Source organism: Streptomyces poriticola, assembly GCF_036689765.1.
Taxonomy (GTDB): Bacteria; Actinomycetota; Actinomycetes; order Streptomycetales; family Streptomycetaceae; genus Streptomyces; species Streptomyces poriticola.
The window spans coordinates 1-113,391 of sequence record NZ_JBAGKH010000019.1 but is presented as its reverse complement, the minus strand read 5'-3'; the positions used below and the strand labels follow the sequence as shown (position 1 = coordinate 113,391).

General features: G+C 72.7%; 104 protein-coding genes, 1 tRNA gene, 1 pseudogene and 1 riboswitch (1 of these 107 only partly in view). Of the genes and pseudogenes, 70 read left to right on the top strand and 36 right to left on the bottom strand.

Going from position 1 to position 113,391, the window contains the following annotated elements; translation table 11 throughout:
• Nucleotides 1-432: the beginning of a glycoside hydrolase family 16 protein gene (locus V5O46_RS22070; RefSeq protein WP_332886385.1), read on the bottom strand. Its footprint begins 966 nt before the window's first position; 432 of the gene's 1,398 nt are visible here — the first part of the coding sequence; it begins with the start codon at nt 430-432; its stop codon lies beyond the left edge, outside the window.
• Between the two features lie 217 nt (nt 433-649).
• Entirely contained in the window at nt 650-1,603 is a 954-nt protein-coding gene (locus V5O46_RS22065; protein ID WP_332886384.1) for a L,D-transpeptidase, read from the bottom strand.
• A gap of 246 nt (nt 1,604-1,849) precedes the next feature.
• Between V5O46_RS22065 and V5O46_RS22060 the strand changes: the two genes are divergently transcribed.
• Both V5O46_RS22060 and V5O46_RS22055 read left to right on the top strand, forming a co-directional pair.
• Complete coding sequence (locus tag V5O46_RS22060; protein WP_332886383.1) at nt 1,850-3,187, top strand: 6-phospho-beta-glucosidase; 1,338 nt, start codon at nt 1,850-1,852, stop codon at nt 3,185-3,187.
• Between the two features lie 183 nt (nt 3,188-3,370).
• A complete protein-coding gene (locus V5O46_RS22055; protein WP_332886382.1) occupies nt 3,371-4,240 on the top strand; it encodes a sulfotransferase family protein in 870 nt (289 codons plus the stop codon).
• Nucleotides 4,241-4,391: 151 nt separating this feature from the next.
• Here the strand turns inward: V5O46_RS22055 and V5O46_RS22050 are convergent, their stop codons facing one another.
• Nucleotides 4,392-5,564 carry an ATP-grasp domain-containing protein gene (locus V5O46_RS22050; RefSeq protein WP_332886381.1) on the bottom strand — a complete coding sequence of 391 codons (1,173 nt, stop codon included), beginning with the start codon at nt 5,562-5,564 and terminating at the stop codon, nt 4,392-4,394.
• A gap of 315 nt (nt 5,565-5,879) precedes the next feature.
• Here V5O46_RS22050 and V5O46_RS22045 point away from each other — a divergent pair, with 315 nt between their 5' ends.
• Nucleotides 5,880-6,740, top strand: coding sequence for a metallophosphoesterase family protein (locus V5O46_RS22045; RefSeq protein WP_332886380.1), 861 nt, complete (start codon nt 5,880-5,882; stop codon nt 6,738-6,740).
• Entirely contained in the window at nt 6,737-7,417 is a 681-nt protein-coding gene (locus tag V5O46_RS22040; RefSeq protein ID WP_332886379.1) for a 4'-phosphopantetheinyl transferase family protein, read from the top strand. The genes V5O46_RS22045 and V5O46_RS22040 overlap by 4 nt, the downstream gene beginning before the upstream one ends.
• Before the next feature lie 58 nt (nt 7,418-7,475).
• Here the strand turns inward: V5O46_RS22040 and V5O46_RS22035 are convergent, their stop codons facing one another.
• The 3 genes from V5O46_RS22035 to V5O46_RS22025 form a co-directional block, all read right to left on the bottom strand.
• Nucleotides 7,476-7,712, bottom strand: a complete 237-nt coding sequence (locus V5O46_RS22035; protein ID WP_332886378.1) for a hypothetical protein — start codon at nt 7,710-7,712, stop codon at nt 7,476-7,478.
• A gap of 169 nt (nt 7,713-7,881) precedes the next feature.
• Nucleotides 7,882-8,412, bottom strand: coding sequence for a toxin-antitoxin system, toxin component (locus V5O46_RS22030; protein ID WP_332886393.1), 531 nt, complete (start codon nt 8,410-8,412; stop codon nt 7,882-7,884).
• A gap of 32 nt (nt 8,413-8,444) precedes the next feature.
• A complete protein-coding gene (locus V5O46_RS22025; protein ID WP_332886377.1) occupies nt 8,445-9,101 on the bottom strand; it encodes a helix-turn-helix domain-containing protein in 657 nt (218 codons plus the stop codon).
• Between the two features lie 232 nt (nt 9,102-9,333).
• On the opposite strand from V5O46_RS22025, the gene V5O46_RS22020 reads away from it, so the two are divergent.
• The 6 genes from V5O46_RS22020 to V5O46_RS21995 all read left to right on the top strand — a co-directional run bounded on the left by V5O46_RS22020 (nt 9,334) and on the right by V5O46_RS21995 (nt 14,916).
• Nucleotides 9,334-9,996, top strand: a complete 663-nt coding sequence (locus tag V5O46_RS22020) for an MmyB family transcriptional regulator (RefSeq protein ID WP_332886376.1) — start codon at nt 9,334-9,336, stop codon at nt 9,994-9,996.
• 218 nt (nt 9,997-10,214) lie between these two features.
• Nucleotides 10,215-11,366, top strand: a complete 1,152-nt coding sequence (locus V5O46_RS22015) for an NAD(P)/FAD-dependent oxidoreductase (RefSeq protein WP_332886375.1) — start codon at nt 10,215-10,217, stop codon at nt 11,364-11,366.
• A complete protein-coding gene (locus tag V5O46_RS22010; RefSeq protein WP_332886374.1) occupies nt 11,363-11,662 on the top strand; it encodes a (2Fe-2S)-binding protein in 300 nt (99 codons plus the stop codon). Before V5O46_RS22015 ends, V5O46_RS22010 begins: the two co-directional genes overlap by 4 nt.
• Nucleotides 11,652-13,016, top strand: a complete 1,365-nt coding sequence (locus V5O46_RS22005) for an FAD-dependent oxidoreductase (RefSeq protein WP_332886373.1) — start codon at nt 11,652-11,654, stop codon at nt 13,014-13,016. Before V5O46_RS22010 ends, V5O46_RS22005 begins: the two co-directional genes overlap by 11 nt.
• On the top strand, nt 13,013-13,903 hold the full coding sequence (locus V5O46_RS22000) for a dihydrodipicolinate synthase family protein (RefSeq protein WP_332886372.1): 891 nt from the start codon (nt 13,013-13,015) through the stop codon (nt 13,901-13,903). The genes V5O46_RS22005 and V5O46_RS22000 overlap by 4 nt, the downstream gene beginning before the upstream one ends.
• A gap of 11 nt (nt 13,904-13,914) precedes the next feature.
• Nucleotides 13,915-14,916, top strand: a complete 1,002-nt coding sequence (locus tag V5O46_RS21995) for a proline racemase family protein (protein WP_332886371.1) — start codon at nt 13,915-13,917, stop codon at nt 14,914-14,916.
• Here V5O46_RS21995 and V5O46_RS21990 read toward each other — a convergent pair.
• The gene (locus V5O46_RS21990; RefSeq protein ID WP_332886370.1) at nt 14,852-15,844 is read right to left on the bottom strand and encodes a DMT family protein; all 993 of its coding nucleotides are present in this window, start codon (nt 15,842-15,844) and stop codon (nt 14,852-14,854) included. The two genes, V5O46_RS21995 and V5O46_RS21990, sit on opposite strands and share 65 nt — an antisense overlap.
• A complete protein-coding gene (locus tag V5O46_RS21985) occupies nt 15,841-16,716 on the bottom strand; it encodes a phosphatase PAP2 family protein (RefSeq protein ID WP_332886369.1) in 876 nt (291 codons plus the stop codon). The genes V5O46_RS21990 and V5O46_RS21985 overlap by 4 nt, the downstream gene beginning before the upstream one ends.
• A gap of 144 nt (nt 16,717-16,860) precedes the next feature.
• Between V5O46_RS21985 and V5O46_RS21980 the strand changes: the two genes are divergently transcribed.
• On the top strand, nt 16,861-17,484 hold the full coding sequence (locus V5O46_RS21980; protein ID WP_332886368.1) for a TetR-like C-terminal domain-containing protein: 624 nt from the start codon (nt 16,861-16,863) through the stop codon (nt 17,482-17,484).
• A gap of 162 nt (nt 17,485-17,646) precedes the next feature.
• Here the strand turns inward: V5O46_RS21980 and V5O46_RS21975 are convergent, their stop codons facing one another.
• Entirely contained in the window at nt 17,647-18,744 is a 1,098-nt protein-coding gene (locus tag V5O46_RS21975) for a DUF2510 domain-containing protein (RefSeq protein ID WP_332886367.1), read from the bottom strand.
• A gap of 273 nt (nt 18,745-19,017) precedes the next feature.
• On the opposite strand from V5O46_RS21975, the gene V5O46_RS21970 reads away from it, so the two are divergent.
• Nucleotides 19,018-21,705 (top strand): ATP-binding protein, encoded by a 2,688-nt coding sequence (locus V5O46_RS21970; RefSeq protein WP_332886366.1) that lies wholly within the window; start codon nt 19,018-19,020, stop codon nt 21,703-21,705.
• A gap of 356 nt (nt 21,706-22,061) precedes the next feature.
• Here the strand turns inward: V5O46_RS21970 and V5O46_RS21965 are convergent, their stop codons facing one another.
• A complete protein-coding gene (locus tag V5O46_RS21965) occupies nt 22,062-23,066 on the bottom strand; it encodes a DUF3048 domain-containing protein (protein WP_408649035.1) in 1,005 nt (334 codons plus the stop codon).
• Nucleotides 23,067-23,260: 194 nt separating this feature from the next.
• Complete coding sequence (locus tag V5O46_RS21960; RefSeq protein WP_332886364.1) at nt 23,261-24,328, bottom strand: ATP-dependent DNA ligase; 1,068 nt, start codon at nt 24,326-24,328, stop codon at nt 23,261-23,263.
• A gap of 135 nt (nt 24,329-24,463) precedes the next feature.
• On the opposite strand from V5O46_RS21960, the gene V5O46_RS21955 reads away from it, so the two are divergent.
• A complete protein-coding gene (locus tag V5O46_RS21955; RefSeq protein ID WP_332886363.1) occupies nt 24,464-25,273 on the top strand; it encodes an alpha/beta fold hydrolase in 810 nt (269 codons plus the stop codon).
• A 69-nt stretch (nt 25,274-25,342) separates the two neighbouring features.
• Entirely contained in the window at nt 25,343-26,371 is a 1,029-nt protein-coding gene (gene ligD / locus V5O46_RS21950; RefSeq protein ID WP_332886362.1) for a non-homologous end-joining DNA ligase, read from the top strand.
• Here the strand turns inward: ligD and V5O46_RS21945 are convergent.
• Both V5O46_RS21945 and V5O46_RS21940 read right to left on the bottom strand, forming a co-directional pair.
• Complete coding sequence (locus V5O46_RS21945; RefSeq protein WP_332886392.1) at nt 26,358-28,544, bottom strand: OmpL47-type beta-barrel domain-containing protein; 2,187 nt, start codon at nt 28,542-28,544, stop codon at nt 26,358-26,360. The two genes, ligD and V5O46_RS21945, sit on opposite strands and share 14 nt — an antisense overlap.
• Nucleotides 28,545-28,570: 26 nt before the next feature.
• A complete protein-coding gene (locus V5O46_RS21940) occupies nt 28,571-31,096 on the bottom strand; it encodes a ThuA domain-containing protein (RefSeq protein WP_408649034.1) in 2,526 nt (841 codons plus the stop codon).
• A gap of 206 nt (nt 31,097-31,302) precedes the next feature.
• On the opposite strand from V5O46_RS21940, the gene V5O46_RS21935 reads away from it, so the two are divergent.
• Nucleotides 31,303-32,259: a multicopper oxidase domain-containing protein gene (locus V5O46_RS21935; protein WP_332886361.1), complete on the top strand. Its 957-nt coding sequence runs from the start codon at nt 31,303-31,305 to the stop codon at nt 32,257-32,259.
• Between the two features lie 71 nt (nt 32,260-32,330).
• Nucleotides 32,331-33,410: a LacI family DNA-binding transcriptional regulator gene (locus V5O46_RS21930; RefSeq protein WP_332886360.1), complete on the top strand. Its 1,080-nt coding sequence runs from the start codon at nt 32,331-32,333 to the stop codon at nt 33,408-33,410.
• A 387-nt stretch (nt 33,411-33,797) separates the two neighbouring features.
• Here the strand turns inward: V5O46_RS21930 and V5O46_RS21925 are convergent, their stop codons facing one another.
• On the bottom strand, nt 33,798-34,478 hold the full coding sequence (locus V5O46_RS21925; protein ID WP_332886359.1) for a hypothetical protein: 681 nt from the start codon (nt 34,476-34,478) through the stop codon (nt 33,798-33,800).
• A gap of 426 nt (nt 34,479-34,904) precedes the next feature.
• On the opposite strand from V5O46_RS21925, the gene V5O46_RS21920 reads away from it, so the two are divergent.
• Both V5O46_RS21920 and V5O46_RS21915 read left to right on the top strand, forming a co-directional pair.
• A complete protein-coding gene (locus V5O46_RS21920; RefSeq protein WP_332886358.1) occupies nt 34,905-35,150 on the top strand; it encodes a WhiB family transcriptional regulator in 246 nt (81 codons plus the stop codon).
• Between the two features lie 169 nt (nt 35,151-35,319).
• Nucleotides 35,320-35,613 (top strand): annotated as a pseudogene (locus V5O46_RS21915) (glyoxalase); the annotation flags it as partial.
• A gap of 35 nt (nt 35,614-35,648) precedes the next feature.
• On the opposite strand, the gene V5O46_RS21910 reads toward V5O46_RS21915, so the two are convergent.
• From V5O46_RS21910 to ssgD, 4 genes are all read right to left on the bottom strand, one after another.
• The gene (locus V5O46_RS21910) at nt 35,649-36,623 is read right to left on the bottom strand and encodes an acyl-ACP desaturase (RefSeq protein WP_332886357.1); all 975 of its coding nucleotides are present in this window, start codon (nt 36,621-36,623) and stop codon (nt 35,649-35,651) included.
• Between the two features lie 203 nt (nt 36,624-36,826).
• Nucleotides 36,827-37,603: a dimethylargininase gene (gene ddaH / locus V5O46_RS21905; RefSeq protein WP_332886356.1), complete on the bottom strand. Its 777-nt coding sequence runs from the start codon at nt 37,601-37,603 to the stop codon at nt 36,827-36,829.
• Nucleotides 37,604-38,036: 433 nt separating this feature from the next.
• Nucleotides 38,037-39,662: an ABC-F family ATP-binding cassette domain-containing protein gene (locus tag V5O46_RS21900; protein ID WP_332886355.1), complete on the bottom strand. Its 1,626-nt coding sequence runs from the start codon at nt 39,660-39,662 to the stop codon at nt 38,037-38,039.
• A gap of 364 nt (nt 39,663-40,026) precedes the next feature.
• Nucleotides 40,027-40,443 (bottom strand): spore wall synthesis regulator SsgD, encoded by a 417-nt coding sequence (ssgD, locus tag V5O46_RS21895; RefSeq protein WP_332886354.1) that lies wholly within the window; start codon nt 40,441-40,443, stop codon nt 40,027-40,029.
• A 251-nt stretch (nt 40,444-40,694) separates the two neighbouring features.
• On the opposite strand from ssgD, the gene V5O46_RS21890 reads away from it, so the two are divergent.
• Together V5O46_RS21890 and V5O46_RS21885 are read left to right on the top strand one after the other, a co-directional pair.
• The gene (locus tag V5O46_RS21890; RefSeq protein ID WP_332886353.1) at nt 40,695-41,018 is read left to right on the top strand and encodes a plasmid stabilization protein; all 324 of its coding nucleotides are present in this window, start codon (nt 40,695-40,697) and stop codon (nt 41,016-41,018) included.
• 54 nt (nt 41,019-41,072) lie between these two features.
• The gene (locus tag V5O46_RS21885; RefSeq protein ID WP_332886352.1) at nt 41,073-41,762 is read left to right on the top strand and encodes an endonuclease V; all 690 of its coding nucleotides are present in this window, start codon (nt 41,073-41,075) and stop codon (nt 41,760-41,762) included.
• Between the two features lie 27 nt (nt 41,763-41,789).
• Here the strand turns inward: V5O46_RS21885 and V5O46_RS21880 are convergent, their stop codons facing one another.
• Nucleotides 41,790-41,984 carry a hypothetical protein gene (locus V5O46_RS21880; RefSeq protein WP_332886351.1) on the bottom strand — a complete coding sequence of 65 codons (195 nt, stop codon included), beginning with the start codon at nt 41,982-41,984 and terminating at the stop codon, nt 41,790-41,792.
• Between the two features lie 227 nt (nt 41,985-42,211).
• On the opposite strand from V5O46_RS21880, the gene mmpA reads away from it, so the two are divergent.
• On the top strand, nt 42,212-42,358 hold the full coding sequence (gene mmpA, locus V5O46_RS21875; RefSeq protein WP_332886350.1) for a morphogenic membrane protein MmpA: 147 nt from the start codon (nt 42,212-42,214) through the stop codon (nt 42,356-42,358).
• Between the two features lie 15 nt (nt 42,359-42,373).
• On the opposite strand, the gene V5O46_RS21870 is transcribed toward mmpA, so the two are convergent.
• Nucleotides 42,374-43,552 (bottom strand): saccharopine dehydrogenase family protein, encoded by a 1,179-nt coding sequence (locus tag V5O46_RS21870; RefSeq protein ID WP_332886349.1) that lies wholly within the window; start codon nt 43,550-43,552, stop codon nt 42,374-42,376.
• A 100-nt stretch (nt 43,553-43,652) separates the two neighbouring features.
• Between V5O46_RS21870 and V5O46_RS21865 the strand changes: the two genes are divergently transcribed.
• From V5O46_RS21865 to V5O46_RS21850, 4 genes are all read left to right on the top strand, one after another.
• A complete protein-coding gene (locus V5O46_RS21865; protein WP_332886348.1) occupies nt 43,653-44,033 on the top strand; it encodes an MmcQ/YjbR family DNA-binding protein in 381 nt (126 codons plus the stop codon).
• A 157-nt stretch (nt 44,034-44,190) separates the two neighbouring features.
• Nucleotides 44,191-45,354 (top strand): CaiB/BaiF CoA transferase family protein, encoded by a 1,164-nt coding sequence (locus V5O46_RS21860; RefSeq protein WP_332886347.1) that lies wholly within the window; start codon nt 44,191-44,193, stop codon nt 45,352-45,354.
• On the top strand, nt 45,351-46,565 hold the full coding sequence (locus V5O46_RS21855; RefSeq protein ID WP_332886346.1) for an acetyl-CoA C-acetyltransferase: 1,215 nt from the start codon (nt 45,351-45,353) through the stop codon (nt 46,563-46,565). The genes V5O46_RS21860 and V5O46_RS21855 overlap by 4 nt, the downstream gene beginning before the upstream one ends.
• A gap of 33 nt (nt 46,566-46,598) precedes the next feature.
• Entirely contained in the window at nt 46,599-48,794 is a 2,196-nt protein-coding gene (locus tag V5O46_RS21850; protein WP_332886345.1) for a 3-hydroxyacyl-CoA dehydrogenase NAD-binding domain-containing protein, read from the top strand.
• Here V5O46_RS21850 and V5O46_RS21845 read toward each other — a convergent pair.
• Together V5O46_RS21845 and V5O46_RS21840 are read right to left on the bottom strand one after the other, a co-directional pair.
• A complete protein-coding gene (locus V5O46_RS21845) occupies nt 48,763-49,491 on the bottom strand; it encodes a MerR family transcriptional regulator (protein WP_332886344.1) in 729 nt (242 codons plus the stop codon). The two genes, V5O46_RS21850 and V5O46_RS21845, sit on opposite strands and share 32 nt — an antisense overlap.
• A 199-nt stretch (nt 49,492-49,690) precedes the next feature.
• Entirely contained in the window at nt 49,691-51,187 is a 1,497-nt protein-coding gene (locus V5O46_RS21840) for a M1 family metallopeptidase (RefSeq protein WP_332886343.1), read from the bottom strand.
• A gap of 189 nt (nt 51,188-51,376) precedes the next feature.
• On the opposite strand from V5O46_RS21840, the gene V5O46_RS21835 reads away from it, so the two are divergent.
• Nucleotides 51,377-51,583 carry a hypothetical protein gene (locus tag V5O46_RS21835; protein WP_332886342.1) on the top strand — a complete coding sequence of 69 codons (207 nt, stop codon included), beginning with the start codon at nt 51,377-51,379 and terminating at the stop codon, nt 51,581-51,583.
• 86 nt (nt 51,584-51,669) lie between these two features.
• On the top strand, nt 51,670-52,923 hold the full coding sequence (locus V5O46_RS21830; RefSeq protein WP_332886390.1) for a M14 family metallopeptidase: 1,254 nt from the start codon (nt 51,670-51,672) through the stop codon (nt 52,921-52,923).
• Between the two features lie 236 nt (nt 52,924-53,159).
• On the opposite strand, the gene V5O46_RS21825 is transcribed toward V5O46_RS21830, so the two are convergent.
• From V5O46_RS21825 to V5O46_RS21800, 6 genes are all read right to left on the bottom strand, one after another.
• The gene (locus V5O46_RS21825) at nt 53,160-54,239 is read right to left on the bottom strand and encodes an ABC transporter ATP-binding protein (protein ID WP_332886341.1); all 1,080 of its coding nucleotides are present in this window, start codon (nt 54,237-54,239) and stop codon (nt 53,160-53,162) included.
• 1 nt (nt 54,240) lies between these two features.
• Nucleotides 54,241-55,329, bottom strand: coding sequence for an ABC transporter ATP-binding protein (locus V5O46_RS21820; protein WP_332886340.1), 1,089 nt, complete (start codon nt 55,327-55,329; stop codon nt 54,241-54,243).
• Complete coding sequence (locus tag V5O46_RS21815; RefSeq protein ID WP_332886339.1) at nt 55,326-56,171, bottom strand: carbohydrate ABC transporter permease; 846 nt, start codon at nt 56,169-56,171, stop codon at nt 55,326-55,328. Before V5O46_RS21815 ends, V5O46_RS21820 begins: the two co-directional genes overlap by 4 nt.
• The gene (locus V5O46_RS21810; protein ID WP_332886338.1) at nt 56,168-57,046 is read right to left on the bottom strand and encodes a carbohydrate ABC transporter permease; all 879 of its coding nucleotides are present in this window, start codon (nt 57,044-57,046) and stop codon (nt 56,168-56,170) included. The genes V5O46_RS21815 and V5O46_RS21810 overlap by 4 nt, the downstream gene beginning before the upstream one ends.
• Before the next feature lie 81 nt (nt 57,047-57,127).
• Complete coding sequence (locus V5O46_RS21805) at nt 57,128-58,729, bottom strand: ABC transporter substrate-binding protein (RefSeq protein WP_332886337.1); 1,602 nt, start codon at nt 58,727-58,729, stop codon at nt 57,128-57,130.
• 18 nt (nt 58,730-58,747) lie between these two features.
• Nucleotides 58,748-59,773: an NAD(P)-dependent alcohol dehydrogenase gene (locus V5O46_RS21800; protein WP_332886336.1), complete on the bottom strand. Its 1,026-nt coding sequence runs from the start codon at nt 59,771-59,773 to the stop codon at nt 58,748-58,750.
• Between the two features lie 183 nt (nt 59,774-59,956).
• Here V5O46_RS21800 and V5O46_RS21795 point away from each other — a divergent pair, with 183 nt between their 5' ends.
• Both V5O46_RS21795 and V5O46_RS21790 read left to right on the top strand, forming a co-directional pair.
• Complete coding sequence (locus tag V5O46_RS21795) at nt 59,957-61,741, top strand: sigma-54-dependent Fis family transcriptional regulator (protein ID WP_332886335.1); 1,785 nt, start codon at nt 59,957-59,959, stop codon at nt 61,739-61,741.
• Between the two features lie 298 nt (nt 61,742-62,039).
• A complete protein-coding gene (locus V5O46_RS21790) occupies nt 62,040-63,767 on the top strand; it encodes a BCCT family transporter (protein ID WP_332886334.1) in 1,728 nt (575 codons plus the stop codon).
• A gap of 19 nt (nt 63,768-63,786) precedes the next feature.
• On the opposite strand, the gene V5O46_RS21785 is transcribed toward V5O46_RS21790, so the two are convergent.
• Complete coding sequence (locus V5O46_RS21785) at nt 63,787-64,740, bottom strand: FAD-dependent oxidoreductase (RefSeq protein ID WP_332886333.1); 954 nt, start codon at nt 64,738-64,740, stop codon at nt 63,787-63,789.
• Between the two features lie 66 nt (nt 64,741-64,806).
• On the opposite strand from V5O46_RS21785, the gene V5O46_RS21780 reads away from it, so the two are divergent.
• Entirely contained in the window at nt 64,807-65,832 is a 1,026-nt protein-coding gene (locus V5O46_RS21780; protein WP_332886332.1) for an oxidoreductase, read from the top strand.
• A gap of 288 nt (nt 65,833-66,120) precedes the next feature.
• On the opposite strand, the gene V5O46_RS21775 is transcribed toward V5O46_RS21780, so the two are convergent.
• A complete protein-coding gene (locus tag V5O46_RS21775) occupies nt 66,121-68,502 on the bottom strand; it encodes a Tex family protein (RefSeq protein WP_332886331.1) in 2,382 nt (793 codons plus the stop codon).
• 85 nt (nt 68,503-68,587) lie between these two features.
• Complete coding sequence (locus V5O46_RS21770; RefSeq protein ID WP_332886330.1) at nt 68,588-69,457, bottom strand: SCO6745 family protein; 870 nt, start codon at nt 69,455-69,457, stop codon at nt 68,588-68,590.
• A gap of 111 nt (nt 69,458-69,568) precedes the next feature.
• On the opposite strand from V5O46_RS21770, the gene V5O46_RS21765 reads away from it, so the two are divergent.
• Both V5O46_RS21765 and V5O46_RS21760 read left to right on the top strand, forming a co-directional pair.
• Nucleotides 69,569-70,528, top strand: coding sequence for a GlxA family transcriptional regulator (locus tag V5O46_RS21765; RefSeq protein ID WP_332886329.1), 960 nt, complete (start codon nt 69,569-69,571; stop codon nt 70,526-70,528).
• Nucleotides 70,529-70,599: 71 nt separating this feature from the next.
• Nucleotides 70,600-71,235 carry a DJ-1/PfpI family protein gene (locus tag V5O46_RS21760; protein ID WP_332886328.1) on the top strand — a complete coding sequence of 212 codons (636 nt, stop codon included), beginning with the start codon at nt 70,600-70,602 and terminating at the stop codon, nt 71,233-71,235.
• Here V5O46_RS21760 and V5O46_RS21755 read toward each other — a convergent pair.
• Nucleotides 71,222-71,986 carry an enoyl-CoA hydratase/isomerase family protein gene (locus V5O46_RS21755; protein WP_332886327.1) on the bottom strand — a complete coding sequence of 255 codons (765 nt, stop codon included), beginning with the start codon at nt 71,984-71,986 and terminating at the stop codon, nt 71,222-71,224. The two genes, V5O46_RS21760 and V5O46_RS21755, sit on opposite strands and share 14 nt — an antisense overlap.
• A gap of 171 nt (nt 71,987-72,157) precedes the next feature.
• Here V5O46_RS21755 and V5O46_RS21750 point away from each other — a divergent pair, with 171 nt between their 5' ends.
• Together V5O46_RS21750 and V5O46_RS21745 are read left to right on the top strand one after the other, a co-directional pair.
• Entirely contained in the window at nt 72,158-72,799 is a 642-nt protein-coding gene (locus tag V5O46_RS21750; protein WP_332886326.1) for an HdeD family acid-resistance protein, read from the top strand.
• Nucleotides 72,800-72,938: 139 nt separating this feature from the next.
• Nucleotides 72,939-73,484, top strand: coding sequence for an ATP-binding protein (locus V5O46_RS21745; RefSeq protein WP_332886325.1), 546 nt, complete (start codon nt 72,939-72,941; stop codon nt 73,482-73,484).
• A gap of 27 nt (nt 73,485-73,511) precedes the next feature.
• On the opposite strand, the gene idi is transcribed toward V5O46_RS21745, so the two are convergent.
• Together idi and V5O46_RS21735 are read right to left on the bottom strand one after the other, a co-directional pair.
• The gene (gene idi, locus V5O46_RS21740) at nt 73,512-74,105 is read right to left on the bottom strand and encodes an isopentenyl-diphosphate Delta-isomerase (protein ID WP_332886324.1); all 594 of its coding nucleotides are present in this window, start codon (nt 74,103-74,105) and stop codon (nt 73,512-73,514) included.
• Nucleotides 74,106-74,444: 339 nt separating this feature from the next.
• Nucleotides 74,445-75,383: a cation diffusion facilitator family transporter gene (locus tag V5O46_RS21735; RefSeq protein WP_332886323.1), complete on the bottom strand. Its 939-nt coding sequence runs from the start codon at nt 75,381-75,383 to the stop codon at nt 74,445-74,447.
• A 511-nt stretch (nt 75,384-75,894) separates the two neighbouring features.
• On the opposite strand from V5O46_RS21735, the gene V5O46_RS21730 reads away from it, so the two are divergent.
• The 19 genes from V5O46_RS21730 to V5O46_RS21640 all read left to right on the top strand — a co-directional run bounded on the left by V5O46_RS21730 (nt 75,895) and on the right by V5O46_RS21640 (nt 96,031).
• Entirely contained in the window at nt 75,895-77,718 is a 1,824-nt protein-coding gene (locus tag V5O46_RS21730) for a DUF5941 domain-containing protein (protein WP_332886322.1), read from the top strand.
• Nucleotides 77,715-78,467, top strand: coding sequence for a phosphocholine cytidylyltransferase family protein (locus V5O46_RS21725; RefSeq protein WP_332886321.1), 753 nt, complete (start codon nt 77,715-77,717; stop codon nt 78,465-78,467). The genes V5O46_RS21730 and V5O46_RS21725 overlap by 4 nt, the downstream gene beginning before the upstream one ends.
• Entirely contained in the window at nt 78,455-79,516 is a 1,062-nt protein-coding gene (locus V5O46_RS21720) for an iron-containing alcohol dehydrogenase family protein (protein ID WP_332886320.1), read from the top strand. The genes V5O46_RS21725 and V5O46_RS21720 overlap by 13 nt, the downstream gene beginning before the upstream one ends.
• A gap of 13 nt (nt 79,517-79,529) precedes the next feature.
• Entirely contained in the window at nt 79,530-80,273 is a 744-nt protein-coding gene (locus V5O46_RS21715; RefSeq protein WP_332886319.1) for a CDP-alcohol phosphatidyltransferase family protein, read from the top strand.
• Nucleotides 80,274-80,278: 5 nt separating this feature from the next.
• Complete coding sequence (locus V5O46_RS21710) at nt 80,279-81,151, top strand: glycosyltransferase family 2 protein (RefSeq protein ID WP_332886318.1); 873 nt, start codon at nt 80,279-80,281, stop codon at nt 81,149-81,151.
• Nucleotides 81,152-81,251: 100 nt separating this feature from the next.
• Entirely contained in the window at nt 81,252-82,181 is a 930-nt protein-coding gene (locus tag V5O46_RS21705; RefSeq protein ID WP_332886317.1) for an ABC transporter permease, read from the top strand.
• Complete coding sequence (locus V5O46_RS21700) at nt 82,174-82,953, top strand: ABC transporter ATP-binding protein (RefSeq protein WP_332886316.1); 780 nt, start codon at nt 82,174-82,176, stop codon at nt 82,951-82,953. The genes V5O46_RS21705 and V5O46_RS21700 overlap by 8 nt, the downstream gene beginning before the upstream one ends.
• A gap of 357 nt (nt 82,954-83,310) precedes the next feature.
• Nucleotides 83,311-84,222 carry a squalene synthase HpnC gene (gene hpnC / locus V5O46_RS21695; RefSeq protein ID WP_332886389.1) on the top strand — a complete coding sequence of 304 codons (912 nt, stop codon included), beginning with the start codon at nt 83,311-83,313 and terminating at the stop codon, nt 84,220-84,222.
• Complete coding sequence (gene hpnD, locus V5O46_RS21690; RefSeq protein WP_332886315.1) at nt 84,219-85,169, top strand: presqualene diphosphate synthase HpnD; 951 nt, start codon at nt 84,219-84,221, stop codon at nt 85,167-85,169. Before hpnC ends, hpnD begins: the two co-directional genes overlap by 4 nt.
• Nucleotides 85,169-85,315: a DUF6380 family protein gene (locus V5O46_RS21685; protein ID WP_332886314.1), complete on the top strand. Its 147-nt coding sequence runs from the start codon at nt 85,169-85,171 to the stop codon at nt 85,313-85,315. The genes hpnD and V5O46_RS21685 overlap by 1 nt, the downstream gene beginning before the upstream one ends.
• Nucleotides 85,312-86,769, top strand: coding sequence for a hydroxysqualene dehydroxylase HpnE (gene hpnE / locus V5O46_RS21680; RefSeq protein WP_332886313.1), 1,458 nt, complete (start codon nt 85,312-85,314; stop codon nt 86,767-86,769). The genes V5O46_RS21685 and hpnE overlap by 4 nt, the downstream gene beginning before the upstream one ends.
• 65 nt (nt 86,770-86,834) lie before the next feature.
• Nucleotides 86,835-87,899 carry a polyprenyl synthetase family protein gene (locus V5O46_RS21675; protein WP_332886388.1) on the top strand — a complete coding sequence of 355 codons (1,065 nt, stop codon included), beginning with the start codon at nt 86,835-86,837 and terminating at the stop codon, nt 87,897-87,899.
• Nucleotides 87,900-88,015: 116 nt separating this feature from the next.
• Nucleotides 88,016-90,064: a squalene--hopene cyclase gene (gene shc, locus V5O46_RS21670; protein ID WP_332886312.1), complete on the top strand. Its 2,049-nt coding sequence runs from the start codon at nt 88,016-88,018 to the stop codon at nt 90,062-90,064.
• A complete protein-coding gene (locus V5O46_RS21665) occupies nt 90,064-90,705 on the top strand; it encodes a phosphorylase family protein (RefSeq protein WP_332886311.1) in 642 nt (213 codons plus the stop codon). The genes shc and V5O46_RS21665 overlap by 1 nt, the downstream gene beginning before the upstream one ends.
• Before the next feature lie 5 nt (nt 90,706-90,710).
• Nucleotides 90,711-91,736 carry an adenosyl-hopene transferase HpnH gene (gene hpnH, locus V5O46_RS21660; RefSeq protein WP_332886310.1) on the top strand — a complete coding sequence of 342 codons (1,026 nt, stop codon included), beginning with the start codon at nt 90,711-90,713 and terminating at the stop codon, nt 91,734-91,736.
• A gap of 138 nt (nt 91,737-91,874) precedes the next feature.
• Nucleotides 91,875-93,842 carry a 1-deoxy-D-xylulose-5-phosphate synthase gene (dxs, locus tag V5O46_RS21655; RefSeq protein WP_332886309.1) on the top strand — a complete coding sequence of 656 codons (1,968 nt, stop codon included), beginning with the start codon at nt 91,875-91,877 and terminating at the stop codon, nt 93,840-93,842.
• The gene (locus V5O46_RS21650; protein ID WP_332886308.1) at nt 93,843-95,228 is read left to right on the top strand and encodes an aspartate aminotransferase family protein; all 1,386 of its coding nucleotides are present in this window, start codon (nt 93,843-93,845) and stop codon (nt 95,226-95,228) included.
• Nucleotides 95,229-95,291: 63 nt separating this feature from the next.
• A complete protein-coding gene (locus V5O46_RS21645; RefSeq protein WP_332886307.1) occupies nt 95,292-95,915 on the top strand; it encodes a helix-turn-helix domain-containing protein in 624 nt (207 codons plus the stop codon).
• Nucleotides 95,912-96,031, top strand: a complete 120-nt coding sequence (locus V5O46_RS21640) for a DUF6126 family protein (RefSeq protein WP_332886306.1) — start codon at nt 95,912-95,914, stop codon at nt 96,029-96,031. The genes V5O46_RS21645 and V5O46_RS21640 overlap by 4 nt, the downstream gene beginning before the upstream one ends.
• A 15-nt stretch (nt 96,032-96,046) precedes the next feature.
• Here V5O46_RS21640 and V5O46_RS21635 read toward each other — a convergent pair whose 3' ends face one another.
• Nucleotides 96,047-96,844: a tyrosine-protein phosphatase gene (locus tag V5O46_RS21635; protein WP_332886305.1), complete on the bottom strand. Its 798-nt coding sequence runs from the start codon at nt 96,842-96,844 to the stop codon at nt 96,047-96,049.
• Between the two features lie 471 nt (nt 96,845-97,315).
• A riboswitch (cyclic di-AMP (ydaO/yuaA leader) is annotated at nt 97,316-97,473 on the top strand.
• Between the two features lie 4 nt (nt 97,474-97,477).
• Between V5O46_RS21635 and V5O46_RS21630 the strand changes: the two genes are divergently transcribed.
• Together V5O46_RS21630 and V5O46_RS21625 are read left to right on the top strand one after the other, a co-directional pair.
• A complete protein-coding gene (locus V5O46_RS21630; RefSeq protein WP_332886304.1) occupies nt 97,478-98,455 on the top strand; it encodes a M23 family metallopeptidase in 978 nt (325 codons plus the stop codon).
• A 223-nt stretch (nt 98,456-98,678) separates the two neighbouring features.
• Nucleotides 98,679-99,464: an SGNH/GDSL hydrolase family protein gene (locus tag V5O46_RS21625; RefSeq protein ID WP_332886387.1), complete on the top strand. Its 786-nt coding sequence runs from the start codon at nt 98,679-98,681 to the stop codon at nt 99,462-99,464.
• A 219-nt stretch (nt 99,465-99,683) separates the two neighbouring features.
• Here the strand turns inward: V5O46_RS21625 and V5O46_RS21620 are convergent, their stop codons facing one another.
• Entirely contained in the window at nt 99,684-100,304 is a 621-nt protein-coding gene (locus tag V5O46_RS21620) for a TetR/AcrR family transcriptional regulator (protein ID WP_332886303.1), read from the bottom strand.
• Between the two features lie 119 nt (nt 100,305-100,423).
• Between V5O46_RS21620 and V5O46_RS21615 the strand changes: the two genes are divergently transcribed.
• The 15 genes from V5O46_RS21615 (at nt 100,424) to V5O46_RS21545 (ending at nt 113,358) form a co-directional block, all read left to right on the top strand.
• Nucleotides 100,424-101,617, top strand: a complete 1,194-nt coding sequence (locus V5O46_RS21615) for an MBL fold metallo-hydrolase (protein ID WP_332886302.1) — start codon at nt 100,424-100,426, stop codon at nt 101,615-101,617.
• Between the two features lie 299 nt (nt 101,618-101,916).
• Complete coding sequence (locus V5O46_RS21610) at nt 101,917-103,665, top strand: sensor histidine kinase (RefSeq protein WP_332886301.1); 1,749 nt, start codon at nt 101,917-101,919, stop codon at nt 103,663-103,665.
• Nucleotides 103,666-103,700: 35 nt separating this feature from the next.
• Entirely contained in the window at nt 103,701-104,135 is a 435-nt protein-coding gene (locus V5O46_RS21605) for a roadblock/LC7 domain-containing protein (RefSeq protein WP_332886300.1), read from the top strand.
• Entirely contained in the window at nt 104,132-104,509 is a 378-nt protein-coding gene (locus tag V5O46_RS21600) for a DUF742 domain-containing protein (protein ID WP_332886299.1), read from the top strand. The genes V5O46_RS21605 and V5O46_RS21600 overlap by 4 nt, the downstream gene beginning before the upstream one ends.
• Nucleotides 104,487-105,122 carry a GTP-binding protein gene (locus tag V5O46_RS21595; protein ID WP_332886298.1) on the top strand — a complete coding sequence of 212 codons (636 nt, stop codon included), beginning with the start codon at nt 104,487-104,489 and terminating at the stop codon, nt 105,120-105,122. Before V5O46_RS21600 ends, V5O46_RS21595 begins: the two co-directional genes overlap by 23 nt.
• Nucleotides 105,123-105,182: 60 nt before the next feature.
• On the top strand, nt 105,183-105,758 hold the full coding sequence (locus V5O46_RS21590; protein WP_332886297.1) for a GAF domain-containing protein: 576 nt from the start codon (nt 105,183-105,185) through the stop codon (nt 105,756-105,758).
• Between the two features lie 193 nt (nt 105,759-105,951).
• The gene (gene tdh, locus V5O46_RS21585) at nt 105,952-106,980 is read left to right on the top strand and encodes an L-threonine 3-dehydrogenase (protein WP_332886296.1); all 1,029 of its coding nucleotides are present in this window, start codon (nt 105,952-105,954) and stop codon (nt 106,978-106,980) included.
• Nucleotides 106,981-107,031: 51 nt separating this feature from the next.
• Nucleotides 107,032-108,225, top strand: coding sequence for a glycine C-acetyltransferase (locus tag V5O46_RS21580; protein WP_332886295.1), 1,194 nt, complete (start codon nt 107,032-107,034; stop codon nt 108,223-108,225).
• Nucleotides 108,226-108,263: 38 nt separating this feature from the next.
• On the top strand, nt 108,264-109,166 hold the full coding sequence (locus V5O46_RS21575; protein WP_332886294.1) for a LysR family transcriptional regulator: 903 nt from the start codon (nt 108,264-108,266) through the stop codon (nt 109,164-109,166).
• A gap of 46 nt (nt 109,167-109,212) precedes the next feature.
• Nucleotides 109,213-109,791: a helix-turn-helix domain-containing protein gene (locus V5O46_RS21570; protein ID WP_332886293.1), complete on the top strand. Its 579-nt coding sequence runs from the start codon at nt 109,213-109,215 to the stop codon at nt 109,789-109,791.
• Complete coding sequence (locus V5O46_RS21565; protein WP_332886292.1) at nt 109,788-110,336, top strand: GNAT family N-acetyltransferase; 549 nt, start codon at nt 109,788-109,790, stop codon at nt 110,334-110,336. Before V5O46_RS21570 ends, V5O46_RS21565 begins: the two co-directional genes overlap by 4 nt.
• Before the next feature lie 30 nt (nt 110,337-110,366).
• A complete protein-coding gene (locus V5O46_RS21560; RefSeq protein WP_332886291.1) occupies nt 110,367-110,726 on the top strand; it encodes an MmcQ/YjbR family DNA-binding protein in 360 nt (119 codons plus the stop codon).
• A 241-nt stretch (nt 110,727-110,967) separates the two neighbouring features.
• Nucleotides 110,968-111,041, top strand: a tRNA-Pro gene (locus tag V5O46_RS21555).
• 180 nt (nt 111,042-111,221) lie between these two features.
• The gene (locus V5O46_RS21550; RefSeq protein WP_332886290.1) at nt 111,222-112,280 is read left to right on the top strand and encodes a right-handed parallel beta-helix repeat-containing protein; all 1,059 of its coding nucleotides are present in this window, start codon (nt 111,222-111,224) and stop codon (nt 112,278-112,280) included.
• 46 nt (nt 112,281-112,326) lie between these two features.
• Entirely contained in the window at nt 112,327-113,358 is a 1,032-nt protein-coding gene (locus V5O46_RS21545) for a methyltransferase (RefSeq protein ID WP_332886289.1), read from the top strand.
• Nucleotides 113,359-113,391: the final 33 nt, after the last annotated feature.

Genomic DNA, 113,391 nt, shown 5'->3' with positions numbered 1-113,391 from the left:
CTCCACGCGGAGCGTGCCGCCGGCCGGGGGCTGGAAGTCGGTGCGGTTGGTCTCGATGCGGCCGGAGGTCCAGTTGCCGGCGGCGTCCCGGCGCGGGGTGATGCGCAGGTTGCCGTTGCCGTCGAGGGAGACGTTGTCCGTGCTGGACGTCATCGTCTCGATCTCGCCGGTGCCCCAGTTCGCGGGTCCGCCCGGGTACGACGTGCCGGTCGCGTACTGCCAGTCGGCGGTGTTCACCCCGGAGCCCGCGGGGCCGTCGAAGTCCTCCACGAAGACCTCGGTCCAGCCGGACGGGGGCGGGGGAGCGGCGGCGGTCGCCGCCGGACCGCCGACGGCGGTGGCGGTCGCGGCGAGGCCGAGGACGCCGACGACGGCGACGAGCGCCCGGCGCAGCGGTCGCCGTCTGCGGGGGGTGCCGGAAGCTTCTCTCATGTGGGGGTGCCTCTCGGATATGGATGCGGGTGCGGGGAGCGGGAACGGGAGCGCGCGCCCCGCGGCGCGCGCTCCTGGTTCGTGAGAGCGCTCTCAGAGTGCGCCCAATGTGCTCTCCGGCACTCCGGCCGTCAAGAGGTGAAACCGAGAAAGTCCCTACCGGGCAGGTGAGTTCACCGGATGAACGGCCGTGGCGGCCGGCCCGCCCAGGACGGCGTCAGCGCAGCGCGCTGCCGGCCGTCCAGGTCTTCCACGCCATGTTCCAGCCGCACAGGCCGTTGGCCGGGTCGACGGCCCGCCCGCCGGAGTTCCGTACGACCACCACGTCGCCGACCCGGGAGCCCGCGAAGAACGCGTGCCCGGCCGTCTTCTCGTCGTCCCCTCCCTTGGCGTCGTGCAGCCCGATGCAGCCGTGCGTGGTGTTGTCGCGCCCGAACACCTCCGCGTCGGTCCAGTAGTTGCCGTGGATGAAGGTGCCCGAGGTGGTGAGTCGCTGGGCGTGCGGCACGTCCGGGATGTCGTACTCGTGGCCGAGTCCGACCGTCGAGGACTCCATGCGGGTCTCCTGCAGCCGCTCGCTGATCACCATGATCCCGGACCAGCTGGTGTGGTCGGCGTTTCCGCCGGTGACGGGGTAGGCGGCGACGGTCCGCCCGTCCCGGACGACGGTCATCCGCTTCTTCGCCAGATCGACGGTGCTGATCTGCGACCGCCCGATCCGGAAGGCGATGCGCTCGGACCGCGCGCCGTACAGGCGCTCGCCGGCCTTCACGTCCTTCAGCCGCAGGTCCACCGTGACCGCCGTGTCCGGGGCCCAGTACGTGCGGGGCCGGAAGTCGAGCCGGCGGTCGCCGAACCAGTGGCCGGCCACCTCCACCCCGGGATCGGCGCTGACCGTGATCGCCCGCTCGACCGCGGCCCGGTCGGCGACGGCGTGCGAGAAGGTGATCGACACCGGCATGCCCACGCCGTACGTGGCACCCGGCCTGGGGATGACCGATGCGGTGAGGGTCCGGCGCGCCTCCGCCGCCTGTGCCGTACCGCCGGGTCCGGCCGTCAGGGCGGCGGCCACCGGCAGCGCGCCGAGCGCGGTGAGCACCCCGCGGCGGGACCACTGCGGCTGCTGCCGCTCGGCCGGATCGGATATACGGGACTGCCGGGGTGTCCTCACGTGTCGCGGCCTTTCTGTGGCGGATCGGGGGTGATCTGTGTGATGAGTGCAGACTGCACCATATAGTCCGTTCGGTCCTGTGTGCCCGTGTCGGCGGCTCGCGGCGTATGTGAGAAATGCGGCATGCGCGGGCACCAGCGGGATCGTGGGCGCACCCGGCCGGGGTGCGCCGGCGGCCGGGGCCCGGCCCGGCCCGGCGTGCCATGATCGGCCCACGGGACCACGGGCCGGTGGAGGGACACGGGCGTGAGGCTGACGATTCTGGGCGGCGGCGGATTCCGGGTGCCGCTGGTGTACGGGGCGCTGCTGGGCGACCGCGCGGAGGGACGCGTCACCCGGGTCGTGCTGCACGACCCGGACGCAGGGCGGCTGGCCGCTGTGGTCCGCGTGCTGGCCGAGCAGGCGGCCGGCGTCCCGGACGCACCCGAGGTGACCGCCACCGGCGACCTGGACGAGGCGCTGCGCGGCGCCGACTTCGTGTTCTCCGCGGTCCGCGTCGGCGGTCTGCAGGGCCGCGCCGACGACGAACGGGTGGCGCTCGCCGAGGGTGTCCTCGGCCAGGAGACGGTCGGCGCCGGCGGCATCGCCTACGGGCTCCGGACCGTGCCGGTCGCCGTCGACATCGCCCGCCGCGTTGCCCGGCTCGCCCCCGACGCCTGGGTCATCAACTTCACCAACCCGGCCGGACTGGTCACCGAGGCGATGTCCCGCCACCTCGGCGACCGGGTCATCGGCATCTGCGACTCGCCGGTCGGCCTCGGCCGCCGCATCGCCCGCACGCTGGGCGCCGACCCCGCCGAGGCCTGGATCGACTACGTCGGCCTCAACCACCTCGGGTGGGTGCGCGGCCTGGAGGTGGCCGGCCGCGACCAGCTCCCGCGCCTGCTGGCCGACCCCGTCCTGCTCGGTTCCTTCGAGGAGGGCCGGCTCTTCGGTACCGAGTGGCTCCAGTCCCTCGGCGCGATCCCCAACGAGTACCTGCACTACTACTACTTCAACCGGGAAGCCGTACGCGCCTACCGGGAGGCCCGCCGTACCCGGGGTGCCTTCCTGCTGGACCAGCAGGCCGCGTTCTACGACCGGGCGCGCGATCCCGAGACGCCGGCCCTCCAGCTGTGGCAGCGCACCCGTGCCGAGCGGGAGGCGACCTACATGGCGGAGAACCGCGACACGGCCGGCGCGGGCGAGCGGGCGGCCGAGGACCTCTCCGGCGGCTACGAGCAGGTGGCACTGGCGCTGATGCGGGCCGTCGCCCGCAACGAACGCACCACCCTCATCCTCAACGTCCGCAACGGCGGCACCCTGCCGGTGCTCGACGCCGAGGCGGTCGTCGAGGTCCCCTGCACGGTCGACGCCAGCGGCGCCCACCCGGTGGCCGTGGACCCGCTGCCCGGCCATGCCACCGGGCTGGTCTGCGCCGTCAAGGCGGTGGAACGGGAAGTCCTCGCCGCGGCCGGCTCCGGATCCCGCACTGCGGCGGTCAAGGCCTTCGCACTGCATCCGCTGGTCGACTCCGTGAGCGTGGCCCGGCGGCTGGTCGACGGCTACACCGCTGTCCACCCCGGCCTGTCATATCTCGGCTAGCCGTTTCACCCGGGCGTGGGATTCCCATGAAGAATTGAGGAACTGGACAAACGCCTGCTCACCCGTGGTGTGTGAAGCCCCGCGACGCCCGCGTGTCGCCTTCCCGTCACCTCGGCTTCGCCTGCCGCCCCTGGGATGCGCCCGACGGTCGGCGAGGGCAAGGCGAAGAGAAGGGGTGGCACCGTGCGAGACCCGCGGATGTCCGCTATCGGCAAGGGACTGAGGCGCCGGGGCCGGCTGATGATGCAGGCGGTCAGCCCGCCGCGGCGGATCCTCGACGGGCCGCCCGGCCCGCGCGGGACGGCGGACGGCTATTCGGCGCCGCCCGCGCCGCGCCTGGTGGAGTCCCCGGTGTTCGTACTGTCCTCGGTGCGCTCCGGATCGACCCTGCTGCGCGTGCTGCTGAACAGCCACAGCCGGATCCGCGCCCCGCACGAGATGCATCTGCGCACCCTGTGCGTGGACCTGTCCCGGCCCTTCACCGCGGAGGCCATGCGGGCGCTGGAGCTGGACCGGGACGAGCTGGAGCACGTCCTGTGGGACCGGGTGCTGCATCTGGAGCTCACCCGCAGCGGCAAGGACGTGATCGTCGACAAGACCCCGGCGAACACCCTCGTCCGGCCGCGGCTGCACCGCTGCTGGCCCCGGGCGAGGTACCTCGTGCTGCTGCGCCACCCGGGTGCGGTCGTCGCCTCGCTCACCGAGCGCCGCACCGACCCCGACCCGCAGGCGATCCGTGCCGAGGTCCTCCGGTACGCCGAGCACCTGGAGGAGGCGCGGCACACCCCCGGGGCGCACGTCGTCACCTACGAGGAACTGACCGCCGAGCCGGAGCGGGTGACCCGGGGGATCTGCGACCGTCTGGGGGTCCCCTGGGAGGCCGGCATGCTCGACTACGGCGCCAAGGACCACGGTGCCTTCCGCCCGCACCTGGGCGACTGGTCCACCACTCTCAGGTCGGGCCGCATCCGCCCCGCCCGCGGCCCGGTCCGGCACATCGCCCTGCCTCCACGCCTCACGGAGCTCGCCGAGGCGTGGGGGTACGACGTGTAGGGCCCCTCGGGCGGATCACACCGCGTGGCTGCGGCGTGCCACGGCCCCCTCCTGCCCAAGGTGCCTCCCCCTCGCTGCCCGAACGGTGTGCGTCGGGGGACCCCACTGCCCGAACGGTGCGGGGAACCCCGGGCGGTTGTCGTCGGTTGCCTCAGGCGCGTGCAGCCGGATCCGTGGCCGGGGCGCCGAGGGCTCCGGCGGGGGCGGCCAACGGGGCCGAGGGGGCCGCCGAGGCCGATGGGGCTGCCGGTGTCGCCGGTGCCGGTGCCGGCGGCGGGTCCGTGCGCTGGTGCGGCAGCGCCACCGGGCGCAGCGGGCGGGGTCCGGACACCACCGTGTAGTCGGGGCCCAGGAACGGCGGCACCATCTTGCCCGGGTCCTCGCCCAGCGCCAGCCGCACCGCCGCCCACGGCACGTTGACCCCGCACAGGGACAGCTGGTGCAGCCCGCCCGCCGGACGGGTGTTGACGTCCAGCAGCACCGGACGGTCGCCGTACATCCGGAACTGGATGTTGGACAGATGGTGCAGCCCGAACCGCTGCGCCAGCCGGCGGGCCGGTCCCAGCCACTGCTCGTGCAGGGTGAAGCCACGGCGGCGGCCGTTCTTGGTGCGGCCCACGGCCAGCCGCACCCGGTCGTCCGGCCCGGTGAGGCAGTCCACCGACACCTCCGGCTGCTCCAGCCGCGGCATCACCAGCCAGTCGACGGGCTCCTCGGCCGCCCGCACCGCCTGCACGACCAGGTCCAGCGGCACGTACGGGCTGGGAAACCCGCCGAGCTGGGCCATCGAGAACGGCGCCCGGGTGATCACCCGGAAGCCCACCCCGCCGGCCCCCGCGGCGGGCTTGAAGCACGCCCGGTGCCCGTGCTCCTCCAACTCCGTCACGGCACCGAGGAGTTCCTCCTCCGTGCGCACCCGCCACCACGGCGGTACCGGAACGCCGGCGGCCTGGGCCGCCTCGTAGCCGACGGCCTTGTCCTGGAAGAGGGCCACCGCCTCGGCCGACGGGGCGAGCAGGACCGTGCCGGCCGCCTCGAACTCGGCGCGGTGCGCCACGATCGCCGCCTGCTGCAGCCGGGGCACGAACACATCGATGCCGCGCCGCCGGCACTGGTCCAGGGCGAACTCCACGTAGGCGGCGGGGGAGAGGGACTCCGGCTCCAGCTCCGCGGTGTCGGCGGCGGCCAGCACGGGCGAGTCCGGATCGCCGTGGGTGGCATGGATCTCGACGGCCCGGTCGCCGGGATTTCGGCGCAGCTGATCCATGAAGAAGACGTTCTCCGCGTACGTGCGGTTGAGCCAGACGCGTACGCGAGAGACCATGCAGGCCGCCTTTCACGGTTCACGGGCAGGGCGAAGAAGGCCGTGCCCGGCAGGGGGGATGAAGGGACACCGAGCCGCCCGGCGCGGGGAGAAAGGGGCGAGGCGGTGGTGTTGCGCCGATCATAGGGGCTCGGGGGTGACTGCGCGCAACGTCTGTGTTAATGATGGGCCGCCCCTCGCCCAACCCCGCGCAGCCGGAGCCGTCCGGCCTTGTCGGCGGCCCCGTCCGTGTGATCTCGTGGTTCCGCCACCGGCCACCGGTCCACCGCGGGCGGGGTGGCAACGGAGTGGAAGCCTGCTCGGAGGGGGCGAGAGGTGACGTCGAGCGCGAAGAGCGCCGGGCAGCTGTGGGCGATCAGCGACCTGCACATCGGCTATGCGGAGAACCGCGAGCTGGTGGAGAAGATGAGGCCCGAACGGGACGACGACTGGCTGCTGGTGGCCGGCGACGTCGCCGAGACCACGACCGACATCCGCTGGGCCCTCGAGACCCTCGCGGACCGCTTCGCCCGGGTCGTCTGGGCCCCCGGCAACCATGAGCTGTGGACCCACCCGAGCGACCCGGTCACCCTGCGCGGCACCGCCCGCTACGAGCATCTGACCGGGCTCTGCCGCGAACTGGGCGTGACCACACCCGAGGACCCGTACCCGGTCTGGGACGGCCCCGGCGGCCCCGTCGCCGTCGCCCCGCTGTTCCTGCTCTACGACTACTCCTTCCTGCCGCCCGGGTGCACCACCAAGGCCGAGGGGCTCGCCTACGCCGAGTCCACCGGCATCGTGTGCACCGACGAGCACCTGCTCCACCCCGATCCCTACCCCAGCCGCGAGGCCTGGTGCCGGGCCCGGGTCGCCGAGACCGAGGCCCGGCTCGCCGCGCTCCCCGACGACCTGCCGACGATCCTGGTCAACCACTATCCGCTGGACCGGCACCCCACCGAGGTGCTGTGGCACCCGGAGTTCGCCATGTGGTGCGGGACCCGGCTCACCGCGGACTGGCACCGCAGGTTCCGCGTCGAGACGATGGTCTACGGCCATCTGCACATCCCCCGCACCACCTGGCACGAGGGCGTCCGCTTCGAGGAGGTCTCGGTGGGCTACCCCCGCGAATGGCGCAGGAGGACGGAGCCGCCGGGCCGGTTGCGCCGGATCCTGCCGACGGAGGGCGAGGCCCGGTGATCGAGGAACTGCTCCCGGACACGGTGGTCGCCGTGGAGGCCCTCGGCCACGACGGCATCGGGCACACCCCGCTCCACCCGCAGGAGGAGGCGCTGGTGGCCCGGGCGGTCGCCAAGCGCCGCCGCGAGTTCACCGTGGTCCGCTCCTGCGCCCGGCGCGCCATGGAGAAGCTGGGCGTGCCGCCGCAGGCCGTCCTGATCGGCGAACGCGGCGCACCGATCTGGCCGGAAGGGATCCTCGGCAGCATGACCCACTGCGACGGCTACTGCGCCGCCGCGCTGGTCCGCGACACCGACCTCGCCTCGCTCGGCATCGACGCCGAACCGGACGCGCCGCTGCCCGACGGGGTGCTGTCCGCCGTGTCCCTGCCCGCGGAACAGGCCAGGCTGCGCACCCTGGCCGGAGAGCGGCCCGAAGTGCACTGGGACCGGCTGCTGTTCAGCGCCAAGGAGTCCGTCTACAAGGCGTGGTTCCCCCTCACCCGCACCTGGCTGGACTTCGGCGAGGCCGATATCGAGATCGCGGCGGACCCCGAGGACCGGCACCGCGGGACTCTCCGCGCCGCCCTGCTGGTGCCCGGGCCGCGCGTGGCCGGGGCCCGGCTCACCCACTTCGACGGCCGCTGGACCGCCCGCCACGGCCTGCTCACCACCGTGGTCACGGTCCCGCACGTCTGAACGGCCGGAGCCGCGCCCGCCGCCGGGGCGCGTCCCGGGGCGCGGCGCGGGACGCAGGTCAGGGCTCCGGGCACCAACTCGCCAGCAGCCGGAAGAACTCCTCCTCGGTGCCGGTGAGTCCGGCGGCCGCCAGAGCCTGCTCGGCCTCGGCGAGCACGGCGGGCGGCACCACGGCGGGCCGCCCGCCGCCGGGCGGGGCCGCCGCCGTGTCGAACGCGGCCCGGACGGTGTGCAGCAGGCGCAGATAGGCCTGTACGGCGATACGCTCGCGGTCGGTCAGTACGGCGGTGGTCATCGGTCGGCTCTCCCCACAACGACGGCAACGGCAGCACGCCACCCGCACGGCGGCACGCCACCCCCAGCTTGCCGCCCACCACTGACAATCTCCCGGGGCCGGTCTGACGGTTCCCGCCCGGCCCGCCCCGATTCGCCCACTCGGCCCAGGCCTTCCGCCCCGGCGGACCTCAGCCGAGGTAGCCCAGGGACGCCTCGATCCGCCCGGCCAGATGGTCCCGCTGCACCGGGCCGCGCAGCGACGACCCCGCGAGCCAGGCACGGCACTTGCTGGCCAGCAGCAGCCCGAAGCTCTCCGCCTCCTGCTCCTCCGTCTGGTCGAAGCGGGAGCGGGCGGCGACCGCCCGGACCGTGTCCCGCAGCGTGCCCTCGTCGACCGGCCCGCCCAGCAGCCGTGCCGCGACCGGGCCGCCCTCGACGTCCCGGCCGCAGTGCCCGGCCTTCATGTGCCACAGCTCGTGCCCGAGGATGACCAACTGGTGGTCCGGCGCGGTGCGTTCCTCGACCACGACCAGATCCTGGTCGGCCATGTCGAGCCACAGCCCGCTGGCGGTCCCGGGCGGGAACGCGGCCGTACGGAGGATCACGGGCCGGCCGCGCCGCCGGCTCATCGCCTCGCAGAGAGCGGCGTACAGGTCGGCCGGCGGCGCCGGGGCGGTCAGCGCGAGCTCCGCGACCAGCTCGCCGCACAGGCGGCGCATCTCCCTGTCGATGCCCACAGCTCTCCCCCGGCTCACGACTCGGGCCGTTTGACGCTCTCCAGGAGCATGTCCAGCCACTCGGCGACCTTGTCGCGGTGCTGGTCCGTGGGCAGCTGCGCGGCGCGCCAGGCGATCCCGCGCACGCCGTGGTCCTGCAGCAGCCGCTCCAGCGGGTCGTCGGCCGCCGCGGCGGCCGCCCGCTCCCGGTCGGCGAGCTTCTGCAGGAGTTCCTGCTCGGTGTGCTGCAGCACGCTCACCAGTGCCTCGGGGTCCTCGGCGGTGAGGAACCCGGCGTGCACCCGGAAGAACCGCTGGATGGCGTCGCAGTGCTCCATGGTCGGGCGCCGGTCGCCGTTGATGAGCGCCCCCGCCTGCTGGCGCGACATGCCCGCGCCGTCGGCGATCTCCTGTTGCGTGTACCTGCGGCCGTTGGGTTTGACCCGGGTGCGGCGCAGCAGGTCCAGCCGCTGCACGAACCTGGCCTGCACATCGGGCTCGCCCGCCGGGCGCCCGCTCAGCAGTGCGCCCACCACCGGCTCGGGGACACCGGAGCCCACGGAGAGCCGGCCGACGTCGAAGACCTCGGCATGCGGCACGCCGAGCCGGTCGGCGAGTGCGGCGACCCGGGCGACGACCGCCAGAAGCGCGGCCGTGGGCGTGGTGCCCGGACCCTCGAAGCCACCCGTCACCGACCGATCTCCTATGTCTCTCACAGGACTCACAGGCTTCTCACAAGCGGTTGCCGTGAACTTCCCGGAGAGTAGCCGGTGGTTCGAACTCGCATCCAGGTCTCGCCACAACTGTGGCCAATTTCAGCCGTCAACCGGCATGAAATGCCACGATAGTTGACATGCCTTGCGTCGGGGCAGCAGGATCGGGGCGCCGCGTGAAGGCCGCATAGGCAAGAGGGGTGACCTCCCGATGGCATTTCAGGCAGGCGGGCAGCGGTCGGTACCGCGGCCCGCCCCCGCGACCCCCGACACCCGGGCGTATCTGCAGGACTATGCCGCGCTCCTGGAGGCCGTCCCCTTCCCCTCCCTCGTCGTCGACCGCCACTGGGACGTGGTGCTGGCCAACGGTGCCTTCCGGACGCTGTTCCGGGACGTCGGACCGCACCCGTCCGCCATGCCGGACGACAACTTCCTCCGCTTCGTCCTGTTCCACCCCGACGCGGCCTCGGTGCTCGGCGAGCACGAGTCGAGCTGGTGTCTGCCGATGCTGGCGCACTTCGCCGCCGCCGTGGAGCGGGACGGCCACGACCGCGTCCTGCAGGCGATCCGCCGTGACATCGCCCAGGATCCGATCATGGACGCCGCCTACCGGCAGGGCCTGCCGCACTGGATCCGCGCGGTCGGCGAGCAGGCGGTCGAGCACGACGGCGCCGTACGGCCGCTGCTCCACCCCGATCCGCGCTGGGGCGCCACCGAGTGCCGGGTCGTCGTCGAGACGCCCCGGTCGCTGGCGGAACAGGGCTACACGCGGCTGACCCTGGTCCTGCGCGAGGCCCGGCCCGCCTCCCGCCGTCCGCGCCGGCGCCGCCGCCCGACCGGGCACCTCAGGGCCGTCCCCGCCGCCTCGGACTGACCGCCGCCCGACCGGGCACCTCAGGGCCGTCCCCGCCGCCCCGGCCGAGTACCCCCCGGAGGTCTTCCGTCCCCGGGGGCCGACTGCTGCCCGGAGCGGATCGCGGCCCGGGGCCGGCCGCCTCTCCGGCCGGCCCCACCGCCGCATTCGGGCCGACTCGCGCGTCACAAGGCGTCGGCCCCATTCCCCGACGTAGTGCCATGTGACATATTACTCCCGTGAGCGAGCCGCTGACCAGCGATGTCGTCGTGGTCGGTGCCGGGGTCGTCGGCGCCGCCTGCGCTCTGTACGCCGCCCGTGCGGGCCTGACCGTCACCGTCGTGGACCGCGGCCCGGTGGCCGGCGGCACCACCGGAGCCGGGGAGGGCAACCTCCTCGTCTCCGACAAACAGCCCGGGCCGGAGCTCGACCTGGCCCTGCTCTCCACCCGCCTGTGGTCCGAACTGGCCGCGGAACTGGGCGAGGCCGTCGAGTACGAGCCCAAGGGCGGCGTCGTCGTGGCCGGCACCCCGCGGGCCCTCGCCGGCCTCGAGGACCTCGCCGACGCCCAGCGGACCGCCGGGGTCACCGCGGTCCCGGTACCCGCCGACCGGCTCCCCGACCTGGAACCCCGCCTCGCCCCCGGCCTTGCGGGCGCCGTGCACTACCCCCAGGACGCCCAGGTGATGCCCGCCCTCGCCGCCGCCCGTCTGCTGCACGCGTCCGGGGCCCGGCTGCTGACCGGACGGACCGTCACCGAGGTGCTGCGCGGCCCGGGCGGCGTGGTCCGCGGCGTCCGAACCGACCGGGGCGACCTGCACGCCCCCGCCGTGGTCAACGCGGCCGGGACATGGGGCGGCGAGCTGGCCGCCCGCGCCGGCGTGCGGCTCCCGGTGCTGCCCAGACGGGGCTTCGTGCTGGTCACCGAGCCGCTGCCGCGCCGCATCCGGCACAAGGTGTACGCCGCGGACTACGTCGCCGACGTCGTCAGCGACTCGGCCGCCCTGCAGACCTCCCCGGTCGTGGAGGGCACCGCCGCGGGACCGGTGCTCATCGGGGCCAGCCGGGAACGCGTCGGCTTCGACCGCACCGTGTCCCTGCCGGTGCTGCGGGCCCTGGCGGCGGGCGCGACCCGGCTGTTCCCGTTTCTGAGCGGCGTACGGGCCATGCGGACGTACGCCGGGTTCCGGCCGTATCTGCCCGACCACCTCCCGGCGATCGGCCCCGACCCGCGGGCCCCCGGGCTGCTGCACGCCTGCGGCCACGAGGGGGCGGGCATCGGCCTGGCCACCGGCACCGGCCAACTGCTCGCCCAGGTGCTCACCGGCGCCCCGACCGCACTCGATCTCACGCCCTTCCGCCCCGACCGCTTCCCCGAGGAGGACATGTGAACCCGCTCCGGCTCGTCCGGGCCCGGCCCGGACCCGTCTTCACGGTCAGCTTCGACGACCGGGAGATCGACGCACTGCCGGGCCAGACCGTGGCCGCCGCGCTGTGGGCGGCCGGGGTCACCTCCTGGCGGACGACCCGGGGCGACGGCAGGCCGCGCGGTGTGTTCTGCGGGATCGGGGTGTGCTTCGACTGCCTGGTGACCGTGAACGACCGGCCCAACCAGCGAGCCTGTCTGGTGCCCGCGCACCCGGGCGACACCATCCGCACCCAGGAGGGCACCGGCCATGCGGACTGACCTCGCGGTGATCGGCGCCGGACCGGCCGGACTCGCCGCGGCCCTGGCGGCCGACGCACGGGGTGTACGCGTCGCGCTGGTCGACGCGGCACCCGGACCCGGCGGGCAGTACTACCGGCAGCCCGCCGCCGGACTCGGCGCCCGGCGCGCCCGCGCGCTGCACCACCGGTGGCGCACCTGGGAACGGCTGCGCGACGCTCTCGCCGCGAGCGACGTGACGGTGCTGACCGGGCATCATGTCTGGTGCGTGGAGCGGCGGGCGGGCGGTTTCACCGTGCACGCGCTGCTCGGGCCCGCCCAGGAGGAGCCGGCCGCCGTGCACGCCGACACGGTCCTGCTCGCCACCGGCGGCCACGAACAGGTGCTGCCCTTCCCCGGCTGGACCCTGCCCGGCGTCGTCACCGCCGGCGGTGCCCAGGCCCTGCTCAAGGGCTCGCTGGCGGTGCCGGGTCGGACCGCCGTGGTGGCGGGCACCGGCCCGCTGCTGCTGCCGGTGGCCACCGGACTCGCCGCGGCCGGCGTCCGGGTCGCCGCACTGGTCGAGGCCGCCGGCCCTCGGCGCCTCGCCCGGCACACCCGCGCGCTGGCCGGCAAGCTCCCGGAGGGCGCCGGATACGCCGCCCGGCTGCTGCGCCACCGCGTCCGCGTCCTCGCCCGGCACGCCGTCGTCCGCGCCCACGGTGACGACCGGCTCACCGGCGTCACCGTCGCCGCCCTCGACACCGCCGGCCGGGTCCGGCCCGGCACCCGGCGCCGTCTCGGCTGCGACACGCTCGCCGTCGGCCACGGCATGCTCGCCCACACCGACCTCGCCGAGAGCCTCGGATGCCGCCTGGACGGCCAGGTCGTCGCCGTCGACACCGAACAGCGCACCAGCGTGCCCGGGGTCTGGGCGGCCGGCGAGGCCACCGGCGTCGGCGGCGCCGCCCTCGCCCTCGCCGAGGGCCACCTCGCCGGCCGCTCCGTCGCCGCACGGCTGCACGGCAGTGCGCCGGGGCCTGCCCCCGCGGCCGTGCGCTCCCGCAGCCGGCTGCGGACGGCCGCGGCGGCACTCGACTCCGCCTACGCACCCTCCCCGCACTGGACCGAGCAGGTCACCGACGACACCGTCGTCTGCCGCTGCGAGGAGGTCACCGCCGGTGACGTCCGGGCAGCGCGCGCCCTGGGCGCGGGAGACGTCCGCACCGTCAAGCTGCTCACCCGGGCGGGCATGGGCTGGTGCCAGGGCCGCGTCTGCGGACCCGCGGTCGCCGGGCTCACCGGCTGCCCGCCCGAGCCGTCCCGGCGGCCGTTCGCACGTCCCGTACCGCTGGGCGTACTCGCCGATCAGCACCCCGAGGAGGGAACCTCATGACCGACCAGCGCCCCTGGCGCGGCGTCCTCGTCGCCACCGCGCTCCCGCTCCGCGACGACCTCTCCGTCGACCACGACGCCTACGCCGAGCACTGCTCCTGGCTCGTCCGGCACGGCTGCGACGGCGTGGTCCCCAACGGCTCGCTCGGCGAGTACCAGGTGCTCACCCCCGAGGAGCGCACCCGGGTCGTGGAGACGGCCGTCGCGGCGGTCGGCGGGGACCGGGTGGTGCCCGGGGTCGCCGCCTACGGATCCGCCGAGGCGCGCCGCTGGGCCGAGCAGGCCCGCGAAGCCGGCTGCGGCGCGGTGATGCTGCTGCCGCCCAACGCCTACCGCGCCGACGAGCGTTCGGTCCTCGCCCACTACGCCGAGGCCGCCCGGGCGGGCCTGCCCGTCGTCGCGTACAACAACCCCGTCGACACCAAGGTCGACCTGGTGCCGGAACTCCTCGCCCGGCTGCACGGCGAGGGACACGTCCAGGCCGTGAAGGAGTTCTCCGGCGACGTCCGCCGCGCCTACCGCATCGCCGAACTCGCCCCGGAACTGGACCTGCTGATCGGCGCCGACGACGTGCTGCTGGAGCTGGCGCTGGCCGGGGCGAAGGGCTGGGTGGCCGGCTACCCCAACGCGCTGCCCGCCGCCTGCGCCGAGCTGTACCGCGCCGCCGTCGCCGGGGACCTGGCCACCGCACTGCAGCTCTACCGGCAGCTGCACGCGCTGCTGCGCTGGGACTCGCAGACCGAGTTCGTCCAGGCGATCAAGTTGTCGATGGACGTCGCGGGACGCCGCGGCGGTCCGGTCCGCCCGCCGCGCATGCCGCTGCTGCCCGAGCAGGAGGCCGCCGTGCGGGCCGCCACCGAGAAGGCCCTCGCGGCGGGACTGTCCTAGGAGGTACGGCCATGCGCAGCAGACTCGTCCTGCACGCCGTCGACTCGCACACCGAGGGCATGCCCACCCGTGTCATCACCGGTGGGCTCGGCACCCTGCCCGGTGCCACCATGAACGAGCGGCGGCTGTACGTCCGCGAACAACGCGACGGCATCCGGCAGTTGCTGATGAACGAGCCGCGCGGGCACTCCGCGATGAGCGGTGCGATCCTCCAGCCGCCGACCCGCCCCGACTGCGACTGGGGCGTGGTGTTCATCGAGGTCTCCGGCTGTCTTCCGATGTGCGGCCACGGCACGATCGGGGTGGCGACCGTCCTGGTCGAGACGGGCATGGTCGAGGTGACCGAGCCCGTCACCACCGTCCGCCTCGACACCCCCGCCGGGCTCGTGGTCGCCGAGGTGGCGGTCGCGGACGGCGCGGCGCAGGCCGTGACGCTGCGGAACGTGCCCTCCTTCGCCCTCGCCCTCGACCGCAAGGCGGCCCTGCCCGACGGACGGACGGTGACGTACGACCTCGCCTACGGCGGCAACTTCTACGCCATCCTGCCGCTGGCCGAGTTCGGCCTGCCCTTCGACCGGTCCCGCAAGGAGGAGATCCTCGCCGCGGGGCTGTCGCTGATGGCGGCGATCAACGCCGAGGGGGAACCGGTCCACCCCGAGGACCCGTCGATCCGCGGCTGCCACCACGTCCATCTGTACGCCCCGGGCGCCACCGCCCGGCACTCCCGGCACGCGATGGTGATCCACCCCGGCTGGTTCGACCGCTCGCCGTGCGGCACCGGCACCTGCGCCCGCATGGCCCAGCTGCACGCGCGCGGCGAACTCCCGCTGGACACCGAGTTCGTCAACGAGTCCTTCATCGGCACCCGGTTCACCGGCCGGCTGCACGGCACCACCGAGGTCGGTGGGCGCCCGGCGGTGCTGCCCGGCTTCACCGGCCGTGCCTGGATCACCGGCACCGCCCAGTACCTGCTGGACCCGACGGACCCCTTCCCCGCGGGATTCGTCCTGTGACCGGCACCGGCACCGGCACCGGCCCCGGCCCCTGCACCGGCACCGGCCCCAGCACCGGCTCCGCCACCGGCACCGGCGCCGGGACCGGGACTGCCACCTGGACCGCCACGGCGTCCGGTGTGCGGCTCAGCAGCACCACACCCCGGGCGGCCAGCGCCGCACCGGCCAGGGCCGCCAGCAGCCCGGCCGGGCCGCCGCGCAGCCGCTCGCCGAGCAGCGCCGCACCGATCACCGCGGCGGCCACCGGGTTGGCCAGCGTCACCACCGCGAGCGGGGCGCCCAGACCGCCCCGGTACGCCGTCTGCGCCAGCAGCAGGCCGCCCGCCGCGAACGCCGCCACCAAAAGCGCGACGCCCACCACCTGGGTGCCGAGCAGCGGACCGGAGCGGTCGGTTGCGGCGACCGTGACGGTCTGCGTCAGAGCCGAGGCGACCCCGGAGGCCACCCCGGACGCCGTCGCGTGCCGCAGCCCCGGCCGGGCGCCCGGCCACGACAGCACGCCGATCAGCGCCGCCGTCGCGCCCGACACGGTCAGCGCCTCCGGCACGCTCAGCACGTCGTCGGGGGCCGGACCGGACGCCGTCAGCAGCAGCGCACCGAGCCCGAGCAGGGTCAGCCCGGTGCCCCGCCACTCGACGGGACCGACCCGGCGGCCCGCCAGCCGCGCCCCCAGCGGTACCGCAGCGACCAGGGTGAGCGCGCCCAGCGGCTGGACGAGGGTGAGCGGACCGTACTTCAGCGCCACGACATGCAGCAGCGCGGCCGACGCGTTCAGCGCCACCGACGCCCACCACGCGCCACTGCCCAGCAGCCGCAGTGCACCGGTGTCCGGGTGGCGGGCGGCCAGCCGTTCCTGGGCGACCGCCGCGGCGGCGTAGGCGAGGGCGGAGACGAGGGAGAGGGCGACGGCCAGGGCGGCGGCGCTCACCGCCCGGCTCCCACCGGCTCACCCCGTCCGGCCGCCGCAGGCCGCCTGCTGCCGCACACCACCACCGACCGCGACCGGGACCGCGACCGGGGCGGACGCAGCACGGCGAGCGCCAGGCCCAGCAGCAGCGCGGCCACGGCCACGTCGAGCCAGTAGTGGTTGGCCGTGCCCACGATCACCAGCAGCGTCAGCAGCGGGTGCAGCAGCCACAGCCACCGCAGCCGGGACCGGGTGGCGGCGACCAGACCGACCGCCAGCATCAGCGCCCAGCCGAAGTGCAGCGACGGCATCGCCGCGAACTGGTTCGACAACTGGTCGGCCTCCGGGGGCCCGTACACCGACGGCCCGTACACCCGCGCGGTGTCCACCAGACCGGTGCCGGCCAGCATGCGCGGCGGGGCGAGCGGGAACGCCAGGTGCAGCACCAGCGCGGCGCCGGTCACCGCGGCCAGCACCCGGCGGGCCCACCGGTAGTGCGCCGGACGTCTGAGCCAGAGCCAGACCAGGAAGACGGCCGTGGCCGGGAAGTGCACCGCCGCGTAGTAGGTGTTCGCCGACCGCACCAACGGCTCGCCGTGCAGCAGCAGGGACTGCACCACGCCCTCGTCGGGCAGACGCAGCGCCCGTTCCAGGTCCCACACCCGGTGCGCGTTGGCGAAGGCCCCGCCGGTGTGGCCGGCCGTCAGCCGCCGGCCGAGCTTGTAGACCAGGAAGAGCCCTGCGACCAGCAGCAGCTCACGGAGCAGCGGCGGTCGCGGCGGTCGTGCCGCGACGACCCGCTCCGGTGCGTCCGGCTCGGCCGGCCTGTCCGGATCGTCCGGCCCATCGGGATCGCCCGGCTCGTCCGGCGTCCCCTCGGTGCGGGAGGTCATCCCCGGCCCCTTCACTGACGGTGGTGCATACGGGTGGTGTGACGGGACACATCTCATCGATACGGGTCCGTTCCGATACGGAAGTGTACCGATACGGTTGGGTACCGGTACACTGGCGTATCGATGGACGAGGAGGCAGCACCGATGACGTCGCAGGATGCGGCACGGACGGCCGAGCCGGAGCCGGCCGGAGCCTCGCGCCGCTCCAAGCTCACCCCCGAGCGCGAGCAGGAGTTCTTCGACACCGTGGTGGCCCAGATCCGCGAGTGCGGGTACGACGCCGTCACGATGGAGGGCGTCGCGGCCAGCACGCGGTGCAGCAAGTCCACGCTCTACCGGCAGTGGAAGACCAAGCCGCGGTTCGTGGCGGCGGCGCTGCGCTCGCGCCGCGAGGCGCGTTTCGCCGGTATCGACACCGGCTCGCTCGCCGAGGACCTGAGGCGGGCGGCCCGTGCGGCGGGGGAGTCCTCGGGTGAGGACACCCGGCTGCTGCAGGCCCTCGGCCCCGCCGTGCTGCAGGACCCGGAACTGCAGCGGGCGCTGCGCGAGGCGATCGTCGAGCCGGAGATCGCCGCGCTGCGGGAGATGCTGCGGCGCGGGGTGGCACGGGGCGAGGTCGCCGCAGGCCACCCGGCGCTGGAGTACGTACCGGCGCAGATGTTCGGCGTACTGCGGATCAGGCCCGTGCTGGAGGGGGAGTACGCCGACGCGGAGTACCTGGTCCGCTTCGTCCGGGCCGCGGTGCTGCCCGCACTGGGACTGACCTAGGACTCGGGCCGCCGTCCACGGGATGACCGGACGGCGGCCTGCCCGCGCCGCACCGTGGGGACGGGGGCGGCGCGCACCCCCCGGCCGGGTGGGGCGCCCTTCGAGCGGAGGGGCGTCCCACCCGGCCGGCCCGTTCCCGCGCCGGGCGGAACGCCTGCCGGGTCAGACGTCCTGGCCGGTGCCGCCGCGGCCCTCCGCGGCCTCGATGCCCTCGGCGATCTCGTCGAGGACGGCCTGCTTCTCGCCGACGTCGACGCCGAGCCGGACGACGACGATCCGCCGGGGATCGGCGGGCGACGGGAGCGCGAGCGACTCGACGTAGCCGTCGGAGCCCTTGCTCGTGATCGCCTTCCAGCGGACCCGGTAGCCCTGCTGCCCGGCCACCGTCACCTTCTCGGACGCCAGCACCTCGTGCGAGGCGAGCGAACCGTAGCCCTGGCCGTACGACTCCTCGGCGTTGGCCTCGATGTCCGCCTTGGCGACCTCCTCGGCGGTCCTGCCCCGGGTGCCGAGCACCTGCGCCGGCGCCGAGTACGCCCCGCCCTTCATACAGTCCCTGGAAGTGTCGCCGGGGCACTTGTAGGTGTCGTCGGACGCGATCGAGGCACCGACCATGAGCTCCTGGCCGTGCCAGCCGTCCGGGATCGGGAGGCTGATCCCGTTCACCGGATCGGTCACCGACCCGCTGTCGATCCGCCCCTCCTGCGACCCGTCCGGAGCGGGCGACCCGCCGCCCGAGTCCCCGCCGGAGTCCCCGGACGGCCCGTCCTGCTCGCGGGGCGCACCAGGGGTGGCCCGCTGTCCCCCGGCCCGCTCCCCTCCCGTCCCGTCGCCGTCGGTGAGTACGTACACCCCGGCCCCGATGCTCGCCAGGACCGCGACGGCCACGGCCACCGCTATCCCGGTACGCAGCCCGCGCCGCCGGGACTCCGGAGGCCGGCCCGGATAGCCGGGGTGGGCCGGGTAGGTCGGGTGGGCGACGTACGGGGGGTGCGGGGAGTGCGCGGGCTGCGGGGCGGGCCGGGAGCCGAGGTCCGTCCCGGCCCCGGCCTCAGCCCCGGCTTTCGCGTCCGCCGGCCCGGGGGAGGGCCGGGAGTCGTCGTCCGCGTCGGCCGGTGCCCGCGGTGCCTCCCCGGCGGGCGGCGCCGCCGGGCGGGTCCGGTCCGTCCACGCCTCGCCGTCCCACCAGCGCTCGGTGGCGGGACCGTCACTTGTCTGCCCGGGGTCCGGATACCACCCGGGAGGAGTCGCCTGCGTCATGACCCCACCGTATGAGGCGTCGGTGAAAGCGGCATGAGAGGATCCGCCCCCGTGACGGTCCGCGGCGGATCCGGACTTCCGCGGCTGCCGCGAAAGCACGTGCGGCACACCGCCGTTGACCGCCGGCGGGCGGGTCCGGGCCTCCCGGCGCCGTCGGCCGTTACCCGAAGTCATCCGCCACGGCAACACCTGGTCCGACCCTCGTCCGGCGGGGCCGCCGGGCGGATAGGCTCGGGTCTGTACGTCGTTCGGGCGACTTGGGGAGGTAGCGGGATGACGGAGGTACGGCCCACGGCCGCCCCCTCGGCTTCCCTGTGGGAGCGGGACGAGGAAGTCGCCGTCGTGACGCGGGCCGTCGACGCCCTGTGCGCGGACCGGGCCTCGTCCGGCAGCCTGCTGGTGTTCCGCGGCGAGGCGGGGCTCGGCAAGACCGCACTGCTCGCCGAGGCCCGCCGGATCGCCGAGGCCCGCGGCTGTACCGTGTGGTCCGCGCGCGGCGGCGAGACCCTGCGGTCCGTCCCCTTCAACGTCGTACGGCAGTTGCTGCAGCCCGCACTGGTGTCGATGCTGCCCGAGGAGGCCCGCGAGTACCTCGGGGACTGGTACGACATCGCCGGACCCGCCCTCGGCATCGCGGACCCTGGGCCGCGGCAGGCCGACCCGCAGGGCGTGTGCGACGGTCTGGTCGCCGCCGTGCGCAGGCTCGCCCGCCGGGAGTGGCCGCTGGTGCTGCTCGTCGACGACGTGCACTGGGCCGACCAGGAGACCCTGCGCTGGCTCGCCGCGTTCACCGAACGCCTGGCGGAGCTGCCGGTGCTGGTCGTCGTCGCACGCCGCCCCGGCGACATCACCGGCGACGGCGCCCGCCATCTCGAGGCGGTCGCCGCCACCGCGCACCACCCGGTCACCGCCCTGAGCGCCCTCACCCCGGACGCCACGGCCGGGCTCACCCGCGCCGCCCTGGGCGCCGACGCCGACGCCGCTTTCTGCCGCGAGGTCTGGGCCGTGACCGGCGGCAACCCCTACGAGACCGTCGAACTCCTCGCCAAGGTCCAGGACAGCGAGCTCGCACCGGTGGAGGCGCACGCCTGTGAACTGCGCGCGCTGAACCGCACCGCCCGCGGCGGCGGCCTCGTCGCCCGGCTGGAACAACTCGGCATCGACGCCACCCGGTTCGCCTGGGCCGCCGCCATCCTCGGCACCGGCATCACCGTCGGCATGGTGGCCCGGCTCGCCACCCTCGACCGCGCCGACGCCCTGCGCTGCGCCGAACTGCTGCGCACCGCCCGCATCCTCACCGAACCCGACCCCGCCGCGGCCCACGCCTCCGCCCACGGCGACCTGGAGTTCGTGCACCCGCTGATCGCCACCGCCGTGTACAACTCCATCCCGGACGCGCTGCGCCGCGCCATGCACGGCATCGCCGCCCAGGTCGTCACCGACTCCGGGCTGGGCGCCGCCGCGGCCTCCCGCCATCTGCTCCAGGTGCACCCGGACGACGACCAGGAACTCGTCGCCCAACTCCGCGAGGCGGCCCGCGAGCACCTCGCCGTCGGCGCCCCCGACGCCGCCCGCCGCTGCCTCGAACGCGCCCTGGAGGAACCGCCCCGGCCCGAGGCCCACGCCCGCGTGCTGTACGAACTGGGCTGCGCGACCCTGCTCACCGCGCCGGCCCGGACCATCGGCCACCTGCGGAGCGCCCTCGGCATGCCCGGTCTGGACGGCGACCAGCGGGTGGACGCCGTCTTCCGGCTCTCCCAGGCGCTCCTCCACAACGACCAGCTGGAGGAGGCCGTCCGCACCGTGGAGGCCGAGGCCGCCCGCCAGCCCGAGGGCCCCGCGAGAATGCGACTCCAGGCGGTCCAGTACATGTGGGAGGGCATCCACGCCGGCGAGGCCGCCTCGCCCGGCCGCTCCGAGCGGCTGAAGGCACTCGCCGCCACCTGCACCGGACGGGACAACGCCGAACGCGCCCTGCTCATCCTGCGCGGTTTCGACGCCATGACCCACGGCGAGAGCGCCGAGGAGGTCGCCGAACTGTGCGACCGCGCCCTGGTCAACGGCCGGCTCGCCCCCGGACTCGGCTGGACCGACCCCGACTGGGGCCTGGAGCTGCTGATGATGCTGGCCAGCGCCTACGTCTACACCGACCGACTGGACCGCGCCGAGGCCCTGTTCACCGACGCCCTGCGCGCCTACGAGACCGCCGGCTGGAGCGGCGGCCATCTCGCCCTCGCCCACGCCTACGTCGGGCTCGGCCACCGCAGGCGCGGCCGGCTCAAGGAGGCGGAGGCGTCCCTGCGCGAGTCGCTGCGGCTGGCCGAACGCGTCGGCCGCGGACTGCCGCTGTACTGGTCGGCCACCTGCAACCTGGTCGACACGCTGCTCGCCCGCGGCCACATCGACGAGGCATGGGCGGTCGCCGAGCAGTACGGCTTCGCCCCGCCCTATCCGTCCACGATCGTGCTGCCCGACCCCCGCTCCGTCCGGGGCCGGCTGTTGCTGGCGGTCGGCCGCACCAAGGACGGCGTCAACGAACTGGAGGCGGCGGAGAAGGCGTCGGCGGCCCGCGGACATCACAACCCGGTGATGATCCCCTGGGCTGTGGAACTGGCCCGCGCGCTGGCCACCGACGACCCGGTCCGCGCCGCCCGGCTCGCCTCCGAGGCCCGCCGCAGTGCCGAGCGCTTCGGCACCGACACCGCGATCGGCGAGGCGCTGCGCTGTGCCGCCGCTCTGGAGACCGGTCAGCGTGCGGTCCGGCTCGCCGCGCAGGCGGCCACGTATCTGGAGGCCTCGCCGTGCCAGTACGAGCACGCGGCGGCCCGGGTCGAGTACGGCATCGCCGCCCGTTCCGCCGCCGAGCTCGACCGGGGGCTGGCGCTGGCCCGTTCGTGCGGCGCGGACGGACTGGCGGCCCGGGCGGAGGAGGCGCTGGCGGCGGGCACCGCGGTGGGGTAGCCCTTCCGTCAGCCGTCAGCCGTCAGCCGTCAGCCGTCAGCCGTCAGCCGTCAGCCGTCAGCCGTCAGCCGTCAGCTCGGCGGCGCGTCCGGATCCGCACGCTGCCGTCGCGCATCGCGCATCGCGCTCGTCGCCGGGCCCGGACCGGACCGGCGGGCGCCGGGGAGCGGGCCGGGCCCGACCGGTCGACCGTCGCGGAGGTGGTCGGGCGACCGCGCCGCCGGCCGACCTCGTCCGACGGGCCGCCGACACGGCCGAGGGACGGCGGATCCGTCCGAGCCCCTGGCCGCCCCGCGCTGATCACCAGCTTCCTCGGCGCGGTGGGCCGATCATCGAGCGACGGTCGCCGCGCCCGCTCACCGGGCCTGGGCGAACACCACCCACACCTGCCCGTCGGCGAAGTTCACCGGCGTGCCGTCCTCCGCCGACCGGAACGCCGTGCCGTCCTCCGCCGACGGCCGCTGCCAGGTCGCCTCGTGCGCCCGCCCGTCCCGCAGCACCTCGGCCCGTCCGGTGCCCACCGTCTCGACGTACGGCGTGAAGCTGCCGCGGGAGTCGTGGAAGTCGGACATCCGGACGTCGACGTGCTGCACCACCACGGTCGCCGGCGCCAGCCGCCGGCCGTCGGGGGTGACGGCCGGCTCGCCGTCCATGGCCACCAGCCAGCTGTCCCGGCTCTGCGACCAGGTGAAGGTGAACCGCGCCGCCGGATAGCGCACCGTGTGCGAGCTCTCCGCCGCGCCGCCCGCGGGGGCCGGGCCGTAGCGGAAGCCGGTCGTCAGGGCGTCGGCGCCCGGTGCCTCGGACATCAGCCGCCCGGGGTGCAGATAGAGGTTGTGCGGGGCGGGCCGACCGGCGTCACGGGCATAGGCGTCGGATGCGGCGGCGTCCCCGTCGGCCGGCGGCTCCGCCCGCAGCGGCGCCTCGTCGATCAGCGGCAGCAGCTTGCGCTGCGCCCCGGAGAAGGCGAGCGTGGGCTCGTCGAACTGACGCAGCAGCTCCAGATCGGACTCCCGGGCGCTGCGCACCGGACCGACCTGGTCGGGCAGCTCCGTCGCGTAGATCGCCATCAGCCGGCTCAGCCCGCCCTCGACCGGCTCGACATAGACCACGTCCGCGGCGTCCAGTCCCGTCTGAGGGCGCGCCGCACGCACGTTGTCGATCTTCACGGCCAGCACCGAGGCATGACTGCTCCGTGCAGTGCCCGATGCGCTGCTGCTCGGCGACGGCTCCCGTTCCGTTCCGCGCCCGTCGTCGCCCGGCCCGGACCGCGCCGTGCAGCCGGCCGCCAGCAGGACCGCCACGGCCGCCGTCGCCAGCGTCCGCACGGCGCCGTTCCGGGTGCGCATCCCTCGTCGCATCCCCACCACCGGCCACCCGCCCTTCCTATGTCCATGATTGTGCGCTTATCTGAGCGTTTATGGCCATACCCGATAGCGTCGGAAGGCGCGCATTCAATCGGCTGATCGGACCAGCGGCGAGGGTGAGCAGGGAGTGACGAGCGGAAGCAGGGAGTACGGGCCCGGGAGTACGGACCCGGGCGGAACGCGCCGGCTCAGGGACCGCCGAGGATCTCCGCCAGGTCATAGCGCACCGGCTCCTCCAACTGGGCGTAGGTGCAGCTCTCCGGGGCGCGGTCGGGGCGCCAGCGGCGGAACCGGGCCGTGTGCCTGAAGCGCACCCCGTTCTCCATGTGGTCGTAGGCCACCTCGGCGACCCGCTCCGGGCGCACCGGCACCCAGGACAGGTCCTTCTTGCCGGACCAGCGGCTCGGCGCCCCGGGCAGCCGCGCCGACGCATGCGCCGCCTCGTCCGCCCACGCCGCCCACGGATGCCCCGTGACGTCCTCCATCCGCAGCGGCTCCAGCTCCTCCACCAGCTCCTGGCGCCGCTTCATGGAGAAGGCCGCGCTCACCCCCACGTGCTGCAGGCCGCCCCGGTCGTCGTACAGGCCGAGCAGCAGCGAACCGACCACCGGGCCGCTCTTGTGGAACCGGTACCCGGCCACCACCACGTCCGCCGTCCGCTCGTGCTTGACCTTGAACATCACCCGCTCGTCCTGGCGGTAGCGCAGATCCAGCGGCTTGGCCACGATCCCGTCCAGACCCGCGCCCTCGTACTGCTCGAACCACCGCTCGGCCACGTCGGCGTCCGTCGTCGCCGGAGCCACATGCACCGGGGGCGTCACCCCGTCCAACGCCCGCAGCAGCAGTGCCCGTCGGTCGGACAGGGGTACGTCCAGCAGGGACTCGTCGTCCAGCGCCAGCAGGTCGAAGACGACCAGTGACGCCGGGGTCCGCTCGGCCAGCATCCGCACCCGCGAGTCAGCCGGATGGATCCGCTCGGTCAGCGCGTCGAAGTCCAGCCGCCCCTCCCGGGCGATCACGATCTCCCCGTCCATCACCGACCGCCCGGGCAGCCGCTCCCGCACGGCCGCCACCAGCTCCGGGAAGTACCTGGTCAGCGACTTACCCGTGCGGCTGCCCAGCTCGACCTCCGCCCCGTCGCGGAACACGATCGCCCGGAACCCGTCCCACTTCGCCTCGTACTGCATCCCGGGCGGGATCTTCGCCACGGACTTGGCCAGCATCGGCTTGACCGGCGGCATCACGGGCAGGTCCATGGTCCGACTCTAAGGAGTGGTCACGGTGAGCGCCTGTCGGCCGCGGGTTGCGGCCGCCTCCCTCGGGGGGACGATGGAGGCACGGAGCGAGGGTGGGACGGAGCACCCGAACACGGCCGACAGAGGCGGAGATGGATGGGTGAGCACGTCCGCGCGGGAAATCTGGACATCTGGACGGAGCAGGTCGGCCGAGGGCCGGAGGTCCTGCTCGTCGGCGGTCTCGGAGACACCGTCGAATCGTGGCAGTTCCAGCTCGACGGACTCGCGGACCGGTACCGCCTGATCGCGTTCGACAACCGCGGTGCCGGTCGCACCCCGATGCCCGACGGTCCCGTTTCCGTGGAGGTGATGGCGGACGACGCCGCCGCGCTCCTCGGCGTCCTCGGCCTCGCCCCCGTACACGTGGCGGGCTTCTCCGGCGGCAGCATCATCAGCCAGGAGCTGGCCCTGCGCCACCCCGGACTCGTGCGCAGCCTCGTCCTGCAGAGCACGTGGCCGGTGATGGACCCCTATCTCCGCTCATGGGCGCGCTTCGTGCGCCGGCTGGTGGAGTTCGCCCCGAGCGAGCGGGCGTTCCTGGAGGACTTCTTCCTCGACATCTACACGGCCCGAGCGCACAACGACGGCACGGTGGATCAGTTCATCGAGGAGGTGCTCGCCTTCCCTCACAAGCAGGCGCCCCGGGACACACAGCGGTTCCTCGACGCCTTCATCGACCACGACACCACCGACCGTCTTCCCGGCATCACCGCACCGACCCTCGTCCTCGCCGGGGGCCTGGACCCCACCGCGCGCCCGGAACTCTGCCGCTCCGTGGCCGACCGGATCCCCGGCGCCCGGTTCGAAATCCTGGAGGGCGAGGCCCATCAGCCGTTCCAGGAGATCCCGGAGACGTGGAACTCCCGGGTCGACGCCTTCTGGCGCGAGCTCGCTCCGGTCACCTGAACCGGCGGCGACCGAACGACCCCCGCCGGCGAAATGCGCGGTACGCCCGGTACGCCTACCGTGGCTCGCATGGGCGAAGCGGTGGAACTGGAACTGGGCGGCCGGACCGTACGGCTGTCCAACCCCGGCAAGATCTACTTCCCGGAGCGCGGCTACACCAAGCTCGACGTCGCCCGCTACTACCAGACCGTGGCCCCCGGCATCCTGCGCGCCCTGCGCGAGCGGCCCACCACCCTGGAGCGCTACCCGGACGGCATCACCGGCGAGTGGTTCTACCAGAAGCGCGCCCCCAAGGGGATGCCCGACTGGATCCCCACCGCGCACATCACCTTCCCCAGCGGACGCAGCGCCGACGAGATGTGCCCCACCGAGGAGGCCGCCGTGCTGTGGGCCGCCCAGTACGGCACCCTCACCTTCCACCCGTGGCCCGTGCGCCGCACCGACGTCGACAGCCCCGACGAACTGCGCATCGACCTCGACCCGCAGCCGGGGACGGACTACGACGACGCGGCCCGTGCCGCGCTGGAACTCCGGTCCGTGCTCGACGAGTTCGGCGGTCTGCGCGGATTTCCCAAGACCTCCGGCGGCCGGGGGCTGCACGTCTTCGTGCCGATCGAGCCGCGCTGGACCTTCACCCAGGTGCGGCGCGCCGCGATCGCCGTCGGACGGGAGATGGAACGCCGGATGCCGGAGAAGGTGACCATCAGGTGGTGGAAGGAGGAACGCGGCGAGCGCATCTTCATCGACTACAACCAGACCGCCCGGGACCGCACCATCGCCTCCGCCTACTCCGTGCGCCCCCGCCCGAACGCCCCCGTCTCCGCGCCCCTGCGCTGGGAGGAGGTCGGCGTCGCGCACCCGGGGGACTTCGACATCACGACCATGCCCGCGCGCTACGCCGAACTCGGCGACGTGCACGCGGACATGGACCGTCACCGCTACTCCCTGGAGGCGCTGCTGGAGCTGGCCTCCAAGGACGAGCGTGACCACGGCCTCGGCGATCTGCCGTACCCGCCCGAGTATCCCAAGATGCCGGGCGAACCCAGGCGGGTACAGCCGAGCCGGGCCAGGAAGGAGCCGGGACCTACAGCTCCCTGATCCGGACGTCCCGGTACGACACGACGTCCGTCGTACCGTGCACCTGGATCCCGATGTAGCCGGAGGCGAACCGCCGTCCGTCCGTGCCGGGGTCGTCCCCGCGCGGCGGATGGAAGGTCTGGCCCCGGTTGTTGTCGAACTCGTTGATCAGCACGCCGTTGCGGTAGATCTCGTAGTGCTGGCCGGTCACCCGGATCTCGTAGTCGTTCCAGGTCCCCTTCTCCGTCACGCCGGCCCCGGCGAGCCCCACCCGGTCGAAACCGTAGACCGAGCCCGTCTTGTACATGTCGCCGTCGGGCCGGTCGAGCACCTGCACCTCGTGGCCGAACTTGACGGCGACCCACTCCGGGCGCGACTCCTCGGGGTGGTCGTGGACCTGCGGGAAGCGCACGAACACGCCGGAGTTGGCGTTTCCGGTGCCCGGGGCGTCGTCCCGCCACTGGAGCTTCAGCGAGAAGTCGCCGTACTTGCGCTGCGGGAACCACAGCATGCCCATGCCCGGTGTGGTGGTGGACGAGGTGATCGACCCGTCCGGGTTCAGCGCGAACGAACCGCCGCCGACCTGCTCCCACCGGGCGAAGGACTCCGGCGTGCCGTCGAGGATGGTGCGGTAGCCCTCGGTCCGGCCCGGCGTTCCGATGCCGGACCCGCGGGCCGCCCGGTCGACCGCCCGGTACTCGCGCCCGTCGACGACGCCCTCGTCCCGCAGCGCCGCCATGACCTCCCGCACGTGCTTCAGGAACAGCTGCTGGGACGTCCACTCCTTCTCGTCCTCGATCAGCTCGCCGATCCGGCACCGGTTGTTCGTCACCCGGTTCGGCACGCCCGAGTCGACGGTGCCGACGATCACCGTCAGCCGCTCGTCGTACTCCGGGCAGGGCGGCGCCGGAACCCCGCCGCCCGCCACCACCGTGAAGCTCACCGTCAGTGGCTCGGAGGTGTTGCCCGCCTCGTCGCTCGCCCGGTACGCCACGGTGTGCCGGCCCACGCGGTCGACCACCACGGGCGCGGAGTACGCCAGGTAGGGCCCGCCGTCGAGCGAGTACTCGATGCCGGCCACGCCCGAACCGCCCTCGTCCGTGGCGCTGACGGTCACCTTCGCGCTGCCGATGTAGGCCCCGTCGGAGTTCCTGGAGCCGTCGACGGTCACACCGGTCACCGGCGGGATGGTGTCCTGCGGCGGAGCGGCGGCCACCGTGAAGTCGACGCTCTTCCCCGCCGCCGTGTTGCCCGCCTTGTCGGTGGCGCGGTAGCGCACGGTGTGGGTGCCCGCCCCGTGCACCATCACCGGGCCGGAGTAGGTCTGCCAGGCGCCGTCGCCGACCGCGTACTCGATGGTGTTGACGCCGGAACCGGTGTCGGAGGCGGTGACGGTCACCGTCGCCATGTCGATGTAGTGGCCTTCCTCGTTCCTCTCGCCGGAGACCGTCGCCGAGGTCTCCGGCGGGGTGGTGTCGTCGGTCGGCGGGGCGACGACCGTGAAGTCGACGCTCTTCTCCGCCGCCGCGTTGCCCGCGTTGTCGAACGCGCGGTAGCGGACCGTGTGCTCGCCGACCTGATCGACGACCACCGGCGCGGTGTACGGCTGCCAGGCGCCGTCGGCACCGAGCGCGTACTCGATCCGGTCGACGCCCGAGCCGCCCTCGTCGGTCGCGGTGAGCGCGACGCTCGCCGAGCCGACGTAGGCGCCGTCGCCATTCTGCGTACCCTGCACCTCGGCCGCCGTCTCGGGCGCCGTCGTGTCGTCACCGCCGCCGCCCTCGGTCACCACCAGCACGCCCCGCATCCGGCCGTGGCCGGGGATGGTGCAGTGGTAGAGATACCGGCCGGGCGTGAGCGTGACCTCGGCGGTGTGTCTGCCGCCCCGGTCGTCGGTCGGGTTGGCCAGGATGTTCAGCCGGACGTCGCTGTTGTACTCCGGGTCGCTGGTCACGAAGGTCAGCGTGTGCGGCATGCCGGTGGTGTTGCCGGTCGCCTCGCTGTTCTCGAACACGACGGTCGCCGGTCCGGCCACCGCCGTCCCCGGCGCCGACAGGTACGTGTCGATGTCGTTGCCGGCGGTCCAGGTGAGGACCTGTTCGGCGGCCCCGCCGGCCTCCGGCTGCCCGGCCGCCGCGGGCACCGCCTGGAGGCCGAGGACCACGAGCAGGCACGCCGACAGGGCGGCCCACACTCTTCGTTGCCGTACGGACAGGTGTGTCACTGCGTCCCCCTCGCCAGCTGACCGGCGGCCGGGGTGGGCCCGCCGCCCGTGTACGTCACGCGCCACAGTGCCGACCTGGAGTCCGAGGTGAAGAAGCCGCGGCCGTAGTCGAGGACGTACAGCGCGCCGTGCGGACCGAACTTCCAGTCCATCAGGTTCCTGATGCCGCCGTCGCCGACCGGAACGATCTTCTTCAGCGACTCCGAGTGCACCGGAAGACCGCCGTCCCCTTGTGTCCTCGGGTCCATCACCACCGCGTTGCGCGGCTGGTCGGCATCGTAGAAGTCGCCGACGAACCACTTGCCGTCCCAGTAGGCGGGCCATGTGGTCTCGCCGGCGTTGTCGGCGTCGTAGCGGTAGACCGGGCCGTTCATCGCGGCCTGGCCGCCGCCCTTGAGCCAGTTCAGGCCGTAGGTGGCCTCCTCCTGCTCGTAGGACGGGACGCCGTTCTCGTCGCGCGGGAAGTCCGGGGCGCCGCCCTGCGGCGAGTACCAGATGTTGTTCCCGGTGACCGGCGGCAGGTTGACCAGGCCGTCGTTGTTCGGCGACTCGTTCTTCGGGGCGTCGCAGTCGTACCAGCCCAGCGGCTTCGACGGGTCCGGCAGGTTGCGGTCCCGGTAGGGCTGCTTGTTGCCCATGCAGTAGGGCCAGCCCCGGTTGCCCGCCTCGGTGATCACGGCGAACGTGTCGTACTTCGCCGGGCCCCAGGTCGTCGACGGCGCGCCGGCGTCCGGGCCGACCCAGCCCGCATAGAGGATGTCCGTCGACTTGTCGACGAAGATACGGGCCGGGTTGCGCACGCCCATCACGTAGATCTCGCCGCGCGTCTTGCCGCCGCCCTCGTCGCTCTCCTCACCGGTGAAGAGATTGCCTTCGGGAAGCGTGTAGCTCCCGTCGGGTTCCGGGTGGATGCGCAGGATCTTGCCGTTGAGGTTGTTGGTGTTGCCGGCCGTGCGGCGGGCGTCCGCGAAGGACACGCCCCGGAAGTTCGGCTCGGGGTTGTTGCCCGAGTAACCATCGCTGAATCCACTGGAGTTGGTGTCACCGGTGGCGATGTAGAGGTTGCCCTCGGAGTCCCAGGCCATTCCGCCGCCCGCGTGGCAGCAGCTGTGGATCTGCACCGGCCACTTCAGCAGCACCTTCTCGCTGTCCAGGTCCAGCTTGCCGGTCTCCTGGTCGAGGGTGAAGCGGGAGACGCGCCGCTCGCCGATGTGCTTCTCGCGGTCGATCTCGGAGTGCGGCGTGTAGTGCAGATACACCCAGCCGTTGTCCTCGAGGTCCGGGTCCAGCTCGATGCCGAGCAGTCCCTCCTCGGTCTTGACCAGCTCGCCGCCGCCCCCCTTGTTGCCGAAGACGGTCAGCTCGGCGGCCAGGGTGACCTGATCGGTCCTCGGGTCGTAGACGTGGACCTGGCCCTTGCCCTTGCCGATGTCGGGATCGTTCCAGTCGGTGATCACGGGCTGGGAGGAGTCGGCGCCGCCGCGGCCGATGTAGAACACGCGGCCGTCGGGCGCGGTCACCAGTCCGTGCGGCTCGCCGATCTGGTCGTTCCGGCCGGGCTGGTTGGGCTGCGTCAGACGCTCAGCCGTGTAGTTGCCGGTGATGGTCGCCGTGCAGTCGGCCTGCACCAGCCGCGTCGTCCACATCAGGGCGCCGCGCAGATGGTCCCGGAAGTCGGTCTCGTCGTAGGACGACACCGTGCCGCCCATGCCGGTGTAGAAGGATCGTCCGCCGTCGTAGTCCCGGCACCAGCTGACCGGGTGGTCCCAGCCGTCGGCGCTCGCGCCGGGCCGGTACGTCGACTCGCGCACCCGGGCGACGGTGTGCACGTCTCCGGACGGGTTCTCCACCCAGTCGAGCCACTTGTCGAGGCGCTTCCACTGCGTCGGCAGGTCCTTGGTGGCCGGGTGACGCCGGTCGCCGACCTCGACGGTGGCCCGCTGCACGGCCGACGGGCCGCCCGCGGCCGGCCGGGCGCCGATCAGCCCGGTGAACCAGTCCGAGTACGGCTCGGCGCGCGCCGCGTCGTGGAGCCCGACGAACCCGCCGCCCGCCTCCATGTACGCCTCCAGCCCGGCCTCCTGCTCCGGGGTGAGGACGTCACCGCCACCGGTCAGGAACACCACCGCGTTGAAGCGGCCGAGCCTGCGCTCGTCGGTGAAGACCGAGGCGTTCTCCGTGGCCACGACGCGGAAGCGCCGGTCCGCCGGGCCGGACCGGCCGATCTGCTCGAGGGCCGCGATTCCGGCGTTCACCAGTGGTGACTCGTCGCCGGGCGCGGCGGAACCGTAGAAGACCAGCACCCGGACGTCGGCGCCGCCGGGCGGTGACTTGATCGACATCGTTGTCAGAGACGGGTCGGGCGCCGGGCGGGCACTCGCGGCCGGAGCCGAGAGCAGTCCGGCGGCCAGGGCTCCGGCGGCCAGGGGGGCCGCCCAGCGGCGGCGTCTGCCGGACTTCCCCGTGCGTCTTGTGCTGAACACTCCTAATGCCATGGGCTTGTGATGCGATGTGAACCGCATGGGGTCACCCACCCCTCCTGGGTCGCAGCAACAGCGCCAAGGAAGCTAGACGTCTTTGCGTCGTTCGCCAATAGGTATGACCGGGATGCCACGAACTTTGTCCTGACCGTGGATGAACGCCGCCATGGCCGGTACGGTCGCACCGGTTCAGCACGGCTACGCCTCCTGCTGCTCCGCAGATTTCCGTCACACGTGGGGAGTTCGGCATGGACAGACGGGGCTTCAACCGGCGGGTGCTGCTGGCCGGTGCGGCCACGGCGACATCGTTGTCGGTCCCGCCCGGATCCGCAAGTGCCGCCGCCGGGGCGCGGACAGCGCCCGCCGGGGGCGAGGTGAGACACCTCAAGCTGTACGCCGAGCAACTGCCCGACGGGCAGATGGGCTACGGCTTCGAGAAGGGGACGGCGACGATCCCGGGTCCGCTGATCGAGCTCAACGAGGGCGACACCGTGCACATCGCCTTCGAGAACACCATGGACGTGCCGGTGAGCCTCCATGTCCACGGCCTGGACTACGAGATCACCAGCGACGGGACCAGGCTCAACAAGAGTGACGTGGAGCCCGGCGGCACCCGCACCTACACCTGGCGCACCCACCGGCCCGGCCGCCGAGAGGACGGCACCTGGCGGGCCGGCAGCGCCGGCTACTGGCACTACCACGACCATGTCGTGGGCACCGAACACGGCACCGGCGGCATCCGCAAGGGCCTGTACGGCCCGGTCATCGTGCGCCGCAAGGGCGATGTCCTGCCCGACGCCACGCACACGATCGTCTTCAACGACATGCTCATCAACAACCGTGAACCGCACACCGGCCCCGACTTCGAGGCCACCGTCGGCGACCGCGTCGAGTTCGTGATGATCACGCACGGCGAGTACTACCACACCTTCCACATGCACGGTCACCGCTGGGCCGACAACCGCACCGGCATGCTGACCGGCCCCGAAGACCCCAGCAGGGTCGTCGACAACAAGATCGTCGGCCCGGCGGACTCCTTCGGCCTCCAGCTGATCGCGGGCGAGGGGGTCGGCGCCGGGGCCTGGATGTACCACTGCCACGTGCAGAGCCACTCCGACATGGGGATGGTGGGCCTGTTCCTGGTGAGGAAGCCGGACGGGACCATCCCCGGCTACGACCCGCACGAGCACCGACGCCGGCCGTGACCGGCGGGAGCGCTCTCACCTTCCCGGCGGCGGTCGCTATCCTGAGCCGCAGCCGCCGAGGAGGAGCGCCCGTGACCGAGACCGCGCCGCGACCCACACTGGAGGCCGTGGCCGCGCGGGCCGGGGTCTCGCGGGCCACCGTGTCCCGGGTGGTCAACGGCGCAGCGGGCGTCCGTGAGTCGCTGGTCGAGAAGGTCCGCCGGGCGGTGGAGGAACTCGGGTACGTCCCCAACCAGGCCGCCCGCAGCCTGGTGACCCGGCGACACGACGCCGTCGCCGTCGTCGTCGCCGAACCGGAGACCCGCGTCTTCGCCGACCCCTACTTCGCACTCCAGCTCCGCGGCATCAGCAAGGAGCTGACGGCCCATGACAACCAGCTGGTGCTGCTGCTCACCGAGGGCAGGGAGGACCACGCCCGGGTCGCCCGCTACCTCGCCGGCGGACATGTCGACGGCGCCCTGGTGTTCTCCCTGCACCTCCATGACCCGCTGCCCGGCCTGATCCGGCAGGCCGGAGTGCCGACCGTGTTCGGCGGACGGCCCGGCTGGGACGACACCGCCGGGGCCGGCGCGGTGTACGTCGACAGCGACAACCGCGGCGGCGCCCGCGCGGCTGTACGCCATCTCACCGAGCTCGGCCGCACCCGCATCGCGCACATCACCGGCCCGCTCGACCAGACCTCCGCGGCCGACCGGCTCGCCGGCTACCGCGACGCCGGACCGGACCCCGACCCGGCGCTGGTCGCACGGGGCGACTTCACACCGGCCGGCGGGGAGCGGGCGATGCGTGAACTCCTCGACCAGTGCCCCCGCCTGGACGCCGTGTTCGCCGCCAACGACCTCACCGCCGCGGGCGCGCTGCGGGTGCTGCGCGAGCGCGGACGGCGGGTGCCGGACGACGTGGCCGTGGTCGGCTTCGACGACATGCTGCAGGTCGCCGAGCAGACCGACCCGCCGCTGACCACCGTCCGCCAGGACATCGAGGAGATGGGCCGCCTGATGGCCCGTCTGCTGCTCGGCGGCCTCGACCGCGGGGCGGCCGGCGAGGTCTCCGGCGATCTGCCCGCAGGTGCGGCTTCCGGCGCCGCCGCGGGTGCCGGGCCGGCCGGGGTCGTCCTGCCGACGACACTGGTCCGGCGCGCCTCGGCGTGAGCGCCCGGCGTGACCGTCGGGGCCGGTCCGAGCCCAACACACGGTCAGGCCGCCCGGCACCAGCCCCCTCGGGCAGGGCGCGGCAGACCGTAACCCCGGCCGGGACCGTCGAAGGCGCGCGGCTGCCGCACTCGGGCGGGCCGGACGTCCGGGCGGAGCGGGCACTCAGCGGGCGGTTCGGGAGCGTCTCCGGCTGCGCCCGTCCCGACCTCCGGCGCGGCCGTCCGTCCGGCGCCTCGCAGGCGGAGCCCGGACGGGACACCCGTGGCGGGCGTGCACCCGTCACCCGGCACTCCGGACAATGCCCCGGCCCGTCGCGCGAGGTGATGGACCGGCCGGTCGTCCCGGGTGCCGCCGCGCGTAAGCCGGATTGTGCGAGGGGGGCGGTCAGCTGCGGGCGGGGGTGAACTTGTAGCCGTAGGTGTCCGTGATCACCGAGAAGTTCGTGGTGCGGTTGCCTGCATCGTGCCACACCTGGCACTGGTAGCCGGTGTCGGCGCCCTTCTCGACGGCCTTGACGGCCGGGATCTCGTCACAGGTCAGCGTCTGCTCGTAGCCGCCGCTGTCCTCGTGGCGCTGCCAGAACTCCTGGTACACGCGCTTGGCGACGAGCAGGTCCTGCTCCGCCTCGGTGTCGTACCGGATCAGGAAGTCGCCCGCCTGGTAGTCGTCGGCGATCTTCACCGAGAAGGGAATCTCGACGCCCTCGTAGGTGGCCGTGCACGTGCTGGTCGCCGATGCCTTGAGGGTGACGCCGTCCGGGCAGTCGGCGGTGGTCTCGCCGTTCACCTTGGCGGATCTCAGCAGGGCCTCGCGCAGCCTGTGCTCGACCTTGTCCGTGAACTCCGAACTGCCGTCCGGCTCGGGCTGCGGGGTCTCGAGGTCGTCGTTGTCCTGGACGACGTCGGACTGTGCCTGCGTGAGTTCCACGGCGAGCGGCTTGCTCTCCGGCTCCCGTTCCCGCTTCGAGCCGCCTGCGGCCGAGCTCCGGCCGTCCCCGTCGGACCCGCACCCCGCGGTGAGCAGAACCGCGGCCACGACGACTGGGGCGATCTTGGAAATGCGCATGCTGCTCACTGTAAAGCGCAGCCGAAGTCCGGTCGGCGCGGGGGGCCTTGACACCGGCGAGCGCGGTGCTCGCCTCCGCGACCCCAAGTCCGGGCGGGGTGACCGACTCACCGGCTGCAGGCCAGGCGGGTGGTCCACGCGTTGTGACACCGAGGGCCGGCGACTGCCGCTCGGACGACTCGACTCGACCCGGCTCCCGGTCACTGAAGGGACCGGCGGGCGAACGACCCGCCCCGACCCCACCCGTGGACTGGCCGGGCGACGCCTGGTGGGAGTGGCCAGGTGCGGGACGGATCGTCCGGCGACTTCCGCGCGCCGCCGTGCGCAGCGGCGGCGCGCGGGCCACCATCGAAGGGCCGGAGGCCGCCGGACATTCGTTGAGTGCGCGTTGATCGAACGTTTTTCGCCGACCGGCACGATCACGGCATGCACATCGACATGAATCCGGCGCCCCACCTGGCCTGGCAGGAGGAGGCGCTGTGCGCACAGACCGGAGCGGACTTCTTCTTCCCCGAGCCCGGCAGCTCCGTACGCGAGGCGAAGCGGATCTGCGGCCTGTGCCCGATCCGGGCGGCCTGCCTGGCGTACGCGCTCGACCACGACGAGCGCTTCGGCGTCTGGGGCGGACTGTCGGAGAAGGAGCGCCTGGAGTTGCGGCGGACCTGCAACTGAGCCCCGGCGGCCCGCAGCGGTCGGTGGCGGACCGGTCAGGAATCGAGAAGTCACGGCCGGTGCGCCGCGGCCAGCGTCGACGGCATGACATCGACCGCAGCCGTCACCCTCGAGGTGGCCGAGAGGCCCGCAGGCGCACCTGCGAGTCCAGGCCGAAGGCGGCGGTGTGGAAATCGTGCTCCTGCCGGGCGTCGAGGACGTCAAGGCGAGCAAGCAGTTCTACGTCCGTCAGGGGCTGACCGTGGCCAGGAGCTTCGGCGGCAAGTACGTCCAGTTCGCCGCCGAGGCGGACGACCCGGTCAAGCCGGCCCTGTACCAGCGCCGCGGCCTGGCCAAGGACCTCGGCGTCCCGGCCGAGGGCGGCGGATCCCACCGGATCGTTCTCGGCAGCTCCGCCGGCGCCTTCACCGACCCGGACGGGTTCGTCCGGGAGGCCGCGTCGGCGGCCCTCACGTCGTCCTGACCGCCGGACGCGCCTCGCCGTCCCGGCCGCTCCCGTCAGCCCGCCGCCCGGGCCGCCATCCGGGCCTTGCGGGCGGCCAGCCGCTCGTCGAACTTGGCGGCCTCCGCGTCCAGCCCGCCCATGAACAGGCCCAGCTCCTCCTGGGCCTTGAGCCCCTCGGGGCCGAGGCCGTCGATCTCCATGATCTTCAGGAAGCGCAGCACCGGCTGGAGCACGTCGTCGTGGTGGATGCGCAGGTTGTAGACCTCGCCGATGGCCATCTGCGCGGCGGCCCGCTCGAAGCCGGGGATGCCGTGGCCCGGCATCCGGAAGTTGACGACCACGTCGCGCACCGCCTGCATCGTCAGGTCGGGCGCGATCTCGAAGGCCGCCTTGAGCAGGTTGCGGTAGAAGACCATGTGCAGGTTCTCGTCGGTCGCGATGCGGGACAGCATGCGGTCACAGACCGGGTCGCCGGACTGGTGGCCGGTGTTGCGGTGCGAGATACGGGTGGCCAGCTCCTGGAACGAGACGTAGGCGACCGAGTGGAGCATCGAGTGCCGGTTGTCCGACTCGAAGCCCTCGCTCATGTGGGCCATACGGAACTGCTCGAGCTTGTCCGGGTCGACCGCGCGCGAGGCGAGCAGGTAGTCCCGCATCACGATGCCGTGCCGGCCCTCCTCGGCGGTCCAGCGGTGCACCCAGGTGCCCCAGGCGCCGTCGCGGCCGAAGAGGGAGGCGATCTCGTGGTGGTAGCTGGGCAGATTGTCCTCGGTCAGCAGGTTGACGACCAGCGCGATCCGGCCGACCTCGGTGACCTTGGACTGCTCCTTGTCCCAGGCCTCGCCGTCCTCGAAGAGACCGGGGAAGTTGCGGCCGTCGCTCCACGGCACGTACTCGTGCGGCATCCAGTCCTTGGCGACCTTCATATGCCGGTTGAGCTCCTTCTCGACCACTTCCTCCAGTGCGTACAGCAGCCGGGCGTCGGTCCAAACGGCGGGGCTGCCGAGGTGCGGGGAGGCGATCGTCACGAGAACTCCAGGGGGACGTGCGGCAGAGCGGAGGGAGCCCGGCGAACGGCGCCGGAACTTACGGGATCGTAGGCTACGAGGCCGTAGGTTACGAGCCCGTAGGTTAAATGCGACGTAAAGGTCGCTGATCAGCGGTGTCTCCGGGGTGGACAAAGGCCCCGGAAGCCGCAGGTCCCGGGGCCGTGCGGGCAGCCGTTCACCCGTCAGGAGTACAGGTCCCGCATCCGCACCGAGAGACATGTCACACAGCCCTCGAGCTTCTCGAACTCGCTGATGTCCACCACCACCGGCTCGTAGCCGAGATCGGCGTACAGCTCCGCCGTGCGCGGCGCGCTCGCCGCCATGAGCAGCGTGTCCCCGCCGAGCAGCACCACATGCGCCCCGGACTCCTCCGGGACCGGCAGGAAGCGCGGGAACAGGGAGGGCACGTCCGTCTTGGGGATGTGCCCGACGACCGTCCCGTCGGGCAGCGCCGACACCGCCGACTTCAGGTGCAGCACCTTGCTCACCGGCACCGCCACGACCCGCGCGCCCAGCGGCTCGAACGCGGCCCGCAGCTGCTGGAGGCCGGCCGCGTCGGTGCGCCCGCCGCGTCCGACGTAGAGCGTTTCGCCGATCTTCAGCACGTCGCCGCCGTCCAGCGTGCCCGGCTCCCAGATCCAGTTCACCGAGCAGCCCAGGCGCGCCACCGCCTCCTCCACCCCGGCGGTCTCGGCCCGCCGCGACTCGGCGCCGGGCCGGGTGATCAGGGCGACGTTCCGGTACATGACGACGGTGTCCTCCACGAACACCGAGTCCGGGCACTCGTCGGCCGGTTCCACCTCCAGCGTCTCCCAGCCGCGCGCGCCCAGTGCCGTCACATAGGCCTCCCACTGCTCGACCGCGAGGTCGTGGTCGACCTTCTCCCGCTCGATGTGCGTCACCAGGCCTTCGGCGAGGCGCGGGCTGGGGCGGCGGACCAGGGCCTTCTTGCTGGGCACGTGCGGGTCTCCGTATCGGGGGTGGCGGCCCGGCGCCCGATGGTGCGGCGCCGGTCCGCCATCATGCAGTGCACCCCCGGGGCGGCGAAACCCCCGTCAGCGGCCGGCCGGCCTCCTGAGGTGCTCCGCCGCGCACGAGCCGCGGTGCGCCGGCAGCCGCCGGGGGATCCCCTCGAAGATCACCCGGCCGCCGTCCCGGCCCGTCCGGCCCGAGGCCGATCACCGAGTCGGCGTGCGGGACGCGGAGCGTGATGTCCCCGAGGTTGCTCTCCCGGGCTCCGGTGATGGTGACTGGTCGGCGAGGTCCGCTGCGGTTCGGCAGCGCCCGGAAGGGGCGCGGGGAACTGCGCGACCGGCCACGACGGCGCCGCAGACGAGCGACGGCGCAGCGCGGCACTACCAACGGCATGTCGCGGCACTGCCGGCGGAGCGCTCAGGCGGGAAACCCGACAGCTTCCGGCACGGTCTCCTTCAGTTCTCCGTCCTCCAGCAGCAGCCAGCGCGTGATCCCGATCGACTCCAGGAACGGCAGGTCGTGGCCGGCCACGAGCAGCGCCCCCTCGTACGACTCCAGGGCCGTGGTGAGCTGCCGTACGCTCGCCATGTCCAGGTTGTTCGTCGGCTCGTCCAGCATCAGCAGCTGCGGCGCGGGCTCGGCCAGCATCAGCGCGGCCAGCGCCGCCCGGAAGCGTTCGCCGCCGGACAGCGTCGCCGCCTGCTGGTCGGCGCGGGCGCCGCGGAACAGGAAGCGGGCGAGCTGTGCCCGGATCCGGTTGCCGGTGGCGCCGGGTGCGAACCGGGCCACGTTCTCGGCGACGGTCAGCCCGCCGTCGAGGACGTCCAGGCGCTGCGGCAGGAACCGCAGCGGCACATGGGCCGTCGCCTCGCCCGCCACCGGGTCCAGCTCGCCGGCGATCGTGCGCAGCAGCGTGGTCTTTCCCGCCCCGTTGCGCCCGATCAGCGCGATCCGCTCGGAACCGTAGAGATCGAACCCTCCTTCCACGAGACCTCCGTGGGCGAGCTCCGGATCGCGCAGGGTGAGCACGGTCCGGCCCGCGGGAACGGCCGTGTACGGCAGGTCGACGCGGATCTCCGCCTCGTCCCGGACGGCCTCCGCCGCGTCGTCGAGCCGCTCCCTGGCCTCGGCGAGCTTCTCCTCGTGCATGATGCGGTGCTTGCCCGCGGACACCTGGGCGGTACGTCTGCGCATCTTCATCACCGCCCTGGGCTCGCGCTTGTTCTCGTACATCTTGTTGCCGTAGCGCACCCGCTTGGCCAACTTGGTGCGGGCCTCGACGAGTTCGCGTTTCTGCCTCTTCAGGTCGGCCCCGGCGACGCGCACCATGCGCTCGGCCGCCTCCTGCTCGGCGGCGAGCGCCTCCTCGTACGCGGAGAAGTTGCCGCCGTACCAGGTGATCTCCCCGGAGTGCAGGTCGGCGATCTGGTCGACGAGGTCGAGCAGTTGCCGGTCGTGGCTGACCACCACCATCACCCCGGGCCAGGACGCGACGGCCGCGCACAGGCGCCGGCGTGCGTACAGGTCGAGGTTGTTGGTCGGCTCGTCCAGCAGCAGGACGTCCGGCCGGCGCAGCAGCAGCGCCGCCAGCCGGAGCAGCACGGACTCGCCTCCGGAGACCTCGCCCACGGTGCGGTCCAGCCCGATGTGGCCGAGCCCGAGCTCGCCGAGCATGGCCAGGGCGCGCTCCTCGACGTCCCAGTCGTCACCGACGGTCTCGAAGTGCTCCTCCGCCGCGTCGCCCGCCTCGATGGCGTGCAGCGCGGCCCGCCGCCCGGCGATGCCGAGCGCCTCGTCGACGCGCAGTCCGGTGTCGAGCGTGACGTTCTGCGGGAGGTAGCCGATCTCGCCGACGACACGGACGGAGCCGTCGGCGGGCGTGAGCTCGCCGCCGATCAGTCTCAACAAGGTCGACTTTCCGGATCCGTTGACGCCGACGAGCCCGGTCCGGCCGGGGCCGAAGGAGATGTCCAGCCCGTCGAGGACGGGGGTGCCGTCGGCCCAGGCGAAGGAGAGGGAGGTACAGCTGATGGAAGTATGCATGTACGGGGCCTCCGCGGTTGCTTGAAGCGGTCATGGGCAAACGCGTGTCGAGACACCGGGGACGGCGACCGTCGCGGCAGAACCGCGGGGGAGTGGAGAGGCCCTTGCGAAGAGCGCCGGGCACGAAGAAAGCCCTGCGCGTCGAGGACGGCTCGAACGCCGAGGTCACACGCGGCGTACACACCTCAGGTGTGACGCGGTGTCTCAGGACCTCAGACGAGCAACGTCCTTCTCCAATCGACGGCAACAGGACCGCTGTACACGCTAAGTGGGGCGCCGGGCGCCGTCAATCGGATTTACCCGCTGCCCTGCCCCGCCCCGGCCCCGCCGGGAGCGGCAGGCGCCCCCCGACGCCCGTGACGCCCTAGCAGGTGCCCCGCATCAGCTCCGCGAGCTCGTGGTCCAGATCGAGCTGCAGATGCTCCAGGCCGACGGGGACCAGCTCGCCGGTCGCCTGCAGGAACCGGCGCAGTTCGCCCGATCGGACGTGGATCACGGCGGTGCCCTCGGGGGCGTGGAACTCCAGGACGGTGCGGTCCCAGCCGTACGGCCGCACCCGGACGTCGCCGTGCCCCTCCGGCTCCCGCATGCCCGCGGCGAGCAGCTCGCGGGAGAAGGTCCAGCACACGTCCACGCCCTCCAGCGTGGCCGGGGCCGGGAAGGTCATGCGGACGGCGAACGGGTCGCGCCGGTCGTAGTGGAGCGTCGCGGGAATGCTAGGCATGCGCGGCGCGGCGGCGACGAGCCGTGCCTCGACGGGCTGCTCGATGACGGTGGACAACGCCTTGCTCCCTCGTAGCGGCTGGACGGGCGGTGTGCGGACGGGTGGACGGGCGGGCGGTTGAGGCCGGGCACCCGGGAAGACGACGGAACGCCCGGATCCGTGCACAGGAGGGACGAGTGACCTCTGTCACCGCGTTCATGCCCGTGGTGCGGCAGGAGTGACGTGGCTCTCCCAGGGCGCCGGATCGGAGTCGTTTTCGTCCGGGACGTGGGTAGTCGTCTGCTGAGTGGGAAAGGAAGTGAGGCGACATGCCCCGCGGATCGAGCTCCAAGCGGGAGCGGCAGTACGAGCACATCAAGGAGAGCGCGCGGGAGCGCGGCGCCGGTCCCGGGCGCGCCGAGGAGATCGCGGCCCGCACCGTGAACAAGGAACGGGCCCGGTCCGGCGAGGCCGGGCAGGCGAGCCGGATCTCGACGGAGGACATGTCGTCCGGCCGCCGGGGCGGACAGCGCTCCGGCCGGGGCTCCCAGGGGCCCACCTACGACCAGCTGTACGAGGAGGCCCGCCGCCGCGACGTCTCCGGCCGCTCCCACATGAACAAGAGCGAACTGCGGCGCGCCCTGGGCAAGTGAGTCCACGGGCCCCGCGGCCGGGAAGCGCGCGGTCCCCGTAGGCTCAAGGTCACCATGGCGACCGTACGCATTCCCGGGGGCTGGCCCGCGACCGAGGAACAGGCCCGTGCCGTCCAGGACCGGCTACGCGCGCGCGTGGTGCTCGACGAACCGGGCCCGCCGCCGGGAACCGGCCTGGTCGCCGGCGTCGACGTGGCCTACGACGACGCCCGGGACGTCGTCGCGGCGGCTGCGGTCGTCCTGGACGCGGCCACCCTCGAGGTCGTCGCCGAGGCCACGGCCGTCGGCCGGGTCTCGTTCCCGTACGTGCCCGGGCTGCTCGCCTTCCGGGAGATCCCGACCGTGCTGGCCGCCCTGGACGCCCTGCCCCGACCGCCGGGCCTGGTGGTCTGCGACGGCTACGGGCGGGCGCACCCGCGCCGCTTCGGCCTCGCCAGCCACCTCGGCGTGCTCACCGGGCTGCCCACCATCGGAGTGGCCAAGAACCCGTTCACCTTCACCCACGACGCCCCGGCCGCGCCGCGCGGCAGTACGTCCGCCCTGCTCGCGGGCAACGAGGAGGTCGGTCGCGCCCTGCGCACCCGGGACGCCGTCAAACCGGTCTTCGTCTCCGTCGGACACCGGGTCGACCTCGGCAACGCCTGTGCGCACACGCTGGCTCTGACCCCCGCCTACCGGCTCCCGGAGACGACCCGCAGGGCGGACGCACTGTGCCGCAGGGCGCTGCGCGAGGCCGCCCCCTGAAGCCCGGCGGGTCCGCCTCCCGGCGGCTCAGTCGGCCGGGCCCTGGACGGTCCAGCGGCCCACCTCGCGGTACTCCGAGTCGTAGACGGGCGATCCGGCTCCGGGTTCCAGCGAACAGTGCCGGAGACTGCCGCCCCAGTAGCGCAGGATCCGGCCCAGCTCGCCGGCCGGGTCACGGGTCAGTGCGGCGTCGTCCATGGTGACTTCGAGAAGGAATTTCATACCTTCCAGGGTTTCATTGAACTCCCCGTTGAGACTTCACGCCGACTGCTCGCAGACTCCACCCCGCGGGGTGAGCTTGATGAGAGGGCAGCAGGGTGCTGCAGGACCGGCTGAGTCTCAAACGGGGTGAGTGGGTGCCCGGAGCGGGGGGAGCTCTGGGCGGCTGAGTAGCCGTGTGAGTACCGGTACGGATGTGGCTCCGGCACCCGGTCGGCAGGCTGGGGTGCATGACCACGCACCGTGCTCCCGAGCCCGCCGCCCGCCCCCGCCGGCCCGTCGGGCGGGCCGCGACGGCCGGACTGGCGCTCGCCGCGCTGGCGGGGGTGGGCTGGATCGCCGGGATGATCTACACGGTCGTCGTATGGGCACGCTGACCCGGGCGCGCCCCGTCAGCGGGCGGCGGCGACGCGGAACCGCAGTCCTGCCGCGCACAGCCGGTCGATCAGCGCGTCGCCCATCGCCACCGCGGTCGTGACCTGCCCGGACGTCGGCGGCAGATCGTCCAGGGCCAGGGACAGCGCGGCCTCGGCGAACATCTTCGCCGTCTCGTCGTAGCCCGGGTCACCGCCTGCCACCTCGGTGAACACCCGCCTGCCGCCGCCCTCGCCGACGAACCGGACCGAGAACCAGCTCCGCGCCCGCCGCTCCGGGCTCGGCCCCTCACCCGGCTTGAGCCGGTCCGACAGCCAGTGCCGGGCCTGCGGCACCTGGGCCGCCGCCATGAGGGCGCCCACGCCGAGCGCCCCGCCCACGGCGACGGGCAGGTGCCGCACCGCCGCGTAGTGCCGGTAGCGGAAATCCGGGCCGTAGCGCTCCAGCGCCTTCGCCGAGCGCCGCACGATCTGCGGGTCGATGGTCGGCAGCGGCAGCGCCCAGGCGCCGATCTCCCCGGCGAACCGCGGCGCGCCCGTCGGCGTCGCGGCCCGCCTCCCCACCAGCCGCGGCTCGTGCCGCCGCCGCTCCCGCGCAGCGGCGGCCAGCTGCCGCCCGCGCGCGAACTGGCCCAGCGCGGAGGCGAACGTACCGCCGGAGAACATGCCGTCGGCGGACACGAACCCGTCCACGCTCAGTGGCACGCCTTCCGGCAGCTGCCGGACCGTGAAGTACGCGCCCAGGTCGTGCGGCACCGAGTCGAAGCCGCAGGCGTGCACCAGCCGGGCTCCGGTCTCCCGCGCGCGTGCGTCGTACCGGACGTACATCAGGTCCACGAACTCCGGCTCACCGGTGAGATCGAGGTAGTCGGTGCCGGCGTCGGTGCACGCGGCGACCAGCCCCTCCCCGTACTGCACGTACGGGCCGACCGTGGAGGCCACCACGCGCGCGTGTCCGGCGAGTTCGCGCAGCGAGTCCGGATCGGCCGAGTCGGCGCGGACGACGCCGATGTCCTTGGCCTCGGGCAGCCGCTCGCGCAGCCGCCGGAGTCGGTCCTCGCTGCGTCCGGCGATCGCCCAGCGCAGCCCCTCGGGCGCGTGCGCGGCCAGGTATCGGGCGGTCAGCTCGCCCACGAACCCCGTCGCCCCGAAAAGCACGACGTCGTACCGACGCCCTTCCTTGCTGGACTTGCTCATGACACCCACCGGCCTTCCTCGGTCCGCAGCACGCGCCGTTGTCGGTGGCCGAGGCTAGCGTGAAGGGTGCGGAGCCCGACGACGAGCCCGGAGGTGCCAGGTGGCCGTGGACCGCAATGCCCTGAAGAAGTGGGAGAAGGCGCGCGCATTCGCCCTCGGTCTGCCGGGCGCCGTGGAGGAGTTCCCCTGGGGGGAGTCCGTCGCGAAGGTCAACAGCAAGGTGTTCGTCTTCCTCGGCGTCGACGACGGCAGTCATCCGCTGGGCCTGACCGTCAAGCTCACCGACGAGGAGGCGCACGCCCATGCCCTGACCTGTCCCGGCGCCGCACCCGCCGGGTACGGCCTCGGCAGATCCGGATGGGTGTCGATCCCGCTGGAGGAGAAGGGCGCCCCGGCCGCCGAGCTGCTGTGCGACTGGGTGGAGGAGAGCTACCGGACCATCGCGCCCAAGCGCCTCGCCGCCCAGCTGGACGGCGGCTGAGCCGTCCGGACGTCCCACGGAACGCGCGCCCGCCCCGTCGCACGGCACCTTTGACTGAGCGCTTGCTCGTTCCACCCGGGCTCAGCCCTTGTGCGGACCCGGGCCCGTTCCTAGCATCACTGGTGTTACATCAGTTGTGTCACAGACAGGGGGCCGGATGGCCACGGCACCGACGCCATCGCCGCACGGACCGCTCTCCGGCGTGCGCGTGGTCGAGCTGGCCGGAATCGGCCCCGGCCCGTTCGCCGCCATGCTCCTCGCCGACCTCGGCGCCGACGTGGTCCGGGTCGATCGGCCCGGCGGGCCCGGCCTCGCCGTCGACCCCGCCTACGACGTCACGAACCGCAACAAGCGCTCGGTGGTCGTCGACCTGAAGGCACCCGGCGGCCCCGACCGGGTCCTGGACCTGGCCGCCCGCGCCGACGTGCTGATCGAGGGCTACCGCCCCGGCGTCGCCGAGCGACTCGGCGTGGGCCCGGGACCCTGCCACGCCCGCAACGCCCGTCTGGTCTACGGCCGGATGACCGGCTGGGGCCAGGACGGCCCCCTCGCCCCGCGGGCCGGCCACGACATCGCGTACATCGCGCTGACCGGCGCCCTCGGCATGATCGGCCGCCCCGACGAACCGCCGGCCGTCCCGGCCAACCTCCTCGGCGACTACGCGGGCGGCTCCCTCTACCTGGTCGTCGGCGTCCTCGCGGCCCTGCACCACGCGCGCGAAACCGGCACCGGACAGGTCGTCGACGCCGCCATCGTGGATGGCGCCGCCCATCTCTCCGCGATGATCCACGGCATGCTCGCCGCCGGCGGCTGGCAGGACCGGCGCGCCGCGAACCTCCTCGACGGCGGCTGCCCCTTCTACGGCACCTACCAGACCGCCGACGGACAGTACATGGCGGTCGGGGCGCTGGAGCGGCAGTTCTACGACGAGTTCACCACCCTCCTCGGCATCGCGGACCTGGCCCCGGCCCGGGACGACGTCGCCCGCTGGGGCGAGCTGCGCGAGGCGGTCGCCGCCCGCTTCAGGTCCCGCACCCGGGACGAGTGGACGGCCGTCTTCGAGGGCACGGACGCCTGTGTCGCCCCGGTGCTGTCCCTGCGCGAGGCCCCGCACCACCCGCACCTCGCCGCCCGCGGCACCTTCACCGACCACGGCGGACTCACCCAGCCCGCCCCCGCGCCCCGCTTCTCCGCGACCCCCGCCACGGTCCGCACCGGCCCCGCCCTGCCGGGCGCCGACACCGCGGCCGTGGCCCGTGACTGGGACGTGCCCGGACTCCCGACCTCGTCCTCCCACCCTCACCGAAAGGCCGGCCAGTGACCACCGAAGCGTATGTGTACGACGCGATCCGCACCCCGCGCGGGCGCGGCAAGGCCAACGGCGCCCTGCACGGCACCAAGCCCGTGGACCTGGTCGTCGGGCTCATCCACGAGATCCGCACCCGGTTCCCCGGACTCGACCCGGCCGCCGTCGACGACATCGTGCTCGGCGTGGTCGGCCCGGTCGGCGACCAGGGCTCCGACATCGCCCGGATCGCCGCCGTCGCCGCCGGACTCCCGGACACGGTCGCCGGCGTACAGGAGAACCGCTTCTGCGCCTCGGGCCTGGAGGCCGTCAACATGGCCGCCGCAAAGGTGCGTTCCGGCTGGGAGGACCTGGTCCTCGCGGGCGGCGTGGAGTCCATGTCGCGGGTGCCGATGGCCTCCGACGGCGGCGCCTGGTTCAACGACCCGATGACCAACCTCGCCACCAACTTCGTGCCCCAGGGCATCGGCGCCGACCTGATCGCCACCGTCGAGGGCTTCTCCCGGCGCGACGTCGACGAGTACGCGGCGCTGTCCCAGGAGCGGGCCGCCGCGGCCTGGAAGGAGGGCCGCTTCCAGCGCTCCGTGGTACCGGTGACGGACCGCAGCGGCCTGACCGTGCTCGACCACGACGAGCACCTGCGGCCGGGCACCACCGCCGACTCCCTCGCGGGACTCAAGCCGTCCTTCGCCGACATCGGCGAACTGGGCGGGTTCGACGCCGTGGCGCTGCAGAAGTACCACTGGGTGGAGAAGATCGACCACGTCCACCACGCGGGCAACTCCTCCGGCATCGTCGACGGCGCCGCCCTGGTCGCCATCGGCTCCAAGGAGGCCGGGGAGCGCCAGGGCCTCACCCCCCGCGCGCGGATCGTCTCCGCCGCCGTGTCCGGCTCCGAGCCCACCATCATGCTCACCGGCCCCGCCCCCGCCACCCGCAAGGCGCTCGCCAAGGCCGGGCTGACCATCGACGACATCGACCTGGTCGAGATCAACGAGGCGTTCGCCGCGGTCGTCCTGCGCTTCGTGAAGGACATGGGGCTCAGCCTGGACAAGGTCAACGTCAACGGCGGCGCGATCGCCCTCGGGCACCCGCTCGGCGCCACCGGCGCCATGATCCTCGGCACGCTCGTCGACGAACTGGAGCGCCAGGACAAGCGGTACGGCCTCGCCACCCTGTGCGTGGGCGGCGGCATGGGCATCGCCACCATCGTCGAGCGCATCTGACCCCTCCCGACGGATCACCTGGAGCACACCCTCATGAGCACCGAGTCCACCACCATCCGCTGGGAGCAGGACGGCACCGGCGTCGTCACCCTCGTCCTGGACGACCCGGACCAGTCCGCGAACACCATGAACCAGGCCTTCCGCGAGTCGCTCGCCGCGATCACCGACCGCCTGGAGGCCGAGAAGGAGTCGATCCGCGGGATCATCCTCACCTCCGCCAAGAAGACCTTCTTCGCCGGCGGCGACCTGCGCGACCTGATCCGCGTCACCCCCGAGACCGCCCAGGACCTGTTCGACGGCGGCATGGCGATCAAGCGGAACCTGCGGCGCATCGAGACCCTCGGCAAGCCGGTCGTGGCCGCCCTGAACGGCGCCGCGCTCGGCGGCGGCTACGAGATCGCCCTCGCCTGCCACCACCGCATCGCCCTGGACGCCCCCGGCTCCAAGATCGGCTGCCCCGAGGTCACCCTGGGCCTGCTCCCCGGGGGCGGCGGCGTGGTCCGCACCGTCCGCCTGCTGGGCATCGCCGACGCCCTGCTGAAGGTGCTCCTCCAGGGCACCCAGTACAACCCGCGCCGCGCCCTGGACAACGGCCTGGTCGACGAGGTCGCCGGCAGCCCCGAGGAGATGCTGGCCAAGGCCCGCGCCTTCATCGACGCCCACCCCGAGTCCGCCCAGCCCTGGGACCGGCCCGGCTACCGCATCCCCGGCGGCACCCCCGCCAACCCCAGGTTCGCGGCCAACCTGCCCGCCTTCCCGGCCAACCTGCGCAAGCAGACGAACGGCGCCCCCTACCCGGCCCCGCGCAACATCATGGCCGCGGCCGTCGAGGGCTCCCAGGTCGACTTCGAGACCGCCCAGGTCATCGAGGCCCGCTACTTCGTCGAACTGGCCGCCGGACAGACCTCGAAGAACATGATCCAGGCGTTCTTCTTCGACCTCCAGGCCGTCAACTCCGGCGCCAACCGCCCCCAGGGCGTCGAGCCCCGCGGAGTGCGCAGGGTCGCCGTTCTCGGCGCGGGCATGATGGGCGCCGGCATCGCCTACTCGTGCGCCCGCGCGGGCATCGAGGTCGTCCTGAAGGACGTCTCGGCGGACGCGGCGGCCAAGGGCAAGGGCTACTCCGAGAAGCTGTGCGCCAAGGCCGTCGCCAAGGGCCGTACGACACAGGAGAAGGCGGACGCGCTGCTCGCCCGCATCACCCCGACGGCGGAGGCCGGCGACCTCGCCGGCTGCGACGCGGTCATCGAGGCGGTCTTCGAGGACACCGCCCTCAAGCACAAGGTCTTCCAGGAGATCGAGCAGGTCGTCGCGCCCGACGCGCTGCTGTGCTCGAACACCTCCACCCTGCCCATCAGCGCCCTCGCCGAAGGAGTGGAGCGCCAGGCCGACTTCATCGGTCTGCACTTCTTCTCGCCCGTCGACAAGATGCCGCTGGTAGAGATCATCAGGGGCGAGCGCACCGGCGACGAGGCCCTCGCCCGCGCCTTCGACCTGGTCCGGCAGATCAACAAGACCCCGATCGTGGTCAACGACTCGCGGGGCTTCTTCACCTCCCGGGTCATCGGCCACTTCATCAACGAGGGTGTCGCCATGGTCGGGGAGGGCGTCGAGCCCGCGTCCGTCGAGCAGGCCGCCGCCCAGGCCGGCTACCCGGCCAAGGTGCTCTCCCTGATGGACGAGCTGACCCTCACCCTGCCCCGCAAGATCCGGAACGAGACGAGGCGGGCCGTGGAGGAGGCGGGCGGCAGCTGGACCCCGCACCCCGCCGAGGCCGTCATCGACCGCATGGTCGACGAGTTCGGCCGCACCGGCCGCAGCGGCGGCGCCGGCTTCTACGAGTACGCGGAGGACGGCAGCCGCGCGGACCTCTGGCCGGGCCTGCGGGAGCACTTCGGCCGGCCGGGGCACGAGATCCCGTTCCGGGACATGCAGGAGCGCATGCTCTTCTCGGAGGCGCTGGACACCGTCCGGCTGCTGGAGGAGGGCGTGCTGACCTCTGTCGCCGATGCCAACATCGGATCGATCCTGGGCATCGGATTCCCCGGCTGGACAGGAGGCGTGCTCCAGTACATCAACGGCTACGAAGGGGGCGTGTCCGGTTTCGCGGCCCGCGCGCGCGAGCTCGCCGAGCGCTACGGCGACCGGTTCACGCCGCCCGCGCTGCTGGTGCAGAAGGCGGAGAACGGCGAGGTGTTCAGCGACCGAACCCCGCGTCCGACCGGGTGAGCCACTCGCCCAGCTCTTCCCGCAGCGACCGCTGGAACGTCGTCAGCAGCGCCTGCACCACCAGGGGTTGCATGTGCGCCGACAGGGACCGCACGTCCCGGGCGTCGCGTTCCGCCACCTCGTCGCGGAAGAGCTGGGCCAGCTCGTGCGCCGCGGCGCGCGAGTGCTCGATGAGGACCTTGCGCGCCGCCAGGATCGCCTCCTGCGACAGCGGCACGTCCAGCAGCTGTACGCCGAGCCGCAGCAGGCCGAGGTCGACGCGGTAGCCCTCCGGGACCGGCCGCACCACGTCCATCGCGGTCAGCCGCTCCACCTCGTCGTCCCCCAGCTCCCGTCCGGCCCGCCGCTGCAGCGCCTCCCGGCCGAGCGTCTCCTCGGAGTCCGGGGCCCAGGAGGCCACCACCGCGCGGTGGATGGCCAGATCCTGCGGGCTCAGGTCCGGCGGCAGCTGCTGCAGATAGCGCTCGATGCCGGACAGTGTCATCCCCTGCGCCTGCAGCTCCTCGATGAGGGCGAGACGGGCCAGATGCGCACGGCCGTAGTGACCGACGCGGCGCGGTCCGATCGCGGGCGGCGGCAGCAGTCCCTTGGTGCTGTAGAAGCGGATCGTGCGCACCGTGACCCCGGCCTGCGCGGCCAGCTCGTCGACCGTCAGCGCCGGCTCCTCGGCGTGGCTCTCCGTGTGCAGGCTCTCCATGTGCAGCAGTATCGCTGTCTCACCAGTGCTGTGAAACCACGGAGGCCGCCCACGGCCGATCATGTGACAAGTCACGCTCTGTGACATGAGCCGCCGTGTGCGGTGCATGAGGTGTGGGCAGATGCTGCGTCGGTCTGTGCCGCGATCGGTCGCGCAGTTCCCCGCCCCCCTTCAGAGCGCCGGACGCCCGCTGCGCGCGTCAGTGCTCGTGCACCCCGTTCGTCGCCGCGATCTTCCGCCATGACTTCGGCTGCACCGGTGCCGCAGGCGACGCGGTCGCCACGGATGCCGCGCGGGCCGCCGGGGCCGAGGGCTTGGCGGGCTCGTACAGCCAGGTGTCGAAGAGGGCGGCGAGGGGCTTGCCGGAGACCTCCTCGGCGTACCGGCGGAAGTCGGCGACCGAGGCGTTGCCGTGGGCGTACTTCCGCGGCCAGCCCTTGAGGACGGCGAAGAACGCCGTGTCGCCGATCTCGTTGCGCAGCGCCTGCAGAGCCAGCGCACCCCGGTCGTAGACCGCGAGGTGGAACTGGTTCTCCGGCCCGGGATCGCCCGGCCGCACCGTCCAGAACGGGTCGTCGGCCGGACGCGAGGCGTAGACGTGGTCGGCCAGTTCCTGCGCGGTGCCCTCGCCCTCGTGCTCGGACCACAGCCACTGCGCGTACCGGGCGAAGCCCTCGTTGATCCAGATGTCCCGCCAGCCGCGCACGGACACCAGGTCGCCGTACCACTGGTGGGCCAGCTCGTGGACGACGACGGACACGTTGGACCCGTCGGCGAACTGGCGCGGGCTGTAGAACGGCCGGGTCTGGGTCTCCAGCGCGTACCCGGTGTCCGTGTTCGGGACGTAGCCGCCCAGGGCGTCGTACGGATAGGGGCCGAAGTACTCGCTGAGCCAGTCGGCGATCTCACCGGTCCGCTCCACGCTGGCCCGCGCGGCCCCGTCGTGCGCGCCGAGATCCCTGCTGTAGGCGTTGACGACCGGGATACCGCTCTCCGTGGTTCCGGTGGTCACGTCGAACCTCCCGACGGCGAGCGTCGCGAGGTAGCTGGCCTGCGGCTGGGCGGACCGCCAGTTCCAGCGGGTCCAGCCGAGCCGCGAACGGGTGGACTGCAGCGTGCCGTTGGAGATGGCCTGGGTGCCGTCCGGCACCAGCACCGACACGTCGTAGGTGGCCTTGTCCAGCGGGTGGTCGTTGCTGGGGAACCACCACCAGGCCGCCTCGGGCTCGTTGGCCGCGACGCCGCCGTCGGGGGTGCGGTGCCAGCTGGTGAAGCCGTACGCCTGCTGCTGCGACGGCACCCCGCTGTAGCGCACCACGACGGTGACCGGATCGCCCTTGCGCAGCGGGCGCTCCGGGGTGACCTCCAGCTCGTGCTCGCCCGAGGTGGTGAACGACGCCTTCGCACCGTTCACCCGCACCTCGCCGACGTCCAGCAGAAAGTCCAGATTGAACCGCGACAGGTCCCGCGTGGTCCGCGCCAGGATCGTCGCCGTGCCCTGGAGCCGGTCGGTGTCCGGCCGGTACTTCAGCCGCAGGTCGTAGTGGGAGACGTCGTATCCGCCGTTGCCGTAGGCCGGGTAGTAGGGGTCGCCGATACCCGGTGCGCCAGGAGAGGCACCGGCGGCCGACGCCGGGATCGCCGGCAGGAGAAAGGCCACGGCCAGGGCGCCCGGCGCGATGAGTCCGCGGTGCACAGAAGCTCCAAGTCGTAGGGGTACGAGGTCGGTTCGGAGCCCATTGAGGCCCGGCCGCCCCCGGCGTGTCCACGGTGCCCGCCGTCGCACGATCGCCATTCGGCCGACCTGGGACACCCCGCCGCACCGTCCCCGTCCGCGCCCCGGGGCCCTCTTCTGCACGCCGGCCGGCCGATGTACCGTCCGCGCATGCCGACACGCATGCGCTTCACGAACTGGAGACCGCTCGCGACCACGGCCCTCGCCCCGTTCGCCGGCGGCACCGCCGCATTCGCCCGGGCCACCGCCGGCACGCAGGCCACCGCCGGCACGCAGGCCACCGCGCCCGCGGTCACGCCCCACCACGGGGTGACTGCCCCGCACACCCCGCACCGCGTCCCGGAGGGAGCCCGGTGAAGCAGCGCAGCACGGTCAAGCACAGCAGCCCGGTGAAGCCGCGCAGCACGGTGAAGCGCCGCATCCCCGCCCTGGCCGTCACCGCGATGGCACTCGCCGCATCCCTGGTCACCGTCCCCGCCCACGCCGCCGACCTCGCCGGGGATCCGCCGCGCACCGGCTTCGAGCGGACCGACGGTGCCCGCTGGACCAGCCAGTCCGAGGAACAGGACCTCCTGGCCGCCGCCGACCGGGTGAGCCACCGTGTCTCCGTCGCCCGCATCGGCACCACGGAACAGGGCCGTCCGCTGCAGCTCGTCACCGCCGGCCGGCCCTCCGCCCCGCACAAGGTGCTGCTGGTCTGCAGCCAGCACGGGGACGAACCCGCCGGCCGCGAGGCCTGCCTGTCCACCGTGCGCGATCTCGCCTGGGCCCGGGACCGGCAGACCCGCCGCTTCCTGGACCGCACCACCGTGCTGGTCGTGCCCACCGCCAACCCCGACGGCCGGGCCGCCGACACCCGCGGCAACGGCGACGGGCTCGACATCAACCGCGACCACCTCTCCCTGCGGACCGCCGAGGCCCGCGCGCTGGCCGCCGTGGTCCGCGACCACCGCCCCGACGTCGTCTACGACCTGCACGAGTACGGTGCCACACCCCCGTACTACGACCGGGACCTGTTCGACCTGTGGCCGCGCAACCTCAACACCCACCCGGCGATCCACCACGAGGCGCAGACTCTCTCCCGCGCCCATGTGCGGCCCGCCGCCGAGCACGCCGGCTACTCGACCGGCACCTACGGCATCTGGACCGACCCCGACACCGGCGAACCGATCAAGCAGACCGCGGGCGACGGCCAGGAGCGCATCCTGCGGAACATGTCCGGCATCAAGCACGGGATCGGCCTGCTCATCGAGAGCCGCGTCGACCCCCTCACCGACGCCGAGCGGGGCGACCGGGCGCTGAACAACCTGCGCCGGGTGCACTCGCAACTCGCCGCCCTCGACGGTCTGCTCGACTACGCCGACGCGCGCCGCGGGCGCATCGCCGCGGCCACCGGCGTGGCGCGCCACGCCGGGTACGCCGACCGCGGACCGGTGTACCTCGGCGGCGCCGACAACGAGGCGCCCGGACCGGACGAGGTCATCGCCGACCCGCCCTGCGGCTACCGGCTCACCCCGGCCCAGTACGCGGAGGTGAGCGACGAACTCGCCCTGCACGGCGTACGCGCACACCGCACGGGCGACGGCGGCGCCTACGTGCCGTTGCGGCAGTCGCAGCGCGCCCTGGTGCCGCTGCTGCTCGACGAGCGCGCCACCTATCGTCTGGCGGCGGCCCGGCCGGACACGTCGTGCCGATGAGAGGTGTCTCCGGGGCGCCGGCGCCGCTCGCTCTCCCGACACCCCGACGCCCCGACGCCCCGACGCCCCGACGGAGACCGTCGTGGTTCCGCCAGGGCTCGGCCGGCCGTTGCCCCCGCGATCCGTGCCCCCGGTCGGCGACGCGGGTCGCCAGGGGCAGCGGCGGGCTGGGGGATGCGCCATCACGGCGCCGGCGCACGTTCGGGGCGGCGCAGCGGGTCATGGCGGACGGATCGTCACGACCGCAGTACCAGTCGGCCGTCGGCGTACGGAAGAACCCTGGCACGCGGCAGGTGCACCAGGACCTCCTCGCCTAGGGGGACTCCGTCCTCCCGCGGCGTCTTGGCCCTGACGGACTGCCCGTCGACCTCGAGCTCGAGCACACGCTGCGCGCCGTGGTCGCTGACGCTCCGCAGTCGTCCGGGGAAGGTGTTGGGGCCGGGGTCCGCGACGATCCTGACGTATTCGGGCCGGATGCCGACCTGGACGTCCGTCGTGCTCAGAGGGGTGTCCCAGGCGACGGACAGCGGTCGGCCGCCCAGTGCGAAGGCACCGTCGCTGACGTCCACGGTGAGGAAGTTCATTGCCGGTGAGCCGATGAAGTAGCCGACGTAGGTGGAGGAGGGCGCCTCGAACAGTTGCTCAGGTGTGCCCTGCTGCACGGCCCGGCCGTCCTTCATGACGAGCAGTTCCTGCGCGAAGCTCATCGCCTCGTACTGATCGTGCGTCACATAGATCACCGTGGGCCGGAACTGGTCGGTGATCTCCCGGATCTTGCGCCGGAGCGAGTGCTTCAGCTGCGGGTCGATCACGGTGAGCGGCTCGTCCATCAGCACGGCCGCCACATCGTCCCGGACCAGGCCCCGGCCGAGTGAGATCAGTTGTTTGTCGTCGGCGGTGAGCCCGCGCGCGGGCTGCCCCAGCCGGTCACGCAGGTCCAGGGCCTCCGCGACCTGCCGGACCTTGGCGTCGATCCTCGCCCGGTCCCAGCGTCGGCACTGGAGCGGGAAGGCCAGGTTGTCGTAGACCGTCATCGACTTGTAGATGACGGGGAACTGGAAGACCTGGGCGATGTTGCGCGCCTTCGTGGGCAGGGCGGTGACGTCGACGCCGTCGAACAGCACCCGCCCCCGGGATGGTCTGACCAGGCCGGACAGGATGTTCAGCAGTGTCGTCTTGCCGCAGCCCGAGGGCCCCACCAGCGCATAGGTCCTGCCGGACTCGAAAGTCAGCCTCAGCGGCTTCAGAGCCCACCGCTCCTGCTCGGCGCCCGGCGCGTACGCGTGCCCGATGTCGACGATGTCCAACTGCGCCATGTCAACGGCCTCCCACCGAAGCGAGTGTGTATGAAGGTGTCCGCATGAGCGCCCCCTGCTCGTCGAAGGCGAACAGCCGGTCGGGACGGAGCCGGAGTCTGACGAGGTCGCCGAGGGGGACGTCGTGGATGCCCTCGGTCTGTACGACGAAGGGGGTTCCGCCGACGACCACGTGGACGAAGGTCTCGGATCCGGAGATCTCCACGAATGTGACCTCCCCCTCGACGCCGCTCGAACCCAGGCTGACGTCGGTGGCGCGCAGGCCGAACTGGTAGGCCCCGTCGGGCAGGCCGGCCAGGTGCGCGGAGACGTGCGTGGCCTGGAAACCGGCCACGGTGACCTGACCGCCCTCGAGCCGGCCCGGGAAGATGTTCATGGGTGGGTCGTTGATGATGGACGCCACCATGGTGGTCGCCGGGCGTTCGAAGACCTCCTGCGGGCTGCCGGTCTGCAGGATGCGCCCCTCGTGCATGACCAGGACCACGTCACCGAGCATCATCGCCTCGGCGGGCTCGGTGGTGGTGTAGACGACGATCGTGTCGCCCTGGTCCGAGAAGAGGGTCCTGAACTCGTCGCGCAGCTGTTCGCGCAACTTGTAGTCCAGGTTCGCCAGTGGCTCGTCGAGCAGGAGAATACCGGTATCCCGGGCCAGGGCGCGAGCCATCGCGACGCGCTGCTGCTGGCCGCCGGAGAGCTGGGACGGCTTGCGCTTGTCGAAGTCCGCCAGCCCCACCCTCGCCAGGCTCTGCCGGACCCGGCACCGGATCTCGTCCCGCGACAGCCCGGCCCGCTTCAGTGGGAAGGCCACGTTGTCGAACACATCGAGGTGCGGGTAGTTGATGAACTGCTGGTAGACCATCGCGGTGTCGCGCCGCCACACCGGCGTCCTCATGAAGTCGGCCCCCGCCAGGGTCAGCGAGCCGGAATCCACCTTCTGCAGGCCGGCGAGGGCCCGCAGCAGCGTCGTCTTCCCGGCCATCGTCCGGCCGATGACGGTGTGGAGCCGACCCGGCATGAAGGTGGCGGTCACGTTCCTGAGGTGGTCGACACCGTCGACGGTCAGGCACAGGTCAGTGGCGCTCAGGTTCATCGGACCGCTCCAGACAGGTTTCCCTTGGACAGCAGGCGCTCCACCCAGAGGGCGAGCAGGATCAGCGGTGCCACGCCGAAGAGCGCGGCGGCCGACAGCGTCCACCACGGTGGGATGGAGGAGTTGAGGGCGACGACCGCCTGGGGCAGGGTCTGGACCTCGGTGAAGGTCAGGCGGAAGGCGAAGAAGAAGTCGTTCCAGCCGAACACGGCGCAGAACATGGCCGCGACGGTCAGCCCGGGCAGGGAGTTCGGCAGGATCGCCCGTACGAAGGTCTGGAACGGCGGGCAGCCGTCCAGCATCGCCATCTCGTCGATCTCCCTGGGGATGCCGTTGAAGAAGTCCACCATCACCCAGACAGCGATCGGCAGCAGGAGCGCGACCGTCACGATGACCAGTCCCGGGATGGTGTCCAGGAGGCCGCCCCACTGCAGGAGATAGAAGAAGGGGATCACCAGGACGACGGGCGGCATGATCCGTTGGGAGACGAAGAAGAAGACGATGTCGCTGTTCTTGATGAAGCCCAGCCTGAACCGGTACCGGGACAGTGCGTAGGCGGCCAGCGATCCCAGGGCCAGGCTGATGGCGGACGCGGCGATGGTGACGACGGCACTGTTGAGGAAGGGATCGATCACATCGACGCCGCCGGCTCCGCCGAAGATGTTGCGCCATCCGGTGAGGGTGGGCTCGTACTGCGCCCATGGGACGTAGGTGGGACCGCCCTGGACGGCGTTGGCGTTCTTGAAGCTGGTCGTCATCGCCCAGAAGAACGGTCCGGCGACGAAGCAGGCCCACAGGGCGATCACCGTGTACTTGAAGATGGGATAAAGGCGCGACCTCATGAGTCCCCCTTCAGCTTGAAGGCCCTGGTGAGCAGGGCGGCGACGACCGTGAGCGTGACGATCATCAGGACGAGGTAGGTCAGGGACATCGCCCCGCTGTAGCCGGTCTGCTGATCGCGGAGCCCCTGGATGTAGAGGTAGTAACCCGGGGTCTCCGTGGAGGACCCCGGCCCGCCGGACGTCAGGACGTAGACGCTGTCGGAGAGCTTGGACGCCTCGATCAACCGGATGACGACCGCGGCGACCGAGACCGGTGCCATCAGCGGGAAGGTCACCTTCCAGAAGGTGCGCCAGGTGCCGGCACCGTCGATGGCGGCGGCCATGAACGGCTCCTTGGGCAGGCTGAGCAGGCCGGCCAGCAGCAGCAGGAACATGAAGGGGGTCCACTGCCAGACCTCGACGGTCATCAGCGCGACCAGGGCCGGTCCGGACTCGGTGAGCCAGGGAATCCTCGTCAGGCCCAGCATCCCCAGCAGGTCGTTCACCGGCCCCAGGGACTCATGGAAGATCGTCTGCCAGATGGCGGCCATCACCACGGGCGTGGTCATCATGGGGACCAGAAACAGCACCCGCCAGAATCTGCGGCCGCGTACCTCGCGCCAGACCAGCAGGGCCACGCCGAAGCCGATGAGGTACTGGATCAGGACCGTGCCGCCGGCCAGCAGGATCAGCCGGGTGATGGAGGCCCAGAAACGGCTGTCGTGCAGCATCGCGGTGTAGTTGGCCCCTCCGATGAAGTCCATCTGAGGGTTGCTGACGTTCCAGCCGGAGAAGCTGACGCGGATGGTGAACAGAAGCGGGAAAATGATGATCAGGAAGAGCGTGAGCAGTCCCGGCAGCAGGAACATGCTCTTGTGCCGGCGCAGGCCGTCCATGGTTCTCCTCGCGGAAGGGGGCGGGTGTCCCCGGGTGGCCGGCCGGTGCGGTCCGGCCACCCGGGGCGCCCTGCGTTCGGATCAGGACTTGTCCTCGAGCGCGACCACGTCGCGATAGGCGCTTCGGACCTTGTCCTCGCCGATCCGTTCGGTGATCTCGGCCCATTCCCCGGCCACGGCGTCCAGCGCCCGCTGCGGGGACTCCTGGCCCGCCAGCGCCGCGGCGACTCCGTTGGCCAGCGCGGACATGTACTGGTTGACGCCGGGGACGCGCAGGTCGAACACGCGGTTGGGGTTCTCTTCCATGCCGGAGAGCGTGTTCACGTACGCCTCGGCGACGTCCTTGTCCCAGCCCTGCTTCTCCCAGAACCCCGGGTCGAAGTGGGAGGTGCGGTAGGGGTTGACACCGAAGCGTCCGATGGTCAGGTCGAGAGCGGTGTTCGCCTCGTTGCTGAAGAAGCACAGGTAGTCGAAGGCCATCTCCTGGTGGCTGGACGCCTTGGCCACCGCGGAGGTCCATCCCCAGGTGAAGTACGCCGCCTGGTTCGCCTTCCTGTCCCATGACTTCGTGGTGCGGTTGTAGACCTCCGTGGAGCCCGGCAGCGGCGCCGCCTCGACCGTGTTGCGGATCCTGCTGTCCGGCTGCTGGGCCTGGATGAAGGCGTCGTCCCAGGAATAGGACAGCAGCGTCTGGCCGCCGCCGAAGGAGAAGATCTCGTCCCCCAGGCCGAAGTTGGCGCCGCCGGGGGCCCAGGTGGACCTGGCCTTCACCATGTCCTCCAGGGCGCGCACGAAGCCGGGCGTGTTGATCAGCGGCTTCATGGTCTCGACATCGAAGAAGACACCGCCCTTGACGTCCGGGTTCTTCACGTACGGCGCCGCACGGCTGATGAACGCGGAGAACGTCAGGTCGTCGCGCTTGGTGATCTCGGCGCTGCCGTAGTTCTTCTTGCCGTCGCCGTCGAGGTCCTCACCGTTGAGGACCTCGGCCATGTCCTGGTATTCGGCCCAGGTCGTGGGGACCTTCAGGTCCTTGCCCGTGGCCTCTTTGTACTGCGCCTGCCACTTCGGGTCCTTCAGCACATCGGCGCGGACCTTGAGGTAGTGCCGATCACCGTCCACCGGGAACTGCACGACCTTCCCGTCCCAGGTCGCCACGTCCATGTAGGCCTGGGTGACGTCCTTCATACCGGTGGTGTTCAGGTACTTCTCCGGCACCGGGGCCAGGTGCGGGGCCAGGTCGCCGATCCACAGGGACGGGTAGAACATGACGTCGTACGCCGGCTGGCCCGCCTGGAGCGGCGTGAGGATCTTCTGGTGCAGCTCGCCGAAGGGGACGTTGACCACGTCGACGTTCCCGCCGGTGATCTCCTCGAACTGCTTGGCATGCAGTTGCGTCGGCTCACCGATGACCGGGACGGCATGGCTGATGATCTTCAGCGTCTGTCCGGAGTAGTCCTTGCGGCTGATCGACTCGTAGCTGCAGGTGCCGGGGACGTCCCTGACCTTCGTCGCCGGGTAGTTCTTGCCGTACTTCTCGTAGCTGATCTGCGAGCCGGGCTCGAAGAGCGCGGCCTTCTCCTTGGGCTTGTGCTGTGCCTCGTTCTGGGCGGTGCACGCGGTGGCGGTCAGGGCCGCGGCGGCCGCGACGGCGACCAGGCCCGGGTACGGTCTGCTGCGCATGGGGCTTCTCCTGCGGTGTCAGGGAATCAAGATCGCTCGGCCGCGTACGGCGCCGGCGTCCAGGTCGTCGAGGGCCTGCCGGAAGGAGGCGAGGGGGTAGCGCTGGGTGTGCAGGGCGACCTTGCCGCGGGCCGCCAGGACCATCAGCTCGGAGAGGTCGTTGTAGGACCCCACGAGGTTGCCGATGAAGTTGATCTCCGTGGAGATGACGTCGATCGTCGGCACCCGGAGGTGGCCGCCGTAGCCGATGACGTAGTAGTTGCCGTTGCGACGCAGACAGGCCACGCCCGTCTCGACGGCGCCACCCTCACCGACGAAGTCCAGGACGGCCTCCGCCCCGTGCCCTGCGGTCAGGTCCCGGACAGCGTCGGCCTCGTTGCCGTCCGCGAGGAGTGTGTGGTCGGCGCCGAGTTCCCCGGCCAGCGCGAGGGCCTCGGGGCTGCGGTCGATGACGATCATCTCGACCGGCGACAGGGCCCGCAGCACCTGGATGCCGATGTGTCCGAGCCCACCGGCGCCGATGACCACGGCCTTGTCACCGGGCCACAGTGTCCGGGCCGCCTTGGCGGCGGCGTGGTACGCCGTGAGCCCGGCGTCCGCCAGGGCCGCCACCGAGGCCGGCTCCAGGGACGGGGCCAGGGGCACCACCGAGCGGGCGGTGGTCTTCAGGTACTCGGCGTAGCCCCCGTCTGCGTCGATGCCGGGGAAGGCCGAGTTCATGCAGTGCACGTCGTCGCCGGCCCGGCAGGCGCGGCACAGGCCGCAGGTCACCAGCGGGTGCAGGATGACCGGGTCGCCCACCTCGACGTTGGTGACGGCCTCCCCGACCTCCGCGACCCAGCCGGCGTTCTCGTGGCCGATCGTGTACGGAAGGGCGACCCCGCTCTTCTCCTTCCACTGTCCTTCGAGGATGTGCAGATCGGTCCGGCAGACCCCGGCGCCCCCGATCTTCACGATCACCTCCAGCGGGCTGGTGATCTGCGGATCCGGCACGTCCGCGAGCACGGGCGGCTCGTCGTACTTGATGACCTGCACGGCTTTCATGGCGGCTCCCTGCGAGTCGGCGGGTGGGCGGTTCGCCGATTACACAGGCCGCCGCTCGCAGGTCGATGTCTCAGAATCCGTCCGCGAATGTCTCAATGTGATACATGCCGTAGGTGTGACGGCGCCCGAGCTGTTCCAATCGGTGCACCGAGGAATGTGACGCGCGCCGCACGGGAGTGTTAAATGCCCCGACACCAACCCGGGAACTCGCTGAGAGCAGCCAGAGAGCGCTATCTGGAGGTCACCGACGATCCGAGTGCCCGGCCGCTCGTGGTCGCCTCATGGCAGCGCTCGATCGAGTACCAGGTCAAGTCGGGCAGCCTTGACGCTCCCTACCTGGACAACCCCAATCTGGAGAGCCCCCTGGCCAGGGCGGCGCTGCCCATCCTGGACTCGCTGCACGAGCAGCTCGCAGACGACCCGGTGTCCACGATGATCACAGACCGGAACGGTGTCGTGCTGTCGCGGAGGGTGTCCCACGAGGGTCTGACCACGCACCTCAACCGCGTACGTCTGGCCCCTGGACATGTGTTCTCGGAGCGTTATGTGGGCACCAACGGCATCGGGACCGCGCTGGCCAGCGGGCGCCCGGTCGTCATCGCCGGAAGGCAGCACTACGTCGAAGAGCTGCGGGAGTTCCACTGCGCGGCCGTACCGGTCCTGCATCCCACCCGGGGCAGCCTGCTGGGAGCGTTCAACCTCACTACGATCCGTCAGGGCTCCGACGGCATGCTGATGGCCTTCGCCCGCTCGGTCGCGTCCCAGATCGAGGCCGAGATCGCGGCGATCACCTCGCGGCGCGAGCGGGCCCTCTTCCAGGACTACATGGAGGCGTGCTCCTCGGCGCGCCCGGGGCCCGTGCTGGCACTCAACCGCGATGTCGTCATGATGAACGAGCAGCTCAGTGCTGCCGTGACCGGGCCCGATCACTATGCGCTGCTCGACCACGCACGGGAGATTGCCGGCCATCACCGGCTGGAGGGGACCCGCACCATCGCCCTGCCCTCGGGGCGGGTCGCCGAACTCAGGGTCAGGCGCTGCCGGCGTGAGGACAGCGACGCGGGCGCCGTCTTCCGGGTCCGGCTGATCGGACGGGCCCAGCCCACAGCTGCGGTGTGCGCCGCGCCCGTCCGCTCCGGCCTGGGACTGGTGGGTTCGTCCCCGTCCTGGCTGCGCGCGGTCGCCGACAGTGATACGGCGTTCGTCGCCGGGACGTGGCTCCATCTTCTGGGCGAGGCCGGCGTCGGCAAGCGGACGCTGGTCGAGGCTCTGCACCGGGCCCACGGCGCCGGACGTCGGCTGGAGGTGCGGGAACCGCCGCCGTCGGATTCCCCTGCCGTCACCGAGCGCTGGCTGCACGACATCGGTGAGCTGCTCGTCGTGCCGTCCCAGGTGCTCCTCCTGAGCGATGTGCACCTGCTGGGCGACCAGCTGCGGCGGCGGCTGACGAACCTGCTGGTGCGGAGGGCCGCCGGCGCGACCGTGCAGCTGGTCATGACCAGTCAGCCGTCGATGGTCGGCGCCGCCGACGAGCTCGACCAGGTCTGCGGCGCCTCCGTGGAGGTGCCGGCGCTGCGCCATCGCCACGGGGACACCGAGCACCTGGCGCGGTTCTTCCTGCGTAAGTACCGGCCGAGCGGTGAGAGCAGGTTCTCCCCGGATGCGCTGACCATGCTGCAGCGCTGCCCGTGGCCGGAGAACGTCCGGCAGCTGGAGTCGGTGATCCGGGGGCTGGCGCGGCGGGCTCCGAGCCGGGCGATCCATGCGGAGGATCTGCCGCCGGAATGCCGGGTGTCGTCGAACAGGGTCCTCACGACCATCGAGGCGCTGGAACGCGACGCCATTCTGCGCGGGTTGATGGACCGCGACTCCAACGTCCAGCGGACCGCACAGGATCTCGGGATCTCCCGCGCCACGATGTACCGGAAGATGCGCCGCTACGGGATCGTCCCGTCCAGCCTGACGTGACGGACCGCTCCCGCACGCCGCCGCGGCGTGCGGCGCCCGCTCGGCGGGGTACGGCACTTCCGGAGGGAACGTGGGTGAGGCAGCCAGAAGGGTACGGGAGTCCGCTCCGGCGCCGGCCGAACCGGCGAACTCGTCGCGCTCGCCCAGCTCCTCCAGGCCACCGCACGCGACGTCCACCCCGGCTCCGCCCCGCTGATCGCCCGCCGGGCCGGAGGGCTCACCCATTCCTGTGCCAACTGTGGTAAGGGCGTAGCGAGCAACATCGTCCGCTTCATCGACCCGGTGAAAGGTGCCGCCCGTGACGCACGAGCGACCAAGCGACAGAGAGCATCACGACAGAGGTTCGCTGCCCGGCTCGGAAGCCGGGCTGCCAGGGCAGGAGAGGCGCCCACGCACCGACGGGGTCGTGTTCGGCGTCACGGCGGTGCTCACCCTGGCCTTCGTGGTCTGGGGCGCCGTCGCCACCGATTCGCTGCAGGACGCCTCCAGCAGCATGCTCAGCGGTCTCATCCACAACGGTGGCTGGGCGTTCATGCTCGCGGCCTCGGCCTTCGTCGTCTTCGCGCTGTGGCTCGCCGCCAGCCGCTACGGCCGGATCCACCTCGGGGCCGAGGGCGAGCAGCCCGAGTTCCGCACGGTGTCCTGGGTCGCGATGATGTTCAGCGCCGGCATGGGCATCGGCCTGATGTTCTACGGCGTCAGCGAGCCGCTGTCGCACTATCTGACGCCCCCGCCCGGCACCGACCCGGCCGACTCCGGCGCACGCATGGAGACGGCCATGGCCACCACCCTGTTCCACTGGACGCTCCACCCGTGGGCGATCTACGCGGTGGTCGGTCTCGCCATCGCCTACAGCACCTTCCGCAGACGCCGCCGCCAGACCATGAGCGCCGTCTTCACCCCGCTGATCGGCGAACGGCACGCGAACGGCATCGGCGGGCGGGTGATCGACATGCTCGCCATCGTGGCGACGGTGTTCGGCTCCGCCGCCTCGCTCGGTCTCGGCGCCCTCCAGATCGGCTCCGGCGTCCAGGAGCTGGACTGGATGGACGAGGTGAGCACCGGGCTGCTCGTCGCCATCATCGCGGTGCTGACGGGGGCGTTCGTCGCGTCGGCCGTCTCCGGGGTGGAGCGCGGCATCCAGTGGCTGTCCAACATCAACATGGTGCTGGCCCTGGTGCTCGCCCTGTTCGTGTTCGTGGCGGGGCCCACCGTCATCGTGCTGGACCTGCTGCCCACCTCCGTCTTCTCCTACATCGGTGAGCTGCCCGGGCTGGCGGGCCGCACCGAGGCCTCCGGCGGGGAAGGCGTCGCGGACTGGCTGAGCGGCTGGACGGTCTTCTACTGGGCGTGGTGGATCTCCTGGACGCCGTTCGTCGGCATGTTCATCGCCCGCATCAGCCGGGGGCGGACGATCCGTCAGTTCATCGGCGGAGTCATCCTGGTCCCCAGCACCGTCAGCCTGATCTGGTTCGCCGTCTTCGGCGGCTCGGCGATGCGGTTGCAGGAGCAGCAGCGGCTCGGCGACGAGACCACACCCGAGGGCCAGCTCTTCGCCGTGCTGCGGGAGTTCCCCGTCGTCACCGTCACCAGCCTGCTGGTGATGATTCTCGTCGCGATCTTCTTCGTCTCCGGCGCCGACGCGGCCTCGATCGTGATGGGCACCCTCTCCCAGAAGGGCGCGCTCGAACCCGGCCGCTGGGTGGTCGTGTTCTGGGGCGTCGCCACCGGAGCGGTGGCCGCGATCATGCTCCTGGTCGGCAGCGGTCAGGGCGATGCCCTGACGGGCCTGCAGAACCTGACCATTCTCGCGGCCGCGCCGTTCGTCGTCGTGATGGTCCTGATGTGTGTCGCCCTCATGCGCGATCTGCGCCGGGACCCGCTCATCGTGCGTGACGCCATGGGCTCCGAGGCCGTCGACCTGGCCGTGGTCGAGGGCCACAAGCGCTACGACGGCGAGTTCGAGATCCGGATCGGGCCAGGCCCCGGCACGGAGGTCGAGGGCGACCCGATCGGCAAGTACTGACCGGTTCCCGCGGGCGCCGTCACCGGCGGGCGAGCCGCGCGGCCTGCCGCGCACAGCCCCAGGCTACGGTCACCCCCGCTCCGCCGTGACCGTAGTTGTGGACCAGCAGCCGCCCGTCCGGCAGCGGTTCGGCCTCCAGCCGCACCGCGGGCCGGGCGGGCCGCAGGCCCACCCGGTGCTCCAGCACCCGCGCCCCGGCGATCTGCGGGCGCAGCGCCGCGCACCGGCGCACGATCGCCTCGGCCACCGCCGGATCCGGCTCCGCGGACCAGTCGTCCTCCTGCGCCGTGCCGCCCAGCACCAGCCGCCCCGGCTGCGGGAAGCAGTACGCCATCCCCCCGGAGGCGGCGTCCGTGGACACCAGCCAGCCGCGCACACCGGGGTTCTCCACGATCACCAGCTGCCCGCGCACCGGACGCACCGACGGATCCGGTACCAGGGCCCGGGCGCCCAGCCCCGTGCAGTTCACCACCACGGGAGCAGGCACCTCCCGCAGATCGCCCACCTCGCGCGTCTCCACCGTGCCGCCCGCGGTCGTCAGGCGGTCCCGCAGCCACGGCAGATGCACCGCCATGTCGATGAGCGGCAGCCGTGCCCATACCCCCGCACCGAGGTACTCGCCGGCGGTCGACGCGCGCAGCCCCGGCAGCCGGGCCGCCGCCCATCCGGCGACATCCTCGACCCGGGTCCCGCCCAGCACCCCCTCGGCCATGCGCACCCCGGTCACCTCCGGCCGCGCTGCCAGCTCCTCGTACACCCCGAGCGAGTCCAGCGCCCAGGTGCGGGCCTGCGTGACCGGTCTGATCCGGTACGGCCACCACAGTGCACCGGCGACCGCCGAGGTGGTCCGCTCCACCGGCTCCCGCGTCCACAGCCGCACCCGCCGCCCGCGCTCGGCGAGCAGCACGGCCGTGGTCAGCCCGATCACCCCGCCGCCGACCACGACGACGGCGCCATCCTGTTCGACCGTCACACCCGGACGGTAGCGGAATGCCGCATGCCGTGCGCAGACCGCTTCCGGTCCGGGGATACTCACCGCATGGCTGCCGAGTACGCGACCTTCGGTCTGGCACCGGCGATGCGGGCCGGGGGAGTCCTGGCCGGCGGCGACTTCCAGGTGCACCGCGACTTCGTGGACTTCATCGTCGACGGGCGCCCGCTGCTGTTCCGGCTCAGCGACCTCGACGCCGTCTCCCCGCTCGCCTCCGACATCCCGCCCGCCATCTTCACCCAGCAGGTGCGTGCCCTGCTCCTCGAGGCCGAGGCACCGCTGCCCGGCGGGCGCTACGTCATCTACGGCTGCCCGGAGTGCGCGGACCTGGCCTGCGGCGCCGTGACCGCCGTGATCCGGCGGGACGGCGACGACGTCGTCTGGCAGGACTTCGCCTGGCAGACCGGCGACCGCGCCGACCTGGAGCTCAACGGCTACCACGGGATAGGCCCGTTCCGCTTCTCCGGCGCCGAGTACCGCGCGGCCCTCGCCGCCCTGCTGGACGGCGCCGACACCGCCGGGCCGCGCAGCCGCATCCTGCTGATCGGCGCCCGTGCCGCGGTCCTGGCGAGGCTGGCCGCCGCGCTGCGCACCATCGGCATCGGCGCCGACATCACCCGTGACGCCGCCCACGTCCCCGCCGAGGAACTGCGCGCCTACGCCGCCGTCGCCTTCGGGCGCGCGGTCCCCGAGGCCGAACGCACCGCCGTGCGCGCCGCCTTCGAGCGCGCCGGGCTCGACGTGGCCTACGTCGACGGACTCGCCCCGATCGTTCCGCTGCTGGTCGCCCAGATCGAACACGCCCTGGACCGGGTCCCGGTGGAACGGCGCAGGCTCACCCGGCTGTCCGTCGCCGACGGCGCCGCGCGGATCGAGGTCACCTCACCCTGCCGGGTCCGGCTCACCGCGTACCGGCTCGACCGGCTGTACCGCACCCACACCCGCGAGCTCTTCGACGGCCTGCTCGGACCGGGCGAACACCGCATCCCCCTCGACCCCAGGGCGACCAGGGGCGAGTCCTACCTGGTGGCCCGAGCCTCCACCAGCGTCCTGGCAACACCCGTGCCCGGGTAACCGCCCCGCATCGCGGGCGGCGAATGTTCCTCGGCCGAGGGGTGGCCGCGACCCTGCCGGCTGCGGGGTGGGCGATGCCGCTACGCCGGTCGCGGGGCGGCGGCCGACGCCACCCGCCGCGGGCCGCCGTGCCTGAACGGCCTGGGGTGACCCCGGAGTGGCACGGGCGGGTGCTGAGGGCACCCGCCTCTGGGGAGGCGCCCCCCGCAACGCCGGACCACGCAGCGCCGCGGCCTCGGCCACCACGCCGGGCACCCCGGGAACAACGGGCACCCGGCGCACCGACCCCTACGCCAGCCCGGCCCGCCGCAAGGCGTCCGCCATCGCCCCGTTGGCGGGCGGCGCCTGCCGGGACTTCCCCCCGGACCGCCCCTGACCCTGCCGTCCTTGCCGCTGCTGCCGCTGCTGCGGCGGCCGTCCCCCGCGGTCCCGCTGCCGCTCCGCCTGCGGCGCGGCCTCGTCGTCCAGCCGCAGCGTCAGCGAGATCCGCTTCCGCGGGATGTCGACGTCCAGCACCTTCACCTTCACGATGTCCCCGGGCTTGGCCACGTCCCGCGGGTCCTTCACGAACGTCTTCGACATCGCGGAGACATGGACGAGCCCGTCCTGGTGCACACCCACGTCCACGAACGCCCCGAAGGCCGCCACGTTGGTCACCACGCCCTCCAGGACCATCCCGGCGGACAGGTCGGAGATCTTCTCCACGCCCTCCTTGAAGGTGGCCGTCCGGAAGGCGGGCCGCGGGTCGCGCCCCGGCTTCTCCAGCTCCCTGAGGATGTCGCCGACCGTCGGCAGACCGAATGTGTCGTCCACGAACTCGGCCGGCCTCAGCGACCGCAGTACCGAGGTGTTGCCGATCAGCGCGGCCACCTCCTGCCCGGCCGTCTTCACCATCCGGCGCACCACCGGATAGGCCTCCGGGTGCACGCTGGAGGCGTCCAGCGGGTCGTCGCCGCCGCGGATCCGGAGGAAGCCCGCGCACTGCTCGTACGCCTTCGGGCCCAGCCGCGACACCTTCTTCAGCTCGGTCCGCGACCGGAACGGGCCGTTGGTGTCGCGGTGCGCCACGATGTTCTCCGCGAGCGAGGAGGTGATGCCGGAGACGCGGGCCAGCAGCGGTGCCGACGCCGTGTTGACGTCCACGCCCACGCCGTTCACACAGTCCTCGACGACCGCGTCCAGCGAGCGCGACAGCTTCACCTCGGACAGGTCGTGCTGGTACTGGCCGACGCCGATCGACTTCGGGTCGATCTTCACCAGCTCGGCCAGCGGGTCCTGCAGCCGGCGCGCGATGGAGACCGCGCCGCGCAGCGACACGTCCATGTCCGGCAGCTCCTGCGAGGCGAAGGCGGAGGCCGAGTACACGGAAGCGCCTGCCTCGGAGACCGTCACCTTGGTGAGCTTCAGCTCCGGATGACGGGTGATGAGCTCACCGGCGAGCTTGTCGGTCTCCCGGGACGCCGTGCCGTTGCCGATGGCGATCAGGTCGACCGCGTGCCGCTCGGCCAGCCGGGCCAGCCTGGCGATCGCCTCGTCCCACTTGTTGGCGGGCACATGCGGGTGGACGACGTCGGTGGCGACCACCTTGCCGGTGGCGTCGACGACGGCCACCTTCACACCCGTACGGAAGCCCGGGTCGAGGCCGAGCGTCGCGCGCGTGCCCGCCGGGGCGGCCAGCAGCAGATCGCGCAGGTTCGCCGCGAAGACGTTCACGGCCTCGTCCTCGGCGGCGGTGCGCAGCCGCAGCCGCAGGTCGATGCCGAGATGGACGAGGATGCGGGTGCGCCAGGCCCAGCGCACCGTGTCCGCCAGCCACTTGTCGGCCGGGCGGCCACGGTCGGCGATCCCGAACCGGCTTGCGACGATCCCCTCGTACGACGACGGCCCGTCCGCCGCCTCCTCCGGCTCCAGGGCCAGGTCGAGGACGTCCTCCTTCTCGCCGCGCAGCATCGCCAGAACGCGGTGCGAGGGCAGCTCCGTGAACGGCTCGGCGAAGTCGAAGTAGTCGGCGAACTTGGCGCCCGCCTCCTCCTTGCCCTCCTTCACCTTCGAGGCGAGCCGGCCGCGCACCCACATCCGCTCGCGCAACTCGCCGATCAGGTCGGCGTCCTCCGAGAACCGCTCGGTGAGGATCGCCCGCGCGCCGTCGAGCGCGGCCTGCGGATCGTCGACGCCCTTGCCGGCATCGACGAACGCCGCCGCGGCGGCCAGCGGCTCCGCGGCCGGGTCGCCGAGCAGGCCCTCGGCCAGCGGCTCCAGCCCCGCCTCGCGCGCGATCTGCGCCTTCGTCCGCCGCTTGGGCTTGTACGGCAGGTAGACGTCCTCCAGCCGCGCCTTGGTCTCGGCGCCGCGGATCCGCGCCTCCAGCTCCTCGGTGAGCTTGCCCTGCTCGCGCACCGACTCCAGGATCGCGGTCCGCCGCTCCTCCAGCTCCCGCAGATAGCGCAGCCGCTCCTCGATCGTGCGCAGCTGCGCGTCGTCGAGCATCTCGGTCGCTTCCTTGCGGTAGCGGGCGATGAAGGGCACCGTCGAACCGCCGTCGAGCAGTTCCACCGCGGCCTTCACCTGCCGCTCCCGTACGCCGAGCTCCTCGGCGATCCTGCCTTCGATGGACCCGGCTCGGGCAGAGCCGATGGATCCCTTGGACCCGATGGACCCGGGTGTCGTCACGATCCCGTACCGCCTTCTGGTGAGGTTGCGCGGCAATTGTGGCAGGTCGCACCGACAGCCGGGGATCAGGGCGGCCCCGGGCGGTTCAGCGTTTGCCGACCAGGTCCGCGGGGAAGGCGCCGCCGGCGGCCGCGCTGCGCGCGAACGCGGAGCCCAGCTCCGTCAGCCGGGCGACGCCCTGCTCGCCCAGGTGGTCGTAGGGGGCCGTGTCCAGCCGGTCCGTCTCCCGCTCGATCTCCTCGCGCAGCGCGGCACCCGCCTCGGTCAGCTCGCCGTCGCCGTCGAGCAGCCCGCGGTCCCGCAGCCGGACGGCCGCCGCCTCCCAGTCCTCGCGGGACCAGCCGCGGGTGCCGCAGGCCCATCGCGGAGTCATGCCCCTGCCGGTCGCGGTGTGGCTCACCACCGCCTCCAGACCGTCCAGACCGGCGGCCGTCAGCACGGCGAGATGCCCGTCGCCCCGGTGCTCCCGCAGCAGCGTCGCGGCATGCCAGTACGCCAGGTGCGGCTCCTCGGGCACCGGGAGGTCGGCGTGCGCGGCGTACAGCGGCCGGGCGCTGCGGGAGCAGGCCTCGGCGGCGCGCAGCGCCAGCCGCGCGGCCTCGGCCATCTCCGCCGACTCCAGCGTCTCCTCGCCCAGCAGGCGGCGCAGGGTCGCGTCGACGGCACGGACGCGGGCGGCCAGCGCCTTCTCCGGCGAGGCGGTCTCCCACACGGCCGGCAGATGCCGCGCCACGAGGTCGTACTTGTAGCTGTAGAACGTCGCCGTGACCGTGCCGGGACCGACCGGGCCCAGCGCGGCGGCGCGGGCGGCGAAGTTGACGGCGCGCGGGTGGGTCACGCCGAGGGCACCCATCTCCCGGCCCAGGTCCGGCGAGAAGTAGTGCGTCGAGTGCAGCGAGTTGAGCGCGTTGTGGCAGCGGCGCGCGGGGCGCCGGTCCATGGCGGCAGTCGTCATGCCGCGCAGGTTACCAACCGCTCAGTACGTCAACCAGGGGCGTGACGGATGGCAGAAAAGGTGGGGAACTCGTCATTGCAGACGCGAGCGAGCCGTCGAACAATCGAAGGCATGCCGCAGCGAACCGTTCTCGTCGTGCTCTTCGACGCCCTGCAGAGCCTGGACGTCTCGGGCCCCGTGGAGGTCTTCGCGGGTGCCGACGCGCACACCCCGGGCAGCTATGTGATCCGGACCGCCTCGCTCGACGGCGCCCCCGTGCGCACCTCCAGCGGACTGGCCCTGGTGCCGGACCACGCGCTGGACGACGCGCCGGAGGCGGACACCCTGCTGGTCCCGGGCGGCCGGGGCACCCGTAGCCCCGACCCGCGGCTGGTCGACTGGCTGCGCGCGCACGCACCGCACGCCCGCCGGCTGGTCTCCGTCTGCACCGGCGCCGTCCTGCTCGCCGAGGCCGGCCTGCTCGACGGCCGCCGCGCCACCACGCACTGGGACCACTGCGGCACGCTGGCCCGCAACCACCCGGCCGTCGACGTCGACCCCGACCCGATCTACGTCCGGGACGGGCACGTCGCCACCTCCGCGGGCGTCACCTCCGGCATCGACCTCGCCCTCGCCCTGGTCGAGGAGGACCTGGGCCGGGACGCCGCCCTGACGGTCGCCCGCCATCTGGTGGTCTTCCTGCGCCGCCCCGGCAACCAGGCCCAGTTCAGCGCCCAGCTCGCCGCCCAGACCGCCTCCCGCGCACCGCTGCGCGACGTACAGCAGTGGATCAGCGAGCACCCCGGCGCCGACCTGGCCGTGGAGGCCCTCGCCGCCCGCGCCGGACTCTCCCCGCGCCACTTCGCCCGCGCCTTCCGGGCGGAGACCGGCACCACCCCCGGCCGGTACGTCGACCGGGTCCGCCTCGAACACGCCCGCCGTCTCCTCGAGGACACCGGCGCCGGCGTCGAGGAGATCTCCCGGGCCAGTGGCTACGGCACCTCCGAGGCCATGCGCCGCGCCTTCGTCAAGGCCCTGGGCACCGCCCCGGCCGAGTACCGCCGCCGCTTCCGCCCCGCCACCGTCCACTGAGCCCGCACGGCCGGCCCGCCACACCGCACCGCGCCAGGACCGGCCCGCCACCCTGCTCCGAGAGGAAACCCGTGCAGATCGCCATAGTTCTCTACGACCGCTTCACCGCCCTCGACGCCGTGGGCCCCTACGAGACCCTCGGCCGCCTCCGGGACTCGCAGACCGTCTTCGTCGCCGAGCGGCCCGGCCCGGTCCGCACCGACACCGGGAACCTCGCCCTCACCGCCGACAGGTCCCTCGCCGATGTGCCGCACCCCGACATCGTCGTCGTTCCCGGCGGTCCCGGCGAGCGCGCACAGCTGGACAACGAGACCCTCCTGGACTGGCTGCGCACCGCCGACGCCGACAGCACCTGGACCACCTCCGTGTGCACCGGCTCCCTGCTGCTGGCCGCCGCCGGGCTGCTCACCGGCCGCCGCGCCACCTCGCACTGGCTGGCGCTGGACGCCCTGAAGGGGTTCGGCGCGGAACCGACCGGCGAACGGGTCGTCACCGACGGCAAGTACGTCACCGCCGCCGGGGTCTCCTCCGGTATCGACATGGGGCTCACCCTGCTCGGCCGGATCGCCGGCGACGAGCACGCCCAGGCCGTGCAGCTGCTGACCGAGTACGACCCGCAGCCGCCCTACGACGCCGGCTCCCCGCAGAAGGCGCCCGCCCATCTCGTCGAGCGGTTCCGTGACGGGAGCCGGTTCACCCCGGCGTAGCCGCCCCCGGCCCGTTCCAGGTGAAGCGCGGCGGCCGGCCTTCCAGGAACGCGGCGGCACCCTCCGCGGTGTCGCCGCTGCCGCGCGCCTGGGCGGCCCAGTACGCGTCCCGGTCGGTACGGCCGGCCGCGAACTCCTTCGCCGCGGCCTGCGTCAGCTGCGAGCGGGATACCAGGATCCGGGTGAACTCCGCGACCCGCTCGTCCAGCCCGCCGGCCGGCAGCACCTCGTCGACCAGCCCCGTGCGCAGCGCCCGGCCCGCGTCGATCAACTCGCCGGAGAACAGCAGGTACTTGGCGGTGGCCGGCCCCACCAGCGACACCAGCCGCCGGGTGGCCGACGCCGGATAGACCACCCCCAGCTTCGCCGGTGTCACCCCGAACAGCGCACCCTCCTCGGCGAACCGCAGATCGCAGGCCGCCGCCAGCTGAGCCCCGCCGCCCACGCAGTGCCCGCGCACCGCCGCCAGCGTCGGTCCGGGGAACGCGGCGAGCGCCTCCTCGGCGGCGACGGCCAGCCGCTGGGCCTCCTCCGCAGAACCCCGCAGCGCGGAGATGTCGGCCCCGGCGCAGAAGGTCCCGCCCTCGCCGGTGAGCACCAGCGCCCGCACCGCCGGATCGGCCGCCAGGGCGTCGACAAGCCCCGGCAGGGCACTCCACATCCCGGCGGTCATGGCGTTGCGCTTGGCCGGGTGCCGGACGACGACGGTGGCCACCGAACCGGTGACGTGGTGCAGCAGCTGGGGCTCCATGCGCCGGATGCTATCCGCCGGGCCGGGGACGTGATCAACAGCGTCCGCATCCCGGGAGGTGAGAGTCACCACACGGTGGGCAAAAGGAACGGTAGGGACAGTAAGGAACGGTAGGGACAGCGAGGACTGCCGGGTTGCACGGGGGGAGGGGGGAGGACGCAGGAGGTGCTCATGACCACGTCCGCCAAGGCGCACGGCGGCGCCGCGCAGCTCAACCGGGGCTTCGGCCGGCTCGTCGCCCTCGGGGTGCTCCTGGTGATCGCCGGATGCGTCGGCCTGGTCTACGCCGGGTTCGCCACGCTGACCTCGATGCTGCTGTTCGGCTGGCTGCTGCTGATCGGCGGCGTCGTGGGGCTGCTGCACGCGATCCAGTCACGGGGCACCAGCTTCTTCTGGCTCGGCGTCATCGTCGCCGCACTGAACGTCGCCGCGGGCGTGGTGATCATCAACAAACCGGACGAGGCCGCCGCCGCGCTGACCATGTTCGCCGCGCTGCTGTTCCTCACCGCCGGGCTGTTCCGGCTGGTCGGCAGCGTCGTCGTGCGCGGCCCCCAGTTCGGCTGGACGATGCTGCTCGGCGCGTTCGACCTGCTTCTCGGCGTCCTCGTGCTGGGCTCCTGGCCGAGCAGCAGCCAGTACGTCATCGGTACGTTCTTCTCGCTCGCACTGCTCTTCGACGGCCTGGGACTGATCGCCACCGGTTTCGGCGGGCGCCGCATCGTCGGGATGGTCTCCGACCGGCTCGTTGCCGAGGAGCCCGGCCGCGGCGAGGGGACGGAGGGACCGCCCGGCAAACCCGTACAACCCGACTAGTTCGCCGAGGATGCCCAACCGGGACAGGATCAGTCCCACAACTGACCGTGTCATACGCCGACGATCAGAAGCGCTCGATACTCGCTGACTTGTGTTCAGGTATCCGGTGCGGAGCGATGCGTTACCAACACTCAGGGGTGTGGTGACAATCGAGCGCGAGGGTGGCGACCGGACGATGGACAACCACGGGCGCGGGCCCGGCCCACGCCCCCAGGACCCCCGGGCGTCCTATGGTGCGGCAGGGCCCGGACAGACGCTGCCGTACGAGGGCGTGTGGCGGTTCTCCGCCCCCGCCGTCGACGCCTCGGTCCCGCAGGCGCGGCACGCCGTGCGGGACCTCCTGGTACGCCAGGGCGTACCCGTCTCCGACGATGTGACGCAGGGCCTGCTGCTGATCGTCTCCGAACTGGTCACGAACGCCGTCCGGCACGCCGCGGTGCTCTCGCCGGTGCTCGCCGTGGAGCTCGCCGTCGGCCCCGAGTGGGTCCGCGTCTCGGTGGAGGACGACCACCCCTACCGGCCGACCGCCCTGGAGGCCGACCACGGGCGGACCGGCGGCCGGGGACTGCTGCTGGTGCGGGAGATCACCCGGGAGTCCGGCGGGGCGTGCGACGTCGTCCACACCTCCGGCGGCGGCAAGGTGATCTGGGCCGCCCTGCCGCTCAAGCACACCCGGCTGTCGTAGCACCGCTACCGTCGCGAGGCGGCCCGCTCACCAGCCCGCGGACGGGCCCGTCAGCTCCCTGACGGCGGGACGGGCGGCGTCCAGCACCGTCATGAACCACGCGGAGAACGCGTCCTTCGCATGCCGCTCCGCCAGCTCGGCCGCCGTCACGAAGGCGGTCTCGGCGATCTCCTCGGGATCGGGCCGCAGCGCCGCCTGGACCATGCCGACGAACAGGTGGTTGTACTCCTGCTCCACCAGGCCCGACGCCGGGTCCGGGTGGTTGTAGCGCACGGTGCCCGCCTCGGCGAGCAGCGAGGGCGAGACCCCCAGCTCCTCGTACGTCCGCCGGGCCGCCGCCGCGAAGGGGGCCTCCCCGGGATAGGGGTGACCGCAGCAGGTGTTGGACCACACACCGGGGGAGTGGTACTTGCCCAGCGCCCGCTGCTGGAGCAGCAGCCGGCCGCGCTCGTCGAACAGGAACACCGAGAACGCCCGGTGCAGCTGCCCCGGCGGCTGGTGCGCGGCGAGCTTCTCCGCGGTGCCGATCGTCGCGCCGCCCTCGTCGACCAGTTCCAGCAAAATCGCGTCTGCGGTGCCGTTCGACGAACTGTGCGTCGCGGTGGCAGGTGTGATCGGCATACCCATCCTTCGCATCGGTCCTCGCGCCCCAAGTGTGCCGTACCCGTCCGGCGCTCCCGGCGCTTCCCGGTGCGCCCGCATGTCCCGCGCGTGACGGCGCGGACCGCGGGCGCCACCGGCGGGAGACCGGGGAAGGGCCCGAAGGGTGATCATTCCCGCGCTCGAGGCCGGGAACCGCCGGAAAGCGGCGGCCCCGCAGCCGGTACACCGCCTCCCGGGTGGCGGACGGCTGCGTCCCCCGGCGCGTCGCCTCCGGTGCGCGCCCCCTCGGCGGTCACAGTCCCCTCCGCCGTCACGGATTCGTCGACCGTCGCACCGCCGTGGCGTTCCGCGTCCCGGTCAGTGGCACAGCCGCGCCTCGTGCTCCGCATGCCCGCCCGGCTCCAGCTGGAAGGTGCAGTGCTCGACGTCGAAGTGGTCCCCCAGACAGCCCTGGAGCTCGTGCAGCATCCTCTCGTGCCCGATCGCCGTCAGTACGTCGGACCGCACCACCACATGCGCGGAGAGCACCGGCATGCCGGACGTGATCGTCCAGGCGTGCAGGTCGTGGACGTCCTCCACACCGTCCAGCGCCAGTATGTGCGCCCGGACCTCGGCCATGTCGACGCCCTTGGGCGCCGCCTCCAGCAGCACATCGAGGGTCTCGCGCAGCAGCCGCACCGTACGTGGCACGATCATCAGTCCGATGGCGATCGAGGCGATCGGGTCGGCGGCCTGCCAGCCCGTGCCCAGGATCACCAGTGCCGACACGATGACCGCCACCGAGCCCAGCGCGTCCGCCGCCACCTCCAGGAACGCGCCCCGCACGTTCAGGCTCTCCTGCTGGCCGCGCATCAGCAGCGCCAGCGACACCGAGTTCGCGGCCAGGCCGATCACACCGAAGACGACGGTCAGCCCGCCCTCCGTGGCGGCGGGTGTGACGAACCGCTGGATCGCCTCGTACAGCACGTACCCGCCGACGCCGAGCAGCAGCAGCGAGTTGGCGAGCGCGGCGAGGATCTCGGCGCGCGCGTAGCCGAAGGTGCGCCGCTCGCTCGGCGGCCGGTTCGCGAAGTGGATCGCCAGCAGGGCCATGCCCAGGCCCACCGCGTCCGTCGCCATGTGTGCCGCGTCGGCGATCAGTGCCAGCGAGTCGGCGAGCACACCCCCGACGATCTCCACGACCATCACGCTCAGCGTGATCGCCAGCGCCACCCGCAGCCTGCCGCGGTACGCGGCGGTCGCCGTACCTCCGGCGGGTGCGCCGTGCGCATGCCCGTGGTCGTGCCCAGCCCCCATGAAAGCCGCCTCCCAGTGGTCCGTCGGGGTCCGTCCGGATCACAGTGAACTACGGGTGGGGGGTATCCGGCAACGCGGCACTGAACACCGTTGTCATCTGCTCTGACCTGCGCAAACGGCGCGCAGGTCAGGCCGTCGCGAGCGTTCTGGCGGCGGTGTGGATCACGCCGTCGGACGCACCCGCCCGGGCCCCGCCGACGGCCCCGGCGGCACGGAGTCCCGGCGGCACGGAGCCCCGGCGGCACGGAGCCCCGGCTCGCGGGCCGCCGTCCGTGACGCGTCGGCGGTCCGTTCCGGACCCGCGGTTTGTCGGCCGGGCCCCGCATCCGGGATGATGATCGCGGCAAAGGCGGGCCCACACCGCGTCGTCCGGCCGTCGAACGGGCGGTGAACACGGAGTTCCGGTCGTCCGATAACCTCTGCCGACATGCCGCCCGGGAGCCGCAGGCGCGGGCGTCCCACCATGCACAGGCCCCGGCGCGAGCCGCCGGTCCCAGGGAGTGAGATTCGGTTGCCGACCGCCATCCTCACCGGTCCGCCGGTGCCCGGTTCGTCGATCGAGGGCGATCTGCGGTCCCTCGGCTTCGACGTGGTGCCCGCGGCCGACGCCGCCGATGCCCGGACCCTGCTGGCCGCTGCCCCCGAGGGAGAGCGGGTCGCCGTTGTCGACGCCCGGTTCGTCGGCCATCTGCACGCCCTGCGCCTGGGCCTCACCGACCCCCGGTTCCCGCTCGCCGCGGTCCCCGGCGCGGTGACCGCCCAGCCGGCCGGCCGCCAGGCCCTGGCGCGCGCGCTGGCCGGCGAGAGCACCACCGCCGGCGGGACCACACTCCTCGGCGGTCTCGCCGACCGCATCGCCGCCGCCCTCGACGCCGACGGCACCGAGGTGCACCGGCCCGAGCTGGGCAGCCTCGCCGCCGCGGTCCCGGCGGACCCGCAGGCCCGCAACGAGGCGCGGCAGGCCGTCGCCACCGTCGACGAGGAGGCCGTCCGGCTGCAGTCGGCGGTGAAGTCCCGCGACGGTTTCTTCACCACCTTCTGCATCAGCCCCTACTCCCGCTACCTCGCCCGCTGGTGCGCCCGCCGCGGACTGACCCCCAACCAGGTCACCACCGCGTCCCTGGTCACCGCCCTCATAGCGGCGGGCTGCGCGGCCACCGGCACCCGCGGCGGCTTCGTCGCAGCCGGGCTGCTGCTGATCCTCTCCTTCGTGCTGGACTGCACCGACGGCCAGCTCGCCCGCTACTCCCTGCAGTACTCCACCCTCGGCGCCTGGCTCGACGCCACCTTCGACCGTGCCAAGGAGTACGCCTACTACGCCGGGCTCGCCCTCGGCGCGGCCCGCGGCGGCGACGACGTATGGGCCCTCGCCCTCGGCGCGATGATCCTGCAGACCTGCCGGCACGTGGTGGACTTCTCCTTCAACGAGGCGAACTCCGGCGACACGGACGCGACCGGCATCACCAGCCCCGCCGCCGCCCTCTCCGACCGGCTCGACAGCGTCGGCTGGACGGTCTGGCTGCGCCGCATGATCATCCTGCCGATCGGCGAACGCTGGGCGATGATCGCCGTCCTCACCGCGCTCACGACGCCGCGGATCACCTTCTACGCGCTGCTCATCGGATGCGCCTTCGCGGCGGCCTACACCACCGCCGGCCGCGTCCTGCGCTCCGTGCACCGCACGGTGCGGCGTACCGGCCGGGGCGCGCAGGCCCTGGCCGACCTCGCGGACTCCGGTCCGCTCGCCGAGGCCCTCGCCGGAAGGCTGCGCAGGCTGACCGCCCGGCCGCCGCTCGGGTCGCGGGCCGCCCTGGCGCTGACCGGCGCCGTGCCGCTGCTCGCCGCCGCGGGCGTCACCTCGTACGGCAGCGCGCTCCCCGCCGCCATGGCCGCGCTCTACGTCCTGACCTCGGCAGCCGCCGTCGCCCAGCCGCTCACCGGCGCCCTCGACTGGCTGGTGCCACCGCTCTTCCGGGCCGCCGAGTACGGCACCGTACTGCTGCTCGCTGCGAAAGCAGAGGTGAACGGAGCGCTTCCGGCAGCTTTCGGACTGGTGGCGGCCGTCGCCTACCATCACTACGACACGGTCTACCGCATCCGCGGCAACGCGGGCGCGCCCCCGCACCGGCTGGTGCGGGCGACCGGGGGGCACGAAGGCCGCACACTGCTGGTCGCCGTGCTGGCGACGCTGCTCACCGGCGCACAGTTCACGCTCGCGCTCACGGCGCTCGCCGTGGCCGTGGCTCTGGTGGTGCTCGCCGAGAGCATCCGCTTCTGGGTGGCCGCCCACAAGGGCGGCGCGCCCGCCGTACACGACGAAGGAGAACCCGCATGATCGGCCTCGTGCTGGCGGCCGGCGCCGGCCGGCGTCTGCGCCCCTACACCGACACCCTGCCCAAGGCGCTGGTGCCGGTGGGGCCCGCGGGCATAGACGACGGACCGACCGTCCTCGACCTGACCCTCGGCAACTTCGCCGAGGTGGGGCTGACCGAGGCCGCGATCATCGTCGGCTACCGCAAGGAGGCCGTGTACGAGCGGAAGGAGGCCCTGGAGAAGAAGTACGGCCTCAAGCTCACGCTGATCGACAACGACAAGGCCGAGGAGTGGAACAACGCCTACTCCCTGTGGTGCGGCCGGGACGCCCTCAAGGACGGCGTGATCCTCGCCAACGGCGACACCGTGCACCCGGTGTCGGTCGAGAGGACCCTGCTGGCCGCCCGCGGCGACGGCAAGAAGATCATCCTTGCGCTGGACACGGTCAAGGACCTCGCCGACGAGGAGATGAAGGTCGTCGCCGACCCCGAGCGGGGCATGACGAAGATCACCAAGCTGATGGACCCCGCCGAGGCCACCGGTGAGTACATCGGCGTCACCCTCATCGAGGGCGAGGCCGCCACCGAGCTGGGCGACGCGCTGCGCACCGTCTGGGAGACCGACCCGCAGCAGTTCTACGAGCACGGCTACCAGGAGCTGGTCAACCGCGGCTTCCGGATCGACGTGGCGCCGATCGGCGACGTCAAGTGGGTCGAGATCGACAACCACGACGACCTCGCCAAGGGACGGGAGATCGCATGCCTGTACTGACCAGGCTCATCCCTTCCCCCGTCGTCCTCGACATCCGCCCCGGAGCCCTCGACGACCTCGGCTGCGTCCTCGCCGACGAGCGGATCTCGCACTCCGGCCGGCTCGCCGTCGCCGTCAGCGGCGGCTCCGGCGCCCGGCTCCGTGAGCGGGTCGCCCCGTCGCTGCCCGGTGCCACCTGGTACGAGGTCGGCGGCGGCACCCTGGACGACGCGATCCGGCTCGCGGGCGACATGAAGAGCGGCCACTTCGACGCGGTCGTCGGGCTCGGCGGCGGCAAGATCATCGACTGCGCCAAGTTCGCCGCGGCACGGGTCGGCCTCCCGCTCGTCGCGGTGCCCACCAACCTGGCCCACGACGGACTGTGCTCGCCGGTCGCCACCCTGGACAACGACGCGGGCCGCGGCTCCTACGGCGTGCCCAACCCGATCGCGGTCGTCATCGACCTCGACATCATCCGTGAGGCACCGGTCCGCTTCGTCCGGGCCGGGATCGGCGACGCGGTCTCCAACGTCTCCGCCATCGCCGACTGGGAGCTGGCCAACCGGGTCACCGGCGAGAAGATCGACGGTCTCGCCGCCGCCATGGCCCGCCAGGCCGGCGAGGCCGTGCTGCGCCACCCGGGCGGCATCGGCGACAACGACTTCCTCCAGGTGCTGGCCGAGGCCCTGGTGCTCAGCGGCATCGCGATGTCCGTCTCCGGTGACTCCCGGCCCTCCTCCGGGGCCTGCCACGAGATCAACCACGCCTTCGACCTGCTGTACCCGCAGCGGGCGGCGGCCCACGGCGAGCAGTGCGGCCTGGGCGCGTGCTTCGCGATGTACCTGCGCGGAGCACACGAGGAGTCGGCGTACATGGCCGGGGTGCTGCGCCGGCACGGACTGCCGGTGCTCCCCGAGGAGATCGGCTTCACCCCCGACGAGTTCGTCCGGGCCGTGGAGTTCGCCCCGGAGACCCGGCCCGGCCGGTACACGATCCTCGAGCACCTCGCCCTGAAGACCGAACAGATCAAGGACATCTACGCCGACTATGTCAAGGCCATCGGTAGCTGAACTACGTCCGGTCGTGCACCCCGCGGGGGTCAAGGACCGGCGCAGCGGTGAGCACTGGGCGGGACGCCTCTACATGCGCGAGGTGTCCCTGCGCGTCGACCGCTACCTGGTGAACACCAGGATCACGCCCAACCAGCTCACGTACCTGATGACCGTCTGCGGCGTCCTCGCGGCCCCGGCCCTGCTGGTGCCGGGGATCGCGGGCGCCGTGCTCGGCGTGCTCGCCGTCCAGCTCTACCTGCTGCTCGACTGCGTGGACGGCGAGATCGCCCGCTGGCGGAAGCAGTACTCCCTCGGCGGCGTCTACCTGGACCGGGTCGGCGCCTATCTGACGGACGCCGCCGTGCTCGTCGGCCTCGGCCTGCGCGCCGCCGACCTGTGGGGCACCGGCCGGATCGACTGGCTGTGGGCCTTCCTGGGTACCCTGGCCGCCCTCGGCGCGATCCTGATCAAGGCCGAGACCGACCTGGTCGGCGTCGCTCGCCACCAGGCCGGGCTGCCCCCCGTCCAGGAGGCCGCCGCCGAGCCGCGCTCCTCCGGCATGGCGCTGGCCCGCCGGGCCGCCGCCGCCCTGAAGTTCCACCGCCTGATCCTCGGCATCGAGGCCTCGCTGCTCATCCTGGTCCTCGCCATCGCCGACGCCGTCCACGGCGACCTGTTCTTCACCCGTCTCGGCACCGCCGTGCTCGCCGGTATCGCCCTGCTGCAGACCCTGCTGCACCTGGTGTCCGTGCTGGCCTCCAGCAGGCTGAGGTGAGTGCCGTGAAGGTGGGGGCCGTCATCATCACCATGGGCAACCGGCCCGCCGAGCTGCGCGCCCTGATCGACTCGGTCGCCAAGCAGGACGGCGACCCGGTCGAGGTCGTCGTCGTCGGCAACGGCTCGCCGGTCCCGGACGTCCCCGACGGCGTCCGCACCGTCGAGCTGCCCGAGAACCTCGGCATCCCCGGCGGCCGCAACGTCGGCATCGAGGCCTTCGGCCCCGGCGGCCGGGACGTCGACATCCTGCTCTTCCTCGACGACGACGGCCTGCTTGCCCGCCCCGACACCGCCGAGCTGTGCCGCGAGGCGTTCGCCGCCGACCCCCGGCTCGGCATCGTCAGCTTCCGCATCGCCGACCCGGACACCGGCCTCACCCAGCGCCGGCACGTGCCCCGGCTGCGTGCCGCCGACCCGATGCGCTCCTCCCGGGTCACCACCTTCCTGGGCGGCGCCAACGCCGTGCGCACCGAGGTCTTCGAGCAGGTCGGCGGTCTGCCGGACGAGTTCTTCTACGCCCACGAGGAGACCGACCTGGCCTGGCGCGCCCTGGACGGAGGCTGGATGATCGACTACCGCTCCGACATGGTGCTGTACCACCCGACGACCGCCCCGTCGCGGCACGCCGTCTACCACCGCATGGTCGCCCGCAACCGCGTCTGGCTGGCCCGCCGCAACCTGCCCGCCCCCCTGGTCCCCGTCTACCTCGGGGTCTGGATGCTGCTCACCCTGGTGCGCCGCCCCTCCCGCCCGGCCCTGCGTGCCTGGTTCGGCGGCTTCCGCGAGGGCTGGAGCACCCCCTGCGGCCCCCGCCGTCCCATGAAGTGGCGTACGGTGTGGCGGCTGACCCGACTGGGCCGTCCTCCGGTGATCTGACAAGCTCGTGTCCGAGCGCCCCGGGGCGGCAGGTCCCCGGGCCGCAGGCCGACGCCATGCCCGCGCGGGCTGCGCATCTCGAAGACGAAAGTTTCCACTAGTGAGTGAGACAACGCACGACGGCACGGTCGCGCTGACCGCACCCGTGGCACCCGACGAGGGCCTCACGGCGGCCCAGCTCGCCGCCGAGCACGGGCTGACCGTCAGCGGCGCCCGTCCGTCCCTCGTCGAGTACGTCCGGCAGCTCTGGGGACGGCGGCACTTCATCCTCGCCTTCTCCCAGGCGAAGGTGACCGCCCAGTACAGCCAGGCCAAGCTGGGCCAGCTGTGGCAGGTGGCCACACCACTGCTCAACGCGCTCGTCTACTTCCTGATCTTCGGTCTGATCCTCAACGCCAGCCGCGGCATGCCGAAGGAGGTGTACATCCCGTTCCTGGTGACGGGCGTGTTCGTGTTCACCTTCACCCAGTCCTCGGCGATGGCGGGCGTGCGGGCGATCTCCGGCAACCTGGGCCTGGTACGGGCGCTGCACTTCCCGCGCGCCGCGCTGCCGGTCTCCTTCGCGCTCCAGCAGCTCCAGCAGCTGCTGGCCTCGATGGTCGTACTGGTCGCGGTGACGGTGGGCTTCGGCAGCTACCCGAGCCTGTCGTGGCTGCTGATCATCCCGACGCTGGCCCTGCAGTTCCTGTTCAACACCGGCCTCGCCCTGATCGTGGCCCGGATGGGCGCCAAGACGCCGGACCTGGCCCAGCTGATGCCGTTCATCATGCGGACCTGGCTGTACGCGTCCGGCGTGATGTTCTCCATCCCGATCATGCTGGCGGACCACCCGGACTGGATCGCCGATGTGCTCCAGTGGAACCCGGCCGCGATCTACATGGACCTGATGCGCTTCGCGATGATCGACGGGTACGGCTCCGAGAACCTGCCACCGCACGTCTGGGCCGTCGCGCTCGGCTGGGCGGTCGCCGTCGCCGTGGGCGGTTTCGTGTACTTCTGGAAGGCGGAGGAGAGGTACGGCCGTGGCTGACCTGCAGCAGGGCGAGCGGGTTCCCACCGTGATCGCCGACGAACTGCACATCGTCTACCGCGTCAACGGCGCCAAGACCGGCAAGGGCAGCGCCACGGCGGCGCTGAGCCGGATCCTGAAGCGGGGCGAGGAGCGCGGCGTGCGCAAGGTGCACGCCGTGCGCGGTGTCTCCTTCGTCGCCTACCGGGGCGAGGCCATCGGCCTGATCGGATCCAACGGTTCCGGCAAGTCCACCCTGCTGCGGGCCATCGCCGGCCTGCTGCCCGCCGAGCGGGGCAGGGTCTACACCGACGGCCAGCCCTCCCTGCTCGGCGTGAACGCGGCCCTGATGAACGACCTCACCGGCGAACGGAACGTCATATTGGGCGGGCTCGCCATGGGCATGACCCGCGAGCAGATCAAGGCCCGTTACCAGGGCATCGTCGACTTCTCCGGCATCAACGAGAAGGGCGACTTCATCACGCTGCCGATGCGGACCTACTCCTCCGGTATGGCGGCCCGCCTCCGCTTCTCCATCGCCGCGGCCAAGGACCACGACGTCCTCATGATCGACGAGGCGCTGGCCACCGGCGACCGCAAGTTCCAGACCCGCTCCGAGGAGCGCATCCGCGAGCTGCGCAAGGAGGCCGGCACCGTCTTCCTGGTCAGTCACAACAACAAGTCGATCCGCGACACCTGCAACCGCGTCCTGTGGCTGGAGCGCGGTGAGCTGCGGATGGACGGGCCCACCGAAGAGGTCCTCAAGGAGTACGAGAAGTTCACCGGCAAGTAACCGGAGGACGCGGGCCCCGCCGGAACCTCTCCGGCGGGGCCCGCGTCTGCAGAAGAAGTGCCAACTCCGGCCGGGTGCCGGAATCTTGGGGCCGATCGGTGTGTTGCTGTGGGGCGCAGGGCCCCCAGGAACGCCCCACCGAGTTGTACAACGTAAGCTGTACCGGTCCCCAAACGCGGCACATGGGGCGATAATGCCCGACACCCTCGGCCGTGGCCGCCGCACGGTCGGCCGGGCGGCGTGTCCAAAATAGTGTGTATTGGGTCGGCAGTGTAGAACGGGAGATGTGACGGCAATGGCTACGGATACTCCCCACCTCCGCTCAGCATGCGCCGTCCCCGTCCCGGGCAGCCGGCGGTGACGGTCACCGGCGCGGCGCGGGCCGCCGACCCGGTGCGCGGCACGCTGGACAAGGCCGCGGACGAGAACTTCCCGGTGGCCCCGTTCTTCCTGCCCCGGGCCTGGCGCACCGACCTGATGGCGGTGTACGGCTTCGCCCGGCTGGTCGACGACATCGGCGACGGCGACCTCGCCCCCGGCGGCGCCGACGCCCGCCTTCTCGGTGTCCCGCCCGAGCACGCCGGCGACCGCCTCACCCTGCTCGACGCCTTCGAGGCCGACCTGCACCGGGTCTTCGACCCGCACGACCGGGCGCCGCGCCACCCTCTGCTGCGCCGCCTGCTGCCGACGGTCCGCCGCTGTACGCTCACCCCCGGGCCGTTCCTCGCTCTGATCGCCGCCAACCGCCAGGACCAGTTGGTGCGGCGCTACGAGACCCATGACGACCTCCTCGCCTACTGCGAGCTGTCCGCCAACCCGGTCGGCCGTCTGGTGCTCGCCGTCACCGGCACGGCCACCCCCGAGCGGATCCGCCGCTCCGACGCGATCTGCACCGCACTGCAGATCGTCGAGCACCTCCAGGACGTCGCCGAGGACCTCGCCCGGGACCGGATCTATCTGCCCGCCGAGGACATGAAGCGCTTCGACGTCCAGGAGGCCGATCTCGCCGCCGCGTCGGCCGGCGCACCGGTGCGTGCCCTGATCGCCCACGAAGCGCAACGCGCCCGCGATCTGCTGAATGAAGGCGCGCCTCTGGTGGGTAGCGTCCACGGCAGGCTCAGGCTGCTGCTCGCGGGATTCGTGGCAGGAGGAAGGGCGGCCGTCCGGGCGATCGCCGCCGCCGACTACGACGTACTTCCCGGCCCGCCCAAGCCCGGCAAGGTCCAGTTGCTGCGCGAGGCGGGCGCGACCCTGCGAGGAGAGAGGTGATCCGGACCGTGGAGCCGCCGGCACACGTGTCTGCACCGGTACTCGCCGCCTACGGCTACTGCGAGACGGTCACCGGACAGCAGGCACGCAACTTCGCGTACGGCATCCGCCTGCTGCCGGCGTCCAAGCGCCGTGCGATGTCGGCGCTGTACGCGTTCTCGCGCCGCGTCGACGACATCGGCGACGGCGCGCTCGCCGACGACGTCAAGACGGCCCGACTGGAGGACACCCGGTCGCTGCTCACCCGCATCCGCGAGGGCGCGGTCGACGAGGACGACACCGACCCGGTCGCCGTCGCCCTCACCCACGCCGCGCGGGTCTTCCCGATCCCGCTCGGCGGACTCGACGAGCTGATCGACGGCGTCCAGATGGACGTCCGCGGCGAGACCTACGAGACCTGGGACGACCTGAAGGTCTACTGCCGGTGCGTGGCCGGAGCCATCGGGCGGCTCTCGCTCGGCGTCTTCGGCACCGAGCCGGGAGCGCGCGGCGCCGAGCGCGCGCCCGAGTACGCCGACACGCTCGGGCTGGCGCTCCAGCTCACCAACATCCTGCGGGACATCCGGGAGGACGCCCAGGGCGGACGCACCTATCTGCCCGCCGACGACCTCGCCAAGTTCGGCTGCACGGCCGGGTTCGCCGGGCCGACGCCACCGGAGGGCTCCGACTTCGCGGGCCTGGTCCACTTCGAGGTGCGGCGGGCCCGCGCCCTGTTCGCCGAGGGCTACCGGCTGCTGCCCCTGCTCGACCGCCGCAGCGGTGCCTGCGTCGCCGCCATGGCCGGCATCTACCGCCGGCTGCTCGACCGCATCGAACGCGACCCCGGGGCCGTGCTCCGGGGCCGGGTCTCGCTGCCCGGACGCGAGAAGGCCTACGTCGCCGTGCGCGGCCTGTCCGGACTGGACGCCCGGCACATGACCCGGCGGACCGTCAGGAGGCGCGCCTGATGACCTGCTCCGGAACACCGGCCGCGGAGGACGCCGCCAGGGACGAACGGACCGCAACCCTCCACTGGCGCGCCGCGTCCCTGACTGAGACGGTCGGCCGTACACCGTTCGACCACTGCCGCCGCGCAGGGGAGGGTGCACGATGACCCACGGCCACGGCCCGCAGACCGACGGGGCGCCCGCCGGCGTCCCGACCCGAGCCCTGTCCGAGGGCACCGCATCGTCCGGCAGGCACGCCGTCGTGGTCGGCGGCGGGCTCGCCGGCGTCACCGCGGCACTGGCGCTCGCCGACGCCGGGGTGCGCGTCACCCTCCTGGAGGGCCGGCCGCGGCTGGGCGGACTCGCCTTCTCCTTCCGGCGCGGCGACCTGACCGTGGACAACGGCCAGCACGTCTATCTGCGCTGCTGCACCGCGTACCGCTGGTTCCTCGACCGCATCGGGGGCGCGCGGCTGGCGCCGCTCCAGCACCGCCTCGACGTGCCCGTCGTCGACGTCGACAAGCCCGAGGGCCGACGTCTCGGCCGGCTGCGGCGCGATCCGCTGCCCGTACCGCTGCACCTGGGGCGCAGCCTCGCCGCCTATCCGCACCTCTCGCTCGCCGACCGGGCCGGGGTGGGCCGGGCCGCGCTCGCGCTCAAGGGACTCGACCTCGCCGATCCGGCCCTGGACACGCAGGACTTCGGCAGCTGGCTGGCCGCCCACGGCCAGTCGGCGCGCGCCGTCGAGGCCCTGTGGGACCTGGTCGGGGTCGCCACCCTCAACGCGGTGGCGGGGGAGACCTCCCTGTCGCTCGCCGCGATGGTGTTCAAGACCGGTCTGCTGTCCGACCCGGGCGCGGCCGACATCGGCTGGGCCCGCGTCCCGCTGGGCGAACTGCACGACGGGCTGGCCCGCAGGGCGCTCGACTCCGCGGGCGTCCGCACCGAACTCCGGACACGCGTCACCTCCCTCTCCCAACACGGCAACGGAGGCTGGAGCGTTCAGGTTCCGGGCGAGACGCTCGACGCGGACGCCGTCGTCCTCGCCGTACCGCAGCGCGAGGCGCACGACCTGCTGCCCGCCGGCGCGCTCGACGCCCCCGGGCGGCTGCTGGAGATCGGCACCGCTCCCATCCTCAACGTCCATGTCGTCTACGACCGGAAGGTCCTCGACGCGCCGTTCCTGACCGCCCTCGGCACCCCCGTGCAGTGGGTGTTCGACCGCACCGAGGCCTCCGGTCTGCAGGAGGGGCAGTACCTGGCGCTGTCCCAGTCGGCCGCCCGGGACGAGATCGACCTGCCCGTCGCCGCGCTGCGCGAGCGGTACCTGCCCGAACTGCGGCGGCTGCTGCCGCACACCCGCGGCGCCGAGGTCCGGGACTTCTTCGTGACCAGGGAGCGCACCGCGACCTTCGCCCCCGCTCCCGGCGTCGGACGCCTCAGGCCCGGCGCCCGCACCCGGGCCCCCGGCCTCTGCCTGGCCGGAGCGTGGACCGCCACCGGGTGGCCCGCGACCATGGAGAGCGCGGTCCGCAGTGGTGTCGGCGCGGCCGGAGCCGCACTCGCCGCCCTGGGCCGGTCCCGCGATCGCCTCCCCGGCTTCTTCGAGGAGGCGGCGTGAAGACCGTTCCGCGAGGGACCTCCCGCACCCCCGGCACCGCAACTGGAGGAGAGACTGTGCCCACTGTGCCCCCGGCCCCGGCGGCCGATCCACGGACCACGGTGGACGTGACCGCGCTGCTCGAGCGCGGCCGGACCCTGGCCACGCCCGTCCTGCGGGCCGCCGTCGACCGTCTTGCTCCTCCCATGGACACCGTCGCCGCCTATCACTTCGGCTGGATCGACGCCCAGGGCAACCCCGCCGAGGGCGACGGCGGCAAGGCCGTCCGCCCGGCCCTCGCGGTGCTCTCCGCCGAGGTCACCGGAGCCGCCCCGGAGACCGGCGTGCCCGGCGCGGTCGCCGTGGAGCTGGTGCACAACTTCTCCCTGCTGCACGACGACCTGATGGACGGCGACGAACAGCGCCGGCACCGCGACACCGTCTGGAAGGTGCACGGCCCGGCCCAGGCCATCCTGGTCGGGGACGCCCTGTTCGCCCTGGCCAGCGAGGTGCTGCTGGAGCTCGGCACGGTCGAGGCGGGCCGGGCGACCCGCCGGCTGACCACCGCCACCCGCGCCCTGATCGACGGTCAGGCGCAGGACATCTCCTACGAGCACCGCGACCGGGTCAGCGTCGAGGAGTGCCTGGAGATGGAGGGCAACAAGACCGGTGCCCTGCTGGCCTGCGCCAGCTCCATCGGCGCGGTCCTCGGCGGCGCCGACGAGCGCACCGCCGACGCCCTGGAGCGCTACGGCTACCACCTCGGCCTGGCCTTCCAGGCCGTGGACGACCTCCTCGGCATCTGGGGCGACCCGGAGGCCACCGGCAAGCAGACCTGGAGCGACCTGCGCCAGCGCAAGAAGTCCCTTCCGGTCGTCGCCGCGCTGGCGGCGGGCGGCCCGGCCTCCGAGCGCCTCGGCGAGATGCTCGCCGCCGACGCCAAGGGCAGCGACGTCGAGAACTTCTCCGAGGAGGAGTTCGCGGCCCGTGCCGCCCTGATCGAGAAGGCCGGCGGCCGGGACTGGACCGCCGAGGAGGCGCGCCGCCAGCACACCATCGCCCTCGACGCTCTCGACGCCGTCGGCATGCCCGCCGAGACCCGGAGCCGGTTCACGGCGCTCGCCGACTTCGTCGTCGTACGAAAGAGATGATCACTATCGGTCGAATAGCCCTCGCGTAGTCGCCGGCCGGTGCCGCGGGCAAGCACACCGGCCGACGGCGGACCCACAGCAGACGCACCACTTGCACACTGCACGAAGGGGAAGCCATGACAGCGACGACCGACGGAAGCACCGGGGCCACCCTGCCGCCCCGCGCAGCCGCGGCCAGCGAAACCGACAGTCCCGCACCCGAGACGGCCGGGGCAGGGCCCACACCCGCAGACGCCGTCCGGCGCGCCACCGACTTCCTGCTCTCCCGCCAGGACGCCGAGGGCTGGTGGAAGGGCGACCTCGAGACGAACGTCTCCATGGACGCCGAGGACCTCCTGCTCCGCCAGTTCCTCGGCATCCTGGACGAGGACACCGCGCGGGCCGCCGCCCTGTTCGTCCGCGGCGAGCAGCGCGCCGACGGGACCTGGGCCACCTTCTACGGCGGCCCCGGCGACCTGTCCGCCACCATCGAGGCGTACGTCGCCCTGCGGCTGGCCGGCGACACCCCCGACGACCCGCACATGGCGCGGGCCTCCGCATGGATCCGCGGGCAGGGCGGCATCGCCGCAGCCCGCGTGTTCACCCGGATCTGGCTCGCCCTGTTCGGCTGGTGGAAGTGGGAGGACCTGCCCGAACTCCCGCCGGAACTCATCTGGTTCCCGCGCTGGGTGCCGCTCAACATCTACGACTTCGGCTGCTGGGCCCGGCAGACCATCGTCCCGCTCACGGTCGTCTCCGCCAAGCGCCCGGTGCGCCCCGCCCCCTTCCCGCTCGACGAACTGCACACCGACCCCGCCCTGCCCAACCCGCCCAGGCCGCTCGCCCCGGCCGTCTCCTGGGACGGCGCCTTCCAGCGCCTGGACAAGGGGCTGCACGTGCTGCGCCGGGCGGTGCCCGGACGACTCCGCCGGGCCGCGATGAACACCGCCGCCCGCTGGATCGTGGAGCGGCAGGAGAACGACGGCTGCTGGGGCGGCATCCAGCCGCCCGCCGTGTACTCGATCATCGCGCTGTACCTGCTCGGCTACGACCTCGAGCACCCGGTGATGCGCGAGGGGCTGAAGTCCCTGGACCGGTTCGCCGTGTGGCGCGAGGACGGCGCGCGGATGATCGAGGCCTGCCAGTCCCCGGTCTGGGACACCTGCCTGGCGGTCATCGCCCTGGCCGACGCCGGGGTGCCCGCCGACCACACGCAGCTGGTGAAGGCCGCCGACTGGATGCTCGGCGAGCAGATCGTACGCCCCGGCGACTGGGCGGTGCGCCGGCCCGGACTTCCGCCCGGCGGCTGGGCGTTCGAGTTCCACAACGACAACTACCCCGACATCGACGACACCGCCGAGGTGGTCCTGGCCCTGCGCCGGGTGCGCCACCACGACCCGGAGCGGGTGGAGAAGGCCATCGGCCGCGGGGTGCGCTGGAACCTCGGGATGCAGTCGCGGAACGGCGCCTGGGGCGCCTTCGACGTCGACAACACCAGCCCGTTCCCCAACCGGCTGCCGTTCTGCGACTTCGGCGAGGTCATCGACCCGCCGTCCGCCGATGTCACCGCGCACGTCGTCGAGATGCTCGCGGCCGAGGGGCTGGCCCACGACCCGCGCACCCGGCGCGGCATCGCCTGGCTGCTGGCCGAACAGGAGCCGGACGGCTCGTGGTTCGGGCGCTGGGGCGTCAACTACGTCTACGGCACCGGGTCCGTGGTCCCCGCCCTGGTCGCGGCCGGCTTCCCCGGCTCGCACCCGGCGATCCGGCGGGCCGTCGGCTGGCTGGAGTCCGCGCAGAACGACGACGGCGGCTGGGGCGAGGACCTGCGCTCCTACCAGGACGTCCGGCAATGGAGCGGCAAGGGCGCCTCCACCGCCTCCCAGACGGCCTGGGCGCTGCTGGCCCTGCTGGCGGCGGGGGAGAGGGACTCCAAGGCCGTCGAGCGGGGCGTCGAGTGGCTCACCAGCACCCAGCGGGAGGACGGCTCCTGGGACGAGCCGCACTTCACCGGCACCGGTTTCCCCTGGGACTTCTCCATCAACTACCACCTGTACCGGCAGGTCTTCCCGCTCACCGCACTCGGCCGGTACGTGCACGGCGAGCCCGCCGTGCTGCGGCAGCGGGCGGACCGGCGTGGCGACCGGCCGGCGGACCGGCCCGCCGCCGAGCCGAAGGCCGGCTGATGGGCGCGACGCCCGCCCCGGCCCCGCTGCTGATCGCCTGCGCGCTCGGCATCGAGCACCTCGCCCTGCGCGCCGGCGAGCGCGGCGGTGCCGACGGGCCGGTCACGGTGGTGCGCACCGGCATGGGGCCGAAGGCGGCCGAGCGTTGCGTCACCCGGCTGCTCGGCGACCCGGGACTGGCCGGCGCCGCCGTACTGGCCACCGGTTTCTGCGCGGGGCTGGCCCCCGGCATGCACCCCGGCGACCTGATCGTCGCCGAGGAGACCCGCGACCCGCGCGGCAGCGTCGGCTGCGTCGGAACCGAGCTGCTGGTCAAGGAACTGGCGCGGGCCGTGCCCGGGCGCACCGTGCACACCGGGCCGCTGACCGGCTCCGACCACGTGGTCCGCGGTCCCGAGCGCGCCGACCTGCGGGCGACCGGCGCCATCGCGGTCGACATGGAGTCCGCGGCCACGCTGCTGACCGCCGTGCGCACCGGCGAACGCCCCGTTGCCGCCGTCCGGGTGGTCGTGGACGCTCCGGAGCACGAGCTGGTCCGGATCGGCACGGTGCGCGGTGGAATATCGGCTTTCCGAGTTCTCCGTTCAGTCCTCCCCGCTTTCTTCGAATGGCACCGATCCCTGCTGCTCCCCAGGAGGTGAGCCAGATGGCCATGCCGATGCGCCAGTCCATCAAGGTCGCTACTTACTTGGCCGAACAGAAGCTCCGCAGGCGGGACAAGTTTCCGCTGATCGTCGAGTTGGAGCCGCTCTTCGCCTGCAATCTGAAATGCGAGGGGTGCGGCAAGATCCAGCATCCGGCCGGGGTGCTCAAGCAGCGCATGCCGGTGGCCCAGGCCGTCGGGGCGGTGCTGGAGTCCGGGGCCCCGATGGTCTCCATCGCCGGCGGCGAGCCCCTGATGCACCCGCAGATCGACGAGATCGTGCGCCAGCTGGTGGCCAGACGGAAGTACGTCTTCCTGTGCACCAACGCCATGCTGCTGCGCAAGAAGATGGACAAGTTCACGCCCTCCCCCTATTTCGCCTTCGCGGTGCACATCGACGGGCTGCGGGAGCGGCACGACGAGTCCGTGGCGAAGGAGGGCGTCTTCGACGAGGCGGTGGCGGCCATCAAGGAGGCCAAGCAGCGCGGCTTCCGGGTCACCACCAACTCCACCTTCTTCAACACCGACACCCCGCAGACCGTCATCGAGGTGCTCAACTACCTCAACGACGACCTCAAGGTCGACGAGATGATGATCTCGCCCGCGTACGCCTACGAGAAGGCGCCCGACCAGGAGCACTTCCTCGGCGTGGAGCAGACCCGCGAGCTGTTCAAGAAGGCCTTCGCGGGCGGCAACCGGCGCCGCTGGCGGCTCAACCACTCGCCGCTCTTCCTGGACTTCCTGGAGGGCAGGGTCGACTTCCCGTGCACCGCCTGGGCGATCCCGAACTACTCGCTGTTCGGCTGGCAGCGGCCCTGCTATCTGATGAGCGACGGGTACGTGTCCTCCTACCGCGAGCTGATCGAGGAGACCGACTGGGACCGCTACGGCCGCGGCAAGGACCCGCGCTGCGCCAACTGCATGGCGCACTGCGGCTACGAACCGACCGCGGTGCTCGCCACCATGGGATCCCTGAAGGAGTCGCTGCGCGCGATGCGCGAGACGGTCTCGTCCGGAAACCGGGAGTGACCACGTGACCGGCGTCCCGCCGGGCGTTCCCGGGACACCCGGCCGGCCGGTCGCGGAGCAGACGGAACAGGACGGCACGTCGGGGGAGCGGGCCGTCACCGTGAGCTGAAACAGCACGGACCGAGAGGGGGCCCGAGCGTGACGATTCTGGAGACCATCCGGGGACCACGTGACCTGAAGGCGCTGTCCGAGGCGGAACTCGGCGAACTGTCCCACGAAATACGCGACTTCCTGATCCAGGCGGTCGCCCGCACCGGCGGACACCTCGGGCCCAACCTGGGGGTGGTGGAACTCACCGTCGCCCTGCACCGGGTCTTCGAGTCACCGGTCGACCGCATCCTCTGGGACACCGGTCACCAGAGCTACGTCCACAAGCTGCTGACGGGCCGCCAGGACTTCTCCAAGCTGCGCGGCAAGGGCGGACTGTCCGGCTACCCCTCGCGAGAGGAGTCCGAGCACGACGTCATCGAGAACAGCCATGCCTCCGCCGCGCTCGGCTGGGCCGACGGCCTGGCCAAGGCCCGCCGGGTGCAGGGGGAGAAGGGCCATGTGGTGGCGGTCGTCGGCGACGGCGCGCTCACCGGCGGCATGGCCTGGGAGGCGCTGAACAACATCGCCGCGGCCAAGGACCGGCCGCTGATCATCGTCGTCAACGACAACGAACGCTCCTACGCCCCCACCATCGGCGGCCTCGCGGACCATCTCGCCACGCTGCGCACCACCGACGGCTACGAGCGGGTGCTGGCCTGGGGCAAGGGCGTCCTGCAGCGCACCCCCGTGGTCGGCAACACCGTCTACGAGGCCCTGCACGGCGCGAAGAAGGGCTTCAAGGACGCCTTCGCCCCGCAGGGCCTGTTCGAGGACCTCGGCCTGAAGTACGTCGGCCCCGTCGACGGACACGACATCCGAGCGGTCGAGTCGGCGCTGCGCCGCGCCAAACGCTTCCACGGGCCGGTGCTGGTGCACTGCCTCACCGAGAAGGGCCGCGGCTACGAACCCGCCCTCGCCCACGAGGAGGACCACTTCCACACCGTGGGGGTGATGGACCCGCTCACCTGCGCGCCGATCGGCCCGTCCGGCGGGCCGTCCTGGACCTCGGTGTTCGGCGACGAGATGGTGCGGATCGGCGAGGAGCGCGACGACGTCGTGGCGATCACCGCGGCCATGCTGCACCCGGTCGGTCTCGGCCGGTTCGCGGAGCGGTTCCCCGACCGGGTCTGGGACGTCGGCATCGCCGAGCAGCACGCCGTGGTGTCCGCGGCCGGACTGGCGACCGGCGGACTGCACCCGGTCGTCGCCGTCTACGCCACCTTCCTCAACCGCGCCTTCGACCAGCTCCTGATGGACGTGGCACTGCACCGCTGCGGGGTGACCTTCGTCCTGGACCGGGCCGGCGTCACCGGCGCCGACGGACCCTCCCACAACGGCATGTGGGACCTGTCCGTCCTGCAGGCCGTCCCCGGTCTGCGGATCGCCGCGCCGCGCGACGCCGACCAGCTCCGCGCCCAGCTGCGCGAGGCCGTCGCCGTCGACGACGCCCCCACGCTGGTGCGCTACCCCAAGGAGACCGCGGGCCCGGCCGTGCCCGCCGTCGACCGGGCCGGTGGCATGGACGTCCTGCACGCCGACGACCGTCCCGAGGTGCTGCTGGTCTCCGTCGGCGCGCTGGCCCCCCGCTGCCTCGAGGCCGCCGGACTGCTCCGCGCCCGGGGCACCGGCTGCACCGTCGTCGACCCGCGCTGGGTCAAGCCCGTGGACGCCGCGCTGCCGCCGCTCGCCGCCCGGCACCGCCTGGTGGCCGTGGTCGAGGACAACAGCCGTGCGGCCGGCGTCGGCTCGGCGGTGGCACTGGCACTCGGCGATGCCGAAGTCGACGTGCCCGTCCGGCGGTTCGGGATCCCCGGACAGTTCCTCGCCCACGCCAAGCGCGCCGAGGTGCTCGCCGACATCGGCCTGACGCCCGTGGAGATCGCCGGCCGGATCAGCGCGGCGCTGGCCGTGCAGGAAGCCGACCGGGAAGGCCACGAGGAAGCCGGCGGCGCGGCCTCCGTCGAACAGGAGCCTCGGGGCGGCCGGGCCGTCACGTCAGCCCAAGGAGAAAACTGAATGACCAAGGAGTTCGACCTCGGCGCCCTGCTGGCCGAACGCGGCGCCGAGCGGTACGAGCTGCACGGCCGGTACCTCAATGCGCAGCTTCCGCGCATGCTGCGCACCATCGGCTTCGACAAGGTCTACGAGCGCGCCGAGGGCGCCTACTTCTGGGACACGGACGGCAACGACTACCTGGACATGCTCGCCGGGTTCGGGGTGATGGGCCTGGGCCGGCACCATCCCGTCGTCCGGAAGGCACTCCACGATGTCCTCGACGCCTCCCTGGCCGACCTGACCCGCTTCGACTGCCAGCCGCTGCCGGGACTGCTGGCCGAGCGGCTGCTGTCGTACAGCCCCCACCTGGACCGGGTGTTCTTCGGCAACAGCGGCACCGAGGCGGTCGAGGGCGCGCTGAAGTTCGCCCGGTACGTCACCGGCAGGCCCCGCGTGCTGTACTGCGCGCACGCCTTCCACGGGCTGACCACCGGCTCGCTCTCCGTCAACGGCGAGGCCGGGTTCCGGGACGGCTTCGCCCCGCTGCTGCCCGACACGCCGGTCCCGCTCGGCGACCTCGACGCCCTGGCCGGGGAGCTGGCCAAGGGCGACGTCGCCGCCCTGATCGTCGAGCCGGTCCAGGGCAAGGGCGTGCACGAGGCCCCGCCCGGGTATCTGCTCGCCGCCCAGGAGCTGCTGCGCCGGCACAAGGCGCTGCTCATCGCCGACGAGGTGCAGACCGGCCTCGGCCGGACCGGCACCTTCTACGCCTACCAGCACGAGGACGGGGTCGAGCCCGACCTGGTCTGCGTGGCCAAGGCGCTGTCCGGGGGCTATGTCCCGGTGGGCGCCACGCTGGGCAGGGACTGGATCTTCAGGAAGGTGTACTCGTCGATGGACCGCGTCCTGGTCCATTCGGCGAGCTTCGGCTCCAACGCCCAGGCCATGGCCGCCGGGCTGGCGGTGCTGGCCGTGCTGGAGGACGAGCAGATCGTGGCCAACGCGGCGGCCACCGGCGCACTGCTGAGGTCCCGGCTGGCCGCGCTGGTGGACCGCTACGAACTGCTCTCCGAGGTGCGTGGCCGGGGGCTGATGATCGGCATCGAGTTCGGCAGGCCGCGGTCGATGCGGCTGCGCAGCCGCTGGTCCATGCTGCAGGCCGCGCGCAAGGGGCTGTTCGCACAGATGGTGGTCGCCCCGCTGATGCACCGGCACCGGATTCTCACCCAGGTCTCCGGAGACCAGATGGAGGTGATCAAGCTGATCCCGCCGCTGATCATCGGGGAGCGGGAGGTGGACCGGTTCGTGGACGCCTTCACCGAGGTCATGGAGGATGCCCACAGCGGTGGCGGGCTGCTGTGGGACTTCGGCAAGACCCTGGTCAAGCAGGCGGTGGCGAACCACTGAGAGGATTTTGCCTCTCGGGCAAGAAAATTGCCCCTGAGGCACTCGCTCGGGCTCAATGGACGTATGACCGTTTCCGAGCCCGACCCGCCGGACGGCCCCGCCGACGCGATGTCCGCGGTGGCACCGCAGCTGCGGGCCCTGCGCCGGCGGGCCGCCCTCACCCTGGAGGCCGCGGCCCGCGCGGCGGGACTGTCGCCGGCCCACCTCTCCCGGCTGGAGACCGGGCAGCGGCAGCCCTCGCTGCCCATGCTGCTCGGCCTGGCCCGGATCTACGGCACCACCGTCTCCGAGCTGCTCGGCGAGACCGCCGCGGACCGCGACGCCGTAGTGCGGGCCGCCGACATGGAGCCGGCCCCGGCGGGCGGCTGGACGTACTGGCAGGCCGGGGCGACCGGGCGCGGCATGCAGGCCCTGCGCGTCCATGTGCCGTACGGGACGCAGGGCGACATGGTGCGGGTGCACCCGGGCGAGGAGTGGCTGTATGTGCTGCGGGGCCGGCTGCGGCTGCACCTCGGTGACACCGTGCACCGGCTCGCTCCCGGCGACAGCGCGCACTTCGACTCGCTGACCCCGCACCGGATCGCCGCCCCGGACCCCGACGGCGTCGACCTGCTGTTCGTCCACACCCTGCTGCAGAGCCCCACGGCCGCGCTGTGCCTGGGCCGCACCACCGGAGAGATGCCATGAGCGACATGGAGGAGAAGTTCCCGCGGGCCCTGTGGGTGCGGCTGATCGTCTACATCGCCGTGGGGCATGTCTTCGCCGCCTTCGTCTATCTGCTCTTCGAGCTCGGGGCGAAGTGAGGGCCTTGGGCGGCCTCAGTCGAGGAGCCGCCCCCGCAGCCGCTCCCGGGTCTCCGGTGTGACGCCCAGCCCCTGCTCCAGATAGGCGTCGACGCCGCCCCAGGTCTCCTCGACGGTCTCGAAGGCCGCCGCCAGATACTCGGCCCGCGCGTCGAACAGGGGGCTGAGCAGCTCCATGACCTCGGGGGAGTAGGCGGAGGCGGAGCTGCTGCTGCGGTGCACCCGGTAGCGGCGGTGCTCGGCGCCGGACTTCAGATAGTCCTCGAGAACGGCCTCGCGCTCCACTCCCACGGCCAGCAGGGTCACCGCCACCGACAGGCCGGCCCGGTCCTTGCCGGCCGCGCAGTGCATCAGGGCGGGGACGCTGTCCTCGGCGAGCGAGTGCAGCACCTGGGAGTGCTCCGCCGTACGCTCCTTGACGATCATGCGGTAGGAGGCGATCATCCGGTCCGCGGCCCTTCCGTCCGCGAGGATGTCGCGGAGCTGGTCCAGATCGCCGTCGCGGACCATCTTCCAGAACTCGGCGCCGTCGGCCGGGTCGGACAGCGGCAGGTTCACATTGCGCACGCCGGGCAGCGCGATATCCGGGCCCTCGAGCTTCTGGTCGGCGGAGTTGCGGAAGTCGAAGATCGTGTGCAGGCCGAGGGCGCCGAGGAACGCGGCGTCCTCCGCCGTGGCGTGCGCCAGGTGCCCGCTGCGGAACAGCACGCCGTGCCGCACCCGGCGGCCGTCCTCGGTCGGCAGGCCGCCCACGTCACGGAAATTGCGCACACCGGCCAGCTCGGGCTCGGTCGACGGGACCTGCTGCGTCACGGGGGCTCCTCCCACTCCGCGCCGCCGGCGCTGATCGTCGGCGGCCACCGACTCGACGATACGGCATCTCTTGCCTGGGGCAATGAGTTGTCCACAGGCACGGCCCGGCCTCGGCGCCGGAGACATTCTTGTCGCGCTTTTCCATTCACATCCCATCTGGGCCTTCTGTCCGAATTAGCACCTTCATTCCAACTCGCTCTGGAATAAAGGAACCTGGAGTGCGGTCGCGTGAGGAGCGTCATATCCGTGACGGTGCGTTGTCCGTCATGTTCACGTAATTCACGTGCTTCTCAAGGGCTTTCGTGCATTGCGGCGGGCATCAAATCGACGGAGTGTTACCGCGGAAACCCGGGATGGATCAAGCAAATACCGCGTATCGGGAAACCCCTGCTTGTTCCTGTGCGTCTTGGTCCCTTACGTTCACGACCGATCCGGACGGACGCCTAATCCTGCCGCCGACCGGACTTTCGCACCCACCCGACACCCGTACCCGGCAGGAGCGGGGGACCCACAGGAATCACCGCCTGTTCCGGTCTCCGGAACGGCTAGGGGTCAAGTCGTGCCGCGGCACGGCCGGGCATCTCCAGCCCGAACCCGACAGCTCACCTCGCAGGCGCCGGAGAGGAATTCGCCATGCCCGCCAGGGGTAAGCACCGTCGCACCAGGACCCAGCGTCTGACCCGCACCATCGCCGTCGCCGGAACCGGTGGCGCCGCGCTCGCGCTGCCGCTCATCGGCGCCGTGAGCGCCCACGCGGCCCCCGCGCAGTCCGTTGCCGAGAAGGCGCCGCAGTCGCTCTCGGCGGCCCAGCAGCAGGTCGCCTCGAACAACTCCGGGAAGAACTCGGAGAAGTCGTCGGAGAAGCACACCTACACCGTGCGCGCCGGCGACTGGCTCTCGAAGATCGCCGACAGGTACGACGTCACCGGCGGCTGGCAGCAGCTGTGGGCCGACAACCTCCAGGCCATCGGCGAGGACCCGTCCCTCATCCACCCGGGTCTGAAGCTCTCCGTCGGCGGACCGGCCGAGGCGGGTGCCGCCGAGTCGTCCGCTCCGAAGGCCGCCGAGGCCGCCGAGCCGTCGGCCCCGAAGCAGGCCGAGAAGGCCGAGAAGACCGAGACCGCGCAGAAGGCGGAGCAGGCCCCGGCCGAGAAGTCCTCCTCCGAGGGCGCGGCTGCGCAGTCCGCCGGCACCGCGAGTGCCTCGGGTTACGTGTCCCCGGTGCCGGGCGGCACCATCGGCACCCCCTACCACCAGACCGGCAGCATGTGGTCCAGCGGCTACCACACCGGCACCGACTTCGTCGTCCCGACCGGCACCTCCCTGAAGGCCGTCGGCGCCGGCACCGTCGTCTCCGCCGGCTGGGCCGGTGCGTACGGCAACCAGGTCGTCATCAAGCTCGCCGACGGCTACTACGCCCAGTACGCCCACCTGTCCTCGCTCTCCGTCTCCACCGGTCAGTCCGTGACCGCGGGGCAGCAGGTCGGCCTGTCCGGCTCGACCGGCAACTCCACCGGTCCGCACCTGCACTTCGAGATCCGCACCACGCCGAACTACGGCTCCGACGTGGACCCGATCGCCTACCTGCGCTCGCACGGCGTCTCCCTCTGACGCCCGAGGCACGCACGCCCGAAGGCCGGACCCCGATCCCCGGGTCCGGCCTTCGCCGTTCCCGCGTTCCCGGGCGGGGACGCTGCGCTATTCCGGAGTTGACCAAGCCTTGGCAGTGGCCTTTCTCACCGCTCGTCAACCCCTGCCTACGGTCGCGTAGGTCACATTCCAGGGTGAATCATGGTCCGGCGTGGCAGACGATTCGAAGAGTGACAGCAGATCAGTGATCGGGTCGTACGTGTCGGTGGGGGACAGCTTCACCGAGGGCGTCGGCGATCCCGGCCCCGACGGGGCGTTCGTCGGCTGGGCCGACCGCCTCGCCGTCCTGCTCGCCGACCGGCGGCCCGAAGGCGAATTCACCTACACCAACCTCGCCGTGCGCGGAAGGCTGCTCGACCAGATCACGACGGAGCAGGTCCCGCGGGCGGTCGAACTCGCCCCGGACCTGGTCTCGTTCTGCGCGGGCGGCAACGACATCATCCGGCCCGGCACCGACCCGGACGAGGTCGCGGAGCGGTTCGAGCGGGCGGTCGCCGCGCTGACCACGGTGGCCGGCACCGTCCTGGTGACGACCGGCTTCGACACCCGGGGCGTGCCCGTCCTCAGGCATCTGCGCGGCAAGATCGCCACCTACAACGGGCATGTGCGCGCCGTCGCCGACCGGTACGGCTGCCCCGTGCTCGACCTGTGGTCCCTGCGGAGCGTGCAGGACCGCCGGGCCTGGGACGCCGACCGCCTGCACCTGTCGCCCGAGGGGCACACGCGCGTGGCCCTCCGCGCCGGCCAGGCGCTCGGGCTGCCGGTCCCCGCCGACCCGGAGCAGCCCTGGCCGCCGCTCCCGCCGCGCGGCGCGCTCGATGTCCGCCGGGACGACGTCCACTGGGCGCGCGAGTACCTGGTGCCCTGGATCGGGCGGCGCCTGCGCGGCCAGTCCTCCGGCGACCATGTGACCGCCAAGGGCACGCTGTCGCCGGACGACATCAGGAGCCGGATCGCCCCGGTGGCCTGACCACACCGGCTCACCCCGGGTCAGCGGCGAACGCGGCCCCCTCGGCGGTCGCCGGGGGCCGGCACGAACAGAACCCCCTCGGCGCCGCCGGCCGGCGCGAGCACTGCGTACTCCACGCCGCCGGGAGCCGGGGCCCGGGTCGCGGGTCGCGCACACACCGTCCCCGGTGGGCGGGGCTCTCGCCGTGGCCCCCCGTCCGGAGCCGGGCGTGCGTCGCGCTCACCGCGCAGCCGTGGTCCAGGCCTTCTGCTCCACCTCCAGCTCACGGGCGAGCGCCTCGTCCACCCACGACTGCGCGCGCGCCCGGGACACCGTGCCGCCGTACGCCGTCAGCTGCACGGCCAGCCCGTCCAGCAGGGCCGTCAGACGCAGGGCGGAGCCGGCCGGGTCCGGGCAGGGGAACTCGCCCGCGGCCACGCCCTCGGTGATGACCTCGGTCAGCGCGGCTTTCCACTGAGCGTCGAGATCCCGCGCGACCTCGCGCAGCGCGGGCTCGCGCTGGGCCGCCGCCCAGCTCTCGATCCACAGCCGCCAGCCCTTGGCCTGGCCGGTGGGGGCGTACCAGCGGACGGCCGCACGTAGCCGGCGCAGTGCCGAGGTGCGGCGGCCGAGCAGTTTGCGCAGATGCGCCAGGTCGTCCTGGGCGGCATGCCCGAACGCGGCGGCGACCAGCTTCTCCTTGGTCGAGAAGTGGTAGAGCACCAGCGCATTGCTGACGCCGAGCGCCGAGGCGACGTCGGAGATCCGCACGGCCGCGACACCCCGGGCGGCTATCTGCTCGACCGCCGCGCTGAGCAGCTCCTCACGCCGTTCTCGCACACTCAATCGAATTCTGGCCACGGAAGGTCACCCTACAAGGCACCCCGGTGCCGCCCGGCCCCTTCCGGAGATGCGCGGCTCCCGCACGACCGGGCCGGCCGATCATAATGAAAGCCTGACCTACTCCACCTGGAGGTACCGTGGCAGGCTTCCGTCTCCCGAGCACCGGGTTCCGTGTACCGCGGCCCGCGGCCTTCGGTGTGGACCCCGGCGGCGAGCGCATGGCGCGGATCCGCAGATCGCCGCATTTCACCGACGGTGTCTTCCAGAACCCCGGCGGTCCGGCCCGGACCCGGCCCTCCGGCTCCGCCCTGGACTTCGCCAAGATCTTCCTCGACCGCGAGGCGCGTCGGCGCAGAACCCCCGGGGGCACCGTGCCGACGCACGCCACCACCCTCGCCGACCTCGCCCGCCCCCCGGCCACCGCACTCCGGCTGACCTGGCTGGGCCACTCCAGCGTGCTCGCCGAGATCGACGGGCGGCGGGTGCTGTTCGATCCGGTCTGGGGTGAGCGCTGCTCCCCGTTCCCCTTCGCCGGCCCCAGGAGGCTGCACCGGGTGCCGCTGCCCCTGACCGCCCTCGGCCCGGTCGACGTCGTGGTGATCTCGCACGACCACTACGACCATCTGGACATGCCCACGATCAAGGCGCTGGCCGGCACGGACACGCTGTTCGCCGTGCCCCTGGGCGTCGGCGCCCACCTGGAGCACTGGGGCGTCGCCGCCGGCCGGCTGCGCGAACTGGACTGGCACGAGTCCACGCAGGTGGGCGGCCTGACCCTGACCGCCACCCCGGCCCGCCACTTCTGCGGGCGCGGTCTGCGCAACACCCAGCACACGCTCTGGGCCTCCTGGGCCGTCGCCGGGGAGAACCACCGCCTCTTCCACAGCGGTGACACCGGCTATTTCGAGGGCTTCCAGGAGATCGGCACCGCGTACGGCCCGTTCGACACGACCATGATCCAGGTCGGCGCGTACGCGGAGTTCTGGCCCGACATCCACATGACCCCGGCCGAAGGCGTCCGCGCCCACCTCGACCTCCAGGGCGGGGTGACCGGCGGTGTGCTGCTGCCGATCCACTGGGGCACCTTCAATCTGGCCCCGCATCCATGGGCCGAGCCCGGGGAGTGGATGAAGGACGCCGCCGAGGAGGCGGGCCAGGTCCTCGCCCTCCCGCGACCCGGCCAGCCCTTCGAACCGGCGGGGGACGTCCCCGCCGAGCCGTGGTGGCGTGGGGTCTCCGCACCCGTGGACCGCCACTGGCGCCGGACCGTACCCCCGGAGGCGGCGCCGGAGGCCGCGGAGGGCGGGTTCGACCTCGCGGGTGACCGCTGACCGTCGGTGACAATTTCCGATCGATTTCAGTCGAATTTCGATCGAATCGACGTCCTTCCGCAACGGGTGTTCCGCCTGCTTATCGGTCTGTCGTACGAGACCTCATACCAGAGCGGGACGATGCCCGGGGGGTTTTGTCAACTGCCCACCGCACATGATGCGCAGGCGACTACCGTGAGTGTCCGTCGGGCGACAGGGGGCCGCATCGCGGCCCCGGCGGCCGACACCGCGATGGCACATGCCCGCGTGGCGCACCACGCGCGAGCACCCAGCCCCCGACGGACAGTACGAGGACACCGATGTCTCACCTCCGCGCCCCGGCCGCGCGCGCAGACCGTCGCGAGGGCGGGCGGCACGGACGGCCGGCCGCCCGCACCGCTCCCGCGCTGCCCGAGATCCACATACGGTCCCAACTGCTGCGCCTGGCCGTGCTGCCGCCCGTCGCCGTCGCCCTCAGCGGCTGCGCGGCCGTCCTGTTCACGGTGCGGTCCACCTCGGCCGAGCCCGGCCCCGTCCAGTGGGCCGTACTGGCCGGCGCCCTCTCGGTCACCCTCGCGGCCGTCGCCATCGCGGCCGTCGCCGCCGACCGCGCCGCCCGTACCGTGCACCACCGGGTCGCGGTGCTGCGCCGCAGCACCGCCCGCGGAGAGGGCGACCTGCGCGCCGTCGTCGAGGCGCTGCGCCGCGGCGAGGGTCCGCCGAAGCGCCCGGCGCGCAGCGCCCCGCCCGACGGCGCCGACGACTTCGAACTGCTCGCCGCGGACCTGACCCGCGCACACGACAGCGCGGTCGCTGCCGTCGTCCAGGCCGCACAGCTCTCCAGCCAGGCCGGCAGCGAGCAGAAGCTGGAGGTCTTCGTCAACCTCGCCCGCCGGCTGCAGTCCCTGGTGCACCGCGAGATCTCCATCCTCGACGAGATGGAGAACGAGATGGAGGACCCCGACCTGCTCAAGGGCCTCTTCCACGTCGACCACCTCGCCACCCGGATCCGCCGCCACGCCGAGAACCTCGCCGTCCTCGGCGGCGCCGTCTCCCGCCGCCAGTGGAGCAACCCCGTCCCCACCAACGAGGTGCTGCGCTCGGCCATCGCCGAGGTCGAGCAGTACTCCCGGGTCCGGCTGGTCCCGCCGATCGACGGCACCCTGCGCGGCCACGCCGTGGCCGACGTCATCCATCTGCTTGCCGAACTCGTCGAGAACGCCACGGTGTTCTCCGCCCCGCACACCCAGGTGCTGCTGCGCGCGGGCCTCGTCACCTCGGGGCTGGCCGTCGAGGTCGAGGACCGCGGACTCGGGATGCCGGTCGCCGAGCAGAACCGCATGAACGCCCTCCTGGCCGACCCCGACCAGGTCAACGTCGCCCGGCTGCTCGCCGACGGCCGGATCGGACTGTTCGTCGTCTCCCAACTGGCCAAGCGGCACGGCATCACTGTCCGCCTCCAGTCCAACATCTACGGCGGCGTCCAGGCCGTGCTCGTCGTCCCCCAGGACCTGCTCGGCGCCCGGCCGGCCACCTCCGCAGGCGCCACGGGCGGCACGGGCGCCCAGCAGACCGCGGCCGCCCGTCCGGCCCCCGCCGACCGTGCGGCCGCCGCACCGCCCCCGCGGCAGCCGCGGCCGGCGCCCGCCCCCGGCGCCCTGCCACCCGCATCCGCGCCGCCGGCCGGGCACGGCACCGCACCCCTGCCGCTGCCCGTGCGCGGCACCCACGACGACCGGCCCAACCCGGCCGAAGCCGTGCCCGGCATCCGGGCCGCCGACCGGCACCTGCCGCCCGAGCACGCCGACACCCCGCCCGTGCCCCGGCACGCCGCCGTGCGCGGCACCATGGACAAGCCCCGACTGCCCCGCCGACGCGCCCAGGAGCACATCGCACCCCAGCTCCGCGACGGCCCGGCACCCCGGCAGGACACCGAACCTCCCGCCGGCCACGACCCCGGCCTGATGGCCGCGTTCCAGCGCGGCATCGGACTCGCCGAGGCCCAGCACCCCACCGACCGGACCCACCGCGAGCACGCCCGGCACGACGGGACCGCACCGGCCGGATGACCACCCCCCATTCCACCCCAAGGAGTCGATCCACCATGGCGAGCGACGCGCCGACCGGCCAGGCCTCCGACCTCGACTGGCTGATGAGCGGCCTCGTGCAGCGCGTACCGCACACCAGAAGCGCGGTGCTCCTGTCCTGCGACGGCCTGGTGAAGTCCGTGCACGGACTGGACCCCGACAGCGCCGACCACATGGCCGCCCTGGCCTCCGGGCTGTACTCGCTCGGCCGCAGTGCCGGAGTCCGCTTCGGCGACGGCGGGGACGTACGGCAGGTCGTCGTCGAACTCGACTCGACCCTGCTCTTCGTCACCACCGCCGGCTCCGGCACCTGCCTGGCCGTGCTGGCCGGCCGGGAGGCCGACGCGGCGGTCCTCGGCTACGAGATGGCGATGCTGGTCAAGAGCGTCCGGCCGTACCTGGTCACCGCACCCCGGCAGCATGCCGTCGAAGCACCGGCGATGAGGCCTTGAGCGCGGCGGCGGCCGGCGACGGGCCCTGGCTCGACGACGCGGCCGGACGGCTGGTGCGCCCCTTCACGGTCAGCAACGGCCGCACCCGGCCCACGGTCGCGCTCGACCTGATGTCGCAGGTGATGGTCACGGGGGCCACCCCCCTCGGCTATCTCGGACCCGAGCACGCGCAGGCGCTCGACCTGTGCCGCGCCCCGGTCCCGGTCGCCGAGGTCGCCGCCCATCTGAGGCTGCCGGTGGCGGTCACCAAGGTGCTGCTGTCGGACCTCGTCGACTGCGGGGCGCTGACCACCAAGCCCCCCGCGTTCCACCACAACCCCACGGACCGGGCCCTTCTGGAGGCAGTGCTCGATGGACTACGACGACAGCTCTGACTACACCGGCGGACCCGACGGCGCCGACGGCACCGACCCGTTCCCCACCGCGCTCAAGATCCTGGTCGCGGGCGGGTTCGGCGTGGGCAAGACGACATTCGTCGGCGCCGTCAGCGAGATCGCGCCGCTGAGCACGGAGGAACTGCTCACCACCGTCAGCGCCGCCACCGACAACCTCGACGGCATCGAGAACAAGCTCGAGACCACCGTGGCGATGGACTTCGGCCGCATCACCCTCGACCCGGACCACGTCCTGTACCTGTTCGGCACACCCGGACAGGAGCGGTTCTGGTTCATGTGGGACGAGCTGTGCGAGGGCGCGCTCGGCGCCGTCGTCCTCGCCGACACCCGCCGCCTGGAGGAATCCTTCGCCGCCGTCGACTTCTTCGAACAGCGCGGCCTCGCCTTCGTCGTCGCCGTCAACGAGTTCGACGGCGCCCACCGCTACGACACCGAGGAGGTGCGCGCCGCCATGGACCTCCCCGCGGAGGTCCCCGTCGTCCGCTGCGACGCCCGGATCTCCAGCTCCGGCGTCCAGACCCTGCTGACCCTCGTACGCCACCTGCTCGCCCACACGCCGGCCCCCGCCACGGGGTACGGCGCGCACATGTGATCCCCGCCCACACCGCCACGGAGCCGCCATGACGCATGCCCACAGCGACGGAGCCCGCCCATGAGCTACGACCCGCCGCGCCCGGCCGGACGTCTGCTGCTCACCCCCGAGGACCGGGAGGCCAGCGCCCGGGTCCGGCGGCTGCGCCGGCTCGGGCTCGGGGAGCGCCCGGAGCCCGCGCTCGACGCCTTCGCGGACCGGCTCGCCGAGCACGCCGACGCCCCGTACGCCATGGTCAACTTCCTGATCGAGGGCGCCCAGTTCTTCGCCGGCCTGCGGGTGCCCGAAGTCCCGCCGGTGGTGCGGGGCGACGGCACCGCCCCGGAGTTCGGCCGGATCCAGGCCCGCGACCACGGCTTCTGCCCGCATGTGGCCGCCCGGGGGCGGGCCCTGGTGCTCGAGGACGTCCGGGACTACCCGCGGTTCGCCGGCAACCCGGTCGTCGACGAGTTCGGCATCCGCTCCTACCTCGGCGCCCCCCTGATCGACAGCACCGGGACGGTGCTGGGCACCGTCGGCGCCGCCGACGTACGTCCGAGGCCGTGGGGCCGGGCCGGACTGGAGACGATCAAGTCGACGGCGGAGCAGCTGGTACGGCGCCTGGAGCGGAGCGCGGACGACGGCCTGCCGCTGTGAGGGGCGCCGGGACGGCACCTCCGGCAGGGGTGCGGCCGAGGGTGTGAAGGAAAGCTGTGGCGCCGGTTTAGAAATCCTCGATGGACGGCGGCGGCGACCGTACGGCAGATTGCTGTGCGATCCCCCTCACCTCCCCGGACGCGGGCCGCCACGGCATGCCCCGCGCCGGGCCCCCACCCGTCAGGAGCCGTCAGTGAAGGCGCTGGTCAAGGAGAAGGCGGAGCCCGGGCTGTGGCTCGCGGACGTCCCGGAGCCCGCCACAGGGCCCGGCGACGTACTGATCAAGGTGCTGCGCACCGGTATCTGCGGCACCGACCTGCACATCCGGGCCTGGGACGGCTGGGCGCAGCAGGCCGTGCGCGCTCCGCTGATCGTCGGCCACGAGTTCGTCGGCGAGGTCGTCGACACCGGGCGGGACGTCACCGACATCGCGGTCGGCGACCTGGTCAGCGGCGAGGGCCATCTGGTGTGCGGGACCTGCCGCAACTGCCTGGCCGGGCGGCGCCACCTGTGCCGGGCGACGGTCGGCCTCGGCGTCGGCCGGGCCGGGGCGTTCGCCGAGTACGTCGCCCTGCCCGCTTCCAACGTCTGGGTGCACCGGGTCCCCGTCGACCTGGACATCGCGGCGATCTTCGACCCGTTCGGCAACGCCGTGCACACCGCACTGTCCTTCCCGCTGGTGGGCGAGGACGTGCTGATCACCGGTGCCGGGCCGATCGGTCTGATGGCCGCCGCCGTGGCCCGGCACGCGGGGGCCCGCAACGTCGTCATCACCGATGTGAGCGAGGAACGGCTGCAGCTGGCGCTCAAGATCGGCGTCAGCCTCGCGCTGAACGTCTCGCGGACGACGATCGCCGACGGGCAGCGCGAGCTGGGGCTGCGCGAGGGCTTCGACATCGGTCTGGAGATGTCCGGCCGCCCCGAGGCGATGCGGGACATGATCGCCAACATGACGCACGGCGGACGGATCGCGATGCTCGGTCTGCCGTCCGAGGAGTTCCCGGTCGACTGGGCCAGGATCGTCACCTCGATGATCACCGTCAAGGGCATCTACGGCCGGGAGATGTTCGAGACGTGGTACGCCATGTCCGTCCTGCTGGAGGGCGGCCTCGACCTCTCCCCGGTGATCACCGGCCGGTACGGCCACCGGGACCACGAGGCCGCGTTCGAGGACGCGGCGAGCGGCACCGGCGGCAAGGTCATCCTCGACTGGACCGCGTGAGCCGACCGCGTAGCCCACCCCCCGTCTCCAGAGCCTCCCAGGAGTTTTCCGATGTTCGACTCCGTGCGCGACGACCTGCGCACCACCCTCGACGAGATCCGTTCCGCCGGACTGCACAAGCCCGAGCGCGTGATCGACACCCCCCAGTCGGCGACCGTGAACGTGAGCGCCGGCGGCCGGCCCGGCGAGGTGCTCAACTTCTGCGCCAACAACTACCTGGGCCTCGCCGACCACCCCGAAGTGATCGCCGCCGCCCACCGGGCGCTGGACCGCTGGGGCTACGGCATGGCCTCCGTGCGCTTCATCTGCGGCACCCAGGAGGTGCACAAGGAGCTGGAGGCGCGGCTGTCCGCGTTCCTCGGCCAGGAGGACACGATCCTGTACTCCTCCTGCTTCGACGCCAACGGCGGCGTGTTCGAGACCCTCCTCGGCCCCGAGGACGCGGTGATCTCCGACGCCCTCAACCACGCCTCGATCATCGACGGCATCCGGCTGTCCAAGGCCCGCCGCTTCCGCTACGCCAACCGGGACCTCGCCGACCTGGAGCGGCAGCTCAAGGACGCCTCCGACGCCCGGCGCCGGCTGATCGTCACCGACGGCGTGTTCTCCATGGACGGCTATGTCGCCCCGCTGCGCGAGATCTGCGACCTCGCCGACCGCTACGACGCCATGGTCATGGTCGACGACTCGCACGCCGTCGGCTTCGTCGGCCCCGGCGGGCGCGGCACCCCCGAACTGCACGACGTCATGGACCGGGTCGACATCATCACCGGAACCCTCGGCAAGGCGCTCGGCGGCGCCTCCGGCGGCTACGTCGCCGCCCGTGCCGAGATCGTCGCCCTGCTCCGTCAGCGCTCCCGCCCCTACCTGTTCTCCAACACCCTCGCCCCGGTCATCGCGGCGGCCTCCCTCAAGGTCCTCGACCTGCTGGAGTCCGCCGACGACCTGCGCGTCCGCCTCGCCGAGAACACCGCGCTGTTCCGCCGCCGGATGACCGACGAGGGCTTCGACGTGCTGCCCGGCGACCACGCCATCGCACCCGTGATGATCGGCGACGCGGCCCGGGCGGGCCGGATGGCGGAGCTGCTGCTGGAGCGCGGGGTGTACGTGATCGGCTTCTCCTACCCGGTCGTCCCGCAGGGGCAGGCCCGCATCCGCGTGCAGCTGTCCGCCGCACACTCCACGGACGACGTGCACCGCGCGGTGGACGCCTTCGTGGCCGCGCGGGAGCAGCTCGGCGCCTGACACCGCCGACCGGCCGGTGACCTGAGAGAATCGATCCCATGATCGAGGCGCGGCGGCTGCACATCCTCCGTGCGGTGGCGGACCACCGTACGGTGACGGCGGCTGCCGCCGCGCTGTATCTCACCCCCTCGGCGGTCTCCCAGCAGCTCTCCGCACTGGAGCAGGAGACCGGCCACCGCCTGGTCGAGCGCGGCGCCAAAGGGGTCCGGCTGACTCCGGCCGGAGAGATCCTGCTCAGCCACACCAACGCCGTCCTCGCCCGGCTGGAGCGGGCCGAGGCCGAGCTGGCCGCCTACGGCTCCGGCCAGGCCGGCACGGTCACCGTCGCCTCGTTCGCCACCGGCATCGCCCTGGTCGTCGCACCGGCGGTGGCCGCCCTCGCCGGCTCCGCGCCCGGCATCCGCATCCGGGTGCAGGACGCCGAGGGCGACGCCAGCCTGCCGATGGTGCTGGACCGCCAGGTCGACGTGGCCGTCGCCGTCGAGTACCGGGGCGCCCCGCCCGCCGACGACCCGCGGCTGACCCACGTCCCGCTGTACGCCGAGCCGTTCGACGCGGTGGTGCCGGTCGCCCACCGGCTCACCGACGCACCGGAGGTGCCGCTGGCGGAGCTGGCCAAGGACCCGTGGATCGGCCCCTACCCCGGCAACCCCTGCCACGACGTGGTGGTTCTGGCCTGTGAGAACGCCGGGTTCCAGCCGCGTATGGAGCACTCCTCGGACGACTTCCGCGCGGTCGTGGCGCTCGCCTCGGCCGGCGCGGGCGTGGCCCTCGTCCCGCGCTCGGCGCTGCACGGCACGGACCTCACCGGGGTGGTCGTCCGCCCGGTCGACGGGGTCGCGCCCACCCGCCGGGTCTTCGCGGCCGTACGGCGGGGTGCGGAGGACCATCCGTTGATCCGCCCGGTGCTGGACGCACTGCGCGAGGCGGCCCGGGCGTGAGCCTTCCGTAACGCGCGCGTCTCATATCCGGGATAGCATCCCGCATATGAGAGAATCCATCGGGGTGCCGGACCTCGTGGATGCCCGGCTCGCCGCCCGTCTGGCCGAGCTGCGGGCCGAACACGGCTGGTCCCTGGGTGAGTTGGCGCAGCGCAGCGGAGTGAGCCGATCCACCCTGTCCCGTGCCGAACGGGCGGAGACCAGCCCCACCGCCGCCATCCTCAACCGTCTGTGCGCCGTCTACGGCCGGACCATGTCCCAGCTGCTCAGCGAGGTCGAGGCGGGGCCCGCGCCGCTCGTCCGGGCTGCCGAGCAGCCGGTCTGGGAGGACCGGGCCTCCGGCTTCGTCCGCCGGTCCGTCTCCCCGCCGCACGCGGGGCTGCGCGGCGAACTCGTCGAGGGCAGGCTCGCCGCGGGCGCCGCGATCGCCTACGACCGCCCGCCGGTGCCCGGCCTGGAACAGCACATCTGGGTGCTGGACGGCACGCTGGAGGTCACGGCACAGGACACCGGGCACCGCCTCGCTCCCGGCGACTGCCTGCGGTTGCGGGTGTGGGGGCCGACCCGGTTCCGCTGTCCCGGCCCCGCGCACGCCCGGTACGTGCTGGCGGTGGTGCTGCCGTGACCGTGAGCCGACTCGACGCGGAGAGCCTCACCGGCTGCCTGGAGGAGCTGGCCGACCTGCTGACCGACACGGTGGCCGGCGGCGCCTCGGTCGGCTTCCTCGCTCCGCTCGACCGCGCGGCGGCCGTCGCCTGGTGGCGGGAGCGAATTGCCGCCGTGGCCGCCGGGCGGCTCGCCGTGTGGGTGGCCCGCGACGGTGAACGGCTCATCGGCACCGTCGGCCTCGCCCTCCCCGGCAAGCCCAACAGCCGCCACCGCGCCGAGCTGGTCAAGCTGATGGTCCACCGGGACGCCCGCGGCCGGGGCCTCGGACGGCGCCTGCTGACCGCCGCCGAGCGGGCCGCCGCGGCGGACGGCATCACCCTGCTGCACCTGGACACCGAGGCCGGCAGTCCTGCCGAGCGCCTCTACCGCGGCGAAGGATGGACCCCGGCCGGCACGATCCCCGACTACGCGGCCGATCCGCGGGGGGTGCTGCGGCCGACGACGCTCTACTTCAAGCGGCTCGGCGGTGCACCCGCCGGCGACCGGGGGCGATCCGGGTGACTGTCAGTGGCTGCGGCTACGGTGCCTGCCATGCCGGACGCCGAAGACGTACGCCGTATCGCCCTGTCCCTGCCGGACACCACCGAGAAGATCGCCTGGAGCATGCCCACGTTCCGGGTCGCGGGGAAGATGTTCGCCACACTGCCCGAGGAGGAGACCTCCATCGCCGTGCGCTGCCCGAAGGAGGAGCGCGACGAACTGGTCCTCGCGGAGCCGGACAAGTTCTGGATCGCCGGTCACGAGGCGCAGTTCGCCTGGGTGCGGGCCCGGCTCGCCGCCCTGGAGGGTGAGGAGGAGCTGCGGGACATCCTCGCGGACTCCTGGCGGCAGGCCGCGCCGCCGAGCCTGCTGCAGGCCCACCCCCGGCTCGGGCTGCCACCCGCGGACTGAAAACCCTTCGGGCGTCGTCGGTCCCCCGTGACATGATCCGAGGGCGGCACCGGCCGCCGGGGCCGCGGGGGAGCCCCGGCCGCCGGGAACACCGCGGGGTCCGTACCAAGGCGGTCGGCCCGGAGGGGCGACGACCGCGCCGCCCGTCGTCCGCCCCGGAAAGCGGTGCGCGATCACCGGCCCGAGTGAGGTATGGTTTTCCTGCACGTTCGGCCAGGGAAACCCCAGGTCAGGCGGGCAACGGGACGTGGCGCAGCTTGGTAGCGCACTTGACTGGGGGTCAAGGGGTCGCAGGTTCAAATCCTGTCGTCCCGACTTGTGAAGCAGCAGGTCAGAGGTCATCCGGAGTACTCCGGATGACCTCTTGGCCGTTCCTGGGCTGCGTCCGGCTCATGGCGTCGCTCTCGCACCACCGCATCGCCGGTTCGGCGGACCGGCTCTCCCACCGGGCTAACGCGCGTGGTGAAAGGGGCAAAGTGGACATAGCGTCAGAATATGATGAAACGCCAGATCACCTGTCTCGCATGCACCGCGGTGGCCGTCGCATCCGGACTGGGCGCTGCCTCGCCCACCGCCGGGCCGACGACCCACCTGGTACAGCCCGGGGAATCGATCCAGAAGGCCGTTGACGCCGCGAAGCCGGGAGACACCGTGCTTCTCACCGCCGGCACCTACCGGGAGAGCGTCCTGGTGACCACATCCCGGCTGACCCTCCGCGGGGTGGGCCCCCGCACCGTGCTGGAACCAGGCCCCGCCGAGGCCGGGAACAGCTGCGCCCAGGCCGGGTCCGGAATCTGTGTGGAGGGGACGAAGGACCGCCCTGTCGAGGGCACCACCGTCGGCTTCCTGACCGTGTCCGGATTCGCCAAGGACGGTCTCCGGGCGACCCGGACCGACCGGCTGACCGTCCGGAGGGTCGTCGCCGAGAAGAACGGCGAGCGGGGTATCGCCCAGGAGCAGTCCGTTCGCGGTGTGTTCCGGCACAACGTCGCGCGGAACAACGGCGACGCCGGACTCTTCGTCGCCAACACCACCGAGGCAGAGGAAGGAGCCGCGGACAGCCAGGGGCTGGTGATCGAACACAACCACCTCCACGACAACCGGATCGGTGCCCTCGTCAGGCGCCTCAGGAACTTCACCGTCGAGAAGAACGTCATCAACGACAACTGCGCCGCGATGTTCGTCGTCGGCGACGAGAACCTGCCGCGGGCAGGTGCCGGCACCGTGCGCGGCAACATCGTGCAGCACAACAACAAGTTCTGCCCGGCGACCGCCCGACTGCCCTTCCTGCAGGGCATCGGTATCGTCCTGACCGGCTCCGAGGACATCGTGGTGACGGGGAACCAGGTCACGGAGAACCAGGGCACCTCCCCGATGTCGGGTGGCATCGTCCTCTACAAGAACTTCATGGGCGCCCTGAGCGAGCGGAACACAATCACCGGCAACGTGGTGCTGAGCAACGCCCCGGAGGACCTCGTCAACGTGGCCACCGGTGAGGGCAACACCTTCCAGGGCAATGAGTGCAGCGTCTCCCGGCCCGCGGGAATGTGCTGACCATGCCGACCCCCTTCCTCTCGGACCGACACAACGAAGGCGGCACATGACCACGACCGAAAGTCCTTCCTGCGCGCCGTCCATGCGGCTGCGGGAACTCGTGTTCGGGGCGGCGTACGCAGCCGCCGTACGCGCGGCCGCCCGCCTGGGCGTCGCCGACGCTCTGGGGGAGTCGTCCATGACCGCGGAGGAGCTCGCGGCCTCGGTCAAGACCGAGGCCGGGCCGCTGCGGCGGCTGCTGCGGGCACTCTCCTGCCACGGGGTCTTCGTCGAGAACCAGGACGGCACGTTCGCCCACACCGACATGTCCCGGCTGCTGCGCGAGGACGATCCGCAGAGTCTGCGCTACATCTCCCTGTGGTGCACCGAACCCTGGACCTGGGACGCATGGCCCCGGCTCGACGAGGCGGTGCGCACCGGCGACAACGTGGTCGAGGGCCTGTACGGCAAGGGGTTCTTCGACCACCTGCACGAGGACGCCCCGGAGTCCGCCGAGGTCTTCAACCGGGCCATGACGACGTCCAGCGAGCAGTCGGCGCGGGACGTCGCCGCGTCCCTCGACCTGTCGGGCAGCTCGTCCGTCGCGGACATCGGCGGCGGCCAGGGGCATGTGGTGGTGAGCCTGCTGGAGAAGTACCCGGCGATGCGCGGCGCCCTGCTCGATCTGCCGCACGTCGTGGAGAACGCCGACCCCCGGCTGTGCGGGGGCGGCGCGCTCGCGGACCGGACGCGGATCGTGCCCGGCGACTGCCGGGCCGCCGTCCCGGTCCGGGCCGATGTGTACATCATCAAGAACATCCTGGAATGGGACGACGACAGCACCCGCAGGGTGCTGCGGAACGTCACCGAGGCGGGCGGGCCCGGAACCCGGGTCGTGGTCATCGAGAACCTCGTCGACGACACTCCCTCGATGAGGTTCACCACTGCCATGGACCTGCTGCTCCTCCTCAACGTCGGAGGGGCGAAGCACACCATGCAGAGCATGACCGAGCGGCTGCGGGACGCGGGTCTGGTCATCGACGGGGTCCGCCCGGTCAACCCGTACCTGCACGCGTTCGACTGCACCGTCCCCGGATGACGGGAGGCGGACCGGCGGGGCCGCCCCCGCCGG

Excerpts from the sequence above, each read along its gene's own strand:
- V5O46_RS21770 (WP_332886330.1), bottom strand. The coding sequence starts at position 69,457 with ATGACGACTGCCGCCATGGACCGGCGCCCCGCGCGCCGCTGCCACAAC.
- V5O46_RS21665 (WP_332886311.1), top strand. The coding sequence starts at position 90,064 with ATGGGCGCGACGCCCGCCCCGGCCCCGCTGCTGATCGCCTGCGCGCTC.
- V5O46_RS21645 (WP_332886307.1), top strand. The coding sequence starts at position 95,292 with ATGACCGTTTCCGAGCCCGACCCGCCGGACGGCCCCGCCGACGCGATG.
- V5O46_RS21970 (WP_332886366.1), top strand. The coding sequence starts at position 19,018 with ATGACGGAGGTACGGCCCACGGCCGCCCCCTCGGCTTCCCTGTGGGAG.
- V5O46_RS21955 (WP_332886363.1), top strand. The coding sequence starts at position 24,464 with ATGGGTGAGCACGTCCGCGCGGGAAATCTGGACATCTGGACGGAGCAG.
- V5O46_RS21590 (WP_332886297.1), top strand. The coding sequence starts at position 105,183 with ATGAGCTACGACCCGCCGCGCCCGGCCGGACGTCTGCTGCTCACCCCC.
- idi (WP_332886324.1), bottom strand. The coding sequence starts at position 74,105 with ATGCCGATCACACCTGCCACCGCGACGCACAGTTCGTCGAACGGCACC.
- shc (WP_332886312.1), top strand. The coding sequence starts at position 88,016 with ATGACAGCGACGACCGACGGAAGCACCGGGGCCACCCTGCCGCCCCGC.
- V5O46_RS21900 (WP_332886355.1), bottom strand. The coding sequence starts at position 39,662 with ATGCATACTTCCATCAGCTGTACCTCCCTCTCCTTCGCCTGGGCCGAC.
- V5O46_RS21965 (WP_408649035.1), bottom strand. The coding sequence starts at position 23,066 with ATGCGACGAGGGATGCGCACCCGGAACGGCGCCGTGCGGACGCTGGCG.
- V5O46_RS21605 (WP_332886300.1), top strand. The coding sequence starts at position 103,701 with ATGGCGAGCGACGCGCCGACCGGCCAGGCCTCCGACCTCGACTGGCTG.
- V5O46_RS21765 (WP_332886329.1), top strand. The coding sequence starts at position 69,569 with ATGCCGCAGCGAACCGTTCTCGTCGTGCTCTTCGACGCCCTGCAGAGC.
- V5O46_RS21890 (WP_332886353.1), top strand. The coding sequence starts at position 40,695 with ATGCCCCGCGGATCGAGCTCCAAGCGGGAGCGGCAGTACGAGCACATC.
- V5O46_RS21550 (WP_332886290.1), top strand. The coding sequence starts at position 111,222 with ATGATGAAACGCCAGATCACCTGTCTCGCATGCACCGCGGTGGCCGTC.
- V5O46_RS21795 (WP_332886335.1), top strand. The coding sequence starts at position 59,957 with ATGCCCCGACACCAACCCGGGAACTCGCTGAGAGCAGCCAGAGAGCGC.
- V5O46_RS22005 (WP_332886373.1), top strand. The coding sequence starts at position 11,652 with ATGCGGACTGACCTCGCGGTGATCGGCGCCGGACCGGCCGGACTCGCC.
- V5O46_RS21650 (WP_332886308.1), top strand. The coding sequence starts at position 93,843 with ATGACCAAGGAGTTCGACCTCGGCGCCCTGCTGGCCGAACGCGGCGCC.
- V5O46_RS21830 (WP_332886390.1), top strand. The coding sequence starts at position 51,670 with ATGGCACTCGCCGCATCCCTGGTCACCGTCCCCGCCCACGCCGCCGAC.
- V5O46_RS21575 (WP_332886294.1), top strand. The coding sequence starts at position 108,264 with ATGATCGAGGCGCGGCGGCTGCACATCCTCCGTGCGGTGGCGGACCAC.
- V5O46_RS21810 (WP_332886338.1), bottom strand. The coding sequence starts at position 57,046 with ATGGACGGCCTGCGCCGGCACAAGAGCATGTTCCTGCTGCCGGGACTG.
- V5O46_RS21610 (WP_332886301.1), top strand. The coding sequence starts at position 101,917 with ATGTCTCACCTCCGCGCCCCGGCCGCGCGCGCAGACCGTCGCGAGGGC.
- mmpA (WP_332886350.1), top strand. The coding sequence starts at position 42,212 with ATGACCACGCACCGTGCTCCCGAGCCCGCCGCCCGCCCCCGCCGGCCC.
- V5O46_RS21940 (WP_408649034.1), bottom strand. The coding sequence starts at position 31,096 with ATGCGGTTCACATCGCATCACAAGCCCATGGCATTAGGAGTGTTCAGC.
- V5O46_RS21980 (WP_332886368.1), top strand. The coding sequence starts at position 16,861 with ATGACGTCGCAGGATGCGGCACGGACGGCCGAGCCGGAGCCGGCCGGA.
- hpnE (WP_332886313.1), top strand. The coding sequence starts at position 85,312 with ATGACCCACGGCCACGGCCCGCAGACCGACGGGGCGCCCGCCGGCGTC.
- V5O46_RS21595 (WP_332886298.1), top strand. The coding sequence starts at position 104,487 with ATGGACTACGACGACAGCTCTGACTACACCGGCGGACCCGACGGCGCC.
- V5O46_RS22030 (WP_332886393.1), bottom strand. The coding sequence starts at position 8,412 with ATGCGCCGCCTGTGCGGCGAGCTGGTCGCGGAGCTCGCGCTGACCGCC.
- V5O46_RS21685 (WP_332886314.1), top strand. The coding sequence starts at position 85,169 with ATGACCTGCTCCGGAACACCGGCCGCGGAGGACGCCGCCAGGGACGAA.
- V5O46_RS21820 (WP_332886340.1), bottom strand. The coding sequence starts at position 55,329 with ATGAACCTGAGCGCCACTGACCTGTGCCTGACCGTCGACGGTGTCGAC.
- V5O46_RS21755 (WP_332886327.1), bottom strand. The coding sequence starts at position 71,986 with ATGGAGCCCCAGCTGCTGCACCACGTCACCGGTTCGGTGGCCACCGTC.
- V5O46_RS21860 (WP_332886347.1), top strand. The coding sequence starts at position 44,191 with ATGGCCACGGCACCGACGCCATCGCCGCACGGACCGCTCTCCGGCGTG.
- V5O46_RS21545 (WP_332886289.1), top strand. The coding sequence starts at position 112,327 with ATGACCACGACCGAAAGTCCTTCCTGCGCGCCGTCCATGCGGCTGCGG.
- V5O46_RS22020 (WP_332886376.1), top strand. The coding sequence starts at position 9,334 with ATGGCATTTCAGGCAGGCGGGCAGCGGTCGGTACCGCGGCCCGCCCCC.
- V5O46_RS21560 (WP_332886291.1), top strand. The coding sequence starts at position 110,367 with ATGCCGGACGCCGAAGACGTACGCCGTATCGCCCTGTCCCTGCCGGAC.
- V5O46_RS21750 (WP_332886326.1), top strand. The coding sequence starts at position 72,158 with ATGACCACGTCCGCCAAGGCGCACGGCGGCGCCGCGCAGCTCAACCGG.
- V5O46_RS21720 (WP_332886320.1), top strand. The coding sequence starts at position 78,455 with ATGCCTGTACTGACCAGGCTCATCCCTTCCCCCGTCGTCCTCGACATC.
- V5O46_RS22000 (WP_332886372.1), top strand. The coding sequence starts at position 13,013 with ATGACCGACCAGCGCCCCTGGCGCGGCGTCCTCGTCGCCACCGCGCTC.
- V5O46_RS21825 (WP_332886341.1), bottom strand. The coding sequence starts at position 54,239 with ATGGCGCAGTTGGACATCGTCGACATCGGGCACGCGTACGCGCCGGGC.
- V5O46_RS21725 (WP_332886321.1), top strand. The coding sequence starts at position 77,715 with ATGATCGGCCTCGTGCTGGCGGCCGGCGCCGGCCGGCGTCTGCGCCCC.
- hpnH (WP_332886310.1), top strand. The coding sequence starts at position 90,711 with ATGGCCATGCCGATGCGCCAGTCCATCAAGGTCGCTACTTACTTGGCC.
- V5O46_RS21835 (WP_332886342.1), top strand. The coding sequence starts at position 51,377 with ATGCCGACACGCATGCGCTTCACGAACTGGAGACCGCTCGCGACCACG.
- ligD (WP_332886362.1), top strand. The coding sequence starts at position 25,343 with ATGGGCGAAGCGGTGGAACTGGAACTGGGCGGCCGGACCGTACGGCTG.
- V5O46_RS21570 (WP_332886293.1), top strand. The coding sequence starts at position 109,213 with ATGAGAGAATCCATCGGGGTGCCGGACCTCGTGGATGCCCGGCTCGCC.
- V5O46_RS21995 (WP_332886371.1), top strand. The coding sequence starts at position 13,915 with ATGCGCAGCAGACTCGTCCTGCACGCCGTCGACTCGCACACCGAGGGC.
- V5O46_RS21630 (WP_332886304.1), top strand. The coding sequence starts at position 97,478 with ATGCCCGCCAGGGGTAAGCACCGTCGCACCAGGACCCAGCGTCTGACC.
- V5O46_RS21975 (WP_332886367.1), bottom strand. The coding sequence starts at position 18,744 with ATGACGCAGGCGACTCCTCCCGGGTGGTATCCGGACCCCGGGCAGACA.
- V5O46_RS21735 (WP_332886323.1), bottom strand. The coding sequence starts at position 75,383 with ATGGGGGCTGGGCACGACCACGGGCATGCGCACGGCGCACCCGCCGGA.
- V5O46_RS21870 (WP_332886349.1), bottom strand. The coding sequence starts at position 43,552 with ATGAGCAAGTCCAGCAAGGAAGGGCGTCGGTACGACGTCGTGCTTTTC.
- V5O46_RS21850 (WP_332886345.1), top strand. The coding sequence starts at position 46,599 with ATGAGCACCGAGTCCACCACCATCCGCTGGGAGCAGGACGGCACCGGC.
- V5O46_RS21925 (WP_332886359.1), bottom strand. The coding sequence starts at position 34,478 with ATGCGCATTTCCAAGATCGCCCCAGTCGTCGTGGCCGCGGTTCTGCTC.
- V5O46_RS21885 (WP_332886352.1), top strand. The coding sequence starts at position 41,073 with ATGGCGACCGTACGCATTCCCGGGGGCTGGCCCGCGACCGAGGAACAG.
- V5O46_RS21880 (WP_332886351.1), bottom strand. The coding sequence starts at position 41,984 with ATGAAATTCCTTCTCGAAGTCACCATGGACGACGCCGCACTGACCCGT.
- V5O46_RS21805 (WP_332886337.1), bottom strand. The coding sequence starts at position 58,729 with ATGCGCAGCAGACCGTACCCGGGCCTGGTCGCCGTCGCGGCCGCCGCG.
- V5O46_RS22035 (WP_332886378.1), bottom strand. The coding sequence starts at position 7,712 with ATGACCACCGCCGTACTGACCGACCGCGAGCGTATCGCCGTACAGGCC.
- V5O46_RS21580 (WP_332886295.1), top strand. The coding sequence starts at position 107,032 with ATGTTCGACTCCGTGCGCGACGACCTGCGCACCACCCTCGACGAGATC.
- V5O46_RS21960 (WP_332886364.1), bottom strand. The coding sequence starts at position 24,328 with ATGGACCTGCCCGTGATGCCGCCGGTCAAGCCGATGCTGGCCAAGTCC.
- V5O46_RS21935 (WP_332886361.1), top strand. The coding sequence starts at position 31,303 with ATGGACAGACGGGGCTTCAACCGGCGGGTGCTGCTGGCCGGTGCGGCC.
- V5O46_RS22050 (WP_332886381.1), bottom strand. The coding sequence starts at position 5,564 with ATGGTCTCTCGCGTACGCGTCTGGCTCAACCGCACGTACGCGGAGAAC.
- V5O46_RS21815 (WP_332886339.1), bottom strand. The coding sequence starts at position 56,171 with ATGAGGTCGCGCCTTTATCCCATCTTCAAGTACACGGTGATCGCCCTG.
- V5O46_RS21780 (WP_332886332.1), top strand. The coding sequence starts at position 64,807 with ATGGCTGCCGAGTACGCGACCTTCGGTCTGGCACCGGCGATGCGGGCC.
- V5O46_RS21640 (WP_332886306.1), top strand. The coding sequence starts at position 95,912 with ATGAGCGACATGGAGGAGAAGTTCCCGCGGGCCCTGTGGGTGCGGCTG.
- V5O46_RS21985 (WP_332886369.1), bottom strand. The coding sequence starts at position 16,716 with ATGACCTCCCGCACCGAGGGGACGCCGGACGAGCCGGGCGATCCCGAT.
- V5O46_RS21920 (WP_332886358.1), top strand. The coding sequence starts at position 34,905 with ATGCACATCGACATGAATCCGGCGCCCCACCTGGCCTGGCAGGAGGAG.
- V5O46_RS21845 (WP_332886344.1), bottom strand. The coding sequence starts at position 49,491 with ATGGAGAGCCTGCACACGGAGAGCCACGCCGAGGAGCCGGCGCTGACG.
- V5O46_RS21800 (WP_332886336.1), bottom strand. The coding sequence starts at position 59,773 with ATGAAAGCCGTGCAGGTCATCAAGTACGACGAGCCGCCCGTGCTCGCG.